We start from the raw sequence: 115,343 nt of genomic DNA on the forward strand, positions 1-115,343 counted from the left end.
CTTTGAAGGCGATCAGCAGCGTGGCCGCCTCGAGCATCTGTTCGGTGAGGTGGCAATGCGGATCGAGCAAGCCGCCGATCACCGCATCAGGGGCGATGGCGCGGGCACCGGCGATCAGTTCGCCTTCGCAATCGTCATAGCCATCGGCAATCATGGCGCCGTGCAAGCCGAACAGGATGACGTCCACCGGTCCGGCGGCACGCAAGTCTCCGAGGATCTCGTCGCGAAAGGCTTCGAATTCGGGTTTGACTGTCGGCCCGCTTGGCTGCGCGGCCGCGCAGAGGGATTCGACCACCTCCCAACCCTTTGCTTCGGCCATTTCACGCCAGATGTGCAGCGCGGCGCTCCAGTACTGAAGCGGATGCCGGGTGGCGTCCCCGTGGAAGATGCCGCCTTCTTCAAAACTGGCCCGCCCGGTGGGCATCGGCGAAAAGGAATTGGTTTCGGTGGTCAGCCCGGCAATGAACAGCTTCATGATCGTGTCCTATGAATTTGGGGTGGCAATATGGGGCATCTGCCCGGAAAACCGGAGCGCCAAACGGGCGATCAGATGAACGAGGATCAACAGGAAGGCGAGCGGCACGGCGGCCGTGAACCAGATCATCGACACATCGAGCATCTCCGCCTGGCGAGCCAGCGAACGGCCCAGAAAGCCGCGGACGGCATTCATCCGACCGTCGAAAACCGAGTACCAGAGAATAGGAAGTGCAAAGGCGAGCACGCCGAATGCACGGATCATGGCCAATGCCATCCCCAGCCCGCCGCGCCGGAGGCGCATGGCGGGAAACAGGGTCGGGTCGGTGCCGGCGTAGAAAGCGCAGGATGCGCCCAACATGCCGGTCCAGACCATGGCCCGGCGCGCCAGCTCCTCGGTCCAGATCGGTGGCGCCTCGAAGACATAGCGGGCGACGACCTGCCAGCTGGCGGCGAAGACCATCACCAGAAGGGCCAGTACCGCCCCCCAGAGGGCGATACTGTTGAGACCGGCCGACAGCCGAGTGAGCTGGAGCGCGAAGCTTCGCATCTGCTACTTGCTCTTTGCGGCTTCCCATTCCGCAATCTGTTCCTGGGTCAGGAGGTCGGAGTTGTAGGCAGGCCCGGATGCTTCACGGAAGCCGTCGCGCGCGGCCTGATCGAGCCGCTCGATAGCCACGCCGGCAGCTTCCAGTTTGCCAAGAACCGCATCCTGGGTCTTCAGCCATTCGCGGTTGGCTGCTGTCGCAGCGGCCGCTGCGGCGTCGACAGTGGCGCGATCGGCTTCACTCAGTCCCTGGTACCAGTCTTCCGAGACGATGGTGATGCGAAGCGACGGCGAGACGGCGGCGTCTGTGTAGAACTTGAGGAAGTCGGTGTGCCCGAATAGGAGCGGCACGAAGGCGGGATTCATGTAGCCGTCGGCCACTCCGGTCTGCAGCGCGTTCGGCACTTCAGCCCAGCTGACGATGGTGCCCGAAGCGCCCCAGGCCTTGTAAAGTTCGATCTGGCTTTCATCGAGTGCGCGCATCCTGAGCCCGGCCATGTCGGCTACGGATTTCACAGGCTTCTTGGTGTTGAAGATACCGGTCGCCTGACCGACATGATTGAGCGAGAGAACACGCACGCCGCCCTTGGTGGTCGCCGCGTTGATCTTCTCCAGCATGCCGCCCTGATAGGTCGCACGGTCCACCTCTTCCGCATCGGCGAAGAAATAGGGCAGGCGCAGGCCGTAGATCAGCTTGTCGAGCGAACCGACAATGTTGAGCGGCGACATCGAGACTTCCAGAAGGCCCTGGCTGACCTGGTCGAACAGCTCGTCATCGCCGCCGATGCTGCCGCGCGCGAACTCTTCGGCCGGCATGCCATGGTCGTTGAGATAGGTGCTGAAGGTGTGGGCCCAGACATAGCTGCCGGAGCCTTCCAGATCCGGCGGGCTGTCGAGCGCGATCTTGATCTGGGCATTGGCCGCCCCGGCCAGCGTCAAGGCTGCGGCGAACAGGGCGCCGCCCAGGATTTTCGAGTAAGTCATGTCAGTTCCTCTCCTTTATGAATTTCTTCCAACTCTTCATGATGGCTCAGCCACCACCCAGGCCAAAGGCATGGGGCAAGGCCAGACTGAGGGCGGGTATCCGGATCAGCAGCGCCAGCACCGCGATCTGGACCAGAACGAAGGGGATGACGGCACGGGCCAGCTTCCAGTAGTTTACACCCGTGACGGTGGAGACCACGAGCAGGCAGCCTCCCATTGGCGGCGACACCAGTCCGATGCACAGGTTGAAGCACAGAACGATGCCGAGATGCACGGGATCGGCTCCCTGTTCGAGGGCGACAGGGGCCAGCAGCGGCACCAGAAGCGCCAGTGCCACCGGGATGTCGAGCACCATGCCGGCCAGCAGGAAGATCACGTTCATCGCCAGCATGTAGTCAGTCGGACCGAGGCCCCAGTCCATCACCATGCCCGAGATCATTTCGGGGATTCGCTGGAGCGCACCGAGGTGACCCAGGGCCGAAGCGGCGCAGATGATGACGAAGATCGAACCCGAAAGCATGGCGGTCCGGCGCAGGCTGTCGAGCACATCGCTGGTCGACAGGCCGGCGTAGAACCATCCGGCGCCAAGGGCGGCAAAGACGGCGACAGCGGCGGCTTCGGTCGGGGTCATCAGGCCGAAGACGATGCCGCCGAGAATGATCATCGGCAGGCTGAGCGCGGGCAGGGAATGCAAAAGGGTGGGCAGCAGCGGCGGCATGTCGGCCTTCTCGACCCGCGGGTGCTGCTCGCGCATCGCATAGAAAGCATTCAGCACGAGCAGTGCGGCGGCAAGGATCAGGCCGGGCACAATACCGGCCAGGAACAGCGCGGTGACGGATGTACCCATCAGCGCGCCATAAAAGATCAGGATGATCGAGGGTGGGACGATCGGGCCGATGATCGAAGAGGCCGCAGTGATGGCGCTGGCATAGGTCAGCGTGTAGCCGCGCCGGGTCATCTCCGGAACCAGCGTGTTGGACAGCGCCGCCGCGTCGGCCACGGCCGAGCCGGAGATTCCGGCAAAGAACACCGAGGTCAGGATGTTGACGTGTCCAAGGCCGCCGCGGATCCGGCCGACCAGCGCCATCGAGAGGTTGATCAGGGCGCCGGTAATGCCGCCCCGGTTCATTAACTCGCCTGCGAGAATGAACAAGGGCATTGCCATCAGGGCGAAGACGTCGATCTTGGAGAATATCTGCTGCGGCAGGATTGCCAGATAGCGGCCGTTGTCGGTGGCGATGAAGGCCAGTACCGCCGCGCCGCCGATCACATAGGCAATCGCCAGCCCTGAAAACAGCAGCGCCGCCGCAGCGATGATGACAAGTACCATCATGCCGTCACCTGCAGGCGCGAAGGCGAGAGCGCCGCGGCGTTTACCCCAAGATCGGCTACGTCGCTGGGCAGATCGAGACCCTGAACCAGAGCCGCGGCGCTGCGCGCCATCGCCGGCGCGCTCTGGATGCCGTATCCACCCTGACCGGCGAGCCAGAAAAAACCGGGCGCATCGGGAGCGTAACCCGCCACCGGGTCGCCATCGGGCAGGAAGCTGCGCAGACCGGCCCATTTGTGATCGATACGGCGGACCTGCAGGTCAAAGGCAGTCTGAATGCGGTCGACGCAGATGGCGATATCGAGCTCTTCCGGCTGGGCGTCGCAGGGCTCGGAGAGGGTTTCATCCGCGGGCGAGATCAGCAGTTTGCCGGCGTCCGGCTTGAGGTAGAACTGCTCTTCGACATCGACGACCATCGGCCAGTCATCCGGAACCATCCCGGCAGGCGGGTCGACCAGCAGCGCGGTGCGGCGCAGCGGGCGCAGGCCCTTGGTGGCGACGCCGGCCATCTCCGCTATGACATCGGCCCAGGCACCGGCGGCATTGATGACGACGGGTGCGCGCATCGTCTGGCCGGGGACTTCGACCTGCCAGTCTGCGCCGATGCGGCTCAGGCTCGTGACCTCGGCGTTTGTGACCAGAGTTCCGCCTTCGGCGCGGAAGCGGCGCAGGTAATGCTGGTGCAGCTCGTGCACCTCGATATCGGCGGCCGTCTTGTCGAAAAGTCCGGCGCTTGCATAGCCGTCGCGCAGCAGCGGGGAGCGTGCGCGCACCTGACCCGCATCCTGTGGCTCGACAACTGCCCCAAGGGCGATGCGCATCGCCTCGAGCCTGTCGACCTGGTCGGCGCGGGCAACGAACAGGGCGCCGCGCGGGCGCAGGAGGCCTGTGGGCGGATTGCCCGGCCCTTGTCCCAGAAAGAAGGCATGCGATGCGCGCGACAACGCCCGGATCACCGGCGGGCCATAGGCCTGCGTGTACAAGGCGGCAGAGCGTCCGGTGGTGTGGTAGCCGGGGTGGTTCTCGCGTTCGAGCAGCGCTATGCGCCCCGTGCTTGCCAACTCTGCGGCAACGGAGGCTCCCGCCATGCCTGCGCCGATGACAATCATGTCATAATGCTGGTGCCCGGCCATGCCTTCCCCTTGAATGTCCTCGTGGAAAGAGGTTAACACTAATTTTCCTTTTGGAAAGAAGAATTTTTCCTATTGGAAAAACGAAGGGGCGATAGCGGTTATCCCGCATGGTGCAGGCATGAGCAAACAGACTGAAAACGCCATTCCGCGGGAGGACTTCGGTCGACGTCTGCGCAAACTGCGGCAGGACAAGGGCTGGACCCTGGCCGAACTGGCCGAGCGCTCAGGCCTGGTCATCTCGACGATTTCCAAGGCCGAGCGGGGCATCATTTCGCTGACCTACGACCGGCTGGCGATGCTGGCGAAGGCGCTGGAGGTGGACCTGGCGGCTTTCTTCAACGCCGAGGGGGAGACCTTCGCGCCCGGCAGTTTCGCGGTTGCCCGCAAGGGCGAATTCAAGATGCAGGAGACCAGGAACTACGTCTACGAAATGCTGTTTCCCGATGTCTGGAACAAGGCGATGACCCCGATGATGGGGTCGCTCAAGGCGCGCGAACTGGTCGATTTCGAGGAATTCGTGCGCCATCCCGGGCAGGAATTCCTGATCGTGATGGCCGGGCAGGTCACGGTGTTTGTCGAAAACCGCGATCCGGTGGTCCTCAATCCCGGCGACAGCATCTATTTCGACAGCGCCATCGGGCATCTCTATGCGTCGGGCGGCGAAGAAGACGCCCGCATCCTGGTGGTCTGTGCGCCGATCTGAACGGAGTGACGGATGGCATTGCCGCGCTCGGTCGAAGAGCCTAGCCCGGATTTTCGGCAGCTTTCACCGGTTTGCAACTATGGCACTGTGCCCGGTTTGCGCTCCGATCGTGATCAAGTCGGGTTGAGTTGAGGTGCGACTGTGGCTAATTGGTTGTCTGCCGCAGGCGAGACTGCCGCGAACAACAAGGCGCCTTCCCATTATGATCCCAGAATTTCTCGTTACCCATTCCGGCGGTTTCCATGCCGATGAGCTGCTGTCCAGCGCGGTGCTGACCCGGTTGTTTCCGCAGGCCGTGATCGTCCGCAGCCGGGCAGCGGAGTGGATCACACCCGGGGCGAACCGGATCATCTATGATGTCGGTGGCGCCTATGACGCCGAAGCCGGGATCTTCGATCACCACCAGCGCGGCGCGCCGCTGCGCGACGACGGGCAACCCTACAGCTCCTTCGGCCTGATCTGGAAGCATTTCGGCCATGCCTATCTTGCCGCGATCGGACTACCCGAAGCCCATATCGAACCCGTGTATGCGGGTCTTGACGAAAGCTTCGTCCTGCCGATCGATCTGCTCGACAACGGGGCCATGAGCCCGGCTGTCGCCGGGCCGCTGGCCGTGCTGACCCTGCCGGTCCTGCTTGAAACCCTGAAACCGGTCTTCGACGAGACCGATCCGGAAGCGCTGGAACGGGCATTCGAGCAAGCGCTGGCCATTGCGCGCAGCTTTCTCGAAGCCCGGATCGCAGGAAGTGCGGCGAAGCTGCGGGCCGAGGACCTGGTGCTGAAGGCGATTTCGGCTGCGGGCGAGAACCGGATTCTCGAGCTTCCGATGGGCATGCCTTTCCGCCCGGCGATCATGAAGGCCGGGGCGGATCACCTGCTGTTCGTGGTTCACCCGCGCGAGAAGGATTGGTGCCTGACCGGCATTCGCCAGTCGGACGAGGGGTTCGAACAGCGCGCCGATCTGCCCGCAGCCTGGGCTGGCCTCACCAATGGCGATCTGGAGGCTGCCTGCGGCGTCGAGGGAGCGAGCTTCTGTCACAATGGCCGCTTCATCGCCGCTGCAAGAACCCGAGATGCTGCCCTGGCCATGGCGCAAATTGCGGTAGAGGAAGCACTCTCGACCGGGCAAGCCTGAACGAAGCAAGAAGTCCGGACCCGTTGATCCGGCGGCCAGCCTACAGGTCCCTGAGGTAGGTGTTCTCGCTTCGCGAAAGGGCGTAGAGGTCAGGCTCGATATCCACCGTCAGCAGCTGTTCCGACAGTCCCGCAGTCGCCAGAGCTGTGCCGTCGGGTGCTGCGATGACAGAACTGCCCGCATAGTCGAAATCGCCGTCCCTGCCGATGTTGTTGACATAGGCGATGAAGATCTGGTTCTCGAAGGCGCGCACCGGGATCATTTTCTCGGCGATGAACGTGCCCGAGGCGCCCATTGGTGTGGCCGTCGGCACAAGGATCATTTCGGCGCCGGCCTGCGCCAGGCGACGTACATTCTCCGGAAATTCAACATCATAGCAGATCAGCATTCCGAGCGTCATGCCGCGGTGGCTGAACAGGCAGGTTGACGGCTTCTCCGGCGTGAACAAGCCGCGCTCGTAATCGCCATAGAGATGCGACTTGCGATAGACGGATGGCTTGCCGCTGCCATCGGTGTAGACGGCTGAATTGTAGACCGCATCCTCGTCCTTTTCGGCGAAGCCGGCCACGACGGCGACGCCAGTGCTGCGGGCGATGTCGCTCATTCTGGCCACGACCGCACCGTCGGCCGGTTCGGCCAGCGCCCGGATCTTCTCGCCACCGCCATAGCTGGTGATCCCCAGCTCCGGCGTGACCAGAAGTGCCGCGCCGGCTTGCGCGGCCTCATGGGCGGCGGCTTCGATACGGGCGAGATTGGCGGCGGTATCAGCACCTGCCGTCTGCATTTGCAGGGCCGAAAGGCGGATCATGGCTTCTCCTCCGAATTGGCACCCAAAAGCTTTAAAAGATCGCCATAGCGGGCAATCAGCGAATAGATCACAGCCGCCAGCACCACGAACAGGACAGTGACTGAGGCCATGGTGGGCGTATAGCCGTAGCGCAGAGCGTTGAAGATCTTGATCGGCAGGGTTTCCATGGTGAAGCCGACCGTCATGTAGGCGACGATGTACTCGTTGAGGGACAGCACGAAGGCGAAGGCATAGCCCGAGACCAGGTAGGGCGTGATCAGCGGCAGCACGACGGTGCGGAAGATAGTGCGGTCAGCGGCCCCCATGGTGGCCGCTGCCTCGACCAGCGAGCGGTCGATCGCGGAAAAGCCGAGCGAAAGGGTGACCAGCGGCAGGGTGACGAAGAAGATGGCGTGGCTTATCACCGCCGTCCAGGGTTGGCCGTAGAAGCCGGTGGTAGCCCAGAAGGTGAGCAGCCCCAGCGCGGTGATCACCGGCGGCAGCGTGAAGGGCGCGATGCCGAGCAACTGGAAGATGTTGGCCCAGGGCGCAATCCGCCGCCACAGGAACCAGCTCAAGGGCAGCGCGATTGCCACGGCTAGTGCCGCGGACAGAGTTGCCAGTGTCAGCGAGGCAAACAGCGCGTTGCGCCAGCCGGTGTCGGCGAAGATCTCGACATACCAGGCGAGCGAGAAGCCCTGCGGCGGGAAGGCCAGCGTCTGCCTGGCATTGACCGACACGCCGGCGACCACGATCAGTGGCGCGGACAGGAACAGGCCGACGAGGACGAAGTAGAAGCGACGCAGGAAAAGGCTCATGCGGCTGCCTCCCGCTTGCGTCCGGCAAACAGCGTCAGCGTCACCAGGGCGAGCGTGACAAGCACGAGGAACACGGCCATGGCCGCTGCGAACGGCATGTTGGACTGATAGATTGCCTGGTCGGTGATCAGCACCGACAGCGTCCAGTGCTGCGGCCGGCCAAGGATCTGCGGCAGCAAATAGGAGCCGAGCGCGAAGATGAAGACCATGATCAGCGTGGCAAGAATGGTGGCTCTCAGCGCCGGGACGACCACGGTGAAGAAGGCCCGCAGCGGCGAAGCGCCTAGCGTTCGCGCCGCTTCGGTCAGCGTCGGATCAAGCCGTACCAATGCCGGGTACAGAACCAGTATGGTGTAGGGGAGCGCCTGGTAGACCATCGCCGTCAGCACAGCCGGAAAACCGGGAGACAGCGCCACCGCCTTTTGCATCAGCCCCAGCGCCACCAACAGGTTGGTGATGCCGGCGGTGCGGGAAAACAGCGTCGACCAGGCAAAGCCGATGATTACTTCCGACAGGGACAGGACCGAAAGCAGGGCCACCATCCAGACAATCTGCGCCCGTCTGCTCATCCGGGTCAGGAGATAGGTGAAGGGCACGCCGATGGCGACGCAGCAGATGGCGACGAGAACCGCCAGCGTCAGCGAGAACCCAAGCACATTGGCGAAGAACAGGCTGGCGAAGCGCTCGTAATTGGAAAGCACGAAGGCGGGTGTGTAGAAACCGCCCTGCTGGCGCTGGAAGAAGCTGACCGCAATCATGGTGCCGAACGGGATGACGAAGAACACCGTCAGCATGATCGCCGGGAAGGCGAGCGGTGCGTAATCGGTCAGTTTCTGCGGCGCCTCGCGTCTCATCTGTCGAGCACCACGCAGACGCCCGGATCCAGCACGACGCCGACGGGCTGACCGACGGAGACTTCCGGCCGGGCGCGCGGCGTCGATACCGCGATCAGCGGCTTGCCGGAACAATCGATGAAGGTCTCGATGGTGCCGCCGAGATCGCGGACGAAGGTCACGGTGCCGGTGATCGCACCTTCGCTGCCGGGCGCTGTCAGATGGACGTCTTCCGGGCGGACCGAGAGGATCGTCTTGCCGCTGCGAGGCGCGGACAGGCCGGCAATCGCCTGGCCGAGCACGATGGCGCGGCCGGTGCTGTCGGTGTCCATGTCGATGAGATTGGTCGAGCCGATGAAATCGGCGACGAAGGTGTCGGCGGGCCGGCGGTAGATTTCTATCGGGCTTGCCGCCTGGCGGATCTCGCCCTGGTTCATCACCACTACGGTGTCGGCCATGGTCATGGCCTCGCGCTGGTCGTGGGTAACAACGATGGTGGTGATGCCGAGCTGCTGCTGCAACTGACGAAGTTCGACCTGCATGGCCTCGCGCAGCTTGGCATCGAGGGCAGAGAGCGGTTCGTCGAGCAGGAACAGCTTGGGCGAGCGGGTCAGCGCCCGGGCGATGGCGACGCGCTGGCGCTGGCCGCCGGAGAGTTTCGCCACCGGGCGGTCTGCGTAGCCGGGCAGATGGATCATCGCCAGCAGTTCTTCCACGCGTCGCTTCTGCTCCTCGCGCGGCGCGCCGCGGATTCTCAGCGGATAGGCGATGTTTTCGCCGACGGTCAAATGCGGGAACAGCGCCAGCGACTGGAACACCATGCCGAGATTGCGCTTGTGGGTGGGGACGGCAGTGATGTCCTCGCCATCGAGCCGGATCTCGCCGCTGGTGGGCAGATCGAGGCCGGCGATCATCCTGAGCAGCGTGGTCTTGCCGCAGCCCGACGGTCCGAGCATGCAGACGAAGGTGCCGTGCGGCACGTTCAATTGCACATCGTTGACCGCGGTGAAGCTGCCAAAATCCTTGCGGACGGAATTGAGGGTCAAACCAGACATCGTGTCCCCATTGGTCTTGCCCCGGCGAAGCGGGATGCGGGAGGGCAGTGAACCGGCCCTCCCGCTTTCAGGCAATCACGTTCCCGGGCGGGACGCAATCAGGTGTCAGCCGACGATCATCTCGGTCCATTTCTGGTTCAACCAGTCCGACTTGGTCTGGTAGAGGTCGTAGCGCGGTATGATCGGATCGATATCGGAGGAGACGCTGGCGAATTCTTCCGCCGTCAGATCGAGAAGATCGCGTTTCAGGGTCGGCGCGGTGCCGACCTTGCGCGACAGCGTCGCCTGGATTGCCGGCTGGCTCATGTAGTCGATGAAGACATGGGCTTCCTCGACCTTGCCGGAAGCGCGCGACAACGCCCAGCAACCCGAATCCTGGATGCCGCCTTCCTTGGGGAAGGTTGAGCGAACCGGATGACCATCGGCGGCGGCAAGGCCGGTGACGTCATGGTAGTACTGGCCCATCGGGATTTCGCCGGATTTCAGTGCCTGTTCGAACTGGGCCTCGTCGCGGTACCAGAGACGGACGTTTGGCTTGACTTCGGCAAGTTTCTCGAACGCCTTGTTGAGACCTTCTTCGGTGTCGAGCGCGCCAGTACCACCCATGAATGTCTTGGCGGTGACTTCGAGCAGGAAGGAATTCGAGACAAGCGCCAGCAGACCCAGCTTGTCGGCGTTGGCCGGATCCCAGAGTGCTGCCCAGCTGTCGGGTGCTTCCGGGTAGACGTCGGTGTTGGTGACCAGGGTTATGTACCAGGCCACCGCGCCGATACCGGCCACACGGCCATCGGGATACTTGTTGACGAACTGGCCGAGCAGGCCGTCGTAGTTCTTGATCTTCGAAGTATCGATTGGCGCCCACAGGTCGGTGGACTGACCCTTGAGCATGGCGACCTGCGACATCATCGAGACATCGGCGGGCGCGACCCCGGCTTTGGCGGCCTGTTCGAGCTGCACCAGCCAGGCTTCGCCTGTCGGTTCGGCAATGGATTCTACCGCAATGCCCGTGGCGGCGGTGAAGTCGGGGAAGATGTTCTTGTCGAACGAATCCTTGAAGTAGCCGCCATAGACGCCGACTTTCAGGGACCGGTCCTGCGCACGCAGGATTGACGGCATCGACAGGGCGCCGATGGCTGCCGCGGTCCCGCCGAGAACCGCCCGGCGGCTGATGGGGCTGTTGAGAATCTTGGTCATGAATTTCTCCTTTGTTGACCGGTCTGTGACCGGAGCTCCCTTGTGGTTCTGCTTGAGGTTCTGTGCCTCAATGAATGATCCTAGCCGCTTTGCCATGATGGCTGTGAATGCGTCGTTGTCTTTGCGAGAGGCGCTGGTCAGGCCTTCCCGCCTGCAATGGCCGGGCTGAAGACCATCAGGCTGAGGATCTCGAACAGCACCTGGGCGCCGGCATGCGCCGTGTTCGTGGTGGCATCATATTGCGGGGCAACCTCGACAACGTCGCCGCCGACGATGTTCATGCCCTTGAGACCGCGGATCAGTTCCAGCACCTCGCGCGTGGTCAAGCCACCCACTTCCGGCGTGCCTGTGCCCGGTGCGAAAGCAGGATCGAGACTGTCGATGTCGAAGGAAAGATAGGTCGGACCGTCGCCGATGATCTGTCTTGCACGTTCGATGATCGCCGGCATGCCCATGCCGGTGACTTCCTCGGCGTGGATGACGGTCATGCCCGATTCATAGGAGAACTCCCAGAGGTATTCGGCCGGGCCGCGGATGCCGATCTGGATCGTCCGGGTCGGGTCGAGCACACCGTCGAGCACCGCGTTGCGGAACGGGCCGCCATGGTGGAACTTGGTCATGTCGAAGGCGCCGCCGGTGTCGCAATGGGCGTCGATGTGGATCATCCCGACCGGGCGGTTCTTGCCGACGGCTTTCAAAATCGGGTGGGTGATCGAATGGTCGCCACCGACAGACAGGGGCAATACGCCGGCATCGACGATCTGGTGCAGACGGCGTTCGATATCCTCATGGCAAAGCTCCAGCCGGTAGCGGCTCCGGAAACTGACATCGCCGATATCCGCGACACGCAGTTCGTGCACCGGAGCGCAATCGAGCACGTGATTGTAGGGGCCGATGCGCTCGATGGTGCGCAAGGCGCGGGGACCGAAGCGCGAGCCGTTGCGGTTGGTGACGCCAAGGTCCATCGGCATGCCGATCATGGCGACCTGCAGGTCGCCGAAATCCGGTTTGTCGTTGTCGATCTCGACATGGGGTGCGGTGAGGAAGGTGGGGATACCGGAATAGGGTGCGAGCCGTGTGCCGCTTTCGGTGAAGATCTTGTCGGCTACGCGCCGGAATTGCGGATTGAACAGTTCTCCGCCGTGGCTCTCGCCATACTTGCCTCTCAACTCATCGAGCTTCGCCTTGTCCCAAGCCATGTAAACGCCATCCCAAGAAGTGCGGTGCCGCGACAATCGGCACTGTCGTTGAATAAAATGTTGCAAAGCGGCCGGATGAAAGCAATTGATATTGTTAGCACCTTTTATGTGAAAATTTCTCACATCAGGATCGAGCCGATGAACCAGAGACTGCCGCCGCTGAACCCGCTGCGCGCGTTCGAGGCAACCGCCCGGAACCGTTCGCTGACCAAGGCGGCAAAGGAACTCTGCGTTACGCACGGCGCGATCAGTCACCAGATCAAGGCACTGGAGGCCTCGCTGAAGGTGAAGCTGTTCGACCGCACCGGGCAGAGGCTGACGTTGACTGAACACGGCGCTGACCTGTTACCCTCGGTGACATCCGCCTTCGCGGAAATCGCCGCTGCGACTGCGCGGATGACCCGGCCGGCGAAGTCCGGCTCGCTGTCGATCACCTGCGTATCGGCGCTTCTGTCGCTGTGGCTGATGCCGCGGCTCGCAAGCTTCACCGCCCGCTACCCGGACATCAGGCTGACGCTCAATGCGGCCAATGATCCCTCGGCGATCCATTCGCCCGATGTCGACATTGCCATCCTTTACGGCGACGGCAGCTGGACCGACTGCTGGCTCAAGCTGTGGTCGCATCTCGACTTGTTCCCGATCGCCAGCCCGTCGCTGATCAACAACCGGCCGATCCGCACGGCTCGCGACCTGGCGGAGCACACCATCCTGCATGGCGACGATGGCCATGAGTGGCACATCTGGCTGACAGCTGCGGATGTGCATGGCATTTCCGGCGTGCAGCAGCATCACTTCTCGGATGCGCGTCTTGCCATCGAAGGCGCGCTGCTCGGCCACGGCATCGCGCTTGGCGACACCTTGACAGCCGCCAGCCTGTTGACCAAGGGACAGGTGATCGTGCCGTTCAAGCTCGCAGTGCCGGCGGTGGATGCGTTCTATGTCGCTTGCGGCAATGATGTGCGATCGACGCCGGCGGTTGACGCCTTCATCGACTGGCTGTTCTCGAGTATCGAGGAAGATGACGCCAGGGCTGAACCGATGATCGCCGCGCGCCGAACCATCCGCCGGGCGCAGCAGGCCCCCAGCGTGCCACAAGTTGAAACCACGCCGTCGAACTGACGGATCCATGAAAGTGTCCCTCATGCCGAGTGCTCGCATCAACCCGCTTGTCGCCACCCTTTCCGCTCCGCCGATCCCCGAGGTTCAGTCCTGGAAGAAAGAGTATGACGGCAGTTTCGGGCCTCTGATCGACCTGTCTCAGGCGGTGCCGGGATATCCGCCGCATCCCGACATGTTGCGCTGGCTTGGCGAGGCCGCCGGTTCAGTGGCGATGGCCGGGTATGGCGATATCGAGGGTGAGCCGGACTTGCGTGCGGCCTATGCATCCTGGGTCAGCGACATCTACGCGGCGGATATCGCTGCTGTGAATATCCATATCACGTCCGGTTGCAATCAGGCCTTCATGGCGGCGATGATGGCGATTGCCGGTCCCGGCGACACGGTGCTGCTGACCAATCCGTGCTATTTCAATCATGAGACCACACTTCGCATGTCAGGCGTGCGGGTCGAATATGTCGATTGCAGTGCTTCGAACGGATTCCTGCCCGAGCCGGACGCGGTCGAGGCGATGATCAGCCAGGGTGTCCGCGCGCTGGCCGTGGTGACGCCGAACAATCCCGCCGGGGCTACCTATCCGGACGGGTTGCTGCAGGAATTGCTGGCGCTCTGCCAGGCGCACGGCATATGGCTGGTTGTCGACGAGACCTACCGCGATTTCCTGCCGCTTGATGCCGGCGCACCGCACGGGCTGTTTGCGCTGCCTGGCTGGCAGGACAACCTGATCGGGCTCTACAGCTTCTCCAAGTCCTTCTGCATTCCCGGTCACAGGGTCGGCGCGATTACAGCGGGACAAGCCGTGGTGAGCCAGATCGCCAAAGTGATGGACAATCTGCAGATTTGCGCGCCGCGGCCGCCGCAGGCTGCGCTCGCCAGGGCTATCCCGGCGCTGGCGGACTGGCGTCGTGCCAATGCGCTGGAGATCGCGGCGCGGACCGCTGCCTTGTCCGAAGTCATGGCCGGGGCGCAGGGGTGGAAAGTTGTGGCGCTCGGCGCCTATTTCGCCTTTGTCGAACACCCTTTCGCCGAGCTGAGCAGTCACGATGCGGCGCACAGGCTGGCGCGTGAGGCCGGCGTTATCGCCATTCCGGGTGCCTTCTTCGGCAAAGGGCTGGAGCGCTATCTTCGCGTCGCGTTCGCCAATGCCGACGTGGCCACCATTCGCCAGCTTGGATCGCGATTCGCCGCCTGCTCGGCCTGATAACGGGAGCCGAGACCTATCGCATCTTGGCGCCTTGGCCGTGGCCAATGGCCGGCGAGGCGCACGGCCCGCAGTCAGGTCTGTAGCAGATTCGCAACATAGTCGCCGCGCTCTGCCGCACGCCGAAAATTGTTCTAACTGGGCGCTTTATGAAATCCTCATTTAAAACAATGATTTATGCATCTAGTTCCATTCGTGGGTGCGATAAAGGTGCACCAACGAGGCAGTCAAGGATGCTTCGGCGCTTTACTTGACAAAAGCAGTCAACTATTGGGGACGCATTGTAGCCCGCCAACTTTCCCCGTTTTTGGATTGTGAGCCAGCCAACCCGTTTCTCTCACACGGACTGACCGTGCGGGAGGCTCACCAATCTTTGTACATTTTATGGGGGATGGGACATGAAAGTCTCGCTCAGGGGCGCGCCGGTTTCTGGCTGTCGGACAAATTCACACTCGCAGATTTCAGACATGTTGAGCGCCACCGTGGCGGCAGCCTGCTTTGTTGCTGTGGGAACACATCACGCGCTCGCCCAGGATGGCGAGCCGATTGTTCTTCCGACCGTCGAAGTCGAAACCACCCAGCAACAGGTACCTGCCGCTGCAACCGCGGCTGCCGAGCAACAGGCAGCAGCGGCAAGCAAGCGTGCCGCGCAACGGGCCGCGGCGGCAAGGGCCCAGCGCCAGGCCGAATCGACCGCCGCTCGCGCCGCAGCGATTGAGGAAGCCAACCAGCGCGCCGCAGCCGAAGCCAGGGCCGCCGCTGCAGCCGCCGCGAAAGCCAAGGAAATCGCCCGCGGCAACCCCTATGCCGATCCGGATGCACCGTTCAAGAGCGATCGGCTGGCCAACTCCCGCCTGCCGGGAAGCATTGCCGATACGCCGCGCACGGTCACCGCGATCGGCAAGGAGGTGCTGGAAGCCACCGGCATGACATCGGTCCGCGAAATCGCGCGAACCACGCCGGGCATCTCGCTGGGTTTTGGCGAGGGAGGCAACTCCTACGGCGACAACATCTACATCCGTGGTTTCAAGGCCAACAACGACCTTTACGTCGACGGCGTCCGCGATTCCGGCGTGAGCGTGCATGAGACTTTCAACACAGAGCAGATCGAAGTCATCAAGGGCCCGGCGGGAACGGTTGGCGGTCGTGGGACGACCGGTGGTGCACTTGATATCGTCACCAAGAAGGCCAAGGACGTCTCGTTCTTCGAGGCCTCAACGACGGTTACCAGCGCAAAAACCAAGCGGGCTACGGTTGATTTCAACCATGTCTTCAGCGAGCAGCTGCAGATCCGTCTGAATGGGCTGGTCCAGGACGGGAATGTTGCGGGTCGCGACAATGTCAAGGATGACCGGCGCGGGTTTGCTGCCGCAGTGACGATCAAGCCGACCGACATCTTCACCATCAAGGCCGACATTGCGCATACGGAGATCAACCAGACGCCGGACTGGGGTGTTCCGTACCTTTCAAACAATGGCGGCCCGGTGACGGAATATGGTGTCGATCGCTCGACCTTCTACGGGGTGGTCGGCCGCGATTTCCAGGACGTGAACCAGACGGTGGGCACGGTCAAGACGATCCTTGATTTCTCCGACAGCGCACGAGTGACCAACACGGCGCGCTACTCGCATTCGATCAACGATTATGTGCTCACAGCACCGAGCAGCCTGATCACCAACAACTCGACCAACATCAATGACTGGCAGGTCTCGCTCAGCTTCAAGAGCCGCTACCAGGAGACCGACGTGTTCTCCGACGTGCTGGAACTGAGCGGAGAAACCTCGCTGGGCGGCCTGACCCATACATATGTGACGGGTGTGAGCTACAGCGACGAGAAAGTGAACACCTACTCCTACGCCAATCTCCAGAGCGAGGATTACCAGCCTCCGGCAGGTCAGCGCGGCTGTATCGTCACCGCAGTCAATCCAGACCCGATCGGGTTGGGCTGCTGGACGGGCGAAGCACCGGTGCGCGGCACCGCTGCAACGACGACGCGGGTTCGCTCGACGTCGCTTTATGCCCTCGACACGGTGGAACTAAGCGAGCACTGGCTGGTCAATGGAGGCGTTCGCGTCGATTTCTATGACAACCAGCGCAGCTCCGGCGCCACCGAACTTTCGCGCAAGGACACGCTGTTCAACTGGAATGCCGGCGTCACCTACAAGCCGTGGGAAAACACGAGCTTCTACGCGGCGGTTGCGAGTTCGTCGAACCCGTCCGGACAGGAAATTGCCGCGGGCGGCAGCTTCTATGGCGGCCTGGATACCGGCGGCGTGCTTCTGGCTCCGGAGCGCAACATGTCCTACGAGGCAGGCGTCAAGTACGAGTACAATGACGACCTGCTGCTGACGGCTGCGGTGTTCCGGACCATCAAGTCGAATGCGCGCGAGGATTATGATCCCGATGGCCGCAACGGGCCTCAGCCGACACAATATCTCGACACGTTGCAGTACAGCATGACAGGTGTCGAGTTTGGCGTGTCGGGCAACCTGACGGAACGGATCAGCCTGTTCGGCGGCGCCGTGTTCATGGACAGCAAGATCCTGAAAAGCGTCACGCCGGCCGAAGTCGGCAAGGACATCGCCAACATCGCGCACCGGCAGTTCAGCCTTCTCGGTACCTACGCGTACAATGAAAAGCTGACGCTCGGCGCCCGCGTGACCTATGCCGGCGGAAGGAAGCTCGGCAGCGTGTCCGCCAATGGCAATACGCTGCCGGACTACACAACGCTCGATCTTCTGGCGACCTACAAGGTCTCTGAAAACGCGGAGCTGCAGTTCAACGTCACCAATGTTGCCGACGCGACCTACTACGACTCCGGCTACCGCTCCGGTTCGCCCTTCACCTATGTGGCGCCGGGCCGCGAGTTTTCGTTCAACCTGAAAGCCAAGTTCTAGGGCTTGCCGAAAGACAGCGTTCCGGGCGGCAGTCGCCCGGAACGCCCAACATGGGATAGCCAGATGCTGATCACAATTCCCGATATCCTGAGCAAGGATGAAGTGCGCCAGTTCCGGGAGGTGCTCGACAAGGCCGAATGGGAATCCGGATCAAAAACCGCCGGGGTCCAATCGGAAAGCGTCAAGCGAAACCAGCAGATGCCGGTCGCGAGCGATGAAGCGCTCAAGTTGGGGCAGTACCTGCTGCAGAAACTATCGGCCAACCCGGTGTTTCTGTCCGCGGCGCTGCCGCTCAGGATCCTGCCGCCGATGTTCAATCGCTACGAGACGGAAGAGACCTTCGGTATCCATGTCGACAATGCCATCCGCCTCAATCACCTGACGCAGGAACGTCTGAGAACCGACCTGTCGATGACAGTGTTCCTGAGCGAGCCGGATGAATATGACGGCGGCGAGCTGATCATCGAGGATCACTACGGCGCCCAGGAGGTCAAGCTCGAGGCAGGGAGCATGGTGCTCTACCCCTCGACCAGCCTGCACCAGGTGGTGCCGGTTACTCGGGGCGCGCGGGTTTCGTCCTTCTTCTGGCTGCAAAGCATGATCCGCTCCGATTCACACAGGACCATGCTGTTCGATCTCGACCAGACCATCCAGTCGCTTGCCGTGCGCCTGGGCACCGGGGACGCCGAAGTCGTTCGCCTGACCGGTATTTATCACAACCTCATCCGTACATGGGCAGAGACCTGAGACATGAAGACGAAGCTGATCCGATATGGTGTCTTGATCGCGCTCGTGGCGCTGGCGGAAAGCGCTTTCGCGCAGGACGCTGTTCAGTCTGCTGTGACCGGCGGTTGGCTTGAAGCGGTCACCGGCGGACTGTCCGAGTGGCTGCACCAGGCGGGCGAGGACGAATTGACCGCCATGGGCATGTTCATGGCCGCCGACTGGGTGGTCAAGGCCGTGATGATCTCGCTGGCCTTTGCCTCGGTGCTGACCTGGCTGATCTTCTTCGCCAAGACCGCAGACCTGTTCTGGCAACGGGCCAGGCTGAAGCGTGGCTTTCACCGGATGGATGCCCACGGGACGTTGGCCGGGGTCACCGTGATCTTCAAGACCGGCAAGGGTGTTGTTGGCCGCATGGTGCATGCGGCACTGCGCGAGCGGGACCGCAGCCTTGCCGCGGACCTCGACAAGGCCGGCATCAAGGAACGTGTTTCCTCCGAACTGGGGCGGATCGAAGCCGGTGCGGCCAGAAGCATGATGTCGGGTACCGGGATACTCGCCAATATCGGATCGACGGCGCCTTTCGTTGGCCTGTTCGGCACTGTGTGGGGCATCATGAACAGCTTTATTTCGATTTCCGAGAGCAACACCACGAACCTCGCCGTGGTGGCTCCTGGGATCGCGGAAGCCCTGCTCGCCACCGCGATCGGCCTGGTTGCGGCGATCCCCGCCGTGATCTTCTACAATCTGATCGCGCGCGGGCTGGGCAGCTACAAGGTGATGCTTGCCGATGTGTCGGCGCTCGTCGAGCGGACCTTGTCGCGCGATCTCGATCTCGCAGAACGGACGTCCGGCAATGTGGCGGCGATCCTGCCCGTTGCGGAAGCCTCCGAACTTGCCGAGGCTGCGGAGTAAGGGCCATGGCTGGCAAGATCAGCGACGACGACGAATTGTCGGAAAGCCACGACATCAACATCACGCCGTTCATCGACGTGATGCTGGTGCTTCTGATCATCTTCATGGTGGCAGCGCCCCTGTCGACGGTCGATATTCCCGTTGAGCTTCCGGTCGCTGTCGCGGAACCGCCGCAGCGTCCGTTGAAGCCCGTTTTCATCACCATTGCCGAAGATCTCTCGCTTTCGGTCGGTGAAACCGAGTCCAGTTTCGAGCGGCTCTACATCGATGTCGGCATCGCCACGCTGCAGAAGCGAGACACAAGGCTCTATATCCGCGCCGACAAGTCGGTGCCTTATGGCGAGTTCATTCGGGTGATGAACATCCTGCGGGCCGACGGGTTCCTGAAGATCGGACTGGTGGGACTGGATGAAAAGGCGGTCGGGCCGGACCTGCAAAGCCCGGCTGTTGCCGGCGCTGCGGGGGCGGGGCAGGAGCCATGAGCCTGGTTTATCAGCGCGGTAGGTCGGGCGTCTGGTTCTGGGCTTGTGCGGCGATCGTAAGCGTCGGGCTTCATGGTGGCCTGTCCTACTTGGCTTTGCAGGATCAGCCTGACGAGGTGGCCGAGCAACAGGTCGATGCCGGGATCACCGGCGCGATCATGTTCGATCTGTCCGACCTGATTGCTGCGCCTGCCGACATGGCGGAAGACAGCGCCGAAGCGGTGGAATCTGCGGAAGCCCCGACGATTACCGAAAGCCCCGAAGTGGTCGATCCGGCCAAGGCGGCGGATGAGCCGATCCTCAGCCAGATTCCCTACAAGGTGGAGGATGAGAGCCTGAAGTTCGGCGTTGCCAGTCCGGATCCCGTCGAGGAAACGGAAGACCTGGCCCACGAACTCGCCACCGAATACAAGCCGGAGGACGTCGACCAGGCGAGCACCACCGGGGCGCAGGAAAGCGATGCCGCGGATGCTTCCGTTGCAGCGGTGGCGACCGAAGAAACCGCGGATACCAGCAAGGCGACCGGCGAGGGGCTGACAGCGGAAGAAAAGGAAGCGGTGCGCGAGTGGCAGCGCGATATCGTGCTGCGAATCTCCAAGGTCCGGAAATATCCGCCTCAGGCGCGAAAGGAGCGGGTCGAGGGCGAGGTGCGGGTGCGGTTCACCCTCGACCAGTACGGTGCGATCCTGTCTTCGGAGATAGAAACGTCGTCAGGTTCGCCGCTTCTGGATGAAGCAGCACTTGCCGTGTTTGCGGAGATCGGCAAGCTGCCGACGCCACCGAGTTACCTCAAGGGCGAGCGTTTCACGCTGCTGGCGCCGATCCGCTATTCGTTCCGGTAGAGGATGCCCGGTGTAATTTCCTTGAGCGTGGCGCATCCGGTCAGCATCATGGCGATTTCCAGCTCATCGCGCAGCAACCTCAAGACATGACTGATCCCGGCCGGGCCTGCTACCGTCAGGCCGGCGATTGCGGGGCGCCCGACAAGCACGGCAGTGGCTCCAAGCGCCAGCGCCTTGAGGACATCGGTGCCGCGCCTGACGCCGCCGTCCATCAAGACCGGAACAGAGCCATTGACCGCTGTGACGATGGCCGGCAGCAGCCTGATGCTGGCGGGCACGGTGTCGAGGATCCTGCCGCCATGATTGGAAGCGATGATGGCAGCTGCGCCGGCTTCTACTGCCAGCAAGGCGTCGGCGGGGTGGACGATGCCTTTCAGTATCACCGGCAGGGGCGAGTTGCGGCACAGCCACTCGACATCCGTCCATTTCGGCGCGATGTGGGCAATCCGATCGAACAGGATCGATTCCGATTGTTCCAACGGCGCGAATTGTGGCACGGGCACGTTCGCCAGGTTGACAGCCTTAATGTCTGGCGGGAGCTGGAAATCGGTGCGGGCTTCACTGTCGCGAACACCCTGGACCGGCGCATCGACGGTCAGCACGATGGCACTGAAGCCGAGACCAGCCATCCGCTGCACCAGCGCCAGATTGGCATCCCGGGAGGGGCCCCAATAAAGCTGGAACCAGGTGCAGGCGCTGCTTGCGGCGCGAACAGCAGCGGCGTCGATACTGCTCTGGGCGCTCAGCACCATCACTGTGTCCTGCGCACCGGCGCCCATCGCCATCGCGATTTCGCCGTCCGGATGAACCAGCCTTTGATAGGCGACCGGCGCCACGAGGATCGGATGCGGCATGTGTTGACCAAGAAGGGTCAGCCGCGTGGAACCACCGCGCAGGTCGCGCAGCATGCGGGGGATGAGCTCAATCTCCGAGATCGCCCTCTGATTGGCTTCAAGCGTCCGTTCATCGGCCGCGCCACCAAAAAAATAGGCTACCCTGTCAGCACTCAGGATGGCCTTCGCCCGGGCTTCGTAATCCCGCACGGTCGGCTGCAGGTCTGACGACGGGTGTTTCGGGGTCATTTGTTCAGGATCAGTTTGCCTTGGCGGGTGATGCGCAACCGATAAAGTGCGCCTTCGTGGGAGATGGTGATCTCGCGGCGGTCGCTAAACAGAGCGCTTGACGGTATCGCCTGGGTGTTAGCAGCGGTTTCCGAGATCGGAGAGTGCCCGCCCTGGGACAGAGTCGTGGTGGAACCCTCTGAAAGTGGTGCCTGGCTTGGGGGTGTACGCATGAAAATACCCGAACTGCTTTATGTCGCCGGGTCCGCCAAATGATGGAACCGGCTCTCCAAAAATACATGATTAAAAAACTCATATTTAATTACGGAAGGGTTGTCCACCTGCAATGTTGTCCGGGACCGACCTTTCATCCGGCGGGATCGGAGCACCTGATTTCAACGGTGGAGCCCTGATTCCGGGCATGGCCATTTCCCGGATAGGCCGCGGCCGCGACGCGTCCGATACGGACTGAACCGCGGAAGGTGGACAAGCGTCCCCTTCCTCGCGTACCCAATTGTCAGTCGACTGAATTACCGGAGGAAGTTTGCCGTTGTCTCCCTTTGTCTTCAACACCACCAAGAGCATCCAGTTCGGCGCCGGGTCGCTTGCCCGCATCGGTGAACTGGCGCTGGCCGGCATGGGGTCGCGGGTCTTCCTGGTGACCGATCCAGGGATGATGGCGACCGGGATCATTGATCAGGCGTTGGGTCACCTCAAGGCCGCGGGCGTCGAGGTCACCCTGTTTTCCGACGTGCAGGCCGATCCACCGGAAGCGGTGATCCTGGCGGCGGCGGAGACTGCCCGTTCGGCAGCTGTGCAGGGCGTGATTGGCCTGGGCGGCGGGTCATCGCTCGATGTGGCCAAGCTGGTGGCGCTGCTGGCCGTCGGCAAGGAAGACCTGAAAGCGGTTTACGGCGTCGGCAACGCCAAGGGACCGCGGCTTCCGCTGATCCTGGTGCCGACGACATCGGGGACCGGTTCCGAGGTGACGCCAATTTCGATCGTGACCACGGGGACTTCGGAAAAGATGGGGGTCGTCTCGCCGGTGCTGCTGCCTGATATCGCGCTGCTGGATCCAGAACTCACCTATGGCCTGCCGGCGCATGTGACGGCAGCCACGGGGATCGATGCGATGGTGCACGCGATCGAGGCCTATGCATCGGCCAGCGCCAACAACAATCCGCTGTCACGTACGCTTGCCACCCAGGCGCTGACGTTGATGGGCCCGGCGCTGCTCAAAGCCGTGCGCAACGGAACCGATGCGGACGGGCGAGCTGACATGCTGCTTGGCTCGATGCTGGCGGGACAGGCTTTCGCCAACTCACCGGTGGCGGCGGTCCATGCGCTTGCCTATCCGCTGGGCGGGCATTTCCACATTCCGCACGGGCTGTCGAACGCGCTGGTGCTGCCGCATGTCCTGCGGTTCAATGCGGTCACGGCGCACCATGCCTATGTCGACCTGGCCCCCTGCCTGTTTCCCGACCTTGCCTCGCTGGAAGGACAGGAACGGGTCGAGGCGTTCTGCGACAGGCTTGCTGCACTTTCATCCGACTGCGGGTTGCCGCAGACCCTGCGCGACATGAAAATCACCGAGGACTGGTTGCCAAAACTTGCCAGCGACGCGATGAACCAGACACGGCTGCTGGTCAACAATCCGCGGCCTGTAAGTGAAGCCGATGCCTTGGCAATCTACCGGGCGGCCTTCTGAGGCAGAAGCGGGTGTCGCGCAATACCGGGCCAGCAAGCAAAGACAGGGTGAATCCTTGACCATGGACGAGATCACAATAAGGCCGGCAATGCCTGATGACGCGGCTGCGCTGAACAGGGCGCTGGGCCAGTTGTCGGCCGATATGGGGGATAAGCACCGGGCCACCGATGCGGACGTTGCGCGTTTCTGTTTCGGTCCGTCGCCAGTCTTCCATGCGCTGTTGGCCCAAACCGCCGACGGCAACATCGTTGGTGTTGCAGCCTATTCGCCATTCTTTTCGACCGTGTATGGAGCCGTCGGCATCTATGTGTCGGATCTCTGGGTGGATGATCAGACGCGCGGCAAAAGGCTTGGCCAGCGCCTTCTTGCGGCGGTTCGGGCGGCCGGCATGACGGCCTGGGACGCGCGGTTCATCCGGCTGAATGTCTATCATGACAATCCAAGGGCGTTGGCCTTCTACACGCGTATCGGCTTCACTGCTGCCTCCGAAACGCAGTATCTGACGCTTGCCGGCGATGCCTTCGAGGCGCTGGAAGCGCAGGTATGAACGGGCATCGGTCGGGGTGAACCCGGCTTCCGGCGGTCTCGCAACTGGTTGCGGATTTGTGTATGTGGCGGCTATCGCCACTGAGCCAGAGCGAAATAGAAGCACTCGGCCCCGGGCGGGCGGCATTGAATTTACAACAAGGATAAAACACATGAGCGACATCAAACGTTTCGAAACAGGCCCGCGCATGAGCCAGGCCGTTGTCCACGGCGGACTGGTCTATCTGGCTGGCCAGGTCGGCACTGCCGGCGCCAGCGTCACGCAGCAGACCCAGGATGTTCTCGCCAATATCGACCGGCTGCTGGCTTCGGTTGGCTCCGACAAGAGCAAGATCCTGCAGGCGACGATCTGGATGGCGTCGATGGACGATTTCGCCGAGATGAACGCCGTCTGGGACGGCTGGGTTTCGCCCGGCAACGCACCGGCGCGCGCCACCGGCGAATCCAGGCTGGCGACACCCGACTACAAGGTCGAGATCATCGTGATTGCCGCAGTCTGAGCCGCATATCCGAGGTATGGATCTTTCCCGGTTTCGGCTGCTGACGCCGGAAACAGGCTGACATCATCCGCCGCGCATTTATCGGGATGTGCGGCGTTTTCATGCCCGGGGCAAACAGAATTTCGGTGAAATGCTCGCGAAAGCAACGGGATCTGTGCCATAATCGAGGCCTTCCCGAGAAAGCGATTCCATGCAGCAATTTCAAGACCGCGCCGATCCCCCGCCTGCAAGCCATGGGTCTGAAGACCCGCTTGCCATCCTCAACCGGGTCTATGGCTACCCGGCCTTCCGCGGGCGGCAGGCAGAAGTGGTTGACCAGGTGGTTTCAGGCGGTGATGCGGTCGTGCTGTTTCCCACCGGGGCCGGAAAGTCGCTGTGCTTCCAGATCCCGGCACTGTGCCGGGAAGGGGTCGGCATCGTCGTCTCGCCGCTGATCGCGCTGATGCGCGACCAGGTGGAGGCACTCAAGCAGTTGGGCGTGCGCGCCGCGGCGCTCAATTCCTCGCTGACGCGCGAGGAGTTCCTCGATGTCCGCTCGGCGATTGCCAGGGGCGAGCTCGATCTTCTCTACGTGACCCCCGAACGGATCGTCACGCCGGGGTTCAGGGAGATGATCGGCAATGCGAAGATTGCCCTGTTCGCCATAGACGAAGCGCATTGCGTTTCGCAGTGGGGACATGATTTCAGGCCGGAATACCGCGAGCTCGGACATCTGGGCGAAGCCTATCCGGGCGTGCCGCGCATGGCGCTGACGGCGACAGCCGACCCGCATACGCGCGAAGATATCATCGACAAGCTGGCGCTCCGATCAGCCAAGGTTTTCACAACCTCGTTTGACCGCCCCAATATCGCCTACGAGATTGTCGAGCGGGATCAGCCGCGTCAGCAGCTTTTGCGCTTCCTTGAGCGTCACAAGGGCTCGAGCGGCATCGTCTATTGCCTCTCGCGGGCCAAGGTCGAGGACACGGCGGAATGGTTGAACAAGCAGGGTGTTCGCGCCCGCGCCTATCACGCGGGAATGCCGCGGGAGGTTCGTGATGACAACCAGGACGCGTTCCTGAAGGAAGAGGATCTCTGTCTTGTTGCCACCGTCGCCTTTGGCATGGGCATCGACAAGCCGAATGTGCGCTATGTCGCCCATCTCGACCTGCCGGGTTCTGTCGAGGCTTACTACCAGGAGACCGGCAGGGCCGGGCGCGACGGCCTGCCGTCGGATGTCTGGATGGCCTACGGCATGGCCGATGTGATCCAGCGCGGACGGATGATCGATGGCGGCGGATCGGGCGACGACATCAAACGGGTTGAGCGCGCCAAGCTCAACGCGCTGCTGGCCATATGCGAAACCCCGGGCTGCCGCCGGCAGGCCATCCTCGCCCATTTCGGTGAGGCGCATCCAGGCAATTGCGGCAATTGCGACACCTGCCTCAAGCCGGTCGAGACCTGGGACGGAACCGATGCGGCAATCAAGGCGCTGGCGGCTGTCTACCGGACCGGCGAGCGTTTCGGCACCGGGCACCTGATCGACGTGCTGGTGGGCAACGAGAATGAGAAAACCAGCCGCTTCGGCCATGTCGACATGCCGGTCTTCGGGGCGGGAAAGGACATTCCCGCCAAGACATGGCAATCGGTCTACCGGCAGTTGCTTGCCGCCGGCCTGGTCAGCGTCGACCATGAGGCCTTCGGCGCGCTGAAGCTCGAACCGGAGGCCCGCGCGGTGTTCAAGCGCGAGCGCGAAGTGCGCTTCCGCAAGGATCGTCCGACCAAGGGCAAGGCTGCACGGGGAGGCTCGGCACGTTCGGCGGCGGCGAAATCGGCGCTGGAGGATGAAGCGGATGTCGAGCTGTTCGAGGCGCTGCGCGCCGCCCGCATGGCGATTGCAAAGGAATTGGCGGTGCCGCCCTATGTGGTCTTTCCGGACACGACCCTGGTGGGGCTGGCCACCAGCCGGCCGCTCGACCGGGAAGCCATGCTCGGCATTTCCGGGGTTGGACAATCGAAACTCGAGCGGTACGGGGATGCGTTCCTTGAGGTGATCCTGGCGCATCAGAGGTAGATTGTCCGTTGCGGCCATTGGCGGCCAACGATCGACCCAGATGCTGATGTTCTTGACCTTCCGGCCTAGGTGCGGACGCTCGTTGTTTTCCGGACAACCTCGGAAATCTGCCTCAGCTGTTTTGCCAGCGGGCTGGTCTTGCGCCAGATCATGCCGATCGTTCGCGACGGCTGCGGATGCCCGAAATGGGCGATCGACACCGGCGCCGAGCGGGTTTCCACCGCGATGGCCATTTCCGGAATGAGGGTTACGCCGAGGCCGGCGCCAACCATCTGCACCAGCGTGGCAAGCGAACTGGCGTCGAGCATCTCGCGCGGCCGGGACAATTGAATGTTGCAGAAGGAAAGCGCCTGGTCGCGAAAGCAGTGACCTTCCTCGAGCAGGAGAAGTTTCATTTCGCGCAGGTCCTCGTGTTCAGGCACCGGCTTGCCTTCGTCGGCGACGGGGCGCACCAGCACGAAATTTTCCTCAAACAGTGAAACCTCGGTCAATGACGGCTCGGACACCGGCAAGGCAACGATAGCGGCATCAAGCCGGCCGTCGGCGAGTTCGCGGACCAGGATAGGTGTCAGCGATTCGCGGATCTGGATATCGATGCTGCTGTTGGCCGCGGTCAGGTCGGTGATGATCTCGGGCAGCAGATACGGGGCGATCGTCGGGATCACGCCAATGCGAAGGCGTCCGACCAGATGCTCGCGCGACGCCATCGCCAGTTCTCCCAGCTCGTCCACCGAGCGGAGAATGCCGCGAACACGTGTGGCGAATTCCTCTCCGAAGTTCGTCAGCCGGATCTGCCGGGCGCCGCGTTCGAACAATTCTGTTCCCAGCGACTCCTCCAGTTCCCTGATCTGCACCGACAGGGCCGGCTGGGAAATGGCGCAAGCCTGCGCGGCGCGACCAAAATGGCCGTGTTGCGCCAATGCCTCGAAATACCGCAACTGCTTGAGGGTCAGGTTTCTCATAATTTCAGATTATCAGAGCGATCAGTTAAAACAACTTAATCCAATGGAGCATCTTTGCTATACCTCAATGCGAGGAGACCGGGAGAGGGTAGGATTCGTGCTGCCTCTTGTCTCGGCAGCCTATGACGCCCAAGGCAATCGTTGTTTGGTCAGGCCAAAATCCGGACGATTCGGACCTTGGGCAAGAGTTGTCAAACCCAGAGATTTCAAGATCTTCATCATTGGATGAAGCAGTTAACGCAGGCAGGATCGGAGACGAAAATGAACGCCATAGACAAAGTGGGAAAATGCCCCGTCATGCACGGTGGCAACACCATCACGGGCAGCAGTGTCATGAGCTGGTGGCCGAAATCGCTCAATCTGGAAATTCTGCATCAGCATGACACCAAGACCAATCCGCTTGGCAAGGACTTCAACTATCGCGACGAGCTGAAGAAGCTCAATATCGAAGCCCTGAAGAAGGACATGCATGCGCTGCTGACCGACAGCAAGGACTGGTGGCCGGCAGACTATGGTCACTATGGCGGCCTGATGATCCGCCTGGCCTGGCACTCCGCGGGCTCCTATCGCCTGGCCGATGGCCGCGGCGGCGCCGGCGCCGGCAATATCCGTTTCGCGCCGCTCAACTCCTGGCCGGACAACGGCAACCTCGACAAGGCCCGCCGCCTGCTGTGGCCGCTCAAGAAAAAATACGGCAACGCCGTCTCCTGGGCCGACCTGATCATCCTCGCCGGCACGATCGCCTATGAAAACATGGGCCTGAAAACCTTCGGTTTCGGTTTCGGCCGCAATGACATCTGGCACCCGGAAATCGACACCTACTGGGGTGCGGAGAAAGAATGGCTGGCTCCGTCCGACAACCGCTACGAGGATGTCGGCAAGCCGGACACGATGGAAAACCCGCTTGCCGCCGTGCAGATGGGCCTCATCTACGTCAACCCGGAAGGCGTCAACGGCCAGCCCGACCCGCTGAAGACCGCGGCGCAGGTGCGCGAGACCTTCGCCCGCATGGCCATGGATGACGAGGAAACCGCCGCCCTGACCGCCGGCGGCCACACCGTCGGCAAGACCCACGGCAATGGCGATGCCGCGACGCTCGGCACCGAGCCCGAGGCTGCGGACGTCGAGAACATGGGCTTCGGCTGGATCAACCCGAACCTTGGCGGCAAGGCATCCAACGCCATCACGTCGGGCATCGAGGGTGCATGGACCACCAACCCGACCGTGTTCGACATGGGCTATTTCGAGCTGCTGTTCGGCTATGAGTGGGAACTCACCAGGAGCCCTGCCGGCGCCAACCAGTGGCAGCCCGTCGGCATCAAGGAAGAACACATGCCGGTGGACGCCACCGATCCGTCGATCCGCCGCATGCCGGTCATGACCGACGCCGACATGGCCATGAAGATGGACCCGGCCTACCGCGCCATCTGCGAAAAGTTCATGGCCGACCCGGACTACTTCCGCGACACCTTCGCCCGCGCCTGGTTCAAGCTGACCCACCGCGACATGGGCCCGAAGGTTCGTTACGTCGGCCCGGACGTTCCAAGTGAAGAGCTGATCTGGATGGATCCGGTTCCGGCCGGCCCGAACAACTACGATGTCGGGGCCATCAAGGCGAAGATCGCGGCATCCGGCCTGAGCGTTGCCGAACTGGTCTCGACCGCCTGGGACAGTGCCCGGACCTATCGCGGCTCGGATATGCGCGGCGGCGCCAATGGCGCACGCATCCGCCTCGCTCCGCAAAAGGACTGGGACGGCAACGAGCCGGCTCGCCTGGCCAAAGTCCTTGCCCTCCTCGAGCCGATTGCAGCCGAATATGGCGCCAGCGTCGCCGACGTGATCGTGCTCGCCGGCAATGTGGGTGTCGAGAAGGCGGCGAAGGCCGCCGGCTACGATGTCTCCGTTCCCTTCGCTCCGGGCCGTGGCGATGCGACCGACGAGATGACCGATGCGGCATCCTTCGACGTTCTCGAACCGCTCGCCGACGGCTATCGCAATTGGCAGAAGAAAGACTACGTCGTCAGCCCGGAAGAGATGATGCTCGACCGCACGCAGCTGATGGGTCTGACCGCGCCGGAAATGACGACCCTGGTCGGCGGCATGCGCGTGCTCGGCGCCAACTTCGCCGGTACCAAGCATGGCGTCTTCACCGACCGCGAAGGTGCGCTGACGACGGACTTCTTCGTCAACCTGACCGACATGGGCAACACTTGGAATCCGGTCGACGGCGGCATCTACGAGATCCGCGACCGCAAGACCGGTTCGGTCAAGTGGACGGCGACGCGCGTCGACCTCGTGTTCGGCTCGAATTCGATCCTGCGCGCCTATGCCGAGGTTTACGCCCAGGACGACGCCAGGCAGAAGTTCGTGAACGACTTCGTCGCCGCCTGGGTCAAGGTCATGAACGCGGACCGTTTCGACCTCGCAGCCTGATTACGGTATCAAGATCATCGGGCGCGGATGGAGTTTTCCGTCCGCGCCCGAATTGCATTTTTCAATGACTTTGCGGCGGTGTGGGTCGCTTAGATCTCTGTGCTGTCGGCCGCGACTGCCTCATGCATGGTGCGCAACAGGTCCGGGTCGGCTGACTGCACCCGGCTCCAGTTCGGAATGAACGGTGTTTCCATCGGGTTCTCCAGAAATATCTGCCCGGCGGCGACGATGTTGGCCGCGAACAGTTCCACGGCTTCTTCCTCCTGGTGCCGGTCGGTGTAAAGCCCGTTCATCAGCGCGTCGTTGTGATACATCTCGATCAGGTCGAGTGCGGTGCGGTAGTAGGTTGCCTTGATGGTGCGGAAGGTTTCCTGGTTGAAGACCACACCGTCGGTGGCGAGTTTCCGGAATAGCGCCTTGGAGATATCCACCGACATGCGTGACAGGCCCGTGCTTGCATCGGCCTTGGACAGGTCCTGATGCTTGTGATCGTAGGCATCGGAGATGTCGACCTGGCAGACCGAGCGGTTCGACAGGTTGCGCCAGACTTCAGACAGGACGCCGATTTCAAGGCCCCAGTCCGAGGGAATGCGCATGTCGGGGAGCATGCTCACCCGCATGGCGAATTCACCGGCAAGCGGATAGCGAAACCCCTTGAGATATTCGATGTAATCGAGGTGGCCGCAGACCTTCTGGATCGACAGCAGCAGCGGTGAGACCAGCAGCCTTGAAACCCGGCCGTTGAGCTTGCCGTCGGCGATCCGCGGGTAGTAGCCCTTGCAGAACTGATAGGGAAAGGCCGGATTGGCCACCGGGTAGACCAGCCGCGCCAGCATCTCGCGCGAGTAGGTGGTGATATCGCAGTCATGCAGGGCGACGACGTCCGTATTCTGCGAAGCCAGGGCATAGCCAATGCAGTACCAGACATTGCGGCCCTTGCCGGGTTCGTTGGGCGCCAGACCGGCGGCCTCCAGCTTGGTGTGGATGGCCTTCAGGCGCGGGCCGTCATTCCAGAGGATGTCGTGCTTCTGCGGCAGCCGCGAGAAGTACTGACGGGCAAAGCGGTACTGTTCCTCGTTGGCCTGATCCAGTCCGATGATGATGTGGTTGATATAGGTGGCGCCACTCAGTTCATCGAGGATTCCGGAAAGGGCGTCGCGGCCAAGTTCCGAGAACAGCGATGGCAGGATCAGCGTGATCTTTCGTGTGGCGGAAAACTGGCGCAGCTGGTTTTCCATCATCTCGAGCGGCATGCGGCTGAGGTTGTGGAGGGTCGCCACGCTGCCATTCTGGTGAAAATCGGCCATATCAGCTCCTGTTGTTCTCTGCGTGATCGAGCAGCGACATGATGACCTGGTTCCAGCCCTCTGGACCGGCGGCCTCCGCCCGGATGATCCTGCCCGTGGCCTCGCCCTCGCATGGCGGAATGCCGGAATGGGCGGGATTGGGAATGATGACACCCAGGTCCGCCCGCTCGATCATCGCCAGATCATTGGGCGCGTCGCCAAGTGCGACGACAAACGGTTTTCTGCCTGCCTGCGCATTACAGGCCGCGATCTCCATCATACGCTCGGCCTTGTTGCCGCCGAATGACAGGGTCAGGAACCGGCCCCCCTGCTGCGCGGTCAGCCCCATTGCGGTGGCTGCTTCGACAAAGCTCGCCTTGTCCTCTTCGTTGCCAAGCCACAGGCCAGGTTCGGAAAACCGGCGCTTGCGGGCTTTTTCGGCTTCGGCGAGCGAAAGCCCGGTGAACTCTGAAACCTGTTCTGTGCTCCAGTCGGCAAATCCCCGGTACTGAGCACGCAGGGAGGCTGGCAGCCGGGCCAGCGCCTGACGGATCAACAGGTATCTGCTTTCGGTGGAAGTGCTTTCCCCGCGCGCCTCAAGGATGCCGGATCCGTTCTCGACGATGGCTTCACAATGGTCGAAGCCCAGTTCCTTGCGCAGCGGAGCGATTTCGGCGGCGGTCTTGCTCGAGGCGAGAATGAGCGGAACCCGAAGCTGCCGCAATCTCGCCAGTGCCGGAGCCGCTGCCGCATGGGCGTAGTTGCCGTGGTCGAGAAGCGTGCCATCGAGATCGCTGAAGACAATCAGGTTTCGGACATCGATGGCGCTCACATGGTCACCATTCAGTTGGTGATCCAGCGGCATTGATAAGGTGCGAACTGAAGATCTCCCCCGAACGCCCTGATGTCCTCGCCGGAGATCAGGTCCGTCCAGGTGTCTCCATCGATTAGGTTGAGCGACATGAGGGGAATGGATGCGGGCTTGTTGGTGAGGTTGTGGATTGCAAAGATGCTTTGCGACCGATCGATGCTCTGCCGCCAGAAGCCGAAGAACGGCTCACCCAGCTGCAGCGTGAACTGGGTGGCATTGGGGTGGAACGCAGCCTGCTCCGAGCGGGTCTTGAGGATCGCGGTCAGGGCGTTGAACACCCGGGCATGACGGCTGGCGGGATCATCAAGCCGCGCCAACAGGTCGGGGTAGTGCCAGCGATGACGGTTGATCGCGCGGTTGTGACCGGATTTTTCGACGCCGTCCTGGTCGTTGCCGGTGGCGAGAAGCGAGTGAATGTAGAAACCGGGAATGCCCTCGAGGCCCATGGCGATGATCTGGCTGCAGAGGAAGCGCTCGACGTTCCACTCATCCTCGCCCTCGATCGTTCCCTTCAATGCATCGAACAGGGCGATGTTGATCTCGTAGGTGCGGGTGCCGCCATCGGGCATCTTGCGCATGGAGAGACGGCCACCGAATTTCTCCGCGGTGTCGATGACGCGCTGAATGTCCTCCTCGCTCAACAGGCCCTCCGCCGGGCGCATGCCGATGCCGTCATGCGAGGCGGTGAAATTGAAGTAGGTGCATCCGAGCTGCGCCGGTGGCATCGACATCTGCCAGGCGTTGAGATGCTTCGAGGTGCCGTGAAGCAGGGCATGCAGCAGCAGGGGCGGCAGCGAGAAATTGTAGACCATGTGGGCTTCGTTGCGATTGCCGAAATAGCTGAGGTTCTCGGCATTGGGCACATTGGTCTCGGTCAGCAGCACCAGGGGTTCGCTGGTGTAGTCGGCAAGCAGCCGGATCAGGCGGACGATCTCGTGGGTCTGGCGCAGATGGATCGAGGGCGATCCGATCTCCTTCCAGAGGAAGGCTATCGCATCCAGCCGCAGGGTCCTGACGCCCTTCGATATGTGAAAGCGGAGGATGCGGAGGAATTCCAGCAGCACCTCGGGATTGGAGAAATCGAAATCCACCTGGTCGTGGCTGAACGTGCACCAGACATGCCGGGTGCCGTTGGCGGTCTCGACTTCCCTGAGAAGCGAGTGCGCGCGCGGCCTGACAACCATGGACAGATCGTCGTCCGGCGAGGCTTCGAAGAAAAACCTGTCGTAGGGCGCGTGGCCGAGGAGATACTCGTTGAAGAAGGTGCTCTGGCTTGAACAGTGATTGATCACCAGATCCGACATCAGCCGGAATTTTTCGGCAATGCGGCCGATATCCTCCCAGGCGCCCAGGCCACTGTCGACGGCGTAGTAGTCGGTGATGGCGAAGCCGTCATCCGAGGTGTAGGGAAAATAGGGCAGGATATGCACGCCCGTGGCGATGCCATTGAGGCGGCTTTCGAGGAAATCGAACAGCAGGTCGAGCGGCTTGTGTTCGCCGTTCACGAAGCTGTTGCCATAGGTGATGACGTAGCTGTCGCGTTCGGACCACAGCGTGTTGGCCGGCGTACGCCCGCGGCGCTTGGGTTTCTCGTCTCCGGGCCAGAAAGCCGCGATCGTCTTCTCAAGCAGTGCGGAGTGATCGCTGTCCGGGTAGATCGACTGGAGCAGCATTTGCAGCCCGTCACGCAACCTGCGCGGAATTGGCTTCGGGAGCGTTGCCGGTGTTTCCGGCGCATCTGCATAAAAAACTTCCATGACCAAATTTTATGCATTTTTGGTTGGCTGGCAACCCGGTTTCTGTGGTTTCCCGAAATTGCGCCACAGTCACTCACCCTGCAGGGGATGCGGGGGAGGAAGCGTTACTCGCATCGCTCGCTCTGCTCAGCAGTAGCCTTCGACGCCGTTTGACTGTTCGCGTGAATAGCGGTCGCCATGGGCGAACCCGACCGGGAGGATCCGCTCGATTTCCGCGAGCTCCGTTTCGCCGAGTTCGAGTGCGGCGCCGTCGGCGCATTCCCGCAGATGGTCAGCCGATCGCGTGCCGGGGATGGGGATCACATGGTCACCGCGGCTCAGGAGCCAGGCGATGGCCAGGGCGACCGGCGTGGTGCCGAGGTCGCTTGCATAGGCCTTGAAGGGTGCAACGGCTTCGATGTTGCGGGTCAGGTTGGGCTCGGTGAATCGCGGATTGGGCTTGCGAAAATCGGCCGGACCGAAATTCGCCGGATCGGGAGCCCGGCTTGCGAAGATGCCGCGCCCGAGCGGACAGAAGGCCACCATCGCGACGCCAAGATCCTTGCAGGCCTGAACCATCCCCAATTCGGGTTGCCGGGTCCACAGCGAGTATTCGCTCTGGACCGCCGTTACCGGGGCGACAGCGTGCGCAAGTCTCAGCGAGCTCGGCGCGATCTCCGAAAAGCCGAAGCCGCCGATCTTGCCCTCCTCGACAAAGCGTAGAAGCGTACCAGTCACCTCCTCGATCGGCCGGTCCGCCTCGCGGCGGTGGACATAGAAGAGATCGACATGATCGACGCCTAGCCGCGTGAGGGATGCTTCAAGTTCGCTCCGGAGGTGTTCCGGCGAGTTGTCGAAGCGCCGCGCGCCAGTGGCGGGGTCCCGGCGGATACCGGCTTTGGTGGCAATCCTGAAGTGTCCCGGGTTTTTGCGGAGGTAATTGCCGATCACCGTTTCGGACACGCCCATGCCGTAGACATTGGCCGTGTCGATGAGGTTGATCCCGAGATCCCTTGCAGCCGCAAGGGTCTCGTGGCTCTCCTGCTCGGTGGTGGGGCCGTAGGGCCCCGCGAAATTCCAGCATCCAAGGCCTATTGCGGAAACGCTCGGGCCGGATGATCCAAGTTGACAGTGTTTCATCCGAACCTTCTACAGCCAAAACAGGGTGCCGGACAATTCAAACCCGATGCCTGCCTATGCCAAGACAGTTCCACCTCCCGGCGTCCGTGCTGTCTATCAGGCGAACTGCAGTATCAGCTGATACGGGCGGCGATACTCTTGACCTTGCAGTAGCTCTTCAGCCCTTCGAGACCCTTTTCGCGGCCGAAGCCGGATTGCTTGTTGCCACCGAAGGGGACTTCGATACCGCCGGCGAAATACTCGTTGATGTAGACCTGGCCGGCATCGATGTCGCGGGCGAGCTGATGGGCTTTTGAGAAATTGCCCGTGAACACACCGGCGACCAGTCCGAAGCGGGTGCAGTTGGCTAGATCCAGCGCGTGTTCGGCATCATCGGCTTTCTGCACGGTGAGGACCGGGCCGAAAATCTCCTCCTGCACGAGTTCGTCATCCATCGGACGGTCGGCGACGATGGTCGGTTCGATGAAATAGCCCTTGCCGGTTTCAGGATCGGTGGATGCCTTTCCACCGGAAATGAACTCGGCTCCGCGCTCGTGCGCCCTTTCGAGAAAACCGAGGATCTTCTCCCGCTGCAAGGCCGAATTGACCGGCCCCATGTCTGGAGAGCGAAGCCCGTGACCAAGCGATATCGCTTTGGCCTTCTGGCCCAGCGCCTCGACAAAGCGGTCGTGAATTCCGGCCTCGATCACCAGCCGGGAGCCGGCGGAACAGATCTGCCCGGCATGCTCGAAAATGGCGCCCGTGACATTTGCGATGGTGCTGTCGAAGTCGCAATCATTCAGAACGACAACCGGCGACTTGCCGCCGAGCTCCATGACCGAGCGGGTGACGTTTTCGGCGCAGGCGCGCATGACGCTGGCGCCGGTGGCAACCGATCCGGTAAAGGTGACGTGGTCGATGTCCTTGTGGCCCACCAGTGTCGCGCCGACTTCGAGACCGGTGCCGGTCACGACATTGCAGACGCCGGCAGGAAGTCCGGCCTCGAAAAGCAACTGGGCCAGCAGCAGCGCCGTGAACGGCGTCTGCTCGGCGGGTTTGGCCACCACGGTGCAGCCGGCGGCGAGCGCCGGGGCGATGCCCCGGGCCGCGGTCGAGATCGGGAAATTCCACGGAATGATGTGAGCGGTGACACCCACCGGCTCGAACTGGCTGTAGCCGACATAGTCCGACGGCAGCGGGAAGACGTGGCCCTCCAGCTTGTCGCAGGCGCCGGCATAATATTCGAATGTCCGGGCCGCACCGGAAACGTCGCCGCGGGCTTCAGCTATCGGCTTGCCGCTGTCGAGACACTCGACGATGGCGAGCCGTTCCGAGTTTCGGCGGATCAGCTCCGCGGTGCGGGCGAGGATGCGTCCGCGTTCCGCCGGCGGGGTTCTTCGCCATCCGGAGCTGAAGGCCTGGCGTGAACTTGCGACGGCGTCGGCGACATCTTCGGCATCTCCACGGGCGAATTCGGCAAAGGCCTCGCCCTGTCCCGGATCCTCGCTTTGCATGGAGCGTCCGGCGCGCGGGGCGCGAAAGCCACCGTCGATGAAATGGCCCCGCGGAAGATCAAGCCCGCTGGCATCTTCGATGTAGCGGAGCAGGCTGTCGGGTTGCGTGAGCACGGGTCAGGCTCCCAGCGAACTGATCTGGTGTTTCGATTGCTCGAGCCAGGCCGGGCTGATCTCGACGCCCCAGCCGGGAGCGTTGGTCACGGTCGCCCTGCCGTCGACAATGGCATAGGGGGATTCGACAAAGAGGCCGTCCTGCCAGGGATAGTAGTCCTCGCCCTCGATCGAGAATTCGAGGTACTTGCCGGCGTTGGGGATGGCGCGCAGCATGTGCATGGTGAACAGCGTCACCATAGACCAGTTGGCGCAATGGGGCGTGCAGGGCAGACCCGCCTTGTGGGCCATGTTTGCCACCCGCAAAGTGCGGGTCAGGCCGCCGAGATAGCAGATGTCGGGCTGGACGATGTCGACGGCCTTCATGTCGATCATCCAGCGCCAGTTCGGGAGTTCGCAGTCCTGCTCACCGCCGGTGACATCGATCGAGAGCGCCTCGGTGACCTTTTTGGTCTGCTCGTATTCCCAGTAGGGGCAGGGCTCCTCGAAATGGCTGATGCCGTTCTGCTCGAGCATCTTGCCGATCTCGATGGCTTGTTCGGGTGAGTAGCAGGAATTGGCGTCGACCAGCAAGGCGACACTGTCATCCATGGCCTTGCGCATGGTGGGCACGATTTCCTCGGTGCGTCCGGGCCATTCGTCCTTGCCGCGGCCGCATTCGGCGCCGATCCGGAACTTGAAGGCGTCAAAACCGAATTCGTCGCGCAGGCGGCTCAGCCGTGCGGCCTCGTCTTTCGGCGTGATGTCGCGTTTCATGGATGAGCCATAGGCGCGGATGGTTCCGGGGGTGCCGCCGATCAGCTCGCAGACAGGTTTGCCCTCGACCCGGCCGCGCAGATCCCATAGCGCGGTGTCGAGCCCGCCAATCGCCCGCTTCAGGTAGGAGCCGGGGAACTTGTGTTCTTTCTCGGGGATCAGATCGACCAGATACTCGATGTCGAGCGCCGACTGGCCAAGTGCGTAGGGCGCCACCTGCCGGTGAACGATCTGCGCCGTGATATCGGCATAGTAAGGGGCGACCTGGCCCCAGCCAATATCGCCTGTATCCGTCGTGACCTTGACGAAGCAGACGAATTCGTTGGTGAAGGTTTCGATGTGAGCGATTTTCATGTTCTTGCGATTCCATGCCGACGTTTTCGAAACCGTAGCGGGTCGATTGGACTTACGATAAGGTCCAATCTCGCAAAGCTTCCAGACCAATTTTTTTCTGTAACGAGGGGCGCCATGAAAACCAAGGCCGGAGCCATCCTCTCCTCAATCCGGATCGACAGAAGTCTCGACCGGAAAATAAGCGTGCAGCTCTACATGGGCCTGCGCGATATCATTCTGTCGGGCGGATTGAACGGCGGCGAGCGGTTGCCGGCTACGCGGACGCTTGCAAGCGAACTGGGGGTGTCGCGGACCACGGCGCTCGATGCCGTCAGCCGCCTCATCTCCGAAGGGCTGCTGGAATCGCATATCGGTGCCGGCACTTTTGTCAGTCACACCATGACCGGAAGGGCGCCGGTTGTACCGCAAACGGCAACGAGGGATGCCGGGCGGCAGCCGCGACTGTCCCCGTCGGTGATCCAGGCGCGGGCGCTGTTTGCCGAACGGCGGCGTTTGCCGCACAAGTCGCAGGCATTTGTCACCGCGCTGCCGGCGCTGCACCTCTTTCCGATGGCGCAATGGGCGCGGCTTTCGGCGCGTCACCTCAGATCCGACCGGGATGCGGTCATGGGGTATGGCAACCCCTATGGCTTGCCCCGGCTTCGCGCGGCCATCGCGACGCATCTCAATGCCAGCCGCGGCATCCAGTGCGACCCGGAGCAGGTCTTTGTCGTCGGCGGAGCGCAGCAGGCGTTCTCGCTCATTGGCAATCTTCTGCTGGACCGCGGCGAGAAGGTCTGGTTCGAGAATCCGGGCGCGATCGGTGCCCGCAACGCCTTCATCTCGCAGGGCGCCGAGCTTGTCCCGGTGGCGGTGGACGATGAAGGAATTGTCGTCGAGGATGGACTGGCGAAAGCCCCGGATTTTAGGCTGGCCTTTGTCACGCCCTCGCACCAGCAACCCTTGAGCAAGGTTCTGAGCCTGGCGCGGCGCCTGGCCCTTCTGGACGCCGCGGATCGTGCCGATGCGTATATCGTCGAGGATGATTACGATGGCGACTTCTATTTCGGCGACCAGCCGCTTCCGACGCTGAAAAGCATCGATACCAACGGCCGGGTAATTTATGTCGGGACATTCTCCAAAACGCTTTTCCCGTCGCTTCGCCTCGGATTTCTGGTGGCGCCCGCCGGCATGGTTGACGTGATCTCGACCCTATTCTCCGCCGCTCTCAGCGGAGTTCCGACCTGGCCGCAGGCGATCGTTGCCGACTTCATCGATGAAGGGCACTTCTCAACCCATATCAGAACGATGCGGCAGCACTACCGGAAGCGTCACGAGATCCTGCATCAGCATAGCCGGCAGCTTGAGCCGTATATGCACATTCAGCGCGCGTTGGCGGGTTTTCATACGGTCGGTTACTTCAGGGATACGGAACGAAGCGAGACTGAGTTCATCGAGGCGGCAAGTGCGGCGGGCCTGACATTGTCGGGGATCGGCCGTTACTGTCTTGCTCCGATCGAGCGAAAGGGCGTGGTGATCGGCTACGGCGCCGCGAGCGAGAGCGAGATCAGGCAGGGTGTTGATGTGCTGGCGCAGCTGTTAGCCTGAAGGCCGGGATTTCCTCGTTTGGGGAAAGTCCTGCGCTGGACGCCGTGCCGGATGAATGGCTGCATGGATTTTCGCGTCGGATAAATCCTGCCGGCGGAGCGGGCCGATTCAGAAAATTGGTATGGAAAAATATCTATAATGGATATGCGGTGCAGACCAATGAGGGGCTACGCTTCATCCCATCTGCGCGGGTTATAAGCAATAAAGCGCTGATGTTCAGAGGGTTCAAAGGGAGTTCAATATGATCATGAAACTAGCAATTGCCGGGCTTTTGGCCACAACAGTCATGGCAGCCGTACCGGCGCAGGCCGAGACCTTGCGCCTGTTGACATGGGGCTCCTACGCTCCTGAAGAGTTGGTGAAGAAGTTCGAAGCCAAGTATCCCGACATCACTGTCGAGGTGACTTTCTCCAACAACGAGGAAATGGTCGCCAAGCTGCGCGCCACAGGCGGCGCCGGCTTCGATCTCGCCCAGCCAAGCCACGACCGCATTTTTGCCGTGCAGCAGGAATATAACATCTACAAGCCGATGGATCTTTCCAAGATCGATACGTCGGTCATGGAGCCCAAGCTGCTCGATGGTGTGAAAGCCAACACGACAATCGACGGCGAAGTGTATGCCGTGCCGCACCAGTGGGGCACTTCCGGCCTGATGGCCAACAAGACCATGGCGCCGGACGTGAAGGCCTGGGGCGACCTTTGCGACCCGCAATATGCGGGCAAGACCTCGATGCGCCTGCGGCGCACGATCCTTCTTGGGATGGCGTTTGATATGGGCGAGGACCCGTTTGCGGCCTATGCCGACCTCGACAAATACCAGGAGATCCTGGACAAGGTCGCCGACAAGCTGATCGCCTGCAAGGACAATCTCAAGGCTTACTGGAAGGGCGGCGACGACCTCTCGGCCATGATGATGTCGGGCGAAATCGTGGCTTCGGAAACCTGGGACTCGACCGCCTACAAGCTCTATGCCGAGAACAAGGACATTGTCTTCGTGCCGCCGAAGACCGGTGCGCTGGCCTGGATCGACACCTTCGCACTGCCGCGCAAGGGCGAGGCCGACGATGCCGCCTACAAGTGGATCAATTTCGTTCTCGAACCTGAAAATGTGAAGATCATGTCGGCGAGCACAGGATCGCGGGCTTCCGTCAAAGGCGCAAAGGACCTGTTGCCTGATGACAAGAAGGCTGCTGTCAATGCCGCCTTCACCGACGAAGACATCGCCAATCTGAAGTTCTTCGCCAACATCCCTGCGGGCGTCGAGGACATGGAAGGCAAGACGCTGGAGAAGATCAAGGCTGCCACTGGCTCGGAATGAGCCTGGGCTGACGCCTTTGCCAGATGAAACAAAGTGCGGCTGCGCAGCATGTCTTGTGTAGCCGCACTTGAAATTCCAAAGACCTGATACGACACACTGCACTGGGCACTCGATGCAAGCACACACCGAGAACGATCTGGAATGTATCCGGATCCAGAAGCATTTCGGCTCGGTCAGAGCCGTTGACGACGTCTCGTTCGAGATCCCGAAAGGCTCTTTCTTCTCTATCCTGGGGCCGTCGGGATGCGGCAAGACCACCCTGATGCGGATGATTGCCGGTTTCGAGCAGCCGTCCTCCGGCGATATCCGGATCAAGGGAAAGTCCGTCATCGGCACGCCGCCGAACCGGCGCAATGTCAAGATGGTGTTTCAGCACCTGGCATTGTTCCCGATGATGAACGTCTACGAGAACATCGCCTACGGTCTGCGCTGCGCGGGGGCTTCCAAGGAAGTCATCCGCAGCAAGGTGCATGACGTTCTCGAGCGCATCTCGCTGCCCGATGTTGCTAACCGCGAAATCAGCCAGTTGTCCGGAGGCCAGAAGCAGCGGATCGCCATCGCGCGCTGCATGGTGCTTGATCCGGACGTGTTGCTGCTCGACGAGCCGCTCGGCGCGCTGGACCTCAAACTGCGCGAGGCGATGAAGATCGAGCTGAAGCTGCTGCAGCACCAGTTCGACACCACATTTGTCTATATCACCCACGATCAGTCCGAAGCACTGGTCATGTCGGACAATGTGGCGATCATGAACCAGGGCAAGTTCGTCCAGATCGGGACCCCGCAGGAGCTTTATCACAATCCCTCCGCCGCCTTCGTTGCAGGGTTTGTCGGCGACACCAACCGCTGGGCCGGCCGGGTGACCCGCGTCGAGGGCAACACGGTTGAGGTGGAAACCGAGGCAGGCCTTGCGATGCGCGGGTCCATTCGCGGCGCAGGCGCACCGGGTGTCGGCGACAAGGTCAGCGCCTTTGTCCGACCGGAGTTCATCACCGCGGCAAAGGCCGGGATTTCGGCAGGCCAGACGGGCAGCGGCCAGAACGTGATCGACGGAAGGGTCGACAGTATCCTGTTCAACGGCGCCAACAGCCGGGTTCTGGTCAGGGACCGTGCCGGCGAACTGATCGAGGCCGATGTGGTGCTGACGGGCGGACCGCAGGATCTGAAGCCTAGGGATGACGTCACGCTTTCATGGTCGCCGGAACAGACCATGAGCTTCAAGGCTTGAGGGCGAAGAGATGAAGCAGAGGGATATCAAGCGTCTGTCACTGATCCTGCTGTTTGCGCCCTTCGCGCTGTGGATCCTGCTGCTTATCGTCCTGCCGCATCTGGGCATGTTCTATATCTCGCTGCGGGAAAAGGTGGCGCCCCGGACGTACGAGTTCGGGCTCGAAAACTATATCAATTTCTTCGCCGAGCCGATCTACTGGAACACCCTGATCCGCACCGGGTCGATGTCGTTGCTGGTGACAGTGCTGGCGCTCTTGCTCGGGTTCCCGATCGCCTATTACATCGCCAAGATCGCCGGACACAGAAGCAGGGGGGCGCTGTTCCTGATGTGCCTGATTCCGCTCTGGGTGAGCGACCTGATCCGCGCCTTCGGCTGGATCCTGCTCTTGAGGGAAACCGGCATCATCTCCAGCAGCCTGCAATGGGCCGGGCTGGTCAGCACGCCGGTCGAGTTTCTCTACAACGATGCCACCGTGATCATGGGGCTGGTCTACACGGTCATCCTGTTCATGATCGTGCCGCTTGTGTCGACGCTCGACGGTATGGACGATGCGATGGTCGAGGCCGGCTACAATCTCGGCGGCAACGGGCCGACCGTGCTCAGGCGGATCATCATTCCCTATGCCATGCCCGGCATCGTTTCGGGCTGCATCGTCGTGTTCATGCTGACGGCGGGCAGCTACCTGACGCCGATCCTGCTGGGCGGCAAGAACTCGAGTTGGTTTACAGAGCAGATCTACGACCAGTTCATCACCCGCTACAACTGGGAATCGGGCGCCGCGTTCGGCTTCCTGTTGCTGGCCTTCACTTCGCTGGTGGTCTGGGGCGGGCTCAAGCTCTCCGGTCAGACACTCAACAGCACGGTGGCGCGAAGCTGATGGCTATCAAACCCAACACCGCCTTTCTCGCCAGCTACCAGATTTACGTGGCTCTGTTTTTCGTGTTCCTGGCGGCACCGCTGGTTGCCGCTGGCATGTTCGCCTTCAACGATTCGCAGTTCCCGTCACTGCCCTGGCAGGGCTTCACGCTGGACTGGTTCTTCAACGATTCCGAACCGAAACTCGGGATGTTCCATGACCGGAGGCTGCTGCGCGGGCTTTACTACTCCTTCGTGATCGCAAGTGGCGTGTCGCTGCTTTCGGTGTTTGTCGGGACCTGCAACGCGTTCCTGTTCGTGCGCTGCAAATTTCCGGCGAAGGACTTCTTCTACATCATGATGGTGCTGCCGCTGGTCATTCCCGGCGTCATTCTCGGCATCTCCATCCTGCTGCTCGCCAGCAACATCGCCAATGGTGCGGAAGAAGCATTGTCGCTTGATCTGGATTTCCTGCGCCCGGGCATCGTGCTCGTGGTGCTCGGCCAGTTCTCGTTCATCACCACGATCACCTCGCTGGTGATCATTGCGCGCCTCAAGAAGTTCGATGCGTCGATGGAGGAAGCGGCCTACAATCTCGGCGCCAGCCGTGTGCGTGTGCTCCGGACGATCACGCTGCCGTTCCTGTTTCCGGCGATGGCGGCTGCCGGCATCGTGGCCTTCCTGGTCTCGTTCGAGAATTTCAACACGACACTGTTCCTTGTCGGCTCGGAAGCGCCGTTGACGATCACCATGTATGACCGGATGGTCAAGGTCGGCTCGACGCCGGTGCTCAATGCGGTTTCGTTCTTCCTGATGATCGGCTCGGCACTGCTGGCGCTGGTGTCGATCCTGGTGCAACGCGACAAACCCCAGACCTGAGCCCATAACCCAAGAGTGGCGCACCCCGTGCAGAAATTTGACTTCGTGATTGTTGGCGCAGGTTCGGCTGGCTGTGTGCTCGCCAACCGATTGACCGAGAACGGCAGATATTCGGTGCTGTTGCTCGAGGCCGGCGGGCATGACCTCAATTTCAAGATCTGGATGCCGATCGGCTACGGCATGGCGTTCTATGACAAGCGCATCAACTGGATGTACCGGTCCGAGCCCGATCCCGGTACGGGTAACCGTGTGAGCTACTGGCCGCGCGGCAAGGTGATCGGCGGGTCGTCGTCGATCAATGCCATGGTCTATATCCGCGGCCATCCGGGTGATTTCAACGACTGGGAAGCGATGGGCAATGCCGGTTGGGGCTGGGACGACGTGCTGCCCTATTTCAAGAAAAGCGAGACCAGCGACCGGGGCGAGACCGAATGGCGCGGCGGCAACGGCCCGCTCTATGTTTCGACGATGGAGCGGGACCTGCATCCGACCTGCCAGAATTTCATCCGGGCGGGGGAACAGTGCGGGCTGAACTACAATCCCGATTTCAATGCCGTCAGCAATGAAGGTATCGGGCTATACCAGAATACTGCGCGTGGCGGTTTCCGCATGTCGGCGGCACGGGCCTATCTCAATCCGGCGCGCAGGCGGAAGAATCTGACTGTGATCTCGCGCGCCCATGCGACGCGGATCCTGTTCGAAGGGACACGTGCCACCGGCGTGGAATACGTCCGCAATGGCAAAACCGAACGGGTGTTTGCCGGGCGGGAGGTTATCGTGTCAGGCGGCGCGGTGAACTCGCCGCAGCTCTTGATGTTGTCCGGGGTCGGTTCGGCGGGAACGCTCAAACGGCATGGCATTGAGGTCGTGCATAACCAGCCGAATGTCGGCCAGCACCTGCAGGATCATCTGTGCATCGACCACACCTACAAGGCCGGGGTGAAGACGCTCAATGACGAGCTCAGGCCGCTGATCGGAAAGCTGCGCCACGGCATCAATTATGTGCTCAGGCGCAGGGGCCCGCTGTCGCTGGGAGTGAACCAGGCCGGCGGCTTCATCCGGACGCGGCCGGAGCTCGAACGTCCCAACATGCAGCTCTATTTCTCGCCGGTCAGCTACACCAAGGCGCCGCCCGGCAAACGGCCGCTGATGAGCCCGGACCCGTTCTCCGGCGTGATCATGGGGACACAGCCGACACGGCCGACCAGCCGCGGTTACCTGGAACTGAAATCTTCCGATCCGTTTGCAGCGCCGGCGATCCATCCGAACTATCTGTCGACCAACCATGACGTTGCCGAACAACTCGAGGGAGCGCGGTTCCTGCGCCGTCTCGCCGGTTCTCCCGCCTTCGCGGAAATCCTCGAAGAAGAAATCCGCCCGGGACGCCAGGTGGAGACCGACGAGGAAATGATTGCCGACATCCGGGAACGGGCGGGTACCGTGTTCCATCCGGTGAGCACCTGCCGGATGGGCAGCGACACGGGTGACAGCGTCGTCAGCCCGAGGCTGAAGGTGCACGGGCTGGACAATCTTCGAGTGATCGATGCCTCGGTTTTTCCGACCGTGACCTCGGGCAATACCAATGCGCCGACAATCATGGTGGCCGAAAAGGGCGCCGACATGATCCTCTCCGACCATGCAGGAACATAAGATGGCAAAGCCGAACGATTGTTTCACTCCAGACTTCAAGCCTATGCCCTACTGGTGGGAGGCGAGCCCCCGGCAGCCGGACGATTTGACGAAGCCGCCCGCGACCGCGGACGTGCTGATCATCGGGTCGGGCTACACCGGTCTGCATGCGGCGGTGCAGACCGCGCGCGCCGGTCTTGAAACAATCGTTGTTGACGCCGAGGCGGCAGGTTTCGGCTGCAGCACCCGCAATGGCGGGCAGATTTCCACCAGCGTCAAACCCTCTTTTTCAACGCTCAAGCAGCGCTACGACGAGGCTCGCGCGATCGCCATCCTGAAGGAAGGCCAGGCCTCGCTCGATCATGTGGCCCGGTTCGTGGACGAGGAAAAGATCGAGTGCGATTTCGGCGTTGTCGGCCGCTTCCACGGGGCGCATACGGCGGGGCAGTATGACAAGCTTGCAAAGGACTGCGAGACCCGGCATCCCGGCTTCGAGACCGGGGCCTTCATGGTGCCCCGCGGCAACCAGCACGAGGAGCTCGGCACGGATGCCTATAATGGCGGCGTCGTCTTTCCCAAGCATGCGAGCCTTGATCCCGGCAAGTATCATGCGGGGCTTCTTGGCGTGGCGAAGGCGGCAGGTGCGAGCATCATCAGCCAGTGCCGGGTGAACGATCTCGAGCGGTCAGCCCATGGATTTGAAGTGTCGACCGACAAGGGGCGGGTCCGCGCCAAGAAGGTGATCATCGCCACCAATGGCTACACAGGACCCTTGTCGCCATGGCAGCAGCGGCGGGTAATCCCGATCGGGTCCTACGTCATTGCCACCGAGGAAATTCCCGCCGAATTGATGGACCGGCTGTTTCCCACCAACCGCATCCTGTCGGACACGCGCAAGCTGGTTTACTACTACCGGCCGTCGCCGGACCGGAAGCGCATCCTGTTCGGTGGGCGGGTGTCTTTGCAGGAAACAGATCCGCGCAAGAGCGGACCGAAGCTGCTGGCCGAGCTCGTTCGGCTGTTTCCCGAGCTTGCGCACACCCGCATCAGCCATTCCTGGGCCGGGATCGTGGCCTTTACCTTCGACACACTGATGCATTGCGGCGAAGACAAGGGGCTGTACTACGCCATGGGCTATTGCGGTTCGGGTGTCGGAATGGCCGGGTATCTTGGCTCAAGGCTCGGGAAGGCTGTCGCTGGCGTCGACACGGATCTCGGTGCTTTCAGCCAGATTCCGTTCCAGACCCGGCCGTTCTATACCGGAAACCCGTGGTTTCTGGCTCCTTCGGTTGCGGTCTATCGCCTCAGGGACCGGCTCGGGATCTGAGCCGGAACGCCGCTAGTCCCGTTTCCGGCTGACCACGGCCTCGGCCTCGATCTCGACCCGGAAATCGCCGATCAGGTTGCCCACCAGGAAGGTCGTGTTGGCGGGCGGATTGGTGGTGAAGCGGAGCCCGTGGGCGCGGGCCGCCGCCTCGATGTCTTCCTCGCCACGCAGATACATGCGGGTGCGCAAGATGTCCTTCGGGTCTCCGCCCAGCGCCCGCACCGATGCCGCGATCTTGTCGAGAATGTAGGTTGTCTGGGCGCCGGCGTCATCAAGGGCAACCGTTCGATCAACCCCGTGGGTGGCGGTCGTTCCCGAAACCACGATGCGGTCGCCATCGCGCAGCGCGCGGCAATAGCCGGCGATCGGTTCCCAGAGCGAGCCGGAAAAGACCCGTGCACGGTCGGGATTGTCCGGATCGGTGACGGCCTGCATGGCGCTTGGCATCTCGGCCAGATGGTGGCTCAAATCGCCCGATGCGGTGAGGAAGGGCGGCTGGCGGTATTCGTCGCCGCAATCGCCGGGGATCATGCGGGTCGCGGCAAAAGCCTGGTCGAGACGTGCATGGTCTTCCGCGTCGAGTTCGAACTGGAACAGCCGCAGATTGTCGGCACGGTGCTGGTTTTCGCCAAGCCGCGCGCCGACGATGACGCCTGCGACATGGGAGTGCTCCAGCACCCATCTCGTGGCGACGTTGGAGATCGAGACACCGTGCTTGCGGGCAATGGTGTCGGCTGCCGCGAGTATTCCCTGGTAGCCGGCCCAGCCTCCGGCGGCGTGGATGAACCTGAGATATTTCGATCCGCTCCAGTCCTTGACGGCTTCCGGTTCGGGCTTGCCGAGCCAGCGCTCGGACAGGAACCCGCCACACAGCGTGCCGTAGGCCAGCAGATGAACGCCATGCTTCTTGCAGATGTCTGCCAGATGGCCGGAGGCACGGCGGTCGATCAATGAAAACGAGACCTGGTTGGAGACAAGCGGAATGCCTTCGGCCAGCGCCAGATCGAGATGGGCGGCGTCGAAATTGGTGACGCCGATCTCGCCGATCAGGCCTTCCTGCCGGAGCCGTTTCATCTCGTGCAGCGCATCGAGCCAGGCGGGATGCTCGAAGGTCCACCAGTGAAACTGGAGCAGGTCGACGCGTTTGACGCCAAGGCGATCAAGACGTTCCTGCACACCGGCGCGGACAATCTCCGGCGTCATCGGGCCGGGTTCCGGGCACCATTTGGTAAAGGCCCGGGGGCGGTCGCCGCCCTGCCAGCTGCGAAGCAATTCGCCGGTGACTAGCTCGGAGGTACCGTAGTGGTCGGCCATGTCGAAAGTGTCGAAGCCTTCGGCGGCATATTCGGCAAGCGCCTTGGCGCCCGCGACCGGGTCAAGAGTGACGCCGTCCTTCTCCTGATCGGCAACCTGCCAAAGGCCGGTCAAGATACGGCTGATCGAGAGTCCGGGGGCGAGATCCTTGCGGTCGGGCTTCATGATTGAATGTCCTTGTTGCGGCGTCCGAGATGACGAGATACGGAGCGTACCTCGGGCAGTATGCCCTGGGGTCTCCACAATAGAATGACGCAGAGCATCACGCCGATGATGACGATCTGCAACGATGCGGCGCGGGCCTGCTGATCGGCGGGGAAGACCTCCGAAATCAATGCGCCTGACAAAGCCCAGATGGCCCAGACCAGAACCGCGCCGAGGATCGCGCCGCGATTGTTGCCGGAACCGCCGACGATCAGCATCGCCCAGACCTGAAATGTCATCATCGGCAGGTAATTGCCAGGTGCTATGAAGCCGATGAAATGGGCCTGCACAGCGCCGGCCAGCGCCATGATCGCACCGCCGAGCGCAAAAGCCTGGATGCGCAACAGGACCGGGTTCTTGCCGAGCGCCTGGGCTGCGATCTCGTCTTCGCGGACCGCCCGCAGAGCGCGGCCCCATGGGCTTCGCAGAAGGTGCTCAAGCAGCAGATAGCAGACGAGAACGACTGCTGCGGTCAGCGCCAGGTTGAGAGTGTTGAAGGCAAAGGCTTCTCCCTGCAGGCCGGAGAACGGGCGTGGAATGAAGGCCATGCCGAAGGCGCCGCCGGTGAGGCTCTCCGTATTCTGGAAGACGAGCTGAAGCGCGACCGCAATTCCGAAGGTGGTGATCGCCAGGTAGTCCGAGCGCATTCTGAGCGTGAGCAGGCCGACCGCGAGCGCGAGTGCACCTCCGGCCGCCATGGCCGCGAGCCAGCCGAATGCAATGGGAAGATCGAAACCGCCGATGCGTTCGGCTGCGTCAGGGGTCGTCAGCGCCGCCGAGACATAGGCGCCGAGGCCGACAAAGCCGGCGATGCCGACATTGAACAATCCGGTCTGTCCCCATTGCACATTCAGCCCCAGGCAGATGATCGCGTAGGTGAGCGCGATGGTGAGGAAAAAGGCGGCGTAAGCGAGGAGTTCCATTCACGCCCCCTTCTGGCCGAAAAGGCCCTGCGGACGCAGCATGAGCACCAGCACAAGAATGACGAAGGAGATGGCGGCGCGCCATTCCGCGCCGACGATCTGGACCGCGAAAGCTTCGGCAAGCCCGATGATCAGTCCTCCCAGCATGGCGCCTGGTATGGAGCCGATGCCACCGAGAATGGCTGCCGAGAACAAAGGAAGCAGCAGATCGAAACCCATGTAGGGCCGGATCTGGACCAGCAGTCCGGCCATGACCCCGGCGATGCAGGCGAGGCCCGCGCCGATGATCCAGGTGACGCGGATGACGGTGTCGACATTGATGCCGTAGACCCCGGCAAGGCTCGGGTTTTCGGAGACCGCCCGCATGGCCCTGCCGGTGGCGCTGCGGGTGACGAGCAGGTGCAGGATCACCACCAGAAGAGCGGTCAGGCCGATCACCAGCAACTGATCCGGTGTGGCGCGCATGCCAAGGCCCAGTGGCTTGGCAATTTGCAGCGCCTTGGTGAAGTAAGCCGGCTTGGCGGTGAAGATGAACTCGAGCAGCGACCGCAACGCCATCGACGCGCCGAAGCTCGCCATGACGATGATGATGGCGTCGGCGCCGCGGGCGCGCAGCTTGCCGAACAGAATGCGATCGAGACCAAGCGTCAGCGCTACGGTCAGAGCCACGCCGCCAAACATGGCAAGCGGTAGCCCCCATCCGAAGCTGAAGGGATAGACCGGCGCGCCGAGCCCGGCGGCGAGGCCGCCGAGGACGCCGGCAACCGTGAGCGTCAGGTAGGCGCCCCAGGCAAGAAAATCGCCATGGGTGAAGTTGGCAAAGCGCAGGATCGAGTAAGTCAGCGTCAGGCCGATGGCGCCGAGACCGATGGTCGACCCGGCTATCAGGCCGTCGATGATGGCTTGCGGGTTCATGTGGCAGCCTCCGCGGCGCGATGGCCGAGGAAGAGTTCGCCCAGCAGCTTGCCGTCATGCAGCGCGTCCGTGGGGCCATCATGGGCGAGTTTGCCGTCAACCAGGACCAGTGCCCGTTCTGTCAGCGCCAGGGCCGCGCGGACATTCTGCTCGACCAGCACAAGCGTCACACCGGCTTCCGAGATCCGGCGCAGTGTATCGAACACCTGGCCGACAAGCTTCGGGGACAGGCCGGCGGAAGGTTCGTCGAGCATGAGCACCTGCGGTTCGGTCAGCAGGGCGCGGGCTGCGGCGAGCATCTGGCGCTGGCCGCCGGAAAGCGCGCCCGCCAGTTCGCCGGGCCGGGCTGCAAGGTCCGGGAACATGTCGAGCATGGCTGCGATGCGGCCAGAGCGTTCGGCTTTTGGCAGCAACTGTGCCGCGATCTGCAGGTTTTCGAGAATGGTCAGGCGGGTGAAGATGTTCTCGGTCTGGGGCACGAACCCCATGCCATTGCGCACCAGCACATGGGGGGCTAGCCCAGTCACATCGGTCTGCCCGAGCCGAACGGAGCCTCCAAAGCAAGGCACGAGTCCGGCTATCGCCTTGATCATCGTCGATTTTCCGGCGCCGTTGGGGCCAAGAATGCAGACGGCCTCGCCCCGGGTGATGTCAAAGCTCACGCCCTTGACGATGGGGAGATCCGGATCATAACCGGCGTTTAGACCGGCGACAGACAGCGCGGTCATGCCGGCATTCCTTCGAGGTAGACATCGATCACATCGGCACGTTTGGTGACCTCTTCCGGCGTGCCCTCGGCCAGCGCCTTGCCGGCTGCCATGACAATGACCCGCGGGCAGAGCCGGGCGATCATCTCCATGTTGTGCTCGATTAGCAGAACCGCGATCCCGAGCTTGTTGATGGCGTGAATGCGGTCGATGATCAGGTCGAGAAGGGCGGGATTGACCCCGGCGGCCGGCTCGTCAAGCAGGATGACTTTCGGCTCGGCCATGAGCACGCGGGCGAGCTCGAGAAGTTTGCGCTGTCCGCCCGAAAGCACGGAGGCGGGCTGATCCTCCAGATGCGAGAGCGAGACGAAATCGAGAAGATCACGGGCGCGGATTGCGTTGCTTCGTTCTTGCGCAGCAACCTGGCGCGGTGCGATCAGCGCGGACAGCAGGCTTTCGCCATGCTGGTTCTGTGCCGCCGTCATGACGTTTTCCAGGACCGTCATGCGGGGGAACGGCCGGGGGATCTGGAAGGTGCGTCCGAGTCCTGACTTGATCCTGGCTTCGGGACGGGCTTGGGACAGGTCCTTGCCCGCAAGATGGATGCTCCCTGCATCAATCGGCAATGCGCCGGCGAGAAGGTTGAAAAGCGTCGACTTGCCGGCGCCGTTCGGTCCGATCACGCCAAGGATCTCCGCGGCTCCCAAATCCAGGGAAATGCCGTTGACCACGCAGAACCCGCCAAAGGATTTGGTGATACCGCGGGCCTCGAGAATCGGGGGCTGACTGGTTCCGTTCATGAGCTCAATCAAAGTTGATCAACTATCATTTATCATTTACAGGATCATGTTTCAGGCCTAAAGTAAAGATCCAAACGAGCAGGGCGGGCATTGTCGGAATGAACATTCAGGCCACCTCCAGATTTGACGGACCAGGGCTTGATGGGCTCGCGCCTGTCGGCCGCGAGACTGTTCAGGACCGGATCTACCGGCAGCTCCGGAACGCGCTCATCCAGGCGCGGTTCGACGCCGGCGAATTCTTCCTGGCGGGTGATGTGGCGCAGCGCATGTCGGTCAGTTCGATGCCGGTGCGCGAGGCGCTGGCGCGGCTGGTCTCGGAGCGGGCGCTGGAAGCGATGCCGAACCGGCGGGTGCGGGTGCCGCTGCTGGCCCTGGAACGGGCGCGGGATATTGCCCAGGCGCGCACCCTGATCGAGAGCGAACTTGCGGCGCGGGCGATGGCCAATCTGAGCCCTGACGATATCGAGCGGCTGGAGATGCTGACGACGGAGTACGAGGATACAAGCGACTCGCAGGATGTCGCGACGCTGAACCACGCCTTCCATTTTCATCTCTATGAGGCGGCCGGCTCTTCGGTGTTCATGCCCATCGTTGAAAGCCTGTGGATGCAGGCGGGCCCCTATGTCCGGGCCGCGGCGAAACTGCACAAGCCACTCACGGACACCGCCGCTACATTTCATCACCGGGGCATTCTCGAGGCGATCGAATCCGGCGACAAGGCCCGGGTTGCGCGCGAGTTGACGGCTGATATCAGCCAGGCATTCGCGATTCTGGAACGGGCGGATCCGGATTTCTGGAACGAAGGCGATGGGGGCGCGTCATGAGCAAGTATGATGGCTTCGAGCTGTGGGATCTCAGGGTTGAGGTCGTTGCACCCGAAGGTGCCAAGATCTGGTGCGGCGCCAATGTGGGCGACTATTTCGAACTGCGCGGAGAGATGCTGCACCTGCCTGACGGGCAGGGGATCTCGATCTACTCGCTGGCGTCCGTGCTGCCCCTGCTCGCCGCCAAGCAGCGCAAGACAGATGCAAATGACTGGATGTCCACCGACGCGGAAATCGCTTGTCCGGACCCCAATTGCCCCTCGCGATTGAGGATCACCCGGACGGGGCTCAGGCGGTTCAGCCATTCCGAGACCACTGCCGTGCCCCTGGGAGATGACTATGCAGACCTATGAGCTGGCTTCGGGACACCGTATTTCGCGTGTCATCAAGGGTGGCTGGCAGCTGGCCGGCGGACATGGCGACATTGACCGGCAGACCAGCATCGAGGACATGATTGCCTTCGCGGATGCGGGGATCACGACTTTCGATTGTGCTGACATCTATACCGGGGTGGAAGCCCTGATAGGCGAGTTTCGCAAAGAGTATGAGCGGGTTCGTGGCGCGGATGCTTTGGACAAGATCAAGGTTCACACAAAGTTTGTTCCCGATCTCGGCAATCTCGCCACTCTGAAGAAAGCCGATGTGGCCGCCGCTATCGAGACTTCGCTCAAGCGTCTCAACATGGAGCGGCTCAACCTGGTCCAGTTTCACTGGTGGGATTACGAAATCGACCGCCAGGTTGAAGTGGCCTGCTGGCTTGCCGAGCTTCGGCAGGAGGGCAAGGTCGCCAATATCGGCGGAACCAATTTCGACACGGAGCAGATGCTGCGGATCATCGATGCCGGTGTGCCGCTGGTCTCAATGCAGGTGCAGTATTCGCTGATCGACGATCGCCCGTCGCGGTCGATGGCGAAAGCTGCTGCCGAGCACGGGGTTCGCTTCCTCTGTTACGGTTCGGTGGGCGGCGGGCTGTTTTCAGAACGCATGCTCGGTGTGCCCGAGTTGACGCATCCATTCGAGAACCGGTCGCTGATCAAGTACAAGCTGATCGTCGACGAGTTCGGAGGCTGGGATCTGTTCCAGGAGCTGCTGCAGGTTCTCTCGACAATTGCCGCGCGGCATGAAAGCGATATTGCCTCGATCGCCAGCCGGGCAGTTCTGGAACGCCCCGGCGTGGCAGCCGTCATCGTCGGCGCGCGCAACCGCAACCATCTCGATCGCAACTTGGCGATCCCGGACATCAAATTGAGCGAAGCGGATTTCGCCGACATCAACGCTGTTCTTGGGCGGGCCAATCCGGTGCCCGGCGACGTCTACACGCTCGAGCGGGACCGGAACGGCAGGCATGGCTCGGTGATGAAGTACAATCTGAACAAAGAGGGGCACTGACCGGTGGACCTGATCACGTGCGCGCAAGCCGAAGTCGTCAACCGGCACCACTTTTTCGTGGAATGGTTCACCGGCCGCGCCAGCGAGGCGGAGCTTGCAGCCTCGCTTCGTGCCTTTGCGCCGGACATGGTGATGATCGAGCCTGACGCCAATACGATCGGCAGGGACAAGGTCGTGGCCATGGTCACCGGCGCCCGTGGCAAGCGTCCGGCCGATTTCGAAATCAGGGTGGAGCTGATCTCGGCGCGGCTGATCGGCAGCGACATTGTCGCTGTCGTCTACGATGAACATCAGGTGATCGATGGCGAAAAATCCGCCCGCCGCTCCTCTGCCGTGTTCAGTGCCGATCCGGAAGCGCCTGAGGGGGTCATCTGGCGGCATCTGCAGGAAACCTGGATTACGACATAACAAAGCGGGCGAGAGAGGCCCCATAACAAGGAGAACGAGAATGAACATGATCCGCAAATCCGGCCTTGCCATGGCCATGCTCTGCGCCTCGGCGCTCAGCTCTCAAGCCTGTGACATCACCATCGGCATGGTGATGGAACTCACCGGTCCCGCAGGCGCCTACGGACAGGCCGGCGCGAAATCGGTGGAGATGGCCTTCCGCGACATCAACGAGGCCGGTGGCGTGCTCGGCTGCAACCTTGTCACGGACACCCGCGACAGCCAGAGCCAGGGCAACGTTGCCGTCGACCAGGCGACGCAGCTGGTCAACGTCAAGCAGGTGCCGGTGGTGATCGGCGGGATCATTTCGTCGGTCTCGATCCCGATCCTCACCTCGGTAACCGCTGCGGCCGGCGTCGTGCAGGTGTCACCGGCTTCCTCGAGCCCCACGCTCACCCAGCTCAGCCGCGACGGCAAGACCGGTGGATATTTCTTCCGAACCATCACTTCCGACGCGCTTCAGGGCATTGCAGCCGCGAAGTACGCAATCGATTCAGGCCTCAAGAAGCTCGCCATCATTCACGTGAACAATGATTTCGGCGTCAACATGATGCGCGAATTCTCAGCTTCCTACAAAGCGCTCGGCGGCGAGATCACCTCGACGACCCCCTACAACGAGAACCAGCCGAACTACAGCGCTGAGGTGACTTCGGCGATGGACGGAAGTCCGGAAGCGCTCTACCTGATCAGCTATCCGGTTGATGGTGCGACCATCGCACGGGCATGGATCAGCCAGGGCGGCCCGCAGAAGTTCCTGCTCAATGACGGCATGAACTCGACCGACTTCATCGAAGCTGTCGGCGCGGAATATCTCGAGGGCGCCTACGGTACGTCTTCGGGCACGACCGAGACGGAGTCGACCAAGTATTTCTATGCCAACTACGAAGCTTTCTCGGACGGCATCGCTCCGTCGGCACCCGCGGCAGACCGCTCCTATGATGCGGGCGCGATCGTGGGGCTCGCTGTCGCCAAGGCCGGCAAGGCGGAATCCGACGCCATCCGCGATGCGATCCGTTCCGTGGTCGATCCGGAAGGCGAGGTGATCTATGCCGGACCGGAGGAGTTCAAGAAGGCATTGGCGCTGATCAATGAAGGCAAGGCGATCAATTATCAGGGCGTGATCGGCAATGTGTCGTTCGACCAGTATGGCGACATTTCCGGTCCGTTCCGCCTCTGGCAGATCAAGGGCGGTGAAGTCGTCACCAATGGCCAGATGAGTGCCGCCGATGTGGCCGGCGTTAAGGCCGCGATGAAGTAACGAGGTTTCCTGGCGCGGTCTACGCCTGCAGGAATATGAAAGAGGCGCCATCGCGATGGCGCCTCTCACCCTTCGGAGGCGCTTGAAGTCCGGGCCAACGCCGGCTGTCGTGCTTCTCGAGAGGCAAGATGCGGGGATGGGTGCAGAATACGTCCTGATCGGATCGGATTCTATCGCGCGAAGCTGGCGAACCAGTGCCGGTAGAGGGTTTTCCGCATGCGGGCGAGGGTGGTTTCTGCTGCGGCAAGGTCGTCAAAGATCCGGTCTGCGTCGCCGCCGATATGGGTGCGCAGCATTTCCTCACATTGTTCGATCTCGTACCAGTTGGCAAGCGTCGCGGTGTCCAGTTCGGCATGGAACTGCACAGAATGCGCCGTTCCACCCCATACCATGGCCTGAACATTGCATCGGGCGGAAGATGCCGTGATCTCGGATCCGGGCGGCAAACGGCTCACCTCCGCGCTGTGCCATTGAAAGCACCCGAACTCGTCGGACAGCCCGTCGAACATCGGCGGATTGCCTTGCTTGCTGACATGCAGCAAACCGACCTCGGATTTGGCCGCAGGGGCAACCTCGCCGCCGAGCACATGCGCCAGCAACTGATGGCCGAGGCAGATCCCGAAATAGGGCAGCTTGCGTTCGAAGACTGCCTCGCGGATCAGGTCAATTTCGCGTGACAGCCATGGCAGTTCGCCGGCTTCCCAGACCTGCATCGGGCCGCCCAGCACCCAGAGCCCGTCGATGCCGTTCAGGTCAGCGTCGCCGATTTCGTCGGGCGCCGTGCAGGCAATCAGCTGATGCCCGTCGCGGGAAAACAGCGGCCTGAATCCGCCGGCATGTTCTTTGTCGGAATGCTGAATGACGAGGATGCGCATCGGCGTGACCATGTAGGAGTTCGACGTCAGCCCCGGCAGAGGGGCAATTCTTTTGCAGTCTATGGTGAAGGCCTCAAGCCGTTTGCAGGGTGCGCAGACTGCCGGCGAACGCGTCGCTAGCCATCAGTGTCCTGCAGCGGGCGAAACGGCCATCCGCATAGGCACGAAAATCATCGGCTGGATTGTCATTGGCCAGCTGGATCAGTCCCCAGAGCGTCCACAGAAGATCGCACATGGCCTTGTAGATGATCATCCGCGCCTGATCGGCGGCTGCCGGTTCACCACCGAAATAAGCCTCAAGCAGCGCCTGATCCTGGGCGGCATCGAACTCGCCTTCCACCGAGAGATCGCCGAGATCCCACATCGGGTCGTTCATGCCGGAATATTCCCAGTCGACGATGTAGATCCGCTCGCCGGTATCGAGAAAGTTCTCGCACAACGGATCGCAATGGCAGGCAACCAGCGGGACCGGATTTCGAGCCAACGCTGCACGCACGGTTTGCGCCTCTGCGACCACATCGTGGTAGCCGTCGGGCAATGCCACATCCTTGGTCGACAGGATGCCGAGATACTCGTCGATCATGGCGAAGAGTTCGAAAGTGAAGGGGAACTTGGCGCCAGAGGCATGAAGCCGCCGAAACGCTTCGCCGGCGCGGCGGACGGCGCCAATGTCGCTGCGGAACCCGGCTGGGGTCATGGTCGCGGCGCCGTCGATGAAGCGCGTGGCCATCACCCCTGTTTCGGGGTCGGCATGGATGACGCCGGGGCTGACTCCGGCATCGGCTGCGGCCCCGGCGGAGACCGCCTCGTGAGCCCGGTTGATGTATTCCTCGGTGCCTGCGCCGGGCAGCCGCACACAGGCATCGCCGACGCGGAAGACCAGATTGGTCAAGCCGCCAAGCCGTTCGACCGGACCGGCATAATCCGCCAGCGACGGGATCTCGAGGAGGCTGGCGCGCAGCTGTTTCTCGGTTTGATCTGGCATGGCGGTGCGCCTCCTTTTTCTCGTTCACCTCTGGTGACACAGTTCCACAAAGTCATTGAAATGGCTATGGTAACCCGCAACAGAAATAGTTTGGAGCGCGAGATGACGACGGATGACAAGACGGCCCGGCTCGGCGCCGTGTACAAGGCCGAGACCACGGAAGATGTCGCGCGGGTCTACGATGCCTGGGCGGAAAACTATGACAGCGACATGTCGCTTGCCGGCTACCGACATCCTTCCATCTCGCTCGCAATCCTGGCCCGTTTCGTGCCCAAAGATGCCGGGCCGCTGCTCGATGCGGGCGCCGGCACCGGGCTGATCGGGGAATGGCTGGCGATCACCGGTTACAGCCATGTCGAAGCGCTCGACCTTTCGAGCGGCATGCTTGCGGTGGCCGAGCGCAAGGGTGTCTACAGGGCCCTGCACCAGGCCGCGCTCGGCACGAGGCTGCCATTTGACGACGACCATTTCGCCGCGATCATATCCGCCGGCGTTTTCACTTCGGGTCACGTCGGCATCGAAGGCCTCGATGACCTCTTCCGGATCTGCAGGCCGGGCGGCGTGATCGTGCTGACCATCAAGGACGTGCTGTGGCAGACAAGTTTCAAACAACGCCTGGCCGAGCTCGAAGCCGATGGCATATGCACCCTGATCGATGATACCGGCCCCTATGTGTCGATGCCCGGCGAGGCGGGCACCACGCCGAGCCGCTGCATTGCCCTGAGAGTCACCTGAACCGGATTTGCCGGATCAGGCCTTCACCCTGGCATTGGCCGGATCGATGAAAGGCTTCATGCCGATCCGCGCGGGGAAGCGCTCCATCGCGATCACCAGTTCGTAATCTCCGTCTTCAAGGAACGCGTCGGAGACGCCGTCCTCGTTGCGGACATAGCCGTAGCCGACGCTCTTGCCGATGGTGTAGCCATAGCCGCCCGAGGTGAGGTAGCCGACGGGCTGGCCATTGCGCAAAATGGTTTCGCGTCCGACAAGGACCGCATCGGGATCATCGATGACGAACCCGGCGAAGCGCTTGGTCAGCGGCTGGCCGGCAATATCCGACAGTGCCTTCTGGCCGACAAATCCGGTGTTCGAATTGCGCCGCACCGCCCAGCCGAGGCCTGCCTCATAGGGCGTGTCGTTGGGGGTGATGTCCGAGCCCCAGGCGCGGTAGCCTTTCTCCAGGCGCAGGGATTCAAGGGCCCGGTAACCGACCGGACGGATCTCCCACGGCTTGCCCGCCTGCATCAGCGCGTCGAAAATCTCGCCGGTGGCGCCGATCGGCATGTGCAGTTCCCAGCCAAGTTCTCCGACATAGGTCACCCGCAAGGCCCGGACGGTGTGGCCGGCAATGTCGATTTCACGGACATGGCCAAACGGAAACGCGTCGTTGGAGACATCGGCCGACGTGACCTTTGCCAGAACATCACGGGCGTGCGGCCCCATCAGCGAGAGTGTGCCGTAATTTTCGGTGATGTCCTCGATCCGGACATCGGCGCCTTCGGGCACGTGTTCGCGGATCCAGGCCAGATCATGGGTGCGAAACCCGGTGCCGGTGACGATGTAAAAGCGGTCATCGGCGAGCCGCGCCACGGTCAGATCCGCCTCGATCCCGCCCCTGGTGTTGAGCAGTTGGGTATAAGTCAGGCGTCCAACCGGCTTGGTTACATCATTGGCGCAGATATGGCTGAGTGCGGCCAGCGCGTCGGGTCCGCTGACCTCATATTTTGCAAACGAGGACTGGTCGAAGATGCCGACCTTCTCGCGGACATGGCGGTGCTCGTCGCCGACCGCGTCGAACCAGTTCTGGCGGCCCATGGTCGGGATGTCGCGCGGCTCCGTGCCCTCGGGCGCGAACCAGTTGGGGCGTTCCCAGCCGAGCTTTGATCCGAACACGGCGCGATGAGCCTTGAGGCGGTCATAGAGCGGCGAGACGATGCGCGGGCGTCCGCTCTCGTACTCGACATGGGGAAAACCGATCTCGTAGTGCTTGCCATAGGCTTCCAGCGTGCGATCGTTGACCCATTGCCGGTCCTTGTGCATCTCCGCAAAGCGGCGGATATCGACGACCCACAGATCGAGCGGCGCCTCGCCGTCGATGACCCATTGCGCCAGCACCCAGCCGGCGCCGCCGCCCGAGGCAATGCCGAAGGCATTGAAGCCGGCGCCGACGAACATGTTGACGCATTCGGGCGCCGGGCCGAGGATGAAGTTGCCGTCCGGGGTGAAGCTTTCCGGCCCGTTGATCATCTGCTTGACGCCGACATTGCCAAGCACCGGAACGCGCTCGATTGCCTGCATCATGTGCTGTTCGAAATGATCGTAATCGTCGTCGAACAGCTGGAACTCGAACTCATTGGGGACATCGCCGGTGGTCCAGCCTTGCGGGTCGGGCTCATAGCCGCCGAAGCACAGGCCGCCGACCTCTTCCTTGAAATAGGTACGACGGTCGGGATCGCGAATGGTCGGCGCGTCGTTCGACAGGCCGTCGATCTTCTCGGTGATGACATACTGGTGCTTGACCGGCTGCAGCGGCACATTGATGCCAGCCATGGCGCCGACCTGCCGCGCCCACTGGCCGGCGCAATTGACCACCTTTTCGCAGGCGATGTCGCCCTTGTCGGTCTTCACCGCGAGAATGCGGCCGTCCTTGATGTCGAAACCGGTGACGCGCACGTGCTCGAAGATTTTTGCGCCGTGCATGCGCGCGCCCTTGGCCAGCGACTGGGTGATGTCGGATGGACTGGCCTGGCCGTCGGTCGGCAGCCAGCTGGCGCCAACAAGGTCGTCGACCTGCATCAGCGGGAACATGGCCCTGGCTTCCTCCGGCGAGAGCAGGTGCATGTCCATGCCGAAGCTCTGCGCGGTGGTGGCGAGCCGCCTGTATTCGGTCCAGCGGTCCTGGTTGGTGGCGAGCCGCAGGCAGCCCGACATCTTCCAGCCGGTCTCAAGCCCGGTCTCCTGGTCGAGACGCTTGTACAGATCGACGGAGTACTTGAGCACCTTGGTGATCGAAGCCGAGGAACGCAGCTGCCCGACGAGGCCGGCGGCGTGCCAGGTCGATCCGGAGGTCAGCTGACCCTGCTCAAGCAGGATGACGTCCGCCTTGTGATCACGCGCGAGATGGTAGGCCGTAGAACAACCGATAATGCCGCCGCCGATAACGACAATCTGGGCCCGGTCAGGGAGTGTCATGATGATGTCTTTCCATAGGTCGAATGGTACTGGTCAAGCGCCGCGTCCAGACGGGCGAGGTTCTCTGCGGTATAGGTTTGGTAGTCGGCGCCGGGGGCGTCGAGATAGAGTTCGGAGACAAGGCTCCACATGGTTTCACGCAGCAGCGATGCGCATTGCATCGCATGCATCGACCGGATGACGGTGGCGTCGGGCCGGGAACCCAGCGCCGCCTCGAGCAATGCGTGAGCCTCGTCCTCGTTCATTCCGGCGTTCGAGGCAGCTCCGGCGATGTCGAACATGGCGGTCGAAAAGCCGGCATACTCGAAATCGATCAGCCAGAGCTTGTGCCCGTCATCGAGAAAATTGGCGGGCAGCAGATCATTGTGCCCGAAGACAATCGGCAAGGGCGATTGAACGGCTTCGAGGTGGTCCGAGAGTTCGAGCCAGCCGGGCAGCCTGTCAGCCATTCGCGAGCCACCCTTGGCGAGCGTGCGGGCGTAGTCGCGAATGACGTGGAACACCCAGAACATGAAACCCGCGCCCTCGACATGGTGCGGCATGGACGCATGGAAATCGCGGATCAGCCGACCGATGCGTTGGGCATTGGCGCGTACATCGGCTGCATCGAAAGTCCGGGCTTGGATGAAGGCCGAGACCATGATGCCCGGCTCGGAATATTCGACGCGGGGCGCGAAGCCGGCCTCATGCGCCGCACGCGCGGTCATGACTTCCCTCTGACGGTTCACGTGATGGAACGGGTAATCCTGACCAAAGCGGACGACATGGCGTCCGGAGGCATCCCTGACCAGCCAGCTTTCATTGCTCAGTCCACCGGTCAATGGCTCGATGTCGATAACACCTGAAAAGCAGGGCAGAGCGCGGATGCGGTCGAGAGAGGGGCTTTCGGTCATGGGTTACTCCAGTCCCAGGCGGCGTCTGGCATGGATGGCGCCTGCGGAGATCAGGCGGTCGGCGATGATGGCGATGGCGGCAATCGAGAGGCCAGCGACGAGACCGCGGCCGGTGTCGGCCTTGGTCAGGGCGATATAGACTTCCTGGCCGAGATCGCGGGTTCCGACCAGTGCGGTAATCACCAGCATCGACAGGGCGAACATGATGGTCTGGTTGAGGCCGAGCAGGATTTCGGGCAGCGCCAGCTTAAGCCTAATGCGGGTGAGGATCTGCCATTCGGTGCAGCCCATGGCGCGGCCGGCCTCGATCAGCTTCGGGTCGACCTTGCGGATACCGAGCGCGGTGTAGCGGATGGCCGGTGCAACGGCGAAGGCTACGACCGCGATCATGGCGGTGAAGTCGCCGACGCGGAACAGCATCACCGCCGGCATCAGGTAGACGAAGCTCGGCAGGGTCTGCAGCGTGTCGATGGCCAGTTGCACCCAAGCCCAGACACGGTCGCGGGTGGCGGAGTAGATGCCGATGGGCAGTCCGATCAGTGACGCAATGACTGCCGAGATACCGCAGAGGTAAAGCGTGATCATCGCCTTTTCCCACTGGCCGGTGACCGCTATGAAGAGCGGCAGGCAGGTGGTGAGCAAGGCAAGACGCCAGCCGCCAAGCCGGAAACCGGCAAAACCCAGAAGCGCGGTGACACCGAGCCAGGGAAGATCACCCAGGAACCGCTTGAACGGGATCAGCACGTTGAGCAGCATGGCGTTCTTGATGGCTTCGAGGCTGTCAAAGAAGTTGACGTTGATCCAGGCAACGACCTCCGACCAGAAGGTGCCGGTCGACAGCTGCAAGGCCTCGGGATAGGTGCGGATGGCGGGGATCACATAGCTCAGCGCCGATGTCAGCAGTACGAGCGCCAGACCCGCCAGCAGGTAGGGGTGCTTCGCCACGAAACCGGTAGTCCGGCCTTCCGGCGACGGGGCGGAGAGCTTTTCGGCCGCGGCCTGGCTGAGGCGGTCCATGGCGATTGCCAGGGCGACGATGGCGAAGCCGGCTTCGAGGCCGGCACCGAAATCGAGCCGGCGAAGGGCTGCCAGAACATCGAAGCCCAAACCACCGGCGCCGATCATCGAGGCGATGATGACCATGTTGAGCGACAGCATGATGACCTGGTTCATGCCGACCATCAGGCTTTCGCGGGCCGCGGGGACCATCACGCGCCAGGTCATCTGCCGATTGGTGCAACCGACCATGTGGCCGAGGTCGATGATCTCGCCGGGAACCGCTCGCAAGGAGAGTATGGCAATGCGGATCATCGGCGGGGTGGCAAAGATCAAGGTGGCGATCACGGCCGCGGTCGGGCCGAAGCCGAACAGGAAGAGCACCGGCACCAGGTAGGCGAACACCGGGATCGTCTGCATCAGGTCGAGAAGGGGCATGATGATCCGCTCGAGCCAGCGCCAGCGCCATGCGGCGATACCGAACAGCAGTCCGAAGATCACGCCCAGGGGCGCGGCGACAAGGATCGAGGCTAGGGTGATCATGGCGCTGGTCCACTGGCCGAACACGGCCAGGAACAGGAAGCAGGCGCCGGACAACAGGGCGAGGGATCTGCCGCCGAGCCAGTGCCCGAGCAGCATGACCAGGCCGATGACGGCGATCCAGGGCAGGGGCGGCACGATCTGGATGGCCGAAGAGCCGCTGCCTTCGAGGAATCCAGTGGAGAGCAGGCTCGAGGCCACGGTGTAGGGCACATCCAGGACCGCAGAGATGAAACGGGTCAGGTCGGTGAAGCTGAACAGGCCGAAACTCGCCTCGTCGATCAGCCATTTCATCGCCGCGCTGATCCACTTGGCAAGCTTGATGACATGAGCCTTCGGATAGTCGAAGGCGGTCGGCAGATAGGGCTTGGCAAGCAGCCAGAAAGCCAGGAAGGCGCCGAGGGCCAGCAGCCATGCGAGCGGCAACCGGCCGGTCGCGCGCTGGTCACGTGCCGCATCTGCTTCCGCCAGGATCGGGCTCGAGGTGGTCACGTCACCCTCGCAACATCAGTGAAACAACGGCGTCGCGTTCGAGCCTGCCGATGAGCTTGCCGGTGTCGTCGGTCACGCCGAGATGGCTGACGCCATCGAGAAACAGTGGTGCCGCCTCGGAGATGTTGGACCGGTCGGACACGGTGGGGCCTTCGGCGTCACCGGGTTGTGCGGCCACCATCAGGCTGCGGGCGCGGATGACCTTGGCGCGGGCGACGCTCCGGGTGAATTCGGCGACATAGGACGTGGCGGGCGTAAGGACGATCTCTTCCGGCGTGCCAGCCTGGACGATTTCCCCGTCCTTCATGATGGCAATCCTGTCGGCCAGGCGAATGGCTTCGTCGAAATCATGGGTGATGAAGACGATGGTCTTGTGCAGCACGGTTTGCAGCCGCATGAACTCGTCCTGCATCTCGCGGCGGATCAGCGGATCGAGTGCCGAGAAGGGCTCGTCGAGAAACCAGATCTCGGGTTCGACGGCGAGCGAGCGGGCGATGCCAACGCGCTGCTGCTGGCCGCCGGATAGCTGACGTGGATAGGCGCGTTCCTTTCCGGCCAGCCCCACCAGTTCGATCATTTCACGAGCCCGGGCTTCGCGGGCAGCGCGGCTCATGCCCTGGATATCGAGCGGAAAGGCCACGTTGTCCAGAACGGTCAGATGCGGCAGAAGCGCGAAATGCTGGAACACCATGCCCATCTGGTGGCGGCGGATTTCGATCATCCGCTTCTCAGAGACCTTCAGGAGGTTCTCGCCCTTGAACAGCACGTCGCCGCCGGAGGGCTCGATCAGCCGGGACATCAGCCTGACAAGCGTCGACTTGCCGGATCCCGAAAGCCCCATGATGACGAAGATTTCCCCCTCGCGCACATCCAGATCAACCTGGCGCACGGCGCCGACCAGGCCGGCCTCTGTAATCGCAGCAGCATCGGGATGGCCGCCGTGCGCGGCGAGAAAGCCTGCGGCGTCAGCGCCGAACAGTTTCCAGACATTTCGGCAGACAAGCTTGGCTTCGGGATTGGTCATGGATAACCCGGTCGGGAATGCTGTTGTTTTGTGTGGGGGTCTGGCCGGCATACGACCGGCGAAACCCGTTTCGATGTGACCGGCAACCGGACCCGGGGGGCCGGCCGCCAAATCGATGCGGGCCCGGAAATCGCCCGCTCAGGCGAGGATCACTTCTTGATCCACTCCGACCAGCGGTTTTCGTTGGCGCCCATCCATTCGCCGACGACGTCAGAGACGGTCTTGCCGTTCAGATCAACCTCGGTGATCATCTTGCCCATCTCGTCATTGTCGATGGTGAAGGCCTTGATCGCGTTGTAAGCGCCGGGCCACTTGTCCTTGACGCCGGCCCAGCCGACCTTCCAGATTTCGCCGAAGGGCTTGCCGCAGTCATAGGCGGCGTCCGGATTGATGCCCACTGACGGATCATTGTAGCACTCGGACGAATATTCCGGGAACTCGACCCAGGCGCCTTCATACTTTGCCGGCGCCCAGTGCGGGGCATAGATCCACAGCATGATCGGTGCCTTGCGCTGGTAGGCGCTTTCGAGTTCCGCAAAAAGGGCTGCATCGGTGCCTGCGTGGATGACTTCGAAGGGCAGGTCGAGAGCCTCGACGCGTTCGTCGTCAAAACCGCCCCAGGTTACCGGTCCGCCAAGGTAGCGTCCCTTGGGTGCTGTTTCCGCGGTCGAGAAGGCCTCGGCGCAGGCTTCGTCTTTGAGCGCTTCCCAGTTGGGCAGGCCAGGGCATTTCTCAACCATGTAGGAAGGGTACCACCACTCTTCCTTGGCCTTCATGCCGCTCGGGCCGAAGTTTTCGACCTTGCCGGTTGCTGTTGCTGCGTCCATGGCCTCGCGGCCGGTGGTTTCCCACATTTCCATTGCGACGTGGAGATCGCCGGTTTCAAGCCCGGCGAACTGCGCCAGATAGTCGGCCTGGACGTACTCGATCGAATATCCGGCCTTCTTGAGCACTTCGCCCATGATTTCGGTGGTGATCAGCTGACCGGTCCAGTCGTGGAGCGTCAATTTGATCGGGTCTGTGGATTCCTGCGCCATTGCCGGAGCGGACAAGCCAAGGCACGAAGCGCCCGAAATGACGAGCGCCGCGGTCACTTGCCTGAATGTGCGGCCGGAAAAGAGATTGGCTGAATGCATGTCGAGCCTCCTGTTCACCCTGTTGTATCCCGCATTCCGGCGCATTCCCCCGCGGTCCCGCGAAAGGCCAAACGGCAGCGCACCCGTGCGCGACTTGTTAACCGCTTGATCCCACACCACGACCTAAACCTTGTCAATCAATTCTGTGGTTATTTTTTGCTTTGATGACCGGATTGTTTGGTTTTGATTGATAAGGAGGCGGTGATCGCCTAAAAATGGAGCAGTTCAACAGGGCTCTCCAGATGCTGTCCAAACGTCATACAGAGATCATGCGGATACTGGCTGACGAAGGCACGGTAACCATTTCCGGGCTCGCCAACCGGCTTGGCGTTTCGCTCGAAACCGTGCGCCGCGATGTGCGACCGCTGACCGAGAATGGATCGGTGCTGAAGATCCACGGCGCCGTGGGACTGGCCGGGCAGGTTGGCGAGGCGCCGTTTCAGCGGCGGATGCGGGAGAACGCGGATGCCAAGCGCCGGATTGCGCGGGCCATGGCGGAGCTGATTCATGATGGCGATTCGGTGATGCTCGACACCGGCACCACCACGAGCTTCGTGGCGCGGGAACTGCTTGGCCACAGGAGGCTCACCGTCGTCACCAACTCGTCCGATATCGCCCGGACGCTGGCGACGGTGAACGGCAACAAGGTCTACATGGCGGGCGGTGAACTCAGGAGCGATTCAGGTGCTGCGTTCGGGGTCTCGGCGATCGAGTTCATCGCCAGGTTTTCCGTCGCCCACGCGATCATTTCCGCCGGTGCGATCGATGCTGGGTCCGGGGTGATGGATTTCGATCTTGAGGAGGCGGAGTTCGCGCGGATGATGCTGTCCCGGGGAGCGCAGACCTACGTGGTGACCGATCACACCAAGTTCGGTCGTCGTGGTCTTGTCGAAGTGGCGGGGTTCGGTGCGATCGGCAATCTGGTCACCGATGAACCGGTGGCGGAAGATATCGGCGCGGCGCTGGCCACGGCGGGTACCCAGCTGATCCTTGCCGGGGCGGGGCCCGACAAGCCGATTGATACCGGAGAAGAGTGAAGCCGCAACGACTGCGGCTTCACCCAGGTTATGGTGTCGTCATTAGCGCCGGATGATCATCTCCTCCGGCCCGTAGGGGAAGTTGGTGATGTTTTCCGCACCGGTCTCGGTGATGATGAAAATGTCGTGCTCACGGTAACCGCCGGCGCCCGGCATACCTTCCGGGATCATGATCATCGGCTCCATGGAGACAACCATGCCGGGCTCGAGCACAGTGTCGACGTCTTCGCGCAGTTCCACCCCGGCTTCCCGCCCATAGTAGTGCGACAGCACGCCGAAGGAGTGGCCATAGCCGAATGAGCGGTATTTCAGGAGATCCCAGCCACGGTACATGTCGTTGAGTGCCAGCGCGATCTCGGAGCACTTCTTGCCCGGGCCCATCATGTCGGAACCGGCTTTCATCACGGCGCAGTTCTTTTCCCACAGATCGAGATGGGCATCGGATGCTTCTTGGCAGAACAGGGTGCGTTCAATGGCGGTGTAGTAGCCGAAGATCATCGGGAAGCAGTTGAGAGACAGGATATCACCGCGGGCGATCTTCTTGTTGGTGACCGGGTTGTGCGCGCCATCGGTCATGATGCCGGACTGGAACCAGGTCCAGGTGTCCATCAGTTCGACAAAGGGGAAGCTCCTGCCGATGTCGCGGACCATGGCGTGGGTGGAGGCGAGTGCCACTTCGTATTCCGGCACACCTTCGGCCACCGCCTCCATCACCGCGCGGGCGCCGACATTGCACACCCGCGTACCTTCGCGGATGAGCGCGTGTTCCTCGGCCGATTTCATCGTGCGCATCCACATCGAGGCTTCGGCGACATCGACGAACTCGACGCCCGGAAACGCATCGCCCAGCAGCTTGCGGAAATCGAGCGAGACGTGGTCGAACTCGATGCCGACGCGGCGGGCGTCAGCGGGGATGAGGGACTTCAAAGCGGCGAAGAAATTGTCCCGGCGCCAGTCGGAATAGATGATGTTGTCGCCGTGGCTGCGCCGCCAGGGCTGGCCGCCATCAATCCCTGCCGAGACGGTGGTTGCGGTGTCCTGCGTCAGAACGAAGCCGAACTTGCGGCCGAAATAGCAGTAGAGGAATCCTGAATAGTAGCAGATGCCCTGGTAGGAGGTGAAAACCGCGGCATCAATATCCTTGGCTGCGAGATGGGCGCGCATCGCGTTCTGTCGCCGGTCCATTTCGGCAGCAGAGAATGGCGACCATTCCTTGTCTCCGTTCTTCCACTGGAAGACGTGCAGCATGTCGTCGGTGCTGTTGAGATGTGTCATTTTGAGGATCGCTTCGTTTGGGCCTGATGGCCCGCGACCCTATTGCCGCGGACGTTGGCCTGGCCGGGAAGTGAAACCGGTGACATCAATATAGACCGCTTCTGAAAATCGAACTCCAGCGGAAAGGACATGAACTGGCCGTTCCGCGACACCATTCGAGATCCGGATCCCGGCCCGATCAGCCCGGGCTCAGGCCTCTCAGCCGCTCGGACCGCCGCCGCAGGAGCTCGAGGGTGGTCAGCAGCAGGATCGAGATGCCGACCAGGAGCGTCGCAACTGCGAGAATGGTCGGCGATATCTGCTCGCGCAGACCGGTGAACATCTGCCAGGGAAGCGTCTTCTGCGAGGCCGAACCGAGAAAGAGCACGACCACGACTTCGTCGAACGAGGTGATGAAGGCGAATAGCGCGCCGGAAATCACGCCCGGCAGGATAAGCGGCATCTGCACCTTGAAGAAGGTGGTCACCGGATTTGCGCCCATGGAGGCCGATGCCCGGATCAGGGAGCGGTCAAAACCCACGAGCGTGGCTGTCACCGTGATGATCACGAACGGTGTTCCCAGCGCTGCATGGGCCAGCACGACACCCCAGTAGGTGCCCTGCAGGCCGATGCGCGAATAGAAGAAGTACATGCCGGCCGCTGAAATGATCAGCGGCACGATCATTGGTGAAATCAGGATGGCCATGATTGCCGACTTGAACGGCACATGGCTCTGGCTCAAACCGATGGCGGCCAGGGTTCCGAGGCATGTGGCGACGATGGTCGCCACCGGAGCGATCGACACCGAATTCCACAGCGCCTGCTGCCAATCGGGATTGGTGAAGAAGTCCTGGTAGTGCTTGAGTGAATAGCCTTCGGGATCAAGCGCCAGCATCTTCGGTGTGAAGGTGAAGAAATTCTCGGCGTTGAAGGACAGGGGCATGATCACGATGATCGGGAAGATCAGGAAAAAGAAGATCAGGCCGCAGATCGCGCGGAACGTATAGTGCCAGGTGATCTGGGCTTTGGAGGCATAGGGTGGCAGTGCGGACATGGTGGCTCCCTCAACCCAGCTTCACATTGTCGATGCCGACGATCTTGTCGTAGACGTAGAACAGCAGCATCACCAGCGCCAGCAGGATGGTGCCGAGCGCCGCTGCCAGTCCCCAGTTCAGCGACGTCGATATGTGGTAGGCGATGCGGTTCGAGATGAAGATGCCGCTGGTGCCGCCAACCAGTTCCGGGGTGATGTAGTAGCCGATGGACAGGATGAAGACGAGAATCGCGCCTGCGCCGATGCCGGGAATGGACTGCGGAAAATAGACTTTCCAGAATGCGGTCCAGTCGTTGGCGCCAAGGCTCTTGGCGGCACGCACATAGTTCGGCGAAATGGTTTTCATCACCGAGAACAGCGGCAGGATCATGAAAGGCAGCAGGATATGTGTCATCGCGACAATGGTGCCGAACTGGTTGTTGATCATGATCAGCCGGTCGGCATCATTGACCAGTCCGATCCAGACCAGGAAGTCATTGACGACGCCCTGTTGCTGAAGCAGCACCTTCCATGCCGACGTGCGCACCAGAAGCGATGTCCAGAACGGCAGCAGCACGAGAATCATCAGCATGTTGGATGACCTGAGCGGCAGGCTGGCGAGCAGGAATGCGATCGGATAGCCGAGCAGCAGGCAGGACATCGTGATCACGATCGAGAGGAACATGGTCCGGCCGAAAAGGAACAGATAGATCCGCTCGTTTTCAGGCACCATTTCTATCCCTTTGGCCGTGCGATGCGCATCGACGGCGTTGAGAAAGTAGCCGTCCGTATAGGCAGGACTTGCCTGCTTGATCACAGCCCAGGTCTCGACCGTACCCCAGTCTTCGTCGACCTTGATGAATGCCTCCTTGTAGGGCGGCTGCATTTTTGTCGAAGGCCGTCCGGTCTTGCGGAAGAGACCCGACATGCCGGGTTCATCATAGTTCAGGCGCAAACCGAGCCGGGTGTGTTTCTTGTCCTTGAAAGCCTGGACAAAATCGGCGTGGAAGGCTGCGAACACTTCCTCGCCGGGCGCCTCGCCCGATGCAGGATCCCACTCCTTGAGCGCGACCACCGTCAGGGGAATGGTCTCCTCGACGATCTGGTTTTCCACGGAGCGGAACAGCATGTCCGCGATCGGCATGATAAAGCTCAGGACGATGAAGGCAAGCAAGGGCAGGATCAGCAGGAAGCTGCGGAGCTTTTCGCGCCGGAGCGCGCGGTTGAGCCTTTGTTTCAGGGGCGTTCCATCAGCAGCCCGCACGACGCCGTCACTGGCCGGGTCTGAAATTGTGCTGCTCATGGAATGCCCCTCATTCACTATCTTGATTGATGCGGCGGCAATGAGCCGCCGCATCAGGATTCAGCAAAGGCTTACTTGGCGAGCCAGGCCTGGAACTTCGCATCGACGTCGTCGGCATAGTTCGCCCACCATTCGATGTTGTTGACCAGGATATTGCCCATGTTGGCCGGATCGGTCGGCATGTGCGGCGCCATGTCGATGCCGAGCTCTTCATGCTTGCCGACGAGCGGTGCGGAGGAGGCGCGGGCAGGGCCGTAGGAGATGTACTTGGCCTGATCGGCGAGGCGCTGTGTATCGGTCGCAAACTTGAGGAAGTGCTTGACGCGGTTCAGACGATCCTCAGGCAAGCCGGCCGGGATGATCCAGCCGTCGAAATCGAAGACCTGATAGTCCCACAGCATGGCGACCGGCTGCTTCTGTTCTTCGATAACCGAGAAGAGACGGCCGTTGTAGGTCGATCCAATCACGATTTCGCCGTCGGCGAGAAGCTGCGGGGTGTCCGCACCGGCCGACCACCAGATCACGTCATCCTTGATGGTGTCGAGCTTGGCGAGCGCGCGATCAATGCCCTCGTCGGTTTCCATGACATTGTAGAGTTCGGCCTTCGATACGCCGTCGCAGAGCAGCGCCCACTCGATGTTCTTCTTCGGGCGCTTTTCCAGAGCGCGCTTGCCCGGGAATTTTTCAAGATCGAAGACGTCGCAGACCGAGGTTGGCGTCGCGCCGTTCCAGGCAGCCACATCGGTGCGGTAGCCAAAGGTGGTCGAGAACACGATCTGGGGGATGAAACAGCCGGAGATCAGCGATTCGCCGAAGTCCTTCGATGCAGGCGTCCCGTCGGGGGCCGCTGCAAGGTCCTCATCCGCGTTGATTTCCATGGCCAGGCCTTCGTCACAGAGGCGAACCGCATCCGGGCCTTCGACGTCGACCAGATCCCAGGTCACGTTGCCGGCTTCGTTCATGGCGCGGAGCTTGGCAACGGCCTCGTTGGATGATTCATCATAGATGAACTTGACACCGGTCATCGCTGCATAGGGATCCGAGTAGGCCTTGACCTGAGAGTTCTGGTAAGCCCCACCCCAGGAAACGACGGTCATTTCACTGGCGCAATTGTCACAGGCCGGGAGTTCGTCCGACTGAACCGGCGCTGCAAAGGTGAAGCCGCTGGCGGCGGCTAGAAGCAGTAGTCTGAGTTTCATGATATTCTCCCTTGAGTGAAGGTTTGACAGAGACTGCTCCGCCAAATCCGTTTTGCCGCAGTGCCTTTCGGTCACAGCAAAAGCCTGTGTCAGCCGACGGCATCGAGTGCCTTGCAATCGCCGGCGGCCCAGCCGATCGGGACGATGTCGCCGGCGGCGATTTTCCGGCGCTCGCCCCGGTTTCGAACCTTGACGACGAATTCGCTGTTTCCGGCGACACTCATGCGAACGCGGATGTGATCGCCGAGATAGATCAACTCCTCGATCTTGCCGTCGACCATGTTGTCCATGGGCTTTTCCGGTTGAAGCTCGACCCTTTCGGGGCGCAGCGACAAGGTGGTCTTGCTGCCGATACCCGCAATGTTGACCGGGTCTGCGCGCAGCTTGATGCCGCCGGCCACCTCGACCATGCATTCACCGCCGCCGATTTCAGTAACGTTGCCGTTGAGCTTGTTGTTCTCGCCGATGAACTGGGCGACGAACGAGTTCTGCGGGCTTTCATAGAGCATGTCAGGCGGAGACAATTGCTGGATCACGCCATCATTGAAGACGGCCACGCGGTCCGACATTGTCAGGGCCTCGGTCTGGTCGTGGGTCACGTAGACGATGGTCACGCCCAGATTGTCGTGAATGTGCTTGATCTCGTACTGCATCTGCTCGCGCAGCTGCTTGTCGAGCGCGCCCAGCGGCTCGTCCATCAGCACCAGCTCAGGATCGAAGACCAAAGCCCGGGCAACGGCGACGCGCTGCTGCTGGCCGCCCGAAAGCTGGGCCGGACGGCGCGACCCGAAGGCGCCGAGTTCGACCATGTCCAGCGCCCGCTTGATGCGGCTTTCCTGCTCGGACTTGTCCATGCCGCGAACCTGAAGCGGAAAGGCCAGGTTCTCCGCTACCGACATGTGGGGAAACAGCGCATAGTTCTGGAAGACCATGCCGATACCGCGCTTGTGCGGAGGGACATTGTTGATCGGATTGTCGTTGAGATAGATCTCGCCGTGAGTTGCCGGTTCGAAGCCGGCAAGCATCATCAAGCAGGTGGTCTTGCCGGAGCCTGACGGTCCAAGCATTGTCAGGAATTCACCTCGAGCAATATCGAGATTGAGGTTCTTTACGACGAGTGTTTCCCCGTCATAACTTTTCTGCACGCTGTCATACCGTACGGCTGCGCCCCGGTTCTCGCTCATAAGGTCCCCTGCCTGTTGCCGCTCGTCTTCGTGGATGAGCGTTGTCTCTAGGTCTTATCCTTATGAAAGCGATTGTCGCCACTGCTTGTAAAGGCAAAAATTCCATCCAGGTGAGGATTGTGCAAAAACGCCGGAAAATTGCTCCTAATGATGCAAAGAAGGGCAATTTGGTCCAGGTGCAGACAAAATTTTTATCAAAAGTTCAAAGGCGGTTCCCACGAACCTGCCAATGATTGCAACCGCCTTCCTCACAGCCCGGCTCCGCCGCAAATGACAATCGGTGACTTCGTTTGAAGAAAGTCTCGAGGAGACCCGGCATACGGATCAACTTGCGACACCTGAGTGCGAGGGGATATAGCTGCTGAGTGTGGATCCGGCCATGCATCCGGATGCCCGCGGTAGCGGCAATGATCCGCTTGTTCCGATTTCGGGGCAGATATTCCGGGGGGCGATGACCTGCGTCGTGCTGGGAGGGATCATCACGGGCACAGCACGGCAGCTGCATAGGAGCGTCAATCCCGGTTCAGGCCGATTGGCCGGTGACAAGTTCGGCGTTCCGGTGGGTCTCGAGCCCTGACGTGAACTCCTCGATCAGGGATTTGACGACCTCTTTCTGGGCTTCCTTGGTGCTGGCGCCGCCGGCGACCGCGGTTGCGTAGACAGAGCGTTGCCGGTCCGCGCTTGTGCCGGTTTCGACAATCCGGCGTGCTGACTGGACCTCGGACCAACAGCCAAGCGCGATCGCATCTTCGCGAACGAGCTCGATCAGTTCCTTGAGCAGGTCAGCGAAATCGACGACGGATCCCTTGCCGAAATCGATCAATCCGTTGGAGACGCCATAGCGCTGCGCCCGCCAGCGGTTTTCTCCGACCAGAAACCGGTCATGGATGCGCCATCTCTGGTTCTTCGTCCGCAGCCGCCACAGCATGTGCATGATCGACTGGGTCAGAGCGACAATGGCCAGCGTGTCATCCAGCCGGGGAGAAACGTCGCAAATTCGCGATTCCAGCGTCGGGAACCTGTCGGACGGGCGAAGGTCCCACCAGATCTTGGTGCAATCCTCTATCAGGCCTGTGTCGATGATGATCTGAACGGACCGCCGGTACTCGGACCAGGAGGAAAAACGTGGCGGCAAACCGGTTCTGGGTAGGTTGTCGAAGACTGTCAGCCGGTACGAATTCAGGCCGGTATCGTCCCCCTTCCAATAGGGCGACGAGGTCGACAGTGCCAGAAGATGCGGCAGGAAATAGGGGAACTGCGCCATCAGATCGATGCGGGTATCATCATCGTCAATGCCGACATGGACATGCATGCCGCAAATCAGCATGCGCCGGGCAACGCCGCCGAGATCGCGTTCGAGCTCGCGGTAGCGCTGCTTGTCGGTGAAGTGCTGCTTGTGCCAGTCGGCAAAAGGATGACAGGACACGGCAAGTGGCGCCATGCCGTAATTGCCGGCAATTCGCGATATCACAGACCGCAGGTGCGCCAGATCCCTGCCGGCTTCTGCGACCGTCTTGCAGACCCGGGTTCCGACCTCGATCTGGCACTGCAGGAATTCGGGGCTGACCTGCCCTTCAAGCTCCGCTGCGCAATCGGCCATCAGGGATTCGGGTGCGGCAACGAGATCGAACGTCTCGCGATCGACAAGCAGATATTCCTCTTCGACGCCGAGGGTGAAGCTGGGTCCAGAGTAGCTCATGGACGGATTTGAACCTGAAAATGGTGAAGGCGCAAGATGGGTCGGTGATCTGTTTGTCGAACCAGCTCGAGGGCTGTGCGGGCATCGGTGAATTGAACAAGGACACGACGTTCAGCCGTAGCTCGGCCATCAGTTCGTCAAACAGTTCCTGGCCATCACCGTAGCAGATCCAGCCCAACGCCTCGTTGCTCGACCAGCCAAAGCAAGGGCCGGTACCGAACAGCGATGCGGTCTTGGCCTTGCCGTACCAGCAGGCGGTCACACAGTGCGCTGCGTCGAGAACACCGTGGTGGACCGTGTCCTGCATCTTGAGGGCAGTCGTTGCGTTCCGGGGGATAGCCGGGGTGGCGAGAGCGGCGGCACCAGCAACAGCGGAGCCGCGCTGAAATCTCCTGTGATTGACTTCGCTTATGGTCGCACAGGACGGCTACTGCTTGCCGATGCGGCGAATGGCTATCTGTGTGAGAAAGGGACCGGCCAGTTCGAATGCAATGGTGCTGGCGACTGCGACGGCAAGCAGATCCTCGCCGATTTCGGGAAACCGTTCACTGGCAACCAGCGCCATGCCGATCGCAACGCCCGCCTGCGGCATCAGACCGAGGCCGGTCAGTCTGCTTTCGCGATGTGGCAGGCCCGCGAGGCGACCACCGGCCCAACCGCCGAGCAGACGGGCAAGGGCGCGCAGAATGAAATAGGCGAAGCAGATATACCCGACTTCAGTCAGGTTGCCGGTTTCCAGCGATGCTCCCGCCATGACGAAAAACAGCAGCATGAAAGGCCATTCTATGCGCTCGATCTCGTGAAATGGCCGCTCATGGTGGCGGGCAAGATTGACGATGGTTGCACCGCAGACCATGCCCGTGAGCAGGAACGAGAATCCGAAATGCAGCGCCAGACCGGCGCATAGAAACACCAGGCCCACCGCCTCGATCAGCGTTGGTTCGCCCGGCCTTATCCGTCCTGTCAGAAATGCCGCGGGCAAGCCGATTGCCAACCCAAGCGCGATGGCTCCACCGACCTCTCGCCCGCCATGCACCATTGCCACCAGGGCGTCCTGGTCGGCCATGATGCCGGCGAAGGTCAATGCCATCGAAAAGGCCAGCAGGCCCCAGGCATCGTCGATGGCAACAATGCCAAGCAGGTTGGTGGCAAAGCGTCCCTTGGCGCCAGCCTGGGTAATGACATCATGCGTGGCGGCAGGATCGGTGGCGGCGGACATTCCGCCCAGTAACACCGCAATTGCGACCGGCAGTCCGATCAGCCAGAGCCCTGTCGCGACAACCACGACCGAAACCGCGACCAGCGTCAGCGATATGATCATGATCTCGCGGCCATGGGTTTTCAATGTTTCGGGGCTCAGCGTGCCGCCGAGCAGGAAGGCCACCATCGTCAGCGCCGTCGGGGCATAGAACTCGTTGGATTCATTGAAGCTGCCAGGCAGCAGGTCCATGACCGGCGGACCGATGATGGCGCCGAGCAGGATCAACAGGGTGACGCGGGGAACATGGACGATCCGACCGATCTTGTCGAGCAGAAGGCCGGCCAGAAACAGAACGCCGACCGCGATAAGGACGTCAGAGTTGGCCATTGTCACTCACCCGACACGATGCGGTTTCCTGCGGACTGTCATGATCAATCGCCAGCCCGGCAAACAGGTTCCGGGCTGGTGATTGCAAGGTTATGGCTTCCATCAGGGCCGTGTCATGCCGGCCATGTCGACCGCGGTGGCCTTGGATGCCAAGTCCTCAAGGCTGTCATAGGCGAGTTGAATGGCGTAGCGCGGATTGTGCGCATAGGCACCGGGCTCCTTGGCCAGGAACTGGTAGTTGTAGGCAGCGCGCAAAAGCCGTGGCGTCCAGCTCTTGTAGCTGTTGGGGAACTTGGCTTCGTCGGGGTCAGCCGTGCCGTTTCCATTCAGGTCGTTGAAGAAGTAGGGATAGGCGTGACTGTCATAGGCCACAGGCTTGCCGCTCACGTCCTTTGCATAGAGCCGGATAGCGTCGCCGAGCTTTTCATGCAGGGTGCTGATTTCGGCGCCGATGCCTTCTGTGGCGTTGCCGTCGCCATCGACATCCGCCGGAGTGGTGCGTATGTCGCGCACGGTTTCTGCGCCCTTGTGGCAGGTCACGCATTGATCGATGGCGACGACCTTGGTCGTGTGCGGATTGTGGCACGTGGTGCAGGTGTTGAAGTCGGGCACGTGCGCAAAGCGCTCGGCGTAGGCCTTGCCTTCATACTGGTAACCGCCGCGAACCGAACCGCCGAACATGGTTGCTGCCGAGGCGGCGTAATGCACATTGACGAAGCCGAGATCGCCGTTGACGGTGTCGTCCTCCGCGCCTGCGATCGCCGCATTGACGCTGTCGCTTGAAGCGCGGCCCTGGTGGCAGACCATGCAGATCGCCGACGGGCTGGCTTCCGTCATGACTTCCCCCGATGGGAAGGTGATCTGTTTGAGATCATGGGCCGCCTGGTTGTGGCAGGCGACGCAATCGACCGAGGAGCCGATTGATGCCGGGGCATCCACCTTGCCTGCCGCCGATCCGTCAGCGCCAAGGAAATCGAGCATTCCGGACGAGGAATGACATGTGGCGCAATCCTCTGGTACCGCGCCTTCCTTGTTCCAGTGAACGAAAGCTTCGGCTTTCCTGTCGCCGTGCGGCGAGGCCATCCAGCTTTCGACGATCGCAGTGACGGGTGATGTTTGCTGCGCCTGGGTGACCGGGATGCCGACAAAGACCAGTGGCAACAGGGATATCAGGGTACGGATGTAGGACATGGCAGACCTCCAGCGGTTCAGTCAAATTGGCTTTGCGGCAATTCGGGATGCTCTTCTTGTGCCGTGATTATGACGTCGGATCGCGCGCCCGCATTGATCTCGCTCAATGGATGTCCGGTCTCATCCTGATAGGGTTTCCCCACGAAGGGTCTAGGGGCTCTGGTTGTGTGTTCAATGCAATGGCCCGATTCGTGGCAATCAGGCTGATGAAACAAGGTGGTGTCGGAAAGTGTTGCCATGGTTCAGGACTGAACATGCGCGGTTGCCCGAACAGACGGTCCATGATGGAGCGCCTGTCGGACGGATCGCCTTGCTGGGTGCCGATCTGCCCGGCCTGCGGCCGAAACTGCTTTGTGAACAGGGCAGCCGGATCAAGCGTGGCCAGGCGGTGTTTCATGACCGCGCCCATCCGGAAGTTGTTTTCGCCTCACCGATTTCCGGTGTTGTCGAATCGATCACACTCGGGCCGCGCCGCAGCCTGTCGGCTCTGGTGATCCGCCGGGAGACCGGGCATCATGAGCCGGATCCGGTCAAGATGGCCATGTCGTCGGCCACCGCGGTGCGCGCGGCACTTCTGGCGAATGGCTTCTGGCCTGCTTTCCTGACTCGCCCCTTCGGCCGCATCCCGGCTCCCGACGCCGCACCGGAAGCGATCTTCGTCACGGTGACCGCCGATAATCCGCATGCGCCCGATCCCAGGGTGGTGCTTGCCGGGCAGCATGAGGTGTTTGCGGCGGGTCTGAAGGCGCTGGCCCTCCTGACCGACGGGACGGTGCATGTTTGCCAGTCGCAGGGGGCGGATATCGCGGCGGGGCTTGGCGACCGCATTCGCGGCGCCTTCTTTTCCTCTGGCGCCGCTTCCGGTCTTGCCGGAACCCATATTCACCGGCTGCATCCGGTCGGCTGGGGCCGGTCGGTTTGGAGCATCGGTTATCAGGATGTGCTGTCGATCGGAAGGCTGATCGAGACCGGTATTCCTGATTGCAGCCGCGTTGTCGCCATTGTGGGTCCGCGGGCAAAGCAACCGAGATTGCTCAGGACGGTTGCTGGGGCGAGTCTGCAGGAGTTGATCCGCGAGGAGACCGTGACGGGCACCGGTGGTGCTCCGCTTTGCGTGCTTTCCGGGTCGGCGGAAAATGGACGCAAGGCTTCCTGGCTCGGACGTTACCACCATCAGATTACCCTGCTTGATGATGCACCCAAGCCTGTCAATACTCCGGAACGAGGGGTGATGGCACGTTTCCGGCGGGCTTCCTCAATGCCCGCACCGCTGGTTCCCACTGCAGCACTTGAGCGTGCGCTTTCCTTGGATGTTCCGGTCGTGCCGTTCCTGCGCGCCCTGAGCGTTGGCGACGCGGAAACCGCCAGCCGTCTGGGATGCCTGGAAATGGTCGAAGAGGATCTGGCGGCCGTCTCGCTTGCCTGCACCAGCGGCGCGGATTACCGGCGGATGCTGCGCCATGTGCTCGATGAACTTGCGGAGGATGCATGACCGGCTGGCTCCTCGATTCCCATCTCATGCAACAGCGCAGCGGATGGACACCTGCGCGGGTTACGCTGGCCCAGTTGGTTGCGTTGGTCGTGCCCATGGGCGTAAGTCTGGCCGAGCGCGGGTCTGCGCAAATAGCGGTGCTGGTCACCGCGTCGATTACCTGCCTGGTCTGGGAGCTCGCCTTTGATCTGATCCGTGGCCGATCCCTGAGCTTCCACACGGTGACGACTGCGCTGATTGTATCGGTTCTGGTGCCGGCGACGGTGCCGCTCTGGCAGATCGCCATGGCCGCGAGCTTCGGGGTGGTGTTCGGCGAACTGGTGTTCGGCGGAAGGGGCTATGGAATTGTGTCGGCAGCCGCCGCGGCAGCCGGATTCCTGGTGTTTTCCTTTGCCGGTGCCGGCTTGTCCGAGCCGAGTGAATCCATGGCGCTGGCAACCCTACCGGGCGCCGTGCTGCTGCTTTGGGGCGGACTGATATCCTGGCGCGTACTGGCATCCGCGGCTGCCGCGCTGATCGCCGCGGAACTTACCCGGCAAGGGGCGAGCGGGCTGCCAACGGTTCTGGCAACCGCCCCGTTCGGGCTTGTTTTCCTCGTCTCAGATCCCGTAGCTGCCGCGTCCACGCAATGGGGCCGCTGGGTGTACGGTGTTCTGGCCGGGCTGCTGATCGTGCTCTTCGATACGCTTGCAGGGTCCGCGATCGCGCCGGCGGCCATCGTGTTCGCATCGCTTCTTGCAAGCCTGTTTGCACCGCTGATTGATCATGTCACGGTAACGCTGATCGTCGGACGGCGGGGGAGGCGGCATGGCTGAACTGTTGTCACCCATTCGAAAATTCTTCGCCCGCTCGAATGACGATCTGGTCAAGATCATCGGCATGGCAGTCCTCGTCGCGCTGGTCTCGTCTGCGGCGGTGTCGGTGACAGCGGTCATGTTGAGGCCCTACCAGGAGGCCAACCGGGCGGCCGAACGGCAGGCACGTATCGACCAGATGCTCGATACGCTGCCGGGCATGCGTGACCTGATGATGGAATCCGGGGTCGATACGCTGGAAACGCGGCTGGTCAACCTGGACGACGGCAGTTTCGCGAGCGGCGAGGATCCCGCCGGTTTTGATCTCGAAGCGGCGCTGCAGGACCCGGACGCCAGCGTAGCACTTGATGCAGAGGCAGACATTGCCGGCATCAAGCGGCGGGCCAACCAGTCGCCTGTCTATCTGCTGCAGAAGGATGGCGACCTGAAGCTGATCGTGTTGCCGGTCTATGGCGCCGGATATCAATCCACCATTCGTGCAGCTTTGGCGATCGAGGCGGATCTGACCACCATTGCCGCGCTGGCGATTGTCGAACAGGGCGATACGCCCGGATTTGGCGCCCGGATCGAGGAACCGGAATGGCTGGCGCTCTGGCCTGGCAAGAAGATTGCCGACGAGACCGGAACTGTCCGCATCGAACTGGTGCGTGGCGGGGCTTCCACGCCCTATGAAGTCGACGGGATTTCCGGCGCGACGCGCACCAGCAACGGGATCACCAACATGTTGCGGTTCTGGCTGGGGGACAAGGGGTTTGGCCCGTTCCTGACCAGGCTCAGGCAGGAGGGTCTCTAGGATGTCGCTCAAACACCATCTCATTAGCCCGCTGATCGGCAACAACCCGGTCACCCTGCAGATCCTGGGCATTTGCTCTGCTCTGGCTGTGACCACCACGCTGTCCACGGCAATCACCATGTCGGTGGCGCTGACCGTGGTGCTCTGCCTGTCGGGCGGTGTGATCAGCCTGATGCGGCATCATATTCCGCCCTCGATCCGGCTGATCATCCAGATCACCATCGTGGCTTCGATCGTCATCGTGATCGACCAGTTCATGCAGGCCTTCATGTTCGAGATGAGCAAGCGGCTGTCAATCTTTGTCGGGCTGATCGTGACCAATTGCCTGGTACTTGGCCGTGCGGAGGCCTTCGCCATGCGCAATCCGGTGCTGCCGAGCGTGCTCGACGGGCTTGGAAACGGCCTCGGCTACAGCCTGATCCTGCTGATTGTCGGGGCTTTGCGGGAGTTTCTTGGAACCGGCGGGTTGATGGGCGTTCCGCTGGTCTCGACCGTAGCCGAGGGCGGCTGGTTCGAGCCGCTTGGCCTGATGCAACTGGCGCCGAGTGCGTTCTTCATCCTCGGGCTTCTGGTCTGGCTGGTGCGGGTTCTGCGTCCCGAGCAAGTGGAGCAGCCTGAGTTCCGTCTGAAGGCCGCGGAGGACCGCCGGCCATGAGCGAGTTGCTGATCAAATCCATCTTTCAGGAAAATCTTGCGCTGTCGTTCTTCCTGGGGATGTGCACCTTTCTGGCCGTCTCCAAACGGGTGGATACGGCTGTCGGCCTCGGGCTGGCGGTCATCGTCGTGCAGGCAATTACCGTCCCGGTCAACTACCTGATCTTCAATTTGCTGCTGATCGAGGGCGCATGGGCCTGGGCCGGGCTGCCGGATATCGATCTGACCTTCCTGAAGCTGGTGAGCTTCATCGGCGTCATTGCCGCGATGGTGCAGATCCTGGAGATGACGCTGGACCGCTTTGCGCCGCGGCTCTACCGGGCGCTCGGCATCTTCCTGCCGCTGATCACGGTCAACTGCGCCATCCTCGGTGGCAGCCTGTTCATGGTCGAGCGCCATTATGATTTCGAGCAATCGGTCGTCTACGGTATCGGCAGCGGGGTGGGCTGGGCGTTGGCGATCATCATCTTCGCGGCCATTCGCGAGAGGCTCAAGTACAGCGACATGCCGAAGGGTGTCGAGGGACTGGCCAGTGCCTTCATCGTCACCGGCCTGATGTCCCTCGGTTTCTCGGCCTTCTCTCTGGTGACGCCATGACTGAGATTGTTCTTGGCATTGTCCTGCTGACGGTGATCGTGCTCGTGCTTGCGGTCACGGTGATGTTTGCCCGTTCGATCCTGTCGCCGTCGCGCCCGGCTGTGCTGACCGTGAACGGATCGAGCAGGTTTGACACCAGCACCGGGGTCAAGCTGCTGTCTGCGCTGAACGAGAATGGTATCCTCGTGCCATCGGCCTGTGCAGGTGCGGGCACCTGCGGCCTGTGCCGGGTCAAGATCCTCAAGGGCGGTTCCGCGCCGCTGCCGACGGAGGCCGCTCGGCTGACCAAGGCGGACCTCCGCGATCATTACCATCTCGCCTGCCAGGTGGTGATGCGCGGCGACATGGAAGTCGAAGTCGACAACGACCTGATGTCGGCGGAAAAATTCGTCTGCACGGTTGAAAGCGTGCGGGCGTTGACGCCGTTGATCCGGGAAATCGTGTTGCGTCAGCCCGACGGCATGAAGCTCGATATCGAGGCCGGGTCCTTCGTGCAGGTGACCGCCCCGCCGTTCGAGCAGAATTACTCGGAGATCGACGTGCCCGATGCCCACGCGGCGGTCTGGCAGACACTTAGGGCGCTCAAGGTGTCCAGTCCCGCACCGGTGACGCGGGCCTACTCGGTCTCCAACCGGCCGGAGGATACCGAAGCCGGACGGATCGTGCTCAACATCCGGCTGGCGCTGCCACCGCCGTCGCTTCCCGACGTGATGCCCGGCGTGGTTTCCTCCTGGCTGTTTTCGCTCAAGCCGGGAGACAGGGTCGATACTTCCGGGCCGTTCGGCAGCTTCCGGGCCCAACCCGGCGAGGCTGAAATGATCTTTATCGGCGGCGGTGTCGGCATGGCGCCGCTGCGCGCGATCATCTTCGACCAGCTGGAGCGGCTGAAGAGCAACCGCCGCATCAGCTATTGGTACGGCGCGCGCAACAAAGCCGATCTGCCCTATCAGGACGAGTTTGATGCGCTGGCCGAAAAGCATCCGAACTTCGGCTGGACGGTGGCGCTTTCCGACCCGCGCCCCGAAGACAACTGGCAGGGAAGCACCGGTTTTGTGCACATGGTGGCCTGGGAGAAGCATCTCCGGGATCATCCGGCGCCGGAGGCTTGCGAGTACTATCTCTGCGGACCGCCGATGATGATCCGGGCGGTGCTGGCGATGCTGGATGATGCCGGCGTCGACAAGTCCCATATCTTCACTGATGATTTCGGAGTCTGATGCCATGCGGATGACACGACGCCAATTCCTTGTCTCGACCGCGGCTGCGGTGGCCTGCACCACGCTTCCGGCGAATGCCGGAACGACCGGTATCGGCGGTCCGGCATTTGGAAGCACCTGGCGGGCGGTGCTGCCTGATGAAAGCAGATCGGCCGCTGTGCTCAAGCTGGTGGCTTCAGTCGTTGCCGAGATCAATCAGGCAATGTCGCCGTATCAGCAGCAATCGGAACTCTCTGCCTTCAATCGCGCGGAGACGCTTGACTGGCAGGGCTGCTCGAGACCGCTTGCCAATGTCGCGGCGCATGCGCTCGAGATGTCGCGTTTTACCGATGGCGCGTTCGATCCGACGATCGGTCCGCTGGTCAACCGTTTCGGATTTGGCCCCATCCACGGTGACCGGGTACATCCGGAAGACCTGTCGGTCTCGGCCAGCGGATTGCGCAAGCGAGTGCCCGGCCTGACGCTGGATTTGTGCGGGATCGCCAAGGGTTACGCGCTCGACAGGATCATTGAAGGCTTGCCGGCCGCCGGGGTGGAGACGGCCCTATTCGAACTTGGCGGCGAGGTCCGTACGCTCGGGCACCATCCGGACGGGCGGTCCTGGCAGGTCGGCATCGAACGGCCCGATGCCGAACCGGGTGTCATGGAGCGCATCGTTGCGCCCGGTCCGCTGGCACTGGCGACATCGGGAACCGGCAGGCAGAATATCAGCCTTGGCGGGGGCGGGGTCAGTCACCTGATCGACCCGCGGTCCGGTCGTCCGGTCGACGCCCTGCCGGCATCGGTGTCGGTGCTGGACTCCGCGGCGATGCGCGCCGACGCCCTGGCGACCGCGCTGATGGTCATGGGGATGGAGCGGGGGGCGGCGTTCGCCGAGACCCATTCCATCCCGGCGCTGTTTGTCCGGTTTGAGAAGGGCCGCAGCCAGGAGATCATGACCGGTGGATTCGACGCTTACGTGACCGCCTAGGAGGAACAGACGATGGAGACATTTCTGCTCGCATTCGGATTGATTCTGCTCTCCGTGCTCGGGCTGGCGCTGGGGGTTATCTTCGGACGTTCACCGCTGAAGGGATCGTGCGGGGGCCTGGCTTGCGCCAGCGGACTTTCCTGCAGCGGCTGCCGCAAGGGCCAGACCCATGAGTGAGCGACCCCGGATCAGGACCTATATGAGCCGTGAGCTGATCACGCTGACGCCCGAGATGGAGATCAACCGGGCCATGAACCTTCTGATCGACAACCGGATCTCCGGCGCGCCGGTCCTCGATGCGACAGGAAACCTGGTCGGCATGCTGTCTCAGAAGGACTGTCTAAAGGCGGCGCTGCACGCGAGCTATTTCAGGGAATGGGGCGACACCGTCGCCGACTACATGTCTTCAGAACCGGTGTCCCTGGATGCGGAACTCGATCTCGTGGAGGCTGCAGAAGCGTTTCTGGCGAGCAGCTTCCGGCGATTTCCGGTGATGTCCGAGGGACGGCTGGTCGGCCAGATCAGCCGGTCGGACCTGCTCCGGGCGCTGGCCGGCAACTGGCAATAGGCTAAATCACCCCAGCAGTCCGGCAATCGCCTGGGCGATGATCCGCTCTTCGTCCGCCTCGACGATAAAGGCGTGGTGCGCGCTTTCTATAGCTGTCAGCCGGCCCGCTCCAGCGGCATTGGCTTCCGCGTCCAGGTCGAAGCCGAGCCATGCGAGCCTTTCGAGAACCATGGCGCGGATGGGCGCGGCGTTCTCGCCGATGCCGCCGGAGAAGACCAGTGCATCGATACCGCCGAGACCAGCCGCCGCTCCGCCGATCTCCTGGACCAGCCGGTCGACGAACATTTCGACCGCGAAGGCGGCATCGGGCTGATCGCTGGCAAGAAGTGTTCGCATGTCGCCCGACAGGCCGGACACACCCGACAACCCGCTCTGGTGATAGAACAGCTTGCCGACGGCGGCTGTGTCGCCGCCATGCTTTTCGACCAGCCAGAGGACCGCGCCGGGATCGAGCCGACCGGGGCGCTGGCCCATCATCAGGCCGTCGAGCGGGGTGAAGCCCATCGAGGTCCAGAGGCTTTTTCCATCGATCATGCCGCAGATCGAGCAGCCATTGCCAAGATGACAGGCAATCACCCGGCCCGGGGAGAGGCCAAGGCCGGGCAGGCTCGCGGCGACATGCTCGTAGGACAGTCCGTGGAAGCCATAGCGAATGAGCCCATCCCTGGCGTAGCTCCGGGGAAGCGGCATTTCGCGGCGCACCGCGGCGATGCCGGTGTGGAACGCGGTGTCGAAGCAGGCGATCTGCGGAACGCCGGGAAGGGCTCGCGTGGCTGCGTCAATTCCGGCCAGATTATGCGGCTGGTGTCCTGGGGCCAGAGGAATGAGCTCGGCAATGCCCGCCCGGATGTCAGGATCGACGATAACGGGGGCGTTGAACCGCTCGCCGCCGTGGACGATGCGATGGCCGACACCCATGATCGTTCCGGCGCGGGGAAGGATGATTTCATTGATCAGGCGCGGCAGCACTCCGGCATGGCCTTGATCGGGCCCGCCAAAGTCCATCCGGTCGCCGGTCGATGTCTTCAGCTTAGGCGTCTGGCCGTGCCCGATCGCTTCGATGAGGCCGGAGAAACTGCGCTCGAATATCGGGGAGAAGACGGCGAACTTGATGGAGGACGAGCCGCAATTGAGCGCCAGCAGATTTCCATTCAAGCCGTCGGTCATCCAGATCCCCTCCTTACCTGTTGGCCGGCTCCGGGCCGGATATTGGGCCGATGTTACCGTTGTGCCGGATCGGGCGTGAGACGCAACCGAAAATCGGCGCTGGTCTGGCGGGTGCGCCGGTTTTGGCATGATCGACGGGAAGGAAGATGATTGTTCAAGGGGTGTGCACAGCAAGTATTACGCTGTTGCCAAGGCGGGACGCGCGTTTTATCTTTTGGTCAAAAATAACGACGGGTGCAGCTTAATCTTTGTCAAACAGGAGCGTCAGCCATGACAAGAACGACCATGTCCAGCCATTCCAATCTCCTCAAGCGCCGTCAGGTTCTCGCCGGCGCCGCTGCCGGCGCCGCCGCGCTGACCATGCCTGGTTTCATCGGCCGGGCGCGCGCCGAAGGGCCGCTCAAGGTCGCTGCGATCTACACCGTTCCGGTCGAACAGCAGTGGGTGAGCCGCATTCACAAGGCCGCCAATGCCGCCGTCGCCCGCGGCGACATCGAGTATGTGTTTTCCGAAAATACCTCGAACAACGACTACGAGCGCGTGATGCGCGAATATGCCGAGGCGGGTCACGATCTGATCGTTGGTGAGGTCTTCGGCGTCGAGGATGCTGCCCGGCAGGTCGCCGCGGACTATCCGGAAACCGCATTTCTGATGGGTTCGAGCTTCCTGCCCAAGGACGATGCACCGAACTTCGCGGTGTTCGACAACTACATCCAGGACGCATCCTACCTGTCCGGCATCATTGCCGGCGCGATGACCAAGTCGAACAATATGGGCTTGGTCGGCGGCTTCCCGATTCCGGAAGTCAATCGCCTGATGCATGCCTTCATGGCCGGCGTGAAGGAAACCGCGCCCGACACCAAGTTCCAGGTAGCCTTCATCGGCTCATGGTTCGACCCGCCGAAGGCAAAGGAAACCGCGTTCGCGCAGATCGATGGCGGTGCGGACATTCTCTATGCGGAACGCTTCGGTGTTTCGGATGCCGCCAAGGAAAAGGGCGTACTGGCAATCGGAAACGTGATCGACACGCAGACAGACTATCCCGAAACGGTGGTGGCTTCGGCCCTGTGGCATTTCGAGCCGACGCTCGACCATGCCATCGCGATGGTCAAGGCCGGCACGTTCAAGGCCGAGAATTACGGGGTCTATTCCTTCATGAAGGAAGGCGGCTGTTCGCTGGCGCCGCTCGGGACATTCGAGGGCAAGGTTCCTGAAGAAGCGATGAAGCTCGTCGCCGAGCGCGAAGCCGCGATCAAGGACGGCTCCTTCGTGGTCGAGATCAATGACGAAGAGCCCAAGTCCAACTGATGGACGCCAACAATGGCCAGGAGGCGGAGGCCGTTCTCCGCCTCACGGGCATCACCAAGAGATTTGGCCCGCTGGTTGCCAATGACGCCATTTCACTGTCGCTCAAGCGCGGCGAGGTGGTTGCGCTGCTCGGCGAGAACGGCGCGGGCAAGACCACGCTGATGAACATCCTGTTCGGCCATTACACCGCCGACGAAGGAGACATCGAGGTTTTTGGCAAGACGCTGCCGCCGGGGGATCCGCATGCCGCACTCGCGGCCGGCATCGGCATGGTGCATCAGCACTTCACGCTGGCCGACCAGATGACGGTGCTTGAAAACATCGTGCTGGGCACGCAGCCGCTCTGGTCGTTCAATCTGGGCAAAGGTGCGGCAAGGGAGAAGATCCGGCGGCTGGCAGCGGATTACGGGCTTGAGGTCGATCCGGACCGGATGATCACCGAGCTGTCGGTTGGCGAGCGGCAGCGGGTCGAGATCCTCAAGGCGCTCTATCGCGAGGCGCGGATCCTCATTCTCGACGAACCGACCGCGGTGCTCACGCCGATGGAAACCGAGGCGCTTTTCGCCACGCTGGCAAAGCTCGTGGCGGCGGGGCTTTCGGTGATCTTCATCTCGCACAAGCTTGGCGAAGTGCAGTCGGTTTCGGACCGGGTGGTGGTGCTGCGCGGCGGCAAGCTTGCCGGCGAGCGCAAGACCGCTGACGCGACACGGCGCGAACTGGCGGAACTGATGGTCGGTGGGCAATTGCCGGTCAACGAGATCGGTCCGTCCTCACCGCGCGAGTGTCTGTTCGAGCTCAAGGGAATTTCCACGCGCAGCCTGGGCGGTGCGGCGCTCAGGCAGGTTTCGATGCAGTTGCGCGGTGGCGAGATCACTGGTCTCGCCGGCATTTCCGGAAACGGGCAGGCGGCATTGGCGGCGCTTATATCGGGCACGCTGGAACCGGTAGAGGGCGAGATCATCGTGCATGGCGAAAAGGTCGAGCGATGGTCGCCGGGCGCCGCGCTGGAGCGTGGCCTTGGCCGCATCCCGGAAGATAGACACGCCACCGGCATGATCGGCGACATGAGCGTCGCCGAGAACGTGATATCCGAAGCCTATCGCAGCTCGCGTTTCTCGCGGTTCGGGTTTCTGGACTGGAAGGCAGCGGCTACCTTCGCCAATGACATCATCAAGGCCTACGACGTCAAATGTCCTTCGCCGGATGCGCGGGTGCGGCTCTTGTCCGGAGGCAACATGCAGAAGCTGATCCTTGGCCGGGCTCTGGACGGGGATCCCGATATCATCCTCGCCAGCCAGCCGACGCGGGGGCTGGACGTCGGAGCGGTGGCTTATGTTCATGCCCGCCTGATCGAGGCGCGCGACCGGGGAGCTGCGGTTCTGCTGATTTCAGAGGATCTCGATGAGATCCAGACCCTTTCCGACCGGATCCTGGTGATCCACCGCGGACAGCTTTCCAGGCCGTCGCTGCGTGGGGAGCTCAGCGTGATGGAACTGGGCGAACTGATGGCCGGGCACGGACACGACGAAGGGGCGAGCCATGCGGCTTGAACCGAGACCTGCCTCATCTGTTGCGGCCAGCATCCTCTGGCCGGCGGGAGCGATCCTGGCGACGGTGGTGTTTTCGTCGCTCCTTGTGATGATCGCCGGTGCGTCGCCGCTCACGGTGTTCTGGCTGGTGTTGAAGGGGGCTGCTGGCTCGCAGTTTGCGGCACTGGAAACGCTGACTCGGGCGACGCCGCTGATCTTCACCGGGCTTGCGGTGGCGGTGGCTTTCCGGGCCAAGCTCTGGAACATCGGGGCCGAAGCACAACTCTATCTGGGCGCGGTGATGACAGTGGTGATCGGCACCGGTGCGGTGACCCTGCCATCGGCGGGCCTGATCCCGCTGATCATGATCGCCGCGATGCTGACCGGTGCGCTCGCCCTGCTCGGTCCGGCTGTTCTCAAGACAAAATTCGGCGTGGACGAGGTGGTGACCACGCTGCTGCTCAACTTCATCGTTCTGCTGTTCGTCTCGATGCTGCTCGAAGGACCCCTGAAGGACCCGACGGGACTTGGCTGGCCCCAGTCCAAGCGGGTGATTGCGGACGCGCAATTGCCGCGGCTGATCAAGGGCAAGCGGCTGCATTTCGGTTTCATCCTGGCCATTATCTCGGCGATCGTGGTCTGGGTGATCATGAAGAAGACCACGCTCGGCTACGAGATGCGCGCCGTCGGGCACAACGCGGAAGCCGCGCGGTTTGCCGGCATCCCGGTCAATCGGGTGATCGTCAAGACGGCGTTGCTCTCGGGCGGGCTTGCGGCGCTGGCCGGGTTTTCCGAAGTGGCGGGGCTGAAGGGTAACCTGACGCTCGACCTGTCGCCGGGCTATGGTTACACCGGTATTGTCGTCGCCATGCTGGCCATGCTGAACCCGCTCGGCGTGATTGCCGCCGCGATCTTCGTGGCGGGCATCTTTGTCGGCGCCGACGCGATGAGCCGCAGCGCCAATGTGCCGAGCTACATTGCCGAGGTCATGGTGGCGACGTCGCTTCTGACCATGGTCGCGGCAATCATGCTGATGCGCTACCGCGTGCGCTGGAGGTGACATGAACGAAGCGCTTGAGATTCTGTTCACCGCCAGCTTCTGGGTTGCCGCGATCCGGATCGCCTCGCCGCTGATCTTCGCCACCATGGGAGAGCTTATCTGCGAGCGGGCGGGTGTGCTCAACCTGGGGATCGAGGGGATCATGGTGGCCGGCGCCTTCACCGGTTGGTTCACGGTCTATATGGGCGGGGATCTGTGGACCGGCGTGCTCGTCGCCGCGCTGACGGGTGCCATGTTCGGGCTGCTGCACGGCTTCCTCACCGTGCCTCTGGGGCTGTCGCAGCATGTCACCGGGATCGGGATCACGCTGCTTGCCTCGAGCCTGACCTATTTCACCTACCGGATCCTGCTGCCCGAAGTTTCCTCGCCGCCGAAGATCGAGCCGTTCCAGCCCTTCGCGGTCCCCGTATTGTCTGACATTCCGGTGTTGGGGCCGACGCTTTTCAACCAGACGCCGCTCACCTACCTCGCCTATTTCACCGTCGCGGCAGTTGCCTTCGTCTTCTACCGGACGCCGGTGGGCGTGGCGGTGCGGGCGGTGGGCGAAAATCCGTCAGCGGTCGAGGCGCAGGGCATTTCGGTGACCGCCGTACGGATCGGGGCCGTCATGGTGGGCTCGGCGCTGATGGCGATCGGCGGTGCGTTTCTCACCATGTCGGCCTTCAACTCGTTCTTCTTCGAGATGATCAACGGGCGTGGCTGGATCGCCATCGCACTGGTGGTGTTCGGCTCCTGGCGGCCGGGCAAGGCGCTGATTGGCGCCATCCTGTTTGCCGCCTTCGACGCCTATCAGGTGCGGCTGCAGCAGATTACCGGCGGCGTCATTCCCTACCAGATCTTCCTGATGATGCCGTTCGTGCTGTCGATCGTGGCGCTGGTCGTCGTCGCCCGGCGCGCGACCTATCCGAAGGCGCTGATGATCCCCTACCAGAAAGGCGAGAGATGAGCTTTGACACCTTGCTAAAGGGCGGCGTGCTGCCCGACGGGACGACCGCGGATATCGCCATCAGCGACGGGCGGATCGCAGCGATTGCGCCGGCGATCGAAGCCGAGGCGGGCGAAACCATCGATATCGCCGGCAACCTGGTGTCGCCGCCATTCGTCGATCCGCATTTTCACATGGATGCGACGCTGTCCTACGGTCTGCCGCGGATCAATGCATCGGGTACGCTGCTCGAAGGCATCGGCCTCTGGGGTGAGCTCAAGCCGCTTCTGACCCATGAGGCAGTGAAGGAGAGGGCGCTCGCCTATTGCGATTGGGCCGCCTCGATGGGGCTGCTCGCCATCCGCACCCATGTCGATGTCTGCGATGACCGGTTGCTTGCTGTCGAGGCACTGCTCGAGGTCAGACAAGAGATCGCCTCCTACATCGATCTGCAACTGGTCGCGTTTCCACAGGACGGTCTTTACCGGTCTCCCGGCGCCCGGGAAAATACCATCCGGGCGCTTGATCTCGGCGTCGATGTTGTCGGCGGCATTCCGCATTTCGAGCGCACGATGGCGGACGGGCGCGCCTCGGTGACCGAGCTCTGCGAAATTGCGGCCGAGCGCGGGTTGATGGTCGACATGCACTGCGATGAGACCGACGATCCGTTGTCGCGGCATATCGAACAATTGGCCTATGAGACCCAGCGGCTCGGACTGCAGGGACGGGTGGCGGGATCGCATCTGACCTCGATGCACTCGATGGACAATTACTATGTCTCAAAGCTGCTGCCGCTGATCGCCGAGGCAGAAGTGGCGGCGATCCCCAATCCGCTGATCAACATCACGCTGCAAGGGCGTCACGACACCTATCCGAAACGGCGCGGAATGACGCGGGTGCCGGAAATGCTCAAGCACGGCATCCGGGTCGGGTTCGGGCAGGATTGCGTGCTCGATCCCTGGTATTCGCTGGGCACAGCCGACATGCTGGATGTCGCCTTCATGGGGCTGCACGTGGCGCAGATGACCAGCCCGGATGACATGCGGCGCTGCTACAATATGGTGACCACCGAAAGTGCCGCGATCATGGGGCTTGAGGACTATGGCCTGGAAGTAGGCAAGCGCGCCGATCTGGTCGTGCTCGACGCCGGCAATCCGATCGAGGCGATCCGCTTGCGGGCGACGCGGCTGATGGTGATGGCGCGCGGCAAGGTGATCGCCCGGCGCCAGCGATCCCCGATGCGGCTGGAGATCCCCGGAAGGCAAGCCGACATTGATCGCCGTTTCAGAATTCCGGATCCGACCTGATCCGGATTGAAGCACAGCTTAATAAACAGGGTTAATACTTACGTAAGGGCGTTTGGCTACACTAAGCAGAGTTGTTCTGCGTCAAGGGTATCCAGTTATGGCAGCCGCCAAGCGTAAATTATCCCATGCTTTCCGAATTTCCCGCAAGCTTGCTTTGCTTTCAGGTGGATTTCTGTTCGTCCTCGGCGCATCCGGTACCGCCGCACTGGTTTTTGCTCCGGCGAACATGATCCCGGGCTTCAAGGAGGAGACCCGGGGGCACTGCAAGACGGTCTACCAGTCCGAATTCAGGCGCGGCAAGGAGAAGCGCCTGATCGCTGTCATCTCCGGCGATGATCTTGAGCCAAGGGAACGGGTGAAGACCGGCCTGCGGGTGGCGCGCCATCTTTCCGAAACGGTCAATTCCGATCTCGTCATCGTCCAGGTGGCCGACCATCGCGGCCCGACGGCGAGAGCCCAGCTTCGCGGTGCCGCTATCGGCGCCGAAATCGTTTACGCCCCGGTCCCGACGAAGTCGCTTGCGGTGACGCAGCCGTGGGAGGTGCGTTTCGTCAACACTCTACCTGCAAGCACCGGCTATTATTTTGGCGAACGCGTGGACATGCCGCAGTCCGACATCGAAGCCATCATCCACGAAATCGAAAAGGTCGAGGGATGTGACGGCGATGTGGTCGAAGAAGAGGCCAAGACCGCTTCCGCCGCTGGTCACGGCGAACCGGCAAAGGCAGGCCATGGCGAGCCGGCGAAGCCGGCTGGCCACTGATCCCTGCGGATTTATTCGCCGCGCGACTTGCGGGCGGGGAACAGGATCACGTCCCGGATTGACGGCGCGTTGGTCAGAAGCATGATCAGCCGGTCGACGCCGATGCCCAGGCCACCTGCCGGAGGCATGCCTTGGTCGATGGCATCGAGGAATTCCTCGTCGAGCTGCTTCTCGATCTCGCCGCGCGCATGCGCCTGCTCGAGCTGCTCGACCATGCGCTTGCGTTGTTCTTCCGGGTCGTTGAGCTCGGAGAACGCGTTGCCCAGTTCCCAGGCGTTGCAATAGGTCTCGAACCGCTCGACCAGGCGCGGTTCGCCCGGCACTTCCTTTGCGAAAGGTGAGATGTCCTTGGGGAAATCGATCACGTGTGTCGGCTGGATCAGTGTAGCCTCGACCTTTTCCTCGAAGATGAAAGCCAGGCACTCACCCCAGGTCCAGTCGTCCTCGATCTCGAAACCGGCCGCCTTCGATGCCGCGCGGGCTTCCTCGTCGGTGGCAATCGCGCGGAAATCGATGCCGGTCGCTTCCTTGACCGCGTCCGGCATGGCAACCCGGCGGAACGGACCCTTGAAGGACATGGTGGTCTCGCCATAGATCACGTCGGTCGATCCGTGGATCGACAAGGCCAGCTTCTCGAACAGCCGTTCCACCAGACCCATGATGTCCTCATAGTCGGCATAGGCCCAGTAGCATTCAAGCATGGTGAATTCGGGATTGTGCCGGGTCGACACGCCTTCGTTGCGGAAGTTGCGGTTGACCTCGAACACCTTGTCGGTCAGGCCGGAGACCAGCGCGCGCTTGAGATAGAGTTCCGGCGCGATGCGCAGGTACATGTCGAGCTTGAGCGTGTTGTGATGGGTCTTGAAAGGCTCCGCCGTGGCCCCGCCATAGACGGAATGCAGCATCGGCGTCTCGATCTCCATGAAGCCTTCGTCTTCCATGAAGCGGCGGATGCCCGAGACGATCTTCGAGCGCTGCTGGAAACGGAGCTTCGAATCCTCGTTGCTGAGAATATCGAGATGGCGCTTGCGGTAGCGAAGTTCGATGTCGGAAACGCCATGCCATTTTTCCGGCATCGGCAGCAGCGACTTGGTCAGCATGGTGATTTCGTGGGCGTTGACCGTCAGCTCGCCGCGCTTGGTGCGGCGGACTTCGCCGGTGACACCGATGATGTCGCCCATGTCGATCAGCGGCAGCAGCGCGCGGGCGTCTTCCGGCGTGGTGTCCTTGTGGCTGAAGATCTGAACCTTGCCGGAGGCATCATGGATATCCATGAACATGCCCGAATTGCGCGACGAATAAACCCGTCCTGCGACCGTGATGATGTCGCCAGTCAGCGTATCGGGCTCGATGTCGGCGTATTTTTCCGCAAGTTCCTGGTTGGTCATGGTGCGGTGAAAATGCGCCGGGTAAACCTCGGCAACCATCTCGCGCAGCTTGGCGAGCTTCTGCGCGCGCACTTCGGTGACGTCGGACGAGAGGCCGGGTTCGGTTGTCTTGTCGTTCATTGTTCTACCCGTTGTTTGCTTGGGCCGCGTCGACGCCGGCCTTGACCGCTGTTTCAGCCTGCTTCAGGCGCTGGCGCACGACAGACCGTCCGAGAATGGACATGGAATCGAAAAGCGGCAAGGACCGCGAAGAGCCGGAGACAGCAATGAAAAGCGGCGCCAGCAGGTTTCTGAGCTTGATGTCGCTGCGCTCGGAAATGGCGCGGAGTTCGGCCTCGATGCTTTCCGCGTTCCATTCGAAGATCTTCTCCAGATCAGGCTGAACCGTCTGCAGGATCTGGAGGACGTCTTCGAGCGAGACTTTCTTGATGTTGGCAAAGTCGGCTGCCGTCAGTCCCAGGTCGCCCTTCAGCAGGAAGCCGGTCAGGTCGGGAAGATCCGACAGCTTGGTGATGCGCGACTGCGCCAGCTTCATGCCTTCGCGGAAACGACCGTTTTCCTGGGCCCAGGCCAAGACGCGGGAGATGAAATCCTCTTCGGACACGCTCTCGCGCAGCCAGCGGCCGTTGAGCCAGTCGAGCTTCTGCAGGTCGAAGATCGCGCCGGCCTTGGACAGGTTCTCCGGATCGAAGTTTTCGACCAGCTGATCCATTGTCAGCAGTTCCTCGCCCTCGGCGATCTGGATGAAGAACAGGCCGAGGAAGTTCATCAGCGCTTCGGGCAGGAAACCCAGCGCCGCATAGTAGGAAATCGAGGTCGGGTTCTTGCGCTTGGACAGCTTCGACTTGTCGGCGTTGCGCATCAGCGAAAGATGCATGAACACCGGCGGCTCGAGGCCCAGATACTGGTAGATCAGGATGTGCTTGGGCACCGAAGCCAGCCATTCCTCGCCACGGGCAACATGGGTGATCTTCATCAGGTGGTCGTCAACCACATTGGCCATGTGATAGGTCGGCATGCCGTCGGCCTTGAGCAAGACCTGCATGTCGACGGCTTCCCAGGGAATTTCGACCTCGCCGTAGACGCCGTCGACAAACTTGCAGGCGCCTTCGGTGGGGATCTTCATCCGCACCACTGATGGTTCGCCCGCATTCATGCGGGTGGTGACTTCCTCCGCCGTGAGGCTCAGGCAGCGGCCGTCATATTTCGGCGGCTTGCCGGCCGCGCGCTGGGCGGCGCGCATCTCGTCGAGACGCTCGGGCGTGCAGAAGCAGCGGAAGCCGTGACCGTTTTCAACGATCTTGTCGACATAGGGACGGTAGATGTCCTTGCGTTCGCTCTGCCGGTAAGGTCCGTAGGGGCCGCCGATATCGGGGCCTTCCGACCATGAAAGGCCGCACCATTTCAGCGCGTCGAGAACCTTCTGTTCAAACTCCGGCGTCGAGCGGGCGGCATCGGTGTCCTCGATGCGAAGAATGAATTCGCCGCCGTTCTTCTTTGCAAACAGATAGTTGAACAGCGCGATGTAGGCGGTTCCGACATGCGGCTCGCCAGTCGGAGACGGTGCGATGCGCACCCGCGTTGCAGTGTTGGCCATGTTGTGTTCGCCCGCTTTCAGGTCCGGTTGAATGATGCGCGCGGCGGCTTTTGCCGGCTGCGATCGCTGTCCGGTAACGCTGCAGCCAGGCAAGGCGCGGCGGAGACCGGCAGGCGGTGCCTTAGGCCATATTGTGCCGGTGGCGTCAAGTATAACGGTTTTCGCGCGATATGCCGCACCGTGATTGGCGCGCCGCACCGGCAGCGCCGGCCTCCCGCAATTTTTGATTTACGTACCTCAGAAATTCATTTAGAAAACACCTCAGGAGGAGACAATGCGACCGACCGTACATGATATTGCGGCTGAAGCTGGCGTCAGTCTGGCGACCGTCGACCGGGTGCTCAATGCCCGGCCGGGCGTGCGGCAGAAGACCGTCGCCAAGGTCGAGGCCGCGGTGGAGCGGCTCGGGTATGTGCGCGACGTCACGGCCGCGAACCTGGCGAAGAAGCGGATCTATCCGCTCGTTTTCATCCTGCCGGAAGGTCCGAACAGCTTCATGCGCGGGCTTGAAGCGGAGATTCGCGCCGCCATGCAGCGGTCGCCCGCGGAACGGACGTCGATCCGGATTGAAACCGTGCCGCCCTTCGATGCGAAGGCTATCGTCAACATTCTCGATTCACTCGATCCTGCAGAGGTTACGGGTGTGGCCCTGGTCGCAACCGATACGCCCGATGTGACCGCCGCGGTGGGCCGTCTGGTCGAAAACGGCGTTCATGTCGCCACACTGGTGTCCGACCTGCCGGGATCGCAACGGATTCATTACTGCGGCATTGACAACCTGGCGGCCGGGCGGACTGCCGGCGGGCTGATCGGACGGTTCCGCGGCGGCCGCGCCGGAAAGGTGCTGGTGGTGGCCGGTTCGATGAAACTGTCGGACCACATGGACCGCGCGTCAGGCTTTGCCGAAGTCCTGGCAGCCGAGTTCCCGGAGCTCGAAATCGTCGGGCCGGTGGAGACCAATGATGATGCGGACGCGGTCAGGCAGGCGGTCACGGCCGCGCTCGAGGCCGACGCCGGCATCACGGCGATCTACAGTCTCGGCGCCGGCACGCGCGGGCTGATCGAAGCCCTGGCCGGTCAGGCGTCGCGGAAGCTCACCGTCGTTGCGCACGAAGTGACCGAGCATTCGCGCCAGGCGCTTGCCGACGGCCTGTTCGATGCCGTCATCAACCAGGATTGCGGGCATGAAGTGCGCAGCGCGATCCGCGTGTTGAAAGCCCGCTCGGACGGATTGATGCCCATCAGTGCGCAGGAGCGAATTCGCATCGATATTTTCCTCAGGGACAATCTGCCGTGACCGGCTGTCCCGAGCCAATCCCGCATATTGCTGAAAGGATCCGCCGCCATGTATCTCGGACTTGATCTCGGAACCTCGTCGCTGAAGGCGCTGCTGATTGATGACAATCAGCGCATCCTCGGCTCGGCCAGTGCGCCACTGACCGTCGAGCGGCCGCATCATGGTTGGTCGGAACAGGATCCCGACAGCTGGATCCAGGCGACCCGGGTGGCGCTCGTGGAGCTTGGCAAGACCCATGCTGCGGACCTGGCCAAGGTGCGCGGCATAGGGCTGTCGGGTCACATGCATGGCGCGACGACCATCGACCGCGACGGAAAGGTGATCCGGCCATGCATCCTGTGGAATGATACGCGCAGCTACAAGGAAGCGGCGGAACTCGATGCCAATCCGATATTCCGGCGCCTGACCGGCAATATCGTTTTCCCAGGTTTCACGGCGCCGAAACTGAAATGGATGGCGGCCAACGAGCCGGAAGCCTTCGCCCGCGTGGCAAAAGTGTTGTTGCCCAAGGATTACCTGCGGCTCTGGCTGACCGGCGAGGCCATTTCCGAGATGTCGGACTCGGCCGGAACGTCCTGGCTCGACACCGGCAAGCGCGCCTGGGACGACAGTCTTCTTTCCGCCACCGGTCTTGACCGCAGCCACATGCCTTCATTGGTCGAGGGCACCGAGCGTGCCGGCGCGTTGCGCGCCGAGGTGGCTGAGGATCTCGGCTTGCCGGCGGGGATCCCGATCGCGGGAGGGGCGGGCGACAATGCAGCCTCCGCCTGCGGCATGGGTACGGTGGGCGACAATCACGCCTTTGCCTCGCTCGGCACCTCGGGCGTGCTGTTTGCCGCCAACAACCGGTATCTTCCCAACCCCGACAGCGCCGTGCATGCATTCTGCCATGCGCTGCCGGGAACCTGGCACCAGATGGGGGTGATCCTGTCGGCGACGGATTCGCTCAACTGGCTGGCCGGCATCACTTCGACAAAGCCTTCAGCGCTGACATCGGAGCTGGGCGACACCCTGCTGGCGCCCGGTTCGGTGATGTTCCTGCCCTATCTTTCCGGTGAGCGGACACCGCACAACGACGCCTCCATTCGCGGCGGTTTTGCCGGACTCGAACACGAGTCCGATCGCGCCGCGCTGACGCGCGCCGTGCTCGAAGGCGTCTGCTTTGCCTTCCGCGACAGCCTGGCAGCACTTGCACAGGCGGGCACATCGCTGACCCGGGTGACCGCGATTGGCGGCGGATCGAAGTCGGACTACTGGCTGCAGGCGCTGGCCACCGTGCTGGACCTGCCGGTGGACATACCCGAAGGCGGTGATTTCGGCGCGGCATTCGGGGCAGCCCGGCTCGGCCTGATCGCGGCGGAAAACGCCGATCCGCTCGCCGTGTGCACGCAGCCGGCCACGGAAAGAACCATTCACCCCAATCGCGATCTCTCGGCAGCCTTCGACGAGGCATACCTGAAGTATCGTGCCCTTTATCCCGCAATCAAAGGAGCCATGTCATGAGCACAGGATTTTTCGGAGACGTCACCAGGATCAAGTATGAGGGGCCGGAGAGCAGCAATCCGCTGGCCTTCCGCCACTACAATGCCGACGAGATGGTCATGGGCAAGCGGATGGAAGACCATCTGCGCTTTGCCGTTGCCTACTGGCATTCCTTTGCCTGGGAGGGCGGCGACCCGTTTGGCGGACGCACCTTCGACCGTCCCTGGTTTCCGGCCGATTCGATGGATCTCGCCAAGCTGAAGGCCGACGTCGCTTTCGAAATGTTCTCAGCGCTGGGTGCACCTTTCTACTGCTTCCACGATGCCGACGTGCGTCCGGAGGGCTCCAACTTTGCCGAGAATACGAAGAACCTCGAAGAGATCGTCGACTATTTCGCAGGCAAGCAGGAAGCCACCGGCGTGAAGCTGTTGTGGGGCACGGCCAACCTGTTCTCCAACCGGCGCTACATGTCGGGTGCTGCGACCAATCCGGATCCGGATGTCTTCGCCTTCGCCGCGGCGACCGTGAAGACCTGCATCGACGCCACCCACAAGCTTGGCGGCGCCAACTACGTGCTGTGGGGCGGGCGCGAAGGCTACGAGACCCTGCTCAACACCGACCTCAAGCGCGAAGACAACCAGCTTGGCCGTTTCCTCAATCTGGTGGTCGAGTACAAGCACAAGATCGGCTTCAAGGGCACCATCCTGATCGAGCCGAAGCCGCAAGAGCCGACCAAGCACCAGTATGATTATGACGTTGCCACCGTCTACGGCTTCCTCAAGCGGCACGGGCTCGAAAACGAGGTCAAGGTCAATATCGAGCAGGGGCATGCGATCCTTGCCGGCCATTCCTTCGAGCACGAACTGGAACTGGCGCAGGCTCTGGGGATCTTCGGATCGATCGACATGAACCGCAACGACTATCAGTCGGGCTGGGATACCGACCAGTTCCCCAACAATGTGCCCGAGATGGCGCTCGCCTATTATGCCATCCTCAAGGGCGGCGGTTTCTCCACCGGCGGTACCAATTTCGACGCAAAGCTGCGTCGTCAGTCGCTCGATCCCGAAGACCTGCTCTACGCCCATATCGGTGGCATGGATACCTGTGCGCGGGCGCTGAAGGCGGCGGCGAAGATGGTCGAGGACGGGGTGCTGACGAGCTTTGTCGAGGACCGCTATGCCGGCTGGAATGGTGCCGAAGCCAAGAAGATGCTCGACGGCGGTTTCTCGCTGGCGGAGATCGAAGCGTGGGTGCGCAAGGCCGACATCAACCCGCAGCCGAAATCCGGACGGCAGGAACACCTGGAGAACATCGTCAATCGCTACGTCTAACCGGCGCGCCTTGCGACATTGGATTGACGAGGGCGGCGGCTCATGCCGATGGGCCGCCGCCTGATCGAACAGCGTTTTGTTTGCGTGCCGGCGTTCGGTCGCGTAAATCAGGCATCCAGTCTGACAGATCATCCCGGAAGGAAGCCTCGCCATGCAATTTGCCCGCCTGAACGGTGTCGTGATCCATCACCAGGTGATCGGAGCCGCCCCGGACAAGCCCACGATCGTCTTCGCCAATTCGCTTGGAACGGATTACCGGATCTGGCGCGACGTGATCGTCCGGATGGTCGGGGACTACAGCATCATCGCCTATGACAAGCGTGGCCACGGTCTGTCGGAACTGGGTGACGCCGAAATCACCATGGATGACCACATCAATGACCTGATTGCGCTGATCGAGCATTTCGAAGCCAAAAATGTCATTATCTGCGGGCTTTCGGTTGGCGGCATGATCGCCCAGGGCGTGGCGGCCAAGAGGCCCGATCTGGCACGGGCGTTGATCCTCTGCGACACCGGCCACAAGATCGGAACGCCGGATATGTGGAATGCGCGCATCACGGCGATCAGGGAACAGGGAATCGCGGCGATTTCGGATGTGATCCTGGAACGCTGGTTCACCAAGGACTACCGCAGCGCGGACAATGCCGAGTTTACCGGCTACCGGATGATGCTCGAACGGACACCGGTGGAGGGCTATGTCGGGACCTGCGCAGCGATCCGCGACAGCGATTTCACCAAGTCGAGTTCGGAACTGGTAATGCCGGTCATCTGCGTGGTGGGAACCGAGGACGGTTCGACCCCGCCGTCGCTGGTGGGCGAAATGGCGCGGCTGATCCCGGGCGCGATGTACCAGGAGATCCCCGGAAGCGCGCATCTGCCCTGCATCGAGAAGCCGGCGGAATTGAGCGAGATCATCAAGGCCTTTACCGAGCGGCTTTCGACAAACTGAATTGCGCCTCTGAAACAGCATCACCGAAACGGGACCGACATGACATCCGAGACTTCGCCGCAGAAACTGGCCCGCCGGTTCCCGGACAGCTTCCTGTTCGGGGTGGCAACGGCCTCCTACCAGATCGAGGGAGCGGCGACCGCGGACGGCCGCAAGCCGTCGATCTGGGATGCGTTCTCCCACATGCCCGGGCGGGTCAAGGGCGGGGACACAGGCGACGAGGCCTGCGATCATTACAACAGGCTCGAGGCCGATCTCGACCTGATGGCCGAACTGGGGGCGGAAGCATACCGGTTTTCCGTTGCCTGGCCGCGGATCCTTCCCGATGGCACCGGGGCGATCAACGCGAAGGGACTGGATTTCTACGATTGCCTGCTCGACGGTCTGAAAGCGCGCGGCATCAAAGCGTTCGCGACACTCTATCACTGGGACTTGCCGCTGGCACTGATGGGGCGCGGTGGCTGGACCGACCGGGCGACCGCGGATGCCTTTGCCGACTATGCCGGGCTCGTTACCCGGCGTCTCGGGGACCGGCTCGACACGGTCGTCACCTTTAACGAGCCCTGGTGTTCGGTCTATCTCGGCCACCTGATGGGTGTGCATGCTCCAGGCGAGCGGTCGATGCAAGCGGCGATGGCGGCGCTGCATGTGACCAATCTGGCGCATGGACTCGGCGTGCAGGCAATCAGGGCGGAGCGGCACGATCTGCCGGTCGGCATCGTCCTCAACGCGATGAGCGTCATGGCGGCCAGCGACAGCGATGCTGACCGCAAGGCGGCAGAACGGGCGAACGATTTCCACAACGGGGTGTTCTTCGGACCGCTGTTCAAGGGATCCTATCCGCACTCCGTACTCGAGGGATGTCCGGATCTTGAGGCTCATATCAGGGACGGCGATCTCGAGACGATCCACCAGTCGCTGGATTTCTGGGGGCTGAATTACTACACGCCGATGCGGGTGAGCGACGATGCATCCGTGCCGTTTCCGCACGTGGCCAACGCACCTGCGGTCCGGCCGGAGAAGACCGACATCGGCTGGGAAATCGAGCCGCTGGGCCTGTCGCACGTGGTCAAGGATCTCTATGGCCGCTACACGCTGCCGGACTTCTACATCACCGAGAACGGGGCCGCCGACAACACGGATGTCGAGAACGGCGCCGTCAGCGACACGATGCGGCTCGATTACATTGCAAGCCATCTCTCGGTGGCTGCCGAGCTGATTGCCGAGAACTATCCGCTGAAGGGCTATTTCGCCTGGAGCCTGATGGACAATTTCGAATGGGCCGAAGGCTATTCGCAGCGTTTCGGCATCGTCCATGTCGACTATGAAACCCAGAGACGCACCATCAAGCAGTCAGGCTACTGGTACCAGTCGCTGATCGCCGCGCACAACGCGGGCGGAAGCTGATCACCGAACCACGAAACCGTGGGCGAAAGGGTCTTCCTCGTCATCGATGGTGATGGTGTTCAGTCCTGTTTCGACAGCCCAGCCGGCGACCGATGGAACGATCGCGGGCTTGCCCGCCACTTCGGCTGCAGCCTCGACCCGGCCGTGGAACAGCGATCCGATGATGCTCTCGTGGACGAAGTCATCGCCGGGCTTGAGCTTGCCTTTCGCCGCCCATTGCGCCATGCGGGCCGACGTGCCGGTGCCACAGGGCGAACGGTCGATGGCCTTGTCGCCATAGAAGACGGCGTTGCGGGCGTGGGCCTCGGGCCGGGTCGGCGCTCCGGTCCAGAGAATGTGGCTGAGCCCGCGGATATCGGGCTTTTCCGGATGGATGAATTCGTGCTCGTTGTTGATGCGCTCTCTCAGGGCCGGGCTCATGCGGACCAGATCCGCGGCCGAGAAGTTCGCCATGTCGGCGAAATTTTCCTGCGCATCGACGATGGCGTAGAAATTGCCGCCATAGGCGACGTCCACCGTGATCTCGCCCAGTCCTTCGCACCAGGTCTTGATGCCGGTTGAATGCAGGAAGGCCGGAACATTGGTCAGCCGCACTTCGGTGACCTTGCGGCCGGACTGCTGGTAGCGGGCGACGATCCTGCCGGCCGGCGTGTCGATCGCCAGAACGCCAGGCTCGCGCGGACTGACAAGCCCGTTCTCGATCGCCATCGTCACCGTGCCGATGGTGCCATGACCACACATCGGCAGGCATCCGGAGGTCTCGATGAACAGAAAGGCGATGTCGCAATCGTCTCGCGTCGGCGGATAGAGGATGGCGCCCGACATCATGTCATGGCCGCGCGGCTCAAACATCAGACCGGTGCGGATCCAGTCATACTCGGCGAGAAAATGCGCGCGGCGCTCGAGCATGGTGGCGCCTTCGAGCTGCGGGCCGCCACCGGTGACGACGCGGACGGGGTTGCCGCAGGTGTGGCCGTCGATGCAGAAGAAACGATTGCGCGCCATGGCTTGCTCTCACTACGGGGTTTCAAAAACGGTCGGGCCGGCAGGCGGCGATGTCAATACTCGGAGTCCGGTTGCCCGCCAGATCAGCGATCAGCCGTCCCATGGCCGCCGATTGGGTCAGCCCGAGATGGCCATTGCCGAAGCCGAGCAGGACTGACGGGTCCTCGGGCAGCGCGCCGATGACCGGCAGGCTGTCGGGCAATGAAGGGCGGAATCCCATCCATTCGACGCCGCCGGCGGTTTTCAGTCCGGGCAGGAAGGTTGCCGCCTTCTCAAGCATGGATTTCGAGCGGGCGTAATTGGGCGGCAGGTCGAGGCCGCCGAGTTCAACCGCGCCGCCGACCCGGACACCGGTTTCCAGGGGCGTCATGACGAACCCATGATTGCCGAAGATCAGCTGGCGCTTGAGATCGAATGCGCCCCTGGGCAGCGTGGTGTTGTAGCCGCGCTCGGTGTCGAGCGGAATGCGCAGCCGTGTGACCGGGTTGATCAGGCGTGTCGACCAGGCGCCGGCGCAGATGACGATGCGGTCGGCGTCGCGGGTTGTGCCGTCGGCAAGCCTGACAGAGGGGCCTGCCGCAGAACGATCCAGACCCGCAACCTCGGCCTTCTCGAAGGTTGCACCGCAGCGTTCCGCATGGGCCCAGAGCGCCAGGGCAAAGGCCTGCGGCTCGGACACGGTCTTCCAACCGGGCACGAAGGTGCCGGCGACAAAGCGCGATGACAGGCCGGGCTGAAGTTCGGCCAGTCTCTCGCCGCGGACATGTTCGAAAGCGATGCCTGCCTGTTCGCGCTGCCGCCATCCAGCAGAAGCGGCGTTGAACTCGGCTTCGCTTTCGTAAAGCTCCAGCGAGCCGTCATGGCGCACCATGCCGGCAATGCCGGCGCGGTCGACCAGCGCCATCATCTCGGCTTCGGCAAGCCGCATCAGCGCTGTCTGTGTTTCAATCGAAGCCCGGTAGCGGGCAGGAAGGCTGGCCTTCCAGAATTGCCACAGCCAGGGCGTGAGCCTTGGCAGATAGGAGGGGCGGATGGTCAGCGGCCCAAGCGGATCCATGAGCCATTTCGGGGCCTTGAGCAGGATCTTCGGCGAGGCCAGCGGCATGATGTCGGAAAACGCAAGTGCGGCGGCATTGCCCTTGCTGGTTTCCTGCGCCAGGCCGGACCTGTCGATCACGCTGACCTTGTGCCCGGCTTCCGCCAGCAGCACGGCCGTGGCGATGCCGACCACTCCGCCGCCAACGATGATGATCCTGCTGGGGCTCATGCGTTTTCAGCGTCGGCGCGCGCGGCGGCACGTTCGGCCAGCATCTGCTGGTGGCGCATGCGAAAGCGGATGCGATCTTCCTCGCTGCGGCTGTGGTAGCAGTGGGGGCAGGAAGCGCCTTCCTCGTAGAGCGGCGACGCCTGCTCTTCGGGGGTCACCGGATTGCGGCAGGCGCGGCACAGAATCTCGTCGCCTTCGCGCAGGCCGTGGGTGACCGCGACACGTTCGTCGAAGACAAAGCAGGAGCCCTGCCAGAGGCTTTCCTCTTCCGGAACATTCTCGAGGTATTTCAGGATGCCGCCCTTGAGATGATAGACATTCTCATAGCCCTGGGCGCGCATGAAGGCGGTTGCCTTCTCGCAGCGGATGCCGCCGGTGCAGAACATGGCGATGGGCTTGCTCTTGTCCTCGATCCCGGCTCTCTCCACCCAGCCCGGGAACTCCCGGAAGGTCTGGGTCTTGGGATTGATGGCTCCCTTGAACGTGCCGATGCCGACTTCGTAGTCGTTGCGGGTGTCGATCAGAATCGTGTCGGGATCAGAAATCAGCTTGTTCCAGTCCGCCGGGTCGACATAGGCTCCCACACCCTCCAGAGGGTCGATGTCGGGAACGCCCATCGTGACGATTTCCTTCTTCAGCCGCACCTTCATGCGCCTGAACGGCATTCTGTGGGCGCTGCTTTCCTTGTGTTCCAGCGTTTCGAGACCGGGAATTGCCCGAAGATGCGCAAGCACCGCGTCAATGGCGGAACGGGAGCCGGCGATGGTGCCGTTGACGCCTTCGCGGGCCAGCAGCAAGGTGCCCTTGACGCCCTGTTCCTCGCACAATTCGGCGAGCGGCGGCTGCAGCGCTTCATGCTCTGCCAGGCGTGCGAAATGGTACAGCGCGGCGACCACGACCGGCTGGTTCGGAACGGGTGTTTTTACAGGTGTCTTCATGTCTGCGGGAATAGCGCGTTCGGGCAAATCCCGCAATCGGTCTGTGGTGTTGGGTTGGGTTCTCAGCATGGACAATCCTAAGACGAAAGGCTATTCCGGGCGCTCCTGTTGATGACGCGAAAGGACAAGCGCCATGGGCGAAAAAACCCAAGCCCTCATTTCCATTCTGAAATTGCAGCCTGTCGTCCCCGTGCTCGTCATCAAGGATCTCGCCCATGCGGTGCCGCTGGCGCGCGCACTGGTCGCAGGCGGCCTGAAGGCCATCGAGATCACCATGCGGACGCCGGTGGCGCTTGAGGCGATCCGCGCTGTGGCCGATGAGGTCGAGGACGCGGTCCCAGGCGCCGGTACGGTGCTCAATGCGAAGCAGTATCACCAGGCAGTCGAGGCCGGATCGCAGTTCATCGTCTCGCCCGGAACGACGCTTGAACTGCTGGATGTCGCCCGCAAGTCGCCGGTGCCGCTGTTGCCGGGTGCCGCGACCCCCAGCGAAGTGATGGCGCTCCGGGAAGAAGGTTACGAGGTCCTCAAGTTCTTCCCGGCTGAACAGGCCGGAGGCGCTGCCTACCTCAAATCGCTTTCATCACCGCTGGCCGGAATGCTGTTCTGCCCGACCGGCGGGATCACCCCGGACAATGCGCGCGACTATCTCTCGCTGCCCAACGTGGTCTGCGTCGGCGGTTCCTGGGTCGCGCCCAATGCGCTGGTTGAGGCAGGCGATTGGGACGGAATTACGCGGTTGGCGATGGAAGCGTCGCGGCTCGCGGCTTAAGGCCACCATCCGAAGAAATTTGTGCCGGGTTTATGGAGCGGCGGTCATCGTGGATGGCCGCCGTTCGGTCTCGTGCGGCCTGAGAGCCGTTTGAAAGCGGATTGCTGAATTCCTATCTAAACGTGGAAGCGGCCGGATGGCGCTGCCACATCGAGGAAGACAAGGACCCACCATCATGTTCGATCCCAAAGCCCTGCTTGACCAGTTTCTCGGCTCCAACATTCCCGGCACCCAGGGAACCGTGCGTGACCAGGCCAGCAAGGCCACCCAGCTTGCCAAGGAAAATCCGCTTGCGACCGGCGCCATTGTCGCGGTGCTTCTCGGGACCGGAGCAGGCCGGGCAATCGGTGGATCGGCATTGAAACTCGGCGGCATGGCCGCGATCGCCGGCCTTGGCTACCAGGCCTGGAAGAACTACCAGGCCGGCAAGGCGCCGGGTGACGGGGAGGCTGCGAAGCAACCTGAAATGCTGGCGCCGCCTTCGGACTCGGATTTCTCGGCAGAGCCAGCGCATGTGGATAGCGATTTCGCACTTTCGCTGATCAGGATCATGATTGCCGCGGCACGGGCGGACGGTCATGTCGATGATGCCGAGCGCGCCCGCATTCACGACAAGCTTGCCCTGTCGGGACTGGGCGAGGACGCAATCGCTTTCCTCGACGATGAACTGTCCAAACCTGTCGACATGGACGGCATCATTGCCGCAGCGTCGAGCGAAGCGCAGAAGATCGAGATGTTTACCGCCGCGCGGCTTGCGATAGACCCCGACACCCGGGCCGAGCGCGGGTTCCTTGATCTCCTGGCGGGCCGTCTCGGACTTGCCGATCCCCTGGTCGACCATATCGAGGCAACGGTTGCGGCTGCAAAGGTCTGAACCTGGAGCCGATCCTCTTTAGATGGATTCGTCTGGACGCCGGGATTTCGTGATCTGGCCAGGAGCGGGAGGCGACGCGGCGCGAGCGCCGTTAGCCTCGCGCGACGCAGTCCAGAGCGCGAAAGGCCCAGTTCAGACGATTGCGATGGATCTTACTTTTCGGCCAGCCTTCCGGTTTCGCCAGGCTTGGGCGTCTTCTCCGCGCCAGCGTCGTCAAAATCCTCGCACGATGCGCTGCATCGCGCTTGCGGTTTTCCTAGCTGGCACGAAAAACCCTGTCCACCAAACCGCTTCCAGCTAAAGATGATTGGCTCTAAAGTCCGGCGATGCAGTCGCGCGTCGCCATAGAGAAACAGTTCCGCCTGACCAGAATCGGTCTTTTTGTCGTCTGGGCGATCCTGTCGGCCATCATCGTGGCATGGTCGGTCAGTTCGGCCAAGGAGCGGGCGCTCTCGGACGTCATGCAGAAGGCGGGAGAGACGCTGTCGGTGCAGACCGAGATTCTCTCCGGGGTTCTCGACAAGTACCGCTTGCTGCCGCCGCTGCTTTCGCGCCAATCGTCGATCAGGGCGCTCTTCGTGCGGGATGTCGAGGGCAACGCCCAGTCCATCAATGCGCGCCGGGTGGCGGAAGCGACGAGCGGCATGTCAGCGGCGATGGATGTGGCGTTTTTCTTTCCGGATGGGGAAATGCTGGCGAACGCCCGCGGCTCGGTTGCCGAGCGGTCCGAAGGTCTGCCGCAACTGATCGAAGCCGCCATGCAAGGCCGGCTCGGCCGCGCTGCCCTGTCGAACGACCGGGGCGAGCGGACATATGCCTTTTCGTCCGGCGTGCGCCGTGAGGGAAAGTTTGCCGGCGTTGTCATCGTCTATGTCGATTTCTATCGGGTCGAGGCTGCTTGGGCGCTATCGGCGCGCCGCATCTTCGTGACCGATAAGAGCGGTACGGTGTTTCTGGCCAATGATCCCGACTGGCGGCTCAAATCGCTCTCGGACCTGCGCCAGTCGGGAGCGGTTGATCGCTACCTGATCAATGGCCGGTTTGAAGACCGGCTGGATCTGGTGCGTCGCTTGCCGTTGCTCGAGTGGGATCTGCATGTGCTCGCCGACCCTGCGCCGGTTGCCGCGGCGCGATTGAGTGCAGCCACCATCGCAACCCTGGCCAGTCTGCTGGCCGGCATGATTGCCCTGGTCGTGCTTCGGCGAAACGAGGGACTGACCATCAAGGCCCGCACCGACCGGGCGATCGCGCTTCGGCTCGAACGGGTGGTGCGGGACCGGACGCGGGCACTTTCGATCACCAACCAGACGCTCAGCAAGGAAGTCCAGGTTCGCCGCGAGGCGGAAGAGCGATTGCGCAAGACGCAGGATGAACTGGTTCAAACCGCCAAGCTGGCTGCACTCGGACAGATGTCGACAGCCTTGAGCCATGAATACAATCAGCCGCTGGCCGCCATCAGGTCCTATGCGGACAATGCGCTTCGGTTTCTCGATCGCGGTGCGTTGTCCGAGGTCTCGGGCAACCTGTCGCGCATCAACGGCCTGGTTGAACGGATGGCCGAACTGTCGAGGACATTGCTGTCATTCTCGCGCAAGCCAGGCGCCAGCATTGGGCCGGTTCCGCTGGGCACGATCATCGATGAGGCATTGTTGCTGGCGCGCCCGCGGGCGCGTGCAGCGGGCATCGCCGACATCCAGGTCGGCGCGGGCGTATTGAGTGTTCATGTGCTGGGCGGCCGGATCAGGCTCGGACAGGTCTTCGTCAATCTCGTCAACAACGCAATCGACGCCTTGTCGGGACGCGCCGACGCGCGAGTGGAGATTGACGCCCGGCTGGAAGGCGACCGCGTGTTCGTGACCGTCATCGACAACGGTCCGGGGATCGAGCCTGAGCGGTTGCACAAGGTGTTCGAGCCGTTCTTCACCACAAAGGGGGTCGGTGAGGGGATCGGGATCGGGCTTTCCATCGTGGACAATATCATCCGGGACTTCGGCGGCACAATCACGGTATCGAACCGGCCCGAGGGCGGGGCCTGTTTCACGATCGATTTGCAGGCCGCAGATGGCCCGGACGAGATGCTTGAGGGCAAATTGCTTCCAACTTCCGCCAGCGCAGCCGTGTGATGCTGGACAAGATGGCGGCTTCATGATTTCAGGCATTGCGAATATAAAGCCGGGAGGAGCCCGCCATTGGAAGACAATTCCGCGCTGAAGCTGCAGGACAGGATTGTGCATCTGGTCGATGACGATGCCGACCTGAGGCATGCGCTCAAGCAATCGCTGGAGCTCGAGGGGCTGAGTGTGGTTTGCCACTCAAGCGCGGACGATGTCGGCGATCTGCCTCTGCGCAGTCTCTACGGCGTCGTCGTGTCCGACATAAGGATGCCCGGAATCGACGGATTGACGCTCATGCGGCGCATCCTGGGCATCGATCCGACAATGCCGGTGGTGCTGATCACCGGCCATGGCGACGTGCAGATGGCGGTGGAAGCGATGCGTGCCGGCGCCTACGACTTCATCGAGAAACCGTTTGCCGCAAACCGCCTGTTCTCGGTGGTCGAGCGGGCGCTCGAAAAGCGTCGGCTGGTGCTCGAGAACCGTTCTCTGCGCAATGCGCTCGAAGGCAGTGACGATCTCTCCTCGCGGCTGGTGGGCCGCAATCCGGCCATCCAGCGGCTGCGGGCGCAGATCTCGGCCGTTGCCGATACAGATGCCGATGTGTTGATTACCGGCGAAACCGGAACCGGCAAGGAGGTGGTGGCTCGGGCGCTCCACGATTTCGGACCGCGGAGCAAGGGGAATTTCGTCGCCATCAATTGCGCGGCGCTGCCGGCGGACATTTTCGAATCCGAATTGTTCGGACATGAGGCGGGCGCGTTCACCGGGGCGCAGAAACTCAGGATCGGAAAGCTAGAGCATGCCAATGGCGGCACCGTGTTCCTGGACGAGATCGAATCCATGCCGATCGATCTGCAGGCCAAGCTGCTGCGCGCGATCGAGGAGAGGTCGATCGAGCGGCTCGGGTCGAACCGGCAAGTGGCGCTCAACGTGCGTTTCGTGGCGGCGACCAAGGCCGATCTGAACAACAACCCGGCTTTCCGCACGGACCTTTATTACCGGCTCAACGTGATCACGCTGGAAATCCCGGCTCTCCGGGCCCGCCGGGATGATATTCCGCTGTTGTTCTTTCACCTGGCGCGCGAGGCCCGTGCCCGCTATCGCCGAGAGATTCCGGATATCCCGCCACATATCGAAGCAGGGCTGCTTGCCCACGACTGGCCCGGCAATGTGCGCGAATTGCGAAATGTCGCTGACCGGTTCGTCCTGGGTATGTGGGCGGGTTTCGGGGCAGATCCGGATCAGAGCCTCGAGATCGGAACCGGCAGCCTTTCGGAGCGGATGGATGCCTTTGAAAGGGACGTCATCAGGGCCGAGATCAGCCGCAATGGCGGCGCCCTGAAGCCGACTTACGAAAACCTCGGCGTTTCCCGCAAGGGATTGTATGAGAAAATGCGGCGGCTGGGCATTTCATCCGGCGATTCAGACGATGGGTCGTAGAATGCCCATTCGAGGCCGCGGACGGGTAGTTTGATGCCCTACCGGAGGCCGGATTCCGGGTCGCTGACCGCTTCCAACAGGCCTTGAGGCCGAATCCTGGACGTTTCCGCGGCTTGAGGCCATCCGTGCAAAGTTGGCACGTGGTTTGCTAGATTGTACTGTTGAATGCGATGGACGGGAGGACATCGCCGGGGGGTGCCGGGGCAATGGCCCGGACTTTCCGGTATTCTCCGGTCTCCGCTTCGCTTGACAAGTTCCGGGCATCTTGCCCCAGTGGAGGATATCTCATGAAAAAGCTTCTTCTCGGCGCCGTTTCCGCCGCCGCACTCCTTTTCACCGCCAATGCCGCTTCGGCCAATTGCGACGATGGCGAAATGGTCATCAAGTTCAGCCATGTGGTGGCCGCGACCGGTCACCCGAAGGGCGACGCCGCAACGCTCCTGGCCGAGCGGGTCAACTCGGAAATGAACGGCAAGGCCTGCATGGAAGTCTTCGCCAACTCGACGCTGTTCGACGATGACAAGGTTCTCGAAGCCCTGCTCTTGGGCGATGTCCAGCTCGCAGCACCGTCGCTGTCGAAGTTCGAGGCCTACACGCTGAAGTACCGGCTGTTCGACCTGCCGTTCCTGTTCGCCAGCCTCAAGGCGGTTGACGCTTTCACCCAGTCGGATGCCGGCAAGGGCTTGCTGACCGTGATGGAAGACGTTGGCTACACCGGCCTGGGCTACTGGTCTTCGGGCCTCAAGCAGTTCTCGGCAAACAAGCCATTGCTGGTCCCTTCCGATGCCAATGGCCTGAAGTTCCGCGTCCAGACCTCCGATGTCGCCGTGGCGATGATCGAAGCCATGGGCGGCTCGGCCCAGAAGCTCGCCTTCAAGGAAGTCTACGGCGCGCTACAGACCGGCGTTGTCGACGGACAGGAAAACTCCTGGTCGAACATCTACACCCAGAAGTTCTTCGAAGTGCAGGATGGCGTGACGGAAACCAACCACCAGCTTCTGGCCTATCTGCTGGTCACTTCGACCGAATGGCTCAACAGCCTCGAGCCCGACGTGCGTGACCAGTTCGTCACGATCGCAAACGAAGTGACGATCGAAGCCAATGCTGCTGTTGCTGCAACGGAAGCCAAGAACCGCCAGAACATCCTCGATGCGGGCGGCACGATCCGCGAACTCAGCGCCGAGCAGCGCAAGGCCTGGGTCGACGCCATGAAGCCGGTCTGGACCAAGTTCGAAGGCGACATCGGCGCCGATCTGATCGACGCTGCAGTGGCCTCAAACGACGCCAGCTAAGCATGCCAGGTGGATCCGGGGGGCAACTCCCGGATCCACCGAACTGACTGCCGGCGGCATCCGGCAACTGGGGGGACGCCATGAATACCTACTTGCCTTATCTCATCATGATCGTGGTGATTGCGCTGTTCTGGCTTGCAGAGCGCCGCAATCCCGACTCGGTCACCCGGTTTGAGGAAAATGTCCTCGGCGTCATCCTGGCGCTGATCACCATAGTCTCGTTTACGCAGGTCGTCGCCCGTTATGGCTTCAACAGCGGCTGGGGCGGCGCACTTGAGTTCACCCGGATCCTGTTTGCCTGGATGATCCTGTTCGGCATGAGTTACGGTCTGAAGCAGGGCATGCATCTGGGTGTCGATGCGCTGTTGCGGCTTTTCCCCAAGCCGGTGTTTCGTTTCTTCGCCATCTTCGGCGCGGTCTGCGCCTTTCTCTATGCAGCGATCCTGATCAATTCGACCTGGCTCGGGATCTTCGGCGCGGATACCAGCGGCGGAGCAATGGTCTACTGGTCGAAAATGTACCAGATCGGCATCGGCCTCGATGACCTGCGCTATCCGGAGTGGATGCAGGATACATTCGGGGTCAAGGAGCGCGTGCAGCGCTGGATTGCCTATCTGATCCTCCCCATCGGACTGGGCCTGTTCGGCTTCCGTGCGCTGCAGGCGATGGTCGCGATCTGGCGCGGTGAGCGTGAACTGATCATTGCCGGACATGAGGCCGAAGACCTCGTTGCCGAAAACCGCAACGTGTTGAAGGACTGATCCGCCATGGAAACCGCAATCCTGTTTGTTCTCGTTCTCGGACTGTTGTTCGTCGGCGTACCGGTGGCCGTGTCGCTGGGGCTCTCGTCGATCATTCTGATCGCCTTTTTCTCAAAAGACTCGATGTCCTCGGTGGCCATCCAGTTGTTCACGGCATCGCAGAACTATACACTGCTGGCCATCCCGTTCTTTGTGTTGGCATCGGCGTTCATGTCGACCGGCGGCGTGGCCAAGCGCATCATCCGCTTCGCCATCGCAACGGTCGGGCATTTCCGCGGCGGGCTGGCCATGGCCAGCGTGCTCGCCTGCATGCTGTTTGCGGCCTTGTCCGGATCGTCGCCCGCCACCGTGGTCGCCATCGGCACCATCGCAATCGCCGGCATGCGGCAGGTGGGATATTCCAAGGAGTTCGCGGCCGGCATCATTGCCAATGCCGGAACGCTGGGCATTCTCATTCCGCCTTCGATCGTCATGGTGGTCTATGCCGCGGCAACCGACGTGTCCGTCGGGCGGATGTTCCTTGCCGGCGTGATCCCGGGAGTTGTCGCGGGTCTCATGTTGATGATCGCGATCTACGTGGTGGCGCGGGTCAAGGGACTGCCATCCGAGCCCTGGCGCGGGTTTGGCGAGATCGTCGCTGGCGGCAAGGATGCGGGCTGGGGTCTTTTCCTGATCATCATCATCATCGGCGGCATTTATGGCGGGGTCTTCACCCCGACCGAGGCTGCCGCCGTGGCGGCGGTCTATTCCTTCTTTATCGCGATCTTCATCTATCGCGACATGGGGCCGATGGCCGGAATTACGTGGGTTAACGACACGGATTCGCGCCGGGCGCGGGCCGGGTTTTCCGGCGTGGTCTATGCGGTGGCCTTCTATTTCGTCTGGATGATCCTGTCGTTCTTTGCCACCAGCAATTCCGAGACGGTTACCTTTGCCGGCCGCTCCAATCTCGGTCTTGCCATCTCGTTTGCTATCCTGGTCGCCTATACGGCCTGGCGTGGCGAGAAGGGTCTCGCCGGGGTGCCTTCGGCGCTGGCAGCGGGCCTGCCGATCTGGGGCCGCAACCTGTCGCTCATGGGCCGCAATTTCGGCAAGGCCTTCTTCAACGAAGATACGCGCAAGGTAATGGTGGACGCATCCAAGACCACCATCATGCTGATGTTCATCATCGTCAACGCCCTGCTGTTTGCCCATGTGCTGACCTCCGAGCGGATCCCCGACGCGATCACAGACCTGATGCTGGGCTACGGCTTTACCTGGTTCACCTTCCTGATTGCCGTCAACGTGCTGCTGTTGATAGGCGGTCAGTTCATGGAACCCTCGGGCCTGCTTCTGATTGTGGCGCCGGTGGTGTTCCCGATCGCGATGGAGTTGGGCGTCGATCCGGTGCATCTCGGCATCATCATGGTGGTCAATATGGAGATCGGCATGATCACGCCGCCGATCGGGCTCAACTTGTTCGTCACCTCCGGAATCACCGGCATGAGCCTGGTACAGGTGGTGCGCGCGGCGCTGCCATTCGTTGCGGTGCTGTTCCTGTTCCTGATCATCGTGACCTATGTGCCGGCGATGTCGACATGGTTGCCCTACAGCCTGATGGGGCCGGAGATCGTCACCAGATAGGCAGTTGGGTGCCTTGGACAAAGAAAACCCAAACCAGACTGACCGGGGCGCGAAAGCGCCCCGTTTTTCGTGCATGGCCGATATGCGCCATTCTGCCGGTGTTGGCTGGACGGCGCTCTTCTCCTGATCAACTCCGGTGATGGCTGGCTTCAGAAAAAGTCATTGGTCGCCGCGTTGTGCTTGCCCCTGTCCGATGCCATGCTGGCCTAACGATGAGCGATATCAACTTTCCCCTGATCATGACCGCGGCGCTGCTGGCGACCGCCAGCCCGGGACCGTCCACTCTGGCGATAGCCGGAACCGCGATGGCGCACGGGCGACGACAGGCGCTGGCACTGGTAGCCGGCATCGTTTGCGGCTCCTGGAGTTGGTCGGTGGCTGCGGCGCTCGGACTTGGCGCCGTCATGCAGGCCAATGCTTGGGTCTTCGAAGTGCTGCGCTATTGTGGCGCCGGGTACCTGCTGTTTCTGGCCTATAAAAGCGCTCGCAGCGCCCTTTCGCCGGTCCAGGCGAAACTCCGTTCGGTTTCCGCGGGAAGTTACAGGTCCGCCTATGGCAAGGGGTTGGCGATGCATCTGACCAATCCCAAGGCGATCCTGTTCTTCGGAGCCTTGTTTTCGGTCGGTGTTCCGGTTTCCGCATCGCCGCTGGAAATCGGTTCGGTGGTTATTGTTGTCGGACTGCAGAGCCTGATGGTCTTTGTGGCCTATGCGCTGCTGTTTTCCAGCGGCCGGATCGTGGCGGTCTATCTGCGCCTCCGGCGATGGTTCGAGGGCGTGTTCGCTGTTGCCTTTGGACTTGCCGGATTAACCCTTCTGACCAGAAGGCTGTGATTGCACGGCATCGCCCTGACCGGTCAGGACAAGTAATTCGTGACGCGGAACTGCCACGATTGTGCAGCGGCGGGTCAAAAAAGGCTATTTCCCGTTTAGACATCGTTAACTTTTAAAGCGCACCCTGATGATCAGACATGCCACTTCACTCCTCCCAAGAACGGCATGACGGATGAGGGCGGCGAAAGCCGCCCTTTATCTGTTCAGGGTCTGGTTGTTCTCAGAAACTCGCCGATCCGCAAGATTGCGCTTTCGATGTTGTTGTCGGAATTGGCGCAGGATACCCGGATGTAGCCCTCCCCAAGAATGCCGAAATCCGGACCTCCGATCAGCGCAACCCCGGCCTCTTCCAGCAGCGCACTGGCAAGCTTCTTGGCTTTCCAGCCGGTGGCCGAGATGTTGGGGAATGCGTAGAAAGCGCCCTTGGGCAGGATGCATGACACACCCGGCAAGCCGTTGAGCAGATCGGTGACCAGCCGGCGGCGGCGGTCGAACGCCGTGAGCATCTCGGCCACGGCATCCTGCGGACCGTCGATTGCGGCAATGCCGGCAAATTGCGACGGCGCGTTGACGCAGGACCAGCAGTTGACGGCAAGCTTGCGAACATAACCGATCAGACAGTCCGGCCAGATCGACCAGCCCATGCGCCAACCGGTCATGGCCCAGGTCTTGGACCAGCCGTTGAGAACGATCAGCCGGTCGCGGATCTCCGGATAGGCGAGCAGCGAGGTGTGCTTCTCGCCGTCATAGGTCATGACATCGTAGATTTCATCCGACAGGATGGCGACCTGAGGGTGCGCGGCTAGGCCGGCGACAAGCTTGTCGATTTCTGCTTTCGGCGTAACGCCGCCGGTGGGGTTTGCCGGAGAATTCAGGATGAGCAGCCGTGTTTGCGGTGTTATCAGGGACAGGGTTTCTTCGGCGGAAAAAGCGAAACCGTTCTCTTCGCGCATCGGCACGGGGATCGGGTTGGCGCCGACATGCTCGATCATAGAGCGGTAGATCGGAAAGCCGGGGTCGGGATAGAGAATATCGACACCCGATTCGCCAAGCATGCGGATTGCGGCGTACATGGTAGGCTTGCCGCCGGGCATGATCATCACGCTGTCGGGCGAAATCTCGACGCCGGTCATGGAAAGCGTTCTGCGGCACACGGCCTCGCGGGTGGCGAGCAGGCCATTGGCCGGGGTGTAGCCATG

General features: G+C 62.0%; 103 protein-coding genes (2 of these 103 running past the window's edge). 56 read left to right on the forward strand and 47 right to left on the reverse strand.

Annotated elements, in window-relative coordinates; all coding sequences use genetic code 11:
* The 5 genes in view from O4H62_RS22980 to O4H62_RS23000 are tightly spaced (at most 46 nt apart) and all read right to left on the reverse strand, a layout consistent with a single transcriptional unit that may run on beyond the window.
* On the reverse strand, positions 1–475 hold the start of the coding sequence (locus O4H62_RS22980; RefSeq protein WP_269391208.1) for a M81 family metallopeptidase. Its footprint begins 977 nt before the window's first position; only the first 475 of its 1,452 coding nucleotides appear in the window; its start codon is at positions 473–475; the stop codon falls past the left edge of the window.
* A 9-nt stretch (positions 476–484) separates the two neighbouring features.
* Positions 485–1,024: a TRAP transporter small permease gene (locus O4H62_RS22985; protein ID WP_269391209.1), complete on the reverse strand. Its 540-nt coding sequence runs from the start codon at positions 1,022–1,024 to the stop codon at positions 485–487.
* Between the two features lie 3 nt (positions 1,025–1,027).
* Complete coding sequence (locus O4H62_RS22990) at positions 1,028–2,005, reverse strand: TRAP transporter substrate-binding protein (protein ID WP_269391210.1); 978 nt, start codon at positions 2,003–2,005, stop codon at positions 1,028–1,030.
* Positions 2,006–2,051: 46 nt separating this feature from the next.
* Positions 2,052–3,338 (reverse strand): TRAP transporter large permease, encoded by a 1,287-nt coding sequence (locus O4H62_RS22995; protein WP_269391211.1) that lies wholly within the window; start codon positions 3,336–3,338, stop codon positions 2,052–2,054.
* Positions 3,335–4,468: an NAD(P)/FAD-dependent oxidoreductase gene (locus O4H62_RS23000; RefSeq protein WP_269391212.1), complete on the reverse strand. Its 1,134-nt coding sequence runs from the start codon at positions 4,466–4,468 to the stop codon at positions 3,335–3,337. Before O4H62_RS23000 ends, O4H62_RS22995 begins: the two co-directional genes overlap by 4 nt.
* Before the next feature lie 118 nt (positions 4,469–4,586).
* On the opposite strand from O4H62_RS23000, the gene O4H62_RS23005 reads away from it, so the two are divergent.
* Positions 4,587–5,171 carry a helix-turn-helix domain-containing protein gene (locus tag O4H62_RS23005; protein WP_269391213.1) on the forward strand — a complete coding sequence of 195 codons (585 nt, stop codon included), beginning with the start codon at positions 4,587–4,589 and terminating at the stop codon, positions 5,169–5,171.
* Between the two features lie 202 nt (positions 5,172–5,373).
* Positions 5,374–6,306 carry an MYG1 family protein gene (locus O4H62_RS23010; protein WP_269391214.1) on the forward strand — a complete coding sequence of 311 codons (933 nt, stop codon included), beginning with the start codon at positions 5,374–5,376 and terminating at the stop codon, positions 6,304–6,306.
* Between the two features lie 40 nt (positions 6,307–6,346).
* Here O4H62_RS23010 and O4H62_RS23015 read toward each other — a convergent pair whose 3' ends face one another.
* From O4H62_RS23015 to speB, 6 genes are all read right to left on the reverse strand, one after another.
* Entirely contained in the window at positions 6,347–7,114 is a 768-nt protein-coding gene (locus O4H62_RS23015; protein ID WP_269391215.1) for a carbon-nitrogen hydrolase family protein, read from the reverse strand.
* On the reverse strand, positions 7,111–7,911 hold the full coding sequence (locus O4H62_RS23020) for an ABC transporter permease (RefSeq protein WP_269391216.1): 801 nt from the start codon (positions 7,909–7,911) through the stop codon (positions 7,111–7,113). The genes O4H62_RS23015 and O4H62_RS23020 overlap by 4 nt, the downstream gene beginning before the upstream one ends.
* Positions 7,908–8,765, reverse strand: coding sequence for an ABC transporter permease (locus O4H62_RS23025; RefSeq protein WP_269391217.1), 858 nt, complete (start codon positions 8,763–8,765; stop codon positions 7,908–7,910). Before O4H62_RS23025 ends, O4H62_RS23020 begins: the two co-directional genes overlap by 4 nt.
* Positions 8,762–9,799, reverse strand: coding sequence for an ABC transporter ATP-binding protein (locus O4H62_RS23030; RefSeq protein ID WP_269391218.1), 1,038 nt, complete (start codon positions 9,797–9,799; stop codon positions 8,762–8,764). The genes O4H62_RS23025 and O4H62_RS23030 overlap by 4 nt, the downstream gene beginning before the upstream one ends.
* Before the next feature lie 105 nt (positions 9,800–9,904).
* A complete protein-coding gene (locus O4H62_RS23035) occupies positions 9,905–10,993 on the reverse strand; it encodes an ABC transporter substrate-binding protein (RefSeq protein WP_269391219.1) in 1,089 nt (362 codons plus the stop codon).
* 137 nt (positions 10,994–11,130) lie between these two features.
* A complete protein-coding gene (gene speB, locus O4H62_RS23040; RefSeq protein WP_269391220.1) occupies positions 11,131–12,192 on the reverse strand; it encodes an agmatinase in 1,062 nt (353 codons plus the stop codon).
* 138 nt (positions 12,193–12,330) lie between these two features.
* On the opposite strand from speB, the gene gcvA reads away from it, so the two are divergent.
* The 7 genes from gcvA (at position 12,331) to O4H62_RS23075 (ending at position 20,368) form a co-directional block, all read left to right on the forward strand.
* Entirely contained in the window at positions 12,331–13,311 is a 981-nt protein-coding gene (gcvA, locus tag O4H62_RS23045) for a transcriptional regulator GcvA (RefSeq protein ID WP_269391221.1), read from the forward strand.
* Between the two features lie 22 nt (positions 13,312–13,333).
* Complete coding sequence (locus O4H62_RS23050; RefSeq protein WP_269391357.1) at positions 13,334–14,509, forward strand: aminotransferase; 1,176 nt, start codon at positions 13,334–13,336, stop codon at positions 14,507–14,509.
* Positions 14,510–14,976: 467 nt separating this feature from the next.
* Positions 14,977–17,406: a TonB-dependent receptor gene (locus tag O4H62_RS23055; RefSeq protein ID WP_269391222.1), complete on the forward strand. Its 2,430-nt coding sequence runs from the start codon at positions 14,977–14,979 to the stop codon at positions 17,404–17,406.
* A 63-nt stretch (positions 17,407–17,469) separates the two neighbouring features.
* Positions 17,470–18,153 (forward strand): Fe2+-dependent dioxygenase, encoded by a 684-nt coding sequence (locus tag O4H62_RS23060; RefSeq protein ID WP_269391223.1) that lies wholly within the window; start codon positions 17,470–17,472, stop codon positions 18,151–18,153.
* Between the two features lie 3 nt (positions 18,154–18,156).
* Entirely contained in the window at positions 18,157–19,044 is an 888-nt protein-coding gene (gene exbB, locus O4H62_RS23065) for a tonB-system energizer ExbB (protein ID WP_269391224.1), read from the forward strand.
* A 5-nt stretch (positions 19,045–19,049) separates the two neighbouring features.
* A complete protein-coding gene (gene exbD, locus O4H62_RS23070) occupies positions 19,050–19,526 on the forward strand; it encodes a TonB system transport protein ExbD (protein WP_269391225.1) in 477 nt (158 codons plus the stop codon).
* Positions 19,523–20,368: an energy transducer TonB gene (locus O4H62_RS23075; protein WP_269391226.1), complete on the forward strand. Its 846-nt coding sequence runs from the start codon at positions 19,523–19,525 to the stop codon at positions 20,366–20,368. The genes exbD and O4H62_RS23075 overlap by 4 nt, the downstream gene beginning before the upstream one ends.
* Here the strand turns inward: O4H62_RS23075 and O4H62_RS23080 are convergent.
* Both O4H62_RS23080 and O4H62_RS23085 read right to left on the reverse strand, forming a co-directional pair.
* Complete coding sequence (locus O4H62_RS23080; RefSeq protein WP_269391227.1) at positions 20,353–21,450, reverse strand: alpha-hydroxy acid oxidase; 1,098 nt, start codon at positions 21,448–21,450, stop codon at positions 20,353–20,355. The two genes, O4H62_RS23075 and O4H62_RS23080, sit on opposite strands and share 16 nt — an antisense overlap.
* Positions 21,447–21,662: a hemin uptake protein HemP gene (locus tag O4H62_RS23085; protein WP_269391228.1), complete on the reverse strand. Its 216-nt coding sequence runs from the start codon at positions 21,660–21,662 to the stop codon at positions 21,447–21,449. Before O4H62_RS23085 ends, O4H62_RS23080 begins: the two co-directional genes overlap by 4 nt.
* 317 nt (positions 21,663–21,979) lie before the next feature.
* On the opposite strand from O4H62_RS23085, the gene O4H62_RS23090 reads away from it, so the two are divergent.
* The 4 genes from O4H62_RS23090 (at position 21,980) to recQ (ending at position 26,236) form a co-directional block, all read left to right on the forward strand.
* Complete coding sequence (locus O4H62_RS23090; protein ID WP_269391229.1) at positions 21,980–23,137, forward strand: iron-containing alcohol dehydrogenase; 1,158 nt, start codon at positions 21,980–21,982, stop codon at positions 23,135–23,137.
* A gap of 61 nt (positions 23,138–23,198) precedes the next feature.
* Positions 23,199–23,684 (forward strand): GNAT family N-acetyltransferase, encoded by a 486-nt coding sequence (locus O4H62_RS23095; protein ID WP_269391230.1) that lies wholly within the window; start codon positions 23,199–23,201, stop codon positions 23,682–23,684.
* A gap of 151 nt (positions 23,685–23,835) precedes the next feature.
* Positions 23,836–24,183, forward strand: a complete 348-nt coding sequence (locus O4H62_RS23100) for a RidA family protein (protein WP_269391231.1) — start codon at positions 23,836–23,838, stop codon at positions 24,181–24,183.
* 190 nt (positions 24,184–24,373) lie between these two features.
* Positions 24,374–26,236 (forward strand): DNA helicase RecQ, encoded by a 1,863-nt coding sequence (recQ, locus tag O4H62_RS23105; RefSeq protein ID WP_269391232.1) that lies wholly within the window; start codon positions 24,374–24,376, stop codon positions 26,234–26,236.
* A 65-nt stretch (positions 26,237–26,301) separates the two neighbouring features.
* Here the strand turns inward: recQ and O4H62_RS23110 are convergent, their stop codons facing one another.
* Positions 26,302–27,198 carry a hydrogen peroxide-inducible genes activator gene (locus O4H62_RS23110; protein ID WP_269391233.1) on the reverse strand — a complete coding sequence of 299 codons (897 nt, stop codon included), beginning with the start codon at positions 27,196–27,198 and terminating at the stop codon, positions 26,302–26,304.
* 261 nt (positions 27,199–27,459) lie between these two features.
* Here O4H62_RS23110 and katG point away from each other — a divergent pair, with 261 nt between their 5' ends.
* Positions 27,460–29,631 carry a catalase/peroxidase HPI gene (gene katG / locus O4H62_RS23115; RefSeq protein ID WP_269391234.1) on the forward strand — a complete coding sequence of 724 codons (2,172 nt, stop codon included), beginning with the start codon at positions 27,460–27,462 and terminating at the stop codon, positions 29,629–29,631.
* 89 nt (positions 29,632–29,720) lie between these two features.
* Here katG and O4H62_RS23120 read toward each other — a convergent pair whose 3' ends face one another.
* The 6 genes from O4H62_RS23120 to O4H62_RS23145 all read right to left on the reverse strand — a co-directional run bounded on the left by O4H62_RS23120 (position 29,721) and on the right by O4H62_RS23145 (position 37,471).
* Entirely contained in the window at positions 29,721–30,938 is a 1,218-nt protein-coding gene (locus O4H62_RS23120; protein WP_269391235.1) for a glycosyl transferase, read from the reverse strand.
* A gap of 1 nt (position 30,939) precedes the next feature.
* Positions 30,940–31,749: an HAD-IIB family hydrolase gene (locus O4H62_RS23125; protein ID WP_269391236.1), complete on the reverse strand. Its 810-nt coding sequence runs from the start codon at positions 31,747–31,749 to the stop codon at positions 30,940–30,942.
* Positions 31,750–31,760: 11 nt separating this feature from the next.
* Complete coding sequence (locus O4H62_RS23130; RefSeq protein ID WP_269391237.1) at positions 31,761–33,545, reverse strand: sugar phosphorylase; 1,785 nt, start codon at positions 33,543–33,545, stop codon at positions 31,761–31,763.
* A 126-nt stretch (positions 33,546–33,671) separates the two neighbouring features.
* On the reverse strand, positions 33,672–34,664 hold the full coding sequence (locus tag O4H62_RS23135; protein WP_269391238.1) for an aldo/keto reductase: 993 nt from the start codon (positions 34,662–34,664) through the stop codon (positions 33,672–33,674).
* A 113-nt stretch (positions 34,665–34,777) separates the two neighbouring features.
* The gene (locus O4H62_RS23140; protein WP_269391239.1) at positions 34,778–36,271 is read right to left on the reverse strand and encodes an aldehyde dehydrogenase family protein; all 1,494 of its coding nucleotides are present in this window, start codon (positions 36,269–36,271) and stop codon (positions 34,778–34,780) included.
* Positions 36,272–36,274: 3 nt separating this feature from the next.
* Positions 36,275–37,471, reverse strand: coding sequence for a mandelate racemase/muconate lactonizing enzyme family protein (locus O4H62_RS23145; RefSeq protein WP_269391240.1), 1,197 nt, complete (start codon positions 37,469–37,471; stop codon positions 36,275–36,277).
* A 24-nt stretch (positions 37,472–37,495) separates the two neighbouring features.
* On the opposite strand from O4H62_RS23145, the gene O4H62_RS23150 reads away from it, so the two are divergent.
* From O4H62_RS23150 to O4H62_RS23180, 7 genes are all read left to right on the forward strand, one after another.
* A complete protein-coding gene (locus O4H62_RS23150; RefSeq protein WP_269391241.1) occupies positions 37,496–38,968 on the forward strand; it encodes a PLP-dependent aminotransferase family protein in 1,473 nt (490 codons plus the stop codon).
* 241 nt (positions 38,969–39,209) lie between these two features.
* Complete coding sequence (locus O4H62_RS23155) at positions 39,210–40,286, forward strand: extracellular solute-binding protein (protein WP_269391242.1); 1,077 nt, start codon at positions 39,210–39,212, stop codon at positions 40,284–40,286.
* 112 nt (positions 40,287–40,398) lie between these two features.
* Entirely contained in the window at positions 40,399–41,511 is a 1,113-nt protein-coding gene (locus O4H62_RS23160; RefSeq protein ID WP_269391243.1) for an ABC transporter ATP-binding protein, read from the forward strand.
* Between the two features lie 10 nt (positions 41,512–41,521).
* Positions 41,522–42,391: an ABC transporter permease gene (locus O4H62_RS23165; protein WP_269391244.1), complete on the forward strand. Its 870-nt coding sequence runs from the start codon at positions 41,522–41,524 to the stop codon at positions 42,389–42,391.
* Positions 42,391–43,248 (forward strand): ABC transporter permease, encoded by an 858-nt coding sequence (locus O4H62_RS23170; protein WP_269391245.1) that lies wholly within the window; start codon positions 42,391–42,393, stop codon positions 43,246–43,248. Before O4H62_RS23165 ends, O4H62_RS23170 begins: the two co-directional genes overlap by 1 nt.
* A 27-nt stretch (positions 43,249–43,275) precedes the next feature.
* Positions 43,276–44,898: a GMC family oxidoreductase gene (locus O4H62_RS23175; protein WP_269391246.1), complete on the forward strand. Its 1,623-nt coding sequence runs from the start codon at positions 43,276–43,278 to the stop codon at positions 44,896–44,898.
* Between the two features lies 1 nt (position 44,899).
* Positions 44,900–46,204, forward strand: coding sequence for an NAD(P)/FAD-dependent oxidoreductase (locus O4H62_RS23180; RefSeq protein ID WP_269391247.1), 1,305 nt, complete (start codon positions 44,900–44,902; stop codon positions 46,202–46,204).
* A gap of 12 nt (positions 46,205–46,216) precedes the next feature.
* Here the strand turns inward: O4H62_RS23180 and O4H62_RS23185 are convergent, their stop codons facing one another.
* From O4H62_RS23185 to O4H62_RS23205, 5 genes are read right to left on the reverse strand one after another with little or no spacing between them, the layout of a single operon-like run.
* On the reverse strand, positions 46,217–47,683 hold the full coding sequence (locus O4H62_RS23185; RefSeq protein WP_269391248.1) for an aldo/keto reductase: 1,467 nt from the start codon (positions 47,681–47,683) through the stop codon (positions 46,217–46,219).
* Positions 47,680–48,645 carry a branched-chain amino acid ABC transporter permease gene (locus O4H62_RS23190; RefSeq protein ID WP_269391249.1) on the reverse strand — a complete coding sequence of 322 codons (966 nt, stop codon included), beginning with the start codon at positions 48,643–48,645 and terminating at the stop codon, positions 47,680–47,682. The genes O4H62_RS23185 and O4H62_RS23190 overlap by 4 nt, the downstream gene beginning before the upstream one ends.
* The gene (locus O4H62_RS23195) at positions 48,646–49,560 is read right to left on the reverse strand and encodes a branched-chain amino acid ABC transporter permease (RefSeq protein WP_269391250.1); all 915 of its coding nucleotides are present in this window, start codon (positions 49,558–49,560) and stop codon (positions 48,646–48,648) included.
* On the reverse strand, positions 49,557–50,288 hold the full coding sequence (locus O4H62_RS23200; RefSeq protein ID WP_269391251.1) for an ABC transporter ATP-binding protein: 732 nt from the start codon (positions 50,286–50,288) through the stop codon (positions 49,557–49,559). Before O4H62_RS23200 ends, O4H62_RS23195 begins: the two co-directional genes overlap by 4 nt.
* Positions 50,285–51,067: an ABC transporter ATP-binding protein gene (locus O4H62_RS23205; protein ID WP_269391252.1), complete on the reverse strand. Its 783-nt coding sequence runs from the start codon at positions 51,065–51,067 to the stop codon at positions 50,285–50,287. The genes O4H62_RS23200 and O4H62_RS23205 overlap by 4 nt, the downstream gene beginning before the upstream one ends.
* 98 nt (positions 51,068–51,165) lie before the next feature.
* Between O4H62_RS23205 and O4H62_RS23210 the strand changes: the two genes are divergently transcribed.
* The 5 genes from O4H62_RS23210 to O4H62_RS23230 are packed head-to-tail and all read left to right on the forward strand — an operon-like array spanning position 51,166 to position 54,985.
* Positions 51,166–51,891 (forward strand): GntR family transcriptional regulator, encoded by a 726-nt coding sequence (locus O4H62_RS23210; protein WP_269391253.1) that lies wholly within the window; start codon positions 51,166–51,168, stop codon positions 51,889–51,891.
* Positions 51,888–52,244: a TIGR04076 family protein gene (locus O4H62_RS23215; RefSeq protein ID WP_269391254.1), complete on the forward strand. Its 357-nt coding sequence runs from the start codon at positions 51,888–51,890 to the stop codon at positions 52,242–52,244. The genes O4H62_RS23210 and O4H62_RS23215 overlap by 4 nt, the downstream gene beginning before the upstream one ends.
* Positions 52,231–53,280: an aldo/keto reductase gene (locus O4H62_RS23220; protein ID WP_269391255.1), complete on the forward strand. Its 1,050-nt coding sequence runs from the start codon at positions 52,231–52,233 to the stop codon at positions 53,278–53,280. The genes O4H62_RS23215 and O4H62_RS23220 overlap by 14 nt, the downstream gene beginning before the upstream one ends.
* 3 nt (positions 53,281–53,283) lie before the next feature.
* On the forward strand, positions 53,284–53,688 hold the full coding sequence (locus O4H62_RS23225) for a hypothetical protein (protein WP_269391256.1): 405 nt from the start codon (positions 53,284–53,286) through the stop codon (positions 53,686–53,688).
* A 40-nt stretch (positions 53,689–53,728) separates the two neighbouring features.
* Positions 53,729–54,985: an ABC transporter substrate-binding protein gene (locus O4H62_RS23230; protein ID WP_430538507.1), complete on the forward strand. Its 1,257-nt coding sequence runs from the start codon at positions 53,729–53,731 to the stop codon at positions 54,983–54,985.
* A gap of 170 nt (positions 54,986–55,155) precedes the next feature.
* On the opposite strand, the gene O4H62_RS23235 is transcribed toward O4H62_RS23230, so the two are convergent.
* Together O4H62_RS23235 and O4H62_RS23240 are read right to left on the reverse strand one after the other, a co-directional pair.
* A complete protein-coding gene (locus tag O4H62_RS23235; RefSeq protein ID WP_269391257.1) occupies positions 55,156–55,872 on the reverse strand; it encodes a type 1 glutamine amidotransferase in 717 nt (238 codons plus the stop codon).
* 61 nt (positions 55,873–55,933) lie between these two features.
* Positions 55,934–56,845, reverse strand: a complete 912-nt coding sequence (locus O4H62_RS23240) for a phosphotransferase family protein (protein ID WP_269391258.1) — start codon at positions 56,843–56,845, stop codon at positions 55,934–55,936.
* A 102-nt stretch (positions 56,846–56,947) separates the two neighbouring features.
* Between O4H62_RS23240 and O4H62_RS23245 the strand changes: the two genes are divergently transcribed.
* Positions 56,948–57,580: a class I SAM-dependent DNA methyltransferase gene (locus tag O4H62_RS23245; protein WP_269391259.1), complete on the forward strand. Its 633-nt coding sequence runs from the start codon at positions 56,948–56,950 to the stop codon at positions 57,578–57,580.
* Between the two features lie 15 nt (positions 57,581–57,595).
* On the opposite strand, the gene O4H62_RS23250 is transcribed toward O4H62_RS23245, so the two are convergent.
* From O4H62_RS23250 to O4H62_RS23270, 5 genes are all read right to left on the reverse strand, one after another.
* Positions 57,596–60,037 (reverse strand): GcvT family protein, encoded by a 2,442-nt coding sequence (locus tag O4H62_RS23250; protein WP_269391260.1) that lies wholly within the window; start codon positions 60,035–60,037, stop codon positions 57,596–57,598.
* Positions 60,034–60,930 carry a phosphotransferase gene (locus tag O4H62_RS23255; protein ID WP_269391261.1) on the reverse strand — a complete coding sequence of 299 codons (897 nt, stop codon included), beginning with the start codon at positions 60,928–60,930 and terminating at the stop codon, positions 60,034–60,036. Before O4H62_RS23255 ends, O4H62_RS23250 begins: the two co-directional genes overlap by 4 nt.
* A 3-nt stretch (positions 60,931–60,933) precedes the next feature.
* Complete coding sequence (locus O4H62_RS23260; protein WP_430538510.1) at positions 60,934–62,940, reverse strand: ABC transporter permease; 2,007 nt, start codon at positions 62,938–62,940, stop codon at positions 60,934–60,936.
* A gap of 19 nt (positions 62,941–62,959) precedes the next feature.
* Complete coding sequence (locus tag O4H62_RS23265; protein WP_269391263.1) at positions 62,960–63,982, reverse strand: quaternary amine ABC transporter ATP-binding protein; 1,023 nt, start codon at positions 63,980–63,982, stop codon at positions 62,960–62,962.
* A gap of 149 nt (positions 63,983–64,131) precedes the next feature.
* Positions 64,132–65,118: an ABC transporter substrate-binding protein gene (locus tag O4H62_RS23270; protein ID WP_269391264.1), complete on the reverse strand. Its 987-nt coding sequence runs from the start codon at positions 65,116–65,118 to the stop codon at positions 64,132–64,134.
* A 242-nt stretch (positions 65,119–65,360) separates the two neighbouring features.
* Between O4H62_RS23270 and O4H62_RS23275 the strand changes: the two genes are divergently transcribed.
* Positions 65,361–66,155, forward strand: a complete 795-nt coding sequence (locus O4H62_RS23275) for a DeoR/GlpR family DNA-binding transcription regulator (RefSeq protein ID WP_269391265.1) — start codon at positions 65,361–65,363, stop codon at positions 66,153–66,155.
* Between the two features lie 42 nt (positions 66,156–66,197).
* Here the strand turns inward: O4H62_RS23275 and O4H62_RS23280 are convergent, their stop codons facing one another.
* The 8 genes from O4H62_RS23280 to O4H62_RS23315 form a co-directional block, all read right to left on the reverse strand.
* Complete coding sequence (locus O4H62_RS23280; protein WP_269391266.1) at positions 66,198–67,430, reverse strand: aminopeptidase P family protein; 1,233 nt, start codon at positions 67,428–67,430, stop codon at positions 66,198–66,200.
* A 178-nt stretch (positions 67,431–67,608) separates the two neighbouring features.
* Positions 67,609–68,463 (reverse strand): ABC transporter permease, encoded by an 855-nt coding sequence (locus O4H62_RS23285; RefSeq protein WP_269391267.1) that lies wholly within the window; start codon positions 68,461–68,463, stop codon positions 67,609–67,611.
* 10 nt (positions 68,464–68,473) lie between these two features.
* The gene (locus O4H62_RS23290; protein ID WP_269391268.1) at positions 68,474–69,745 is read right to left on the reverse strand and encodes an ABC transporter permease; all 1,272 of its coding nucleotides are present in this window, start codon (positions 69,743–69,745) and stop codon (positions 68,474–68,476) included.
* Positions 69,746–69,816: 71 nt separating this feature from the next.
* Positions 69,817–70,944: an extracellular solute-binding protein gene (locus O4H62_RS23295; protein WP_269391269.1), complete on the reverse strand. Its 1,128-nt coding sequence runs from the start codon at positions 70,942–70,944 to the stop codon at positions 69,817–69,819.
* A gap of 89 nt (positions 70,945–71,033) precedes the next feature.
* On the reverse strand, positions 71,034–72,128 hold the full coding sequence (locus tag O4H62_RS23300) for an ABC transporter ATP-binding protein (RefSeq protein WP_269391270.1): 1,095 nt from the start codon (positions 72,126–72,128) through the stop codon (positions 71,034–71,036).
* Positions 72,129–72,651: 523 nt separating this feature from the next.
* Entirely contained in the window at positions 72,652–73,827 is a 1,176-nt protein-coding gene (locus O4H62_RS23305; RefSeq protein ID WP_269391271.1) for a carboxylate-amine ligase, read from the reverse strand.
* A 427-nt stretch (positions 73,828–74,254) separates the two neighbouring features.
* Positions 74,255–75,415 (reverse strand): cation:proton antiporter, encoded by a 1,161-nt coding sequence (locus O4H62_RS23310; RefSeq protein ID WP_269391272.1) that lies wholly within the window; start codon positions 75,413–75,415, stop codon positions 74,255–74,257.
* 102 nt (positions 75,416–75,517) lie between these two features.
* Positions 75,518–76,606 carry a polyheme membrane-associated cytochrome C gene (locus tag O4H62_RS23315; RefSeq protein WP_269391273.1) on the reverse strand — a complete coding sequence of 363 codons (1,089 nt, stop codon included), beginning with the start codon at positions 76,604–76,606 and terminating at the stop codon, positions 75,518–75,520.
* 262 nt (positions 76,607–76,868) lie between these two features.
* On the opposite strand from O4H62_RS23315, the gene O4H62_RS23320 reads away from it, so the two are divergent.
* The 9 genes from O4H62_RS23320 to O4H62_RS23360 are packed head-to-tail and all read left to right on the forward strand — an operon-like array spanning position 76,869 to position 83,712.
* A complete protein-coding gene (locus tag O4H62_RS23320) occupies positions 76,869–78,098 on the forward strand; it encodes a hypothetical protein (RefSeq protein WP_269391274.1) in 1,230 nt (409 codons plus the stop codon).
* On the forward strand, positions 78,095–78,913 hold the full coding sequence (locus tag O4H62_RS23325; RefSeq protein ID WP_269391275.1) for an RnfABCDGE type electron transport complex subunit D: 819 nt from the start codon (positions 78,095–78,097) through the stop codon (positions 78,911–78,913). Before O4H62_RS23320 ends, O4H62_RS23325 begins: the two co-directional genes overlap by 4 nt.
* Positions 78,906–79,706, forward strand: a complete 801-nt coding sequence (gene nqrC / locus O4H62_RS23330; RefSeq protein WP_269391276.1) for an NADH:ubiquinone reductase (Na(+)-transporting) subunit C — start codon at positions 78,906–78,908, stop codon at positions 79,704–79,706. The genes O4H62_RS23325 and nqrC overlap by 8 nt, the downstream gene beginning before the upstream one ends.
* Position 79,707: 1 nt before the next feature.
* Complete coding sequence (locus tag O4H62_RS23335; protein WP_269391277.1) at positions 79,708–80,361, forward strand: NADH:ubiquinone reductase (Na(+)-transporting) subunit D; 654 nt, start codon at positions 79,708–79,710, stop codon at positions 80,359–80,361.
* Positions 80,358–80,957 (forward strand): NADH:ubiquinone reductase (Na(+)-transporting) subunit E, encoded by a 600-nt coding sequence (gene nqrE, locus O4H62_RS23340; RefSeq protein WP_269391278.1) that lies wholly within the window; start codon positions 80,358–80,360, stop codon positions 80,955–80,957. The genes O4H62_RS23335 and nqrE overlap by 4 nt, the downstream gene beginning before the upstream one ends.
* Entirely contained in the window at positions 80,954–82,174 is a 1,221-nt protein-coding gene (nqrF, locus tag O4H62_RS23345) for an NADH:ubiquinone reductase (Na(+)-transporting) subunit F (protein WP_269391279.1), read from the forward strand. The genes nqrE and nqrF overlap by 4 nt, the downstream gene beginning before the upstream one ends.
* Positions 82,175–82,178: 4 nt before the next feature.
* Positions 82,179–83,144: an FAD:protein FMN transferase gene (locus O4H62_RS23350; RefSeq protein ID WP_269391280.1), complete on the forward strand. Its 966-nt coding sequence runs from the start codon at positions 82,179–82,181 to the stop codon at positions 83,142–83,144.
* Positions 83,145–83,156: 12 nt separating this feature from the next.
* On the forward strand, positions 83,157–83,321 hold the full coding sequence (locus O4H62_RS23355) for a hypothetical protein (protein ID WP_269391281.1): 165 nt from the start codon (positions 83,157–83,159) through the stop codon (positions 83,319–83,321).
* The gene (locus O4H62_RS23360) at positions 83,314–83,712 is read left to right on the forward strand and encodes a CBS domain-containing protein (RefSeq protein WP_269391282.1); all 399 of its coding nucleotides are present in this window, start codon (positions 83,314–83,316) and stop codon (positions 83,710–83,712) included. The genes O4H62_RS23355 and O4H62_RS23360 overlap by 8 nt, the downstream gene beginning before the upstream one ends.
* Positions 83,713–83,718: 6 nt before the next feature.
* Here the strand turns inward: O4H62_RS23360 and O4H62_RS23365 are convergent, their stop codons facing one another.
* A complete protein-coding gene (locus O4H62_RS23365; protein ID WP_269391283.1) occupies positions 83,719–84,879 on the reverse strand; it encodes an acetate/propionate family kinase in 1,161 nt (386 codons plus the stop codon).
* Between the two features lie 285 nt (positions 84,880–85,164).
* Between O4H62_RS23365 and O4H62_RS23370 the strand changes: the two genes are divergently transcribed.
* From O4H62_RS23370 to O4H62_RS23395, 6 genes are all read left to right on the forward strand, one after another.
* Entirely contained in the window at positions 85,165–86,187 is a 1,023-nt protein-coding gene (locus O4H62_RS23370) for a BMP family protein (protein WP_430538511.1), read from the forward strand.
* Positions 86,187–87,737: an ABC transporter ATP-binding protein gene (locus O4H62_RS23375; RefSeq protein ID WP_269391285.1), complete on the forward strand. Its 1,551-nt coding sequence runs from the start codon at positions 86,187–86,189 to the stop codon at positions 87,735–87,737. The genes O4H62_RS23370 and O4H62_RS23375 overlap by 1 nt, the downstream gene beginning before the upstream one ends.
* Entirely contained in the window at positions 87,727–88,776 is a 1,050-nt protein-coding gene (locus O4H62_RS23380) for an ABC transporter permease (RefSeq protein ID WP_269391286.1), read from the forward strand. The genes O4H62_RS23375 and O4H62_RS23380 overlap by 11 nt, the downstream gene beginning before the upstream one ends.
* Position 88,777: 1 nt before the next feature.
* Positions 88,778–89,722: an ABC transporter permease gene (locus O4H62_RS23385; protein WP_269391287.1), complete on the forward strand. Its 945-nt coding sequence runs from the start codon at positions 88,778–88,780 to the stop codon at positions 89,720–89,722.
* Positions 89,719–91,008 (forward strand): amidohydrolase family protein, encoded by a 1,290-nt coding sequence (locus O4H62_RS23390; RefSeq protein WP_269391288.1) that lies wholly within the window; start codon positions 89,719–89,721, stop codon positions 91,006–91,008. The genes O4H62_RS23385 and O4H62_RS23390 overlap by 4 nt, the downstream gene beginning before the upstream one ends.
* 97 nt (positions 91,009–91,105) lie before the next feature.
* The gene (locus O4H62_RS23395) at positions 91,106–91,771 is read left to right on the forward strand and encodes a hypothetical protein (RefSeq protein WP_269391290.1); all 666 of its coding nucleotides are present in this window, start codon (positions 91,106–91,108) and stop codon (positions 91,769–91,771) included.
* A gap of 11 nt (positions 91,772–91,782) precedes the next feature.
* Here the strand turns inward: O4H62_RS23395 and lysS are convergent, their stop codons facing one another.
* Complete coding sequence (gene lysS, locus O4H62_RS23400; RefSeq protein WP_269391291.1) at positions 91,783–93,279, reverse strand: lysine--tRNA ligase; 1,497 nt, start codon at positions 93,277–93,279, stop codon at positions 91,783–91,785.
* 4 nt (positions 93,280–93,283) lie between these two features.
* Positions 93,284–94,756, reverse strand: coding sequence for a glutamate--tRNA ligase (gene gltX, locus O4H62_RS23405; RefSeq protein ID WP_269391292.1), 1,473 nt, complete (start codon positions 94,754–94,756; stop codon positions 93,284–93,286).
* A 274-nt stretch (positions 94,757–95,030) separates the two neighbouring features.
* Here gltX and O4H62_RS23410 point away from each other — a divergent pair, with 274 nt between their 5' ends.
* From O4H62_RS23410 to O4H62_RS23430, 5 genes are all read left to right on the forward strand, one after another.
* Positions 95,031–96,053, forward strand: a complete 1,023-nt coding sequence (locus O4H62_RS23410) for a LacI family DNA-binding transcriptional regulator (RefSeq protein ID WP_269391293.1) — start codon at positions 95,031–95,033, stop codon at positions 96,051–96,053.
* A gap of 48 nt (positions 96,054–96,101) precedes the next feature.
* Positions 96,102–97,556: a xylulokinase gene (gene xylB, locus O4H62_RS23415; RefSeq protein ID WP_269391294.1), complete on the forward strand. Its 1,455-nt coding sequence runs from the start codon at positions 96,102–96,104 to the stop codon at positions 97,554–97,556.
* Positions 97,553–98,866: a xylose isomerase gene (xylA, locus tag O4H62_RS23420; RefSeq protein ID WP_269391295.1), complete on the forward strand. Its 1,314-nt coding sequence runs from the start codon at positions 97,553–97,555 to the stop codon at positions 98,864–98,866. The genes xylB and xylA overlap by 4 nt, the downstream gene beginning before the upstream one ends.
* Before the next feature lie 151 nt (positions 98,867–99,017).
* Complete coding sequence (pcaD, locus tag O4H62_RS23425; RefSeq protein WP_269391296.1) at positions 99,018–99,815, forward strand: 3-oxoadipate enol-lactonase; 798 nt, start codon at positions 99,018–99,020, stop codon at positions 99,813–99,815.
* A gap of 39 nt (positions 99,816–99,854) precedes the next feature.
* On the forward strand, positions 99,855–101,222 hold the full coding sequence (locus O4H62_RS23430; RefSeq protein ID WP_269391297.1) for a GH1 family beta-glucosidase: 1,368 nt from the start codon (positions 99,855–99,857) through the stop codon (positions 101,220–101,222).
* On the opposite strand, the gene O4H62_RS23435 is transcribed toward O4H62_RS23430, so the two are convergent.
* Genes O4H62_RS23435 through O4H62_RS23445 form a run of 3 tightly spaced genes read right to left on the reverse strand, consistent with a single transcriptional unit; the run spans position 101,223 to position 104,432 of the window.
* Positions 101,223–102,227, reverse strand: a complete 1,005-nt coding sequence (locus O4H62_RS23435; protein ID WP_269391298.1) for a 4-hydroxyproline epimerase — start codon at positions 102,225–102,227, stop codon at positions 101,223–101,225.
* A 22-nt stretch (positions 102,228–102,249) separates the two neighbouring features.
* Positions 102,250–103,494 carry an NAD(P)/FAD-dependent oxidoreductase gene (locus tag O4H62_RS23440; RefSeq protein ID WP_269391299.1) on the reverse strand — a complete coding sequence of 415 codons (1,245 nt, stop codon included), beginning with the start codon at positions 103,492–103,494 and terminating at the stop codon, positions 102,250–102,252.
* The gene (locus O4H62_RS23445) at positions 103,491–104,432 is read right to left on the reverse strand and encodes a rhodanese-related sulfurtransferase (RefSeq protein WP_269391359.1); all 942 of its coding nucleotides are present in this window, start codon (positions 104,430–104,432) and stop codon (positions 103,491–103,493) included. Before O4H62_RS23445 ends, O4H62_RS23440 begins: the two co-directional genes overlap by 4 nt.
* A 133-nt stretch (positions 104,433–104,565) precedes the next feature.
* Between O4H62_RS23445 and O4H62_RS23450 the strand changes: the two genes are divergently transcribed.
* From O4H62_RS23450 to O4H62_RS23485, 8 genes are all read left to right on the forward strand, one after another.
* A complete protein-coding gene (locus O4H62_RS23450; RefSeq protein WP_269391300.1) occupies positions 104,566–105,204 on the forward strand; it encodes a 2-dehydro-3-deoxy-phosphogluconate aldolase in 639 nt (212 codons plus the stop codon).
* Positions 105,205–105,379: 175 nt separating this feature from the next.
* Positions 105,380–106,078, forward strand: a complete 699-nt coding sequence (locus O4H62_RS23455; protein ID WP_269391301.1) for a tellurite resistance TerB family protein — start codon at positions 105,380–105,382, stop codon at positions 106,076–106,078.
* Positions 106,079–106,404: 326 nt separating this feature from the next.
* Positions 106,405–108,201 (forward strand): sensor histidine kinase, encoded by a 1,797-nt coding sequence (locus O4H62_RS23460; protein WP_269391302.1) that lies wholly within the window; start codon positions 106,405–106,407, stop codon positions 108,199–108,201.
* Between the two features lie 66 nt (positions 108,202–108,267).
* On the forward strand, positions 108,268–109,635 hold the full coding sequence (locus O4H62_RS23465) for a sigma-54-dependent transcriptional regulator (protein WP_269391304.1): 1,368 nt from the start codon (positions 108,268–108,270) through the stop codon (positions 109,633–109,635).
* A 287-nt stretch (positions 109,636–109,922) separates the two neighbouring features.
* On the forward strand, positions 109,923–110,927 hold the full coding sequence (locus O4H62_RS23470) for a DctP family TRAP transporter solute-binding subunit (protein ID WP_269391305.1): 1,005 nt from the start codon (positions 109,923–109,925) through the stop codon (positions 110,925–110,927).
* Positions 110,928–111,007: 80 nt separating this feature from the next.
* A complete protein-coding gene (locus tag O4H62_RS23475; protein ID WP_269391306.1) occupies positions 111,008–111,688 on the forward strand; it encodes a TRAP transporter small permease in 681 nt (226 codons plus the stop codon).
* A 6-nt stretch (positions 111,689–111,694) separates the two neighbouring features.
* Entirely contained in the window at positions 111,695–113,311 is a 1,617-nt protein-coding gene (locus O4H62_RS23480; protein WP_269391307.1) for a TRAP transporter large permease, read from the forward strand.
* A 212-nt stretch (positions 113,312–113,523) separates the two neighbouring features.
* On the forward strand, positions 113,524–114,144 hold the full coding sequence (locus O4H62_RS23485) for a LysE family translocator (protein ID WP_269391309.1): 621 nt from the start codon (positions 113,524–113,526) through the stop codon (positions 114,142–114,144).
* Between the two features lie 203 nt (positions 114,145–114,347).
* On the opposite strand, the gene O4H62_RS23490 is transcribed toward O4H62_RS23485, so the two are convergent.
* Positions 114,348–115,343, reverse strand: partial view of a pyridoxal phosphate-dependent aminotransferase gene (locus O4H62_RS23490; RefSeq protein ID WP_269391360.1) — the 3' portion only. It continues 183 nt past the right edge of the window; 996 of the gene's 1,179 nt are visible here — the last part of the coding sequence; its start codon lies off the right edge, out of view — the gene reads right to left on this strand; it ends in the stop codon at positions 114,348–114,350.

Origin of the sequence: Parahoeflea alexandrii (assembly GCF_027214025.1) — a bacterium.
In the GTDB taxonomy this organism is placed as follows: domain Bacteria; phylum Pseudomonadota; class Alphaproteobacteria; order Rhizobiales; family Rhizobiaceae; genus Hoeflea; species Hoeflea alexandrii_A.

Coding starts and splice junctions, on each gene's coding strand:
- recQ (WP_269391232.1), top strand. CDS start 24,374: ATGCAGCAATTTCAAGACCGCGCCGATCCCCCGCCTGCAAGCCATGGG.
- O4H62_RS23010 (WP_269391214.1), top strand. CDS start 5,374: ATGATCCCAGAATTTCTCGTTACCCATTCCGGCGGTTTCCATGCCGAT.
- O4H62_RS23460 (WP_269391302.1), top strand. CDS start 106,405: ATGCAGTCGCGCGTCGCCATAGAGAAACAGTTCCGCCTGACCAGAATC.
- katG (WP_269391234.1), top strand. CDS start 27,460: ATGAACGCCATAGACAAAGTGGGAAAATGCCCCGTCATGCACGGTGGC.
- O4H62_RS23310 (WP_269391272.1), bottom strand. CDS start 75,415: ATGGCCAACTCTGACGTCCTTATCGCGGTCGGCGTTCTGTTTCTGGCC.
- O4H62_RS23180 (WP_269391247.1), top strand. CDS start 44,900: ATGGCAAAGCCGAACGATTGTTTCACTCCAGACTTCAAGCCTATGCCC.
- gcvA (WP_269391221.1), top strand. CDS start 12,331: ATGAACCAGAGACTGCCGCCGCTGAACCCGCTGCGCGCGTTCGAGGCA.
- O4H62_RS23205 (WP_269391252.1), bottom strand. CDS start 51,067: ATGAACGGAACCAGTCAGCCCCCGATTCTCGAGGCCCGCGGTATCACC.
- O4H62_RS23265 (WP_269391263.1), bottom strand. CDS start 63,982: ATGACCAATCCCGAAGCCAAGCTTGTCTGCCGAAATGTCTGGAAACTG.
- O4H62_RS23245 (WP_269391259.1), top strand. CDS start 56,948: ATGACGACGGATGACAAGACGGCCCGGCTCGGCGCCGTGTACAAGGCC.
- O4H62_RS23370 (WP_430538511.1), top strand. CDS start 85,165: ATGTCCAGCCATTCCAATCTCCTCAAGCGCCGTCAGGTTCTCGCCGGC.
- O4H62_RS23290 (WP_269391268.1), bottom strand. CDS start 69,745: ATGAGCAGCACAATTTCAGACCCGGCCAGTGACGGCGTCGTGCGGGCT.
- O4H62_RS23485 (WP_269391309.1), top strand. CDS start 113,524: ATGAGCGATATCAACTTTCCCCTGATCATGACCGCGGCGCTGCTGGCG.
- O4H62_RS23395 (WP_269391290.1), top strand. CDS start 91,106: ATGGCAGCCGCCAAGCGTAAATTATCCCATGCTTTCCGAATTTCCCGC.
- O4H62_RS22985 (WP_269391209.1), bottom strand. CDS start 1,024: ATGCGAAGCTTCGCGCTCCAGCTCACTCGGCTGTCGGCCGGTCTCAAC.
- O4H62_RS23025 (WP_269391217.1), bottom strand. CDS start 8,765: ATGAGACGCGAGGCGCCGCAGAAACTGACCGATTACGCACCGCTCGCC.
- O4H62_RS23275 (WP_269391265.1), top strand. CDS start 65,361: ATGCTGTCCAAACGTCATACAGAGATCATGCGGATACTGGCTGACGAA.
- O4H62_RS23005 (WP_269391213.1), top strand. CDS start 4,587: ATGAGCAAACAGACTGAAAACGCCATTCCGCGGGAGGACTTCGGTCGA.
- O4H62_RS23350 (WP_269391280.1), top strand. CDS start 82,179: ATGCGGATGACACGACGCCAATTCCTTGTCTCGACCGCGGCTGCGGTG.
- O4H62_RS23250 (WP_269391260.1), bottom strand. CDS start 60,037: ATGACACTCCCTGACCGGGCCCAGATTGTCGTTATCGGCGGCGGCATT.
- nqrC (WP_269391276.1), top strand. CDS start 78,906: ATGGCTGAACTGTTGTCACCCATTCGAAAATTCTTCGCCCGCTCGAAT.
- exbD (WP_269391225.1), top strand. CDS start 19,050: ATGGCTGGCAAGATCAGCGACGACGACGAATTGTCGGAAAGCCACGAC.
- nqrE (WP_269391278.1), top strand. CDS start 80,358: ATGAGCGAGTTGCTGATCAAATCCATCTTTCAGGAAAATCTTGCGCTG.
- O4H62_RS23110 (WP_269391233.1), bottom strand. CDS start 27,198: ATGAGAAACCTGACCCTCAAGCAGTTGCGGTATTTCGAGGCATTGGCG.
- O4H62_RS23450 (WP_269391300.1), top strand. CDS start 104,566: ATGGGCGAAAAAACCCAAGCCCTCATTTCCATTCTGAAATTGCAGCCT.
- O4H62_RS23230 (WP_430538507.1), top strand. CDS start 53,729: ATGAACATGATCCGCAAATCCGGCCTTGCCATGGCCATGCTCTGCGCC.
- O4H62_RS23150 (WP_269391241.1), top strand. CDS start 37,496: ATGAAAACCAAGGCCGGAGCCATCCTCTCCTCAATCCGGATCGACAGA.
- O4H62_RS23155 (WP_269391242.1), top strand. CDS start 39,210: ATGATCATGAAACTAGCAATTGCCGGGCTTTTGGCCACAACAGTCATG.
- O4H62_RS23480 (WP_269391307.1), top strand. CDS start 111,695: ATGGAAACCGCAATCCTGTTTGTTCTCGTTCTCGGACTGTTGTTCGTC.
- O4H62_RS23100 (WP_269391231.1), top strand. CDS start 23,836: ATGAGCGACATCAAACGTTTCGAAACAGGCCCGCGCATGAGCCAGGCC.
- O4H62_RS22995 (WP_269391211.1), bottom strand. CDS start 3,338: ATGATGGTACTTGTCATCATCGCTGCGGCGGCGCTGCTGTTTTCAGGG.
- O4H62_RS23240 (WP_269391258.1), bottom strand. CDS start 56,845: ATGCCAGATCAAACCGAGAAACAGCTGCGCGCCAGCCTCCTCGAGATC.
- O4H62_RS23130 (WP_269391237.1), bottom strand. CDS start 33,545: ATGGAAGTTTTTTATGCAGATGCGCCGGAAACACCGGCAACGCTCCCG.
- O4H62_RS23060 (WP_269391223.1), top strand. CDS start 17,470: ATGCTGATCACAATTCCCGATATCCTGAGCAAGGATGAAGTGCGCCAG.
- O4H62_RS23075 (WP_269391226.1), top strand. CDS start 19,523: ATGAGCCTGGTTTATCAGCGCGGTAGGTCGGGCGTCTGGTTCTGGGCT.
- O4H62_RS23195 (WP_269391250.1), bottom strand. CDS start 49,560: ATGAACCCGCAAGCCATCATCGACGGCCTGATAGCCGGGTCGACCATC.
- lysS (WP_269391291.1), bottom strand. CDS start 93,279: ATGAACGACAAGACAACCGAACCCGGCCTCTCGTCCGACGTCACCGAA.
- O4H62_RS23200 (WP_269391251.1), bottom strand. CDS start 50,288: ATGACCGCGCTGTCTGTCGCCGGTCTAAACGCCGGTTATGATCCGGAT.
- O4H62_RS23255 (WP_269391261.1), bottom strand. CDS start 60,930: ATGACCGAAAGCCCCTCTCTCGACCGCATCCGCGCTCTGCCCTGCTTT.
- O4H62_RS23135 (WP_269391238.1), bottom strand. CDS start 34,664: ATGAAACACTGTCAACTTGGATCATCCGGCCCGAGCGTTTCCGCAATA.
- O4H62_RS23080 (WP_269391227.1), bottom strand. CDS start 21,450: ATGACCCCGAAACACCCGTCGTCAGACCTGCAGCCGACCGTGCGGGAT.
- O4H62_RS23305 (WP_269391271.1), bottom strand. CDS start 73,827: ATGAGCTACTCTGGACCCAGCTTCACCCTCGGCGTCGAAGAGGAATAT.
- O4H62_RS23015 (WP_269391215.1), bottom strand. CDS start 7,114: ATGATCCGCCTTTCGGCCCTGCAAATGCAGACGGCAGGTGCTGATACC.
- O4H62_RS23035 (WP_269391219.1), bottom strand. CDS start 10,993: ATGACCAAGATTCTCAACAGCCCCATCAGCCGCCGGGCGGTTCTCGGC.
- O4H62_RS23380 (WP_269391286.1), top strand. CDS start 87,727: ATGCGGCTTGAACCGAGACCTGCCTCATCTGTTGCGGCCAGCATCCTC.
- O4H62_RS23470 (WP_269391305.1), top strand. CDS start 109,923: ATGAAAAAGCTTCTTCTCGGCGCCGTTTCCGCCGCCGCACTCCTTTTC.
- O4H62_RS23455 (WP_269391301.1), top strand. CDS start 105,380: ATGTTCGATCCCAAAGCCCTGCTTGACCAGTTTCTCGGCTCCAACATT.
- O4H62_RS23170 (WP_269391245.1), top strand. CDS start 42,391: ATGGCTATCAAACCCAACACCGCCTTTCTCGCCAGCTACCAGATTTAC.
- O4H62_RS23165 (WP_269391244.1), top strand. CDS start 41,522: ATGAAGCAGAGGGATATCAAGCGTCTGTCACTGATCCTGCTGTTTGCG.
- O4H62_RS23365 (WP_269391283.1), bottom strand. CDS start 84,879: ATGACCGACGGCTTGAATGGAAATCTGCTGGCGCTCAATTGCGGCTCG.
- pcaD (WP_269391296.1), top strand. CDS start 99,018: ATGCAATTTGCCCGCCTGAACGGTGTCGTGATCCATCACCAGGTGATC.
- O4H62_RS23385 (WP_269391287.1), top strand. CDS start 88,778: ATGAACGAAGCGCTTGAGATTCTGTTCACCGCCAGCTTCTGGGTTGCC.
- gltX (WP_269391292.1), bottom strand. CDS start 94,756: ATGGCCAACACTGCAACGCGGGTGCGCATCGCACCGTCTCCGACTGGC.
- xylB (WP_269391294.1), top strand. CDS start 96,102: ATGTATCTCGGACTTGATCTCGGAACCTCGTCGCTGAAGGCGCTGCTG.
- O4H62_RS23295 (WP_269391269.1), bottom strand. CDS start 70,944: ATGAAACTCAGACTACTGCTTCTAGCCGCCGCCAGCGGCTTCACCTTT.
- O4H62_RS23375 (WP_269391285.1), top strand. CDS start 86,187: ATGGACGCCAACAATGGCCAGGAGGCGGAGGCCGTTCTCCGCCTCACG.
- O4H62_RS23050 (WP_269391357.1), top strand. CDS start 13,334: ATGCCGAGTGCTCGCATCAACCCGCTTGTCGCCACCCTTTCCGCTCCG.
- O4H62_RS23120 (WP_269391235.1), bottom strand. CDS start 30,938: ATGGCCGATTTTCACCAGAATGGCAGCGTGGCGACCCTCCACAACCTC.
- O4H62_RS23030 (WP_269391218.1), bottom strand. CDS start 9,799: ATGTCTGGTTTGACCCTCAATTCCGTCCGCAAGGATTTTGGCAGCTTC.
- O4H62_RS23280 (WP_269391266.1), bottom strand. CDS start 67,430: ATGACACATCTCAACAGCACCGACGACATGCTGCACGTCTTCCAGTGG.
- O4H62_RS23445 (WP_269391359.1), bottom strand. CDS start 104,432: ATGAAGACACCTGTAAAAACACCCGTTCCGAACCAGCCGGTCGTGGTC.
- O4H62_RS23085 (WP_269391228.1), bottom strand. CDS start 21,662: ATGCGTACACCCCCAAGCCAGGCACCACTTTCAGAGGGTTCCACCACG.
- O4H62_RS23410 (WP_269391293.1), top strand. CDS start 95,031: ATGCGACCGACCGTACATGATATTGCGGCTGAAGCTGGCGTCAGTCTG.
- exbB (WP_269391224.1), top strand. CDS start 18,157: ATGAAGACGAAGCTGATCCGATATGGTGTCTTGATCGCGCTCGTGGCG.
- O4H62_RS23325 (WP_269391275.1), top strand. CDS start 78,095: ATGACCGGCTGGCTCCTCGATTCCCATCTCATGCAACAGCGCAGCGGA.
- O4H62_RS23190 (WP_269391249.1), bottom strand. CDS start 48,645: ATGGAACTCCTCGCTTACGCCGCCTTTTTCCTCACCATCGCGCTCACC.
- speB (WP_269391220.1), bottom strand. CDS start 12,192: ATGGCTTGGGACAAGGCGAAGCTCGATGAGTTGAGAGGCAAGTATGGC.
- O4H62_RS23335 (WP_269391277.1), top strand. CDS start 79,708: ATGTCGCTCAAACACCATCTCATTAGCCCGCTGATCGGCAACAACCCG.
- O4H62_RS23355 (WP_269391281.1), top strand. CDS start 83,157: ATGGAGACATTTCTGCTCGCATTCGGATTGATTCTGCTCTCCGTGCTC.
- O4H62_RS23160 (WP_269391243.1), top strand. CDS start 40,399: ATGCAAGCACACACCGAGAACGATCTGGAATGTATCCGGATCCAGAAG.
- O4H62_RS23360 (WP_269391282.1), top strand. CDS start 83,314: ATGAGTGAGCGACCCCGGATCAGGACCTATATGAGCCGTGAGCTGATC.
- O4H62_RS23220 (WP_269391255.1), top strand. CDS start 52,231: ATGCAGACCTATGAGCTGGCTTCGGGACACCGTATTTCGCGTGTCATC.
- O4H62_RS23185 (WP_269391248.1), bottom strand. CDS start 47,683: ATGAAGCCCGACCGCAAGGATCTCGCCCCCGGACTCTCGATCAGCCGT.
- O4H62_RS23285 (WP_269391267.1), bottom strand. CDS start 68,463: ATGTCCGCACTGCCACCCTATGCCTCCAAAGCCCAGATCACCTGGCAC.
- O4H62_RS23440 (WP_269391299.1), bottom strand. CDS start 103,494: ATGAGCCCCAGCAGGATCATCATCGTTGGCGGCGGAGTGGTCGGCATC.
- O4H62_RS22990 (WP_269391210.1), bottom strand. CDS start 2,005: ATGACTTACTCGAAAATCCTGGGCGGCGCCCTGTTCGCCGCAGCCTTG.
- xylA (WP_269391295.1), top strand. CDS start 97,553: ATGAGCACAGGATTTTTCGGAGACGTCACCAGGATCAAGTATGAGGGG.
- O4H62_RS23215 (WP_269391254.1), top strand. CDS start 51,888: ATGAGCAAGTATGATGGCTTCGAGCTGTGGGATCTCAGGGTTGAGGTC.
- O4H62_RS23430 (WP_269391297.1), top strand. CDS start 99,855: ATGACATCCGAGACTTCGCCGCAGAAACTGGCCCGCCGGTTCCCGGAC.
- O4H62_RS23300 (WP_269391270.1), bottom strand. CDS start 72,128: ATGAGCGAGAACCGGGGCGCAGCCGTACGGTATGACAGCGTGCAGAAA.
- O4H62_RS23020 (WP_269391216.1), bottom strand. CDS start 7,911: ATGAGCCTTTTCCTGCGTCGCTTCTACTTCGTCCTCGTCGGCCTGTTC.
- O4H62_RS23095 (WP_269391230.1), top strand. CDS start 23,199: ATGGACGAGATCACAATAAGGCCGGCAATGCCTGATGACGCGGCTGCG.
- O4H62_RS23390 (WP_269391288.1), top strand. CDS start 89,719: ATGAGCTTTGACACCTTGCTAAAGGGCGGCGTGCTGCCCGACGGGACG.
- O4H62_RS23315 (WP_269391273.1), bottom strand. CDS start 76,606: ATGTCCTACATCCGTACCCTGATATCCCTGTTGCCACTGGTCTTTGTC.
- O4H62_RS23435 (WP_269391298.1), bottom strand. CDS start 102,227: ATGGCGCGCAATCGTTTCTTCTGCATCGACGGCCACACCTGCGGCAAC.
- nqrF (WP_269391279.1), top strand. CDS start 80,954: ATGACTGAGATTGTTCTTGGCATTGTCCTGCTGACGGTGATCGTGCTC.
- O4H62_RS23270 (WP_269391264.1), bottom strand. CDS start 65,118: ATGCATTCAGCCAATCTCTTTTCCGGCCGCACATTCAGGCAAGTGACC.
- O4H62_RS23210 (WP_269391253.1), top strand. CDS start 51,166: ATGAACATTCAGGCCACCTCCAGATTTGACGGACCAGGGCTTGATGGG.
- O4H62_RS23055 (WP_269391222.1), top strand. CDS start 14,977: ATGTTGAGCGCCACCGTGGCGGCAGCCTGCTTTGTTGCTGTGGGAACA.
- O4H62_RS23235 (WP_269391257.1), bottom strand. CDS start 55,872: ATGGTCACGCCGATGCGCATCCTCGTCATTCAGCATTCCGACAAAGAA.
- O4H62_RS23000 (WP_269391212.1), bottom strand. CDS start 4,468: ATGGCCGGGCACCAGCATTATGACATGATTGTCATCGGCGCAGGCATG.
- O4H62_RS23475 (WP_269391306.1), top strand. CDS start 111,008: ATGAATACCTACTTGCCTTATCTCATCATGATCGTGGTGATTGCGCTG.